The organism is Devosia sp. 67-54, assembly GCF_001899075.1.
Classification (GTDB): Bacteria; Pseudomonadota; Alphaproteobacteria; order Rhizobiales; family Devosiaceae; genus Devosia_A.
Genome location: NZ_MKVA01000002.1, coordinates 20765 through 131306, shown reverse-complemented (window position 1 = coordinate 131306; position 110542 = coordinate 20765). Strand labels below are relative to the sequence as shown.

The window sequence follows — 110542 nt, the reverse complement described above, 5'->3', positions numbered from 1 at the left end:
GTGGCGCGTTCGGCATTGGCGCGCACCGTGCTCGCCAATTGCTCCATGGCCGCCGAGGTTTCCTCGATGGTGGCCGCCTGCCGGGTGGTGCGTTCGGAAAGATCGTTGGCGCCCGACAGGATTTCGCCGGTGGCGGTGCGCAGATCGCGCGACGTGCCCTTGAGCTTGCCGACGATGCCGGTGAGCTTTTCGGCGACGCCGTTGGTATCCTGCTGCAGCCGCGCGAAGGCGCCGCGATACTGCCCGGTCATGCGCCGCGACAGGTCGGCATTGGCGAGCGCCGCCAGCACCTCGGCGGTTTCGCCGAGGCCGCGATCGACCGTGTCGCACAGGGCGTTCACGCTCTGCGCCAGGCTGTTGAGCTCGACATCGGGGAACGACGTGGCGACGCGCTTGGAGAAGTCGCCGGCGACGGCGGCATCGACCACGTCGCCGAACGCCGCCTGCAGGCCGGCCATCATGTCGGCCCGCGCCTTCTGGTCGGCGATGATGCGCACCGCCTCGGCCTCGGTCATCTGCGCGACCTTCTCGGCATTCTGCCGGAACACTTCGACCGCCCGCGCCATCGCCCCGAGCTCGTCGCGGCGGCCGGCGCCGTCGATGGCGACCGCGAGGTCGCCTTCGGCGAGCTTGCCCATGGTCCGGGTCAGCCGCGTGATCGGCCGGCTGATCGAGGCGCCGACGACATAGAACGCGCCGAGGCCGAGCAGCAGGATCGCCAGCCCGCCGGCGATCAGGATGTTGCGCTGCGCCACGGAGGCCGCGAGCAGCGTCGATTCCGGCACCGCCACCATCACCGTCCAGTCGATGCCGTATTGCGTGAGCGCCACCTGGCGCGAGATCACGCGCCAGTTCTCGCCGGCAACCGGCGTCGTGGCGTGGTAGGCGCCCGCCTGCGCGCCGGCGATGGCGTCCCGGCTGCTGGCATCGTCCGCCGGCTTGCCGAGCAGGCTCGCATCGGAATGCACCACCCAATTGCCGTCGGCATTGATGACGCCGATCCAGCCGGTGCCGAGCGGCTTGGTGGCGCCGATCAGGTCGTTGAACACGCCGCCGTTGAAATCGACGCCGGCAAGGCCGACGCCCTTGCCGCTCGCATCGTGGATGACGGCGGTGGCGGAGGTGTAGAGCGAGCCCTGGTAGAGATAGGGCCCGACCAGCGCCGGCCTGCCCTTGGCCAGCGGATCGAGGAACCAGGTCTTGAAGCCGTTCTCCAGCGACAGATCGAGCGGTCCCCACGAGAACGCCCCGGTCTTGAGGTCGCGCGTGATCGAGGGGCCGAAATAGCCGTCGGGCAGGCCGAAATCCGAGCTCATCAGCGCCGCATTGGCGGCGGTCGGCGCATCCTTGTCGAGCAGCGCCCAGATGCCGATGGCGTTGGGCACCAGCGGCAGCTGCTTTTCGAACAGCGTTCTGTAGGTGTCGTGGCCGATCGCCGGATCGTTGATCATGGTGGCGAGCGTTTCGGCCATGGCGTTGGCCTCGGTCTCGTGCTCCTTGATCACGAGCTCGATGGTGCGCGCCTCGGTTTCGGCGACGCTGTCGAGCAGCTGGTCGGCCGTCTGCAGATCGTGCTGCTGGGTGGAATAGACGACATAGGCAAGCCCGCTGGCCATGGCCAGGACGAAGACGAGCGCCGCGGCGCCGACGATCCTGCCGCGAAGGTTGAGATGAAGCATCGACAATTCTTTCCGCACTGCGCTGGCGGAACGCCCCTGCCGCGGCGGCCGGGGGAAATGCCCCGACCCCGCCGCCCCGTTGCCGGAGGCGGCCGTTTCCGTCGCAAGAGCATTCCCGGTCCGAGCAGATAGCCGGACCGGGTTAAGGCCCGGTCAACGCCGGAGGCGGGGCGGCAGAAAAACCCGGGGGCGCCGCAGCGCCCCCGAAAAGAACAGCGTTCTGCCGGCGGCTCAGAACTCTTCCCAGTCGAGCGCCGCATTGCCGTCGCTGAGATAGGCCTTGGCCGCCTGCTTGACCTTCGCCTGCGGCCGCGCCGGCGAGGGCGAGGGCGCGCGCGCCGCCGGCTTCCTGCTCCCGCTGTCGTCCAGATGGAAGATGGCCACCACCTGGTCGAGCTCGACGGCCTGCGCCTCGGTCTGCTCGATGGCCGCATTGGTCTGTTCGACCAGGGCGGCGTTGTGCTGGGTCATCTCGTCCATCTGCCGCACCGCGGTATTGACCTCGGCGATGGCGGTCGCCTGCTCGCGGCTTTCGAAGGCGATGGATTCGAGCAGGCTGTGGTTGCGCTTGATGGCGTCGAGCATGCCGTTGAGCTTGGCCGCCGCCTCGGAGACGAGGCGCGTGCCGGCCGATACCTCGCTCGCCGACTGCTCGATGAGGCCCTTGATCTCGGACGAGGCCTCCGCCGCCGACTGCGCCAGGCGCCTGACCTCGATGGCGACCACGGCGAAACCCTTGCCGGCCTCGCCGGCCCGCGCCGCCTCGACCGAGGCGTTGAGCGCCAGCAGGTTGGTCTGGAAGGCGATGTCGTCGATGAGCCCGATGATGTTGGAGATCTTGCCCGACGAGGCGGTGATCCGCTCCATCGCCTGGTTGGCCTCGAGCATCACCGCGCCACCCGCGGTGGCCGCGTCGGTGACCGCCGCGGCGTTCTCGGAGGCCGAGCCGGCGCGCTCGGAATTCTTCAGCACGGTGTCGGCGAGCTGTTCCATCGCCGCCGAGGTCTCCTCGATGGTCGCGGCCTGCTTGGTGGTGCGCTCGGAAAGATCGTTGGCGCCGGCGAGGATTTCGCCCGTCGCCGTCTTCAGGTCGAACGAGGTCTTCTGCAGCCGGCCGACGATGCCGGTGAGCTTGTCGGCCACCGCATTGGTGTCCTGCTGCAATTGCGCGAAGGCGCCCTTGTAGCTGCCCTGCATGCGCAGCGACAGATCGGCGGCGGCGAGCGCCGCCAGCACCACGCCGGTTTCCTTGAGGCCGCGATCGGCGGTGTCGACCAGCGCATTGACGCTGCCCGCCAGCGCGTTGAGCTCGCTGTCGGGGAAATTGGCCGCGACGCGCCGCGAGAAATCGCCGGCGATCGCCGCATCGACCACCTGGCCGAACGCCTCCTGCAGCTCGCTCATCATGCGCTGCCGCGCCGCCTGGTCTTCGACGATGCGCCGCGCCTCGTCGTCGGTCATCTGCCGGACCTTGAGCGTGTTGTCGCGGAACACCGCCAGCGCCGCCGCCAGATCGCCCAGCTCGTCGCGCCGGCTGGCGCCGCTGATCTGGGTGTCCACCTGCCCCTCGGCCAGCGCCGTGGAGGCGGCGGTCAGCGCCCTGATCGGCCGCGTCACCCGCCACATCAGGAACAGCGCCAGGCAGGCGAGGCCGACCACGGCGATGCCCATGGCGAGCAGGCCGTTCTGCGTCTGCGCCGCAATGATCGCGGCGCGGCGCAGCGAGATGTCCCACACCATGACCACGGCGCCGACCAGCGCATTGTCCTTGCCGTAGTAGGCCGGATAGGCGGCGTAGTGGTAGTTGCCGGACACCACCGATGCCAGCGCGTTGGTCTTGAGCGCATCGGCGGCGACCCTGGCGGTCGTTTCGGCGAGATCGGCGCGGCCGCCGAAATCGAGCAGCGACTTGCCCTGCGCATCGACGGCGCCGGCGGCGGCGAGGCCGAACTCCGGCTCTTTCTGGTAGTTCTCGAGCGCCGTGGTGACCACGTCCATCTTGGCGAAGCGGACGCTGCCGGCGAATTGCTGCGCCAGCACCTGGATCATCTGATCCTGCTGGTCGCGCAGCGTGTCCTCGACCTGCGACATGTTGCTCAGCGACGAGAGCACCATGGCGAAGGCCACCACCAGAAGGATGGTCGCGGTCACCGGCAGCAGAATGGCCGGGGCGAGGGTCATACGGAGTTTCATGCGCGGCATCCTTCTGGAGTCGTCCCTGGCCTAGAGCTTGCCGACGTCGATACCGGCGGTGATCGAGCCGATCGGCGCGCCCGTTGCCGGATCGGTGACGGTGATCGACACCTGGCTCTGGTAGGTCTGCGTCGACTCGTCCTGCTCGATGTCGCCGATGAAGATCGCGTCGGCGCCAACGCCGAAGCTCTTGCTGAACTTGTCCTCGTCGCCCTGCCAGTAGTCGGAGGTCATGGTCGCCTGCGCGGCGTTGAGGCCCCTGGCGTCGGTGGCGAAGATCTCGGTGATCAGCCCGGCCGATTTCTCGAGCTCGCCGTCGAGGAATTTCGAGGCATCGGTATTGAGCGTGGCGTTGATCAGCGGCTTGTCGGCGGCATCCACCTCGGCCCGCCACTGCGTGTCGAGCGCGTCGATCCTGGCCTGGTCGTAGCCCGAGGTCACCGCGTTCTGGGCGCGGATGGCATCGATCAGCACCGGGTTCTCGGCGATCTGGCGAAGCTGGCCCTTGGCGAGATCGGTGAGCTGCGGCGTGAACTCGTTGTCGGCCGCGAGGGCGGCGCCGGGCAACAGGAGGCCAAGGGCCGCAATAGCGGCGAAAGCGTGCAGGCGGAAAGACATGTCGATGAAGACTCCACGATCCGAGCGGCGCGCGCCCGGCAATTGATTGACGCCCGTGGAGCACTCCGCCGCTGCCGAAAAACCGGCGAGCGAGCGCAGCAGAATGCCCTCCTGGGCAGCTAAAGCGATGCTTTCGGCATCGCCGGATCAAAACATGCATTCCCGGCAGCCACCCTGCCGAGAACGTCGTTAAGTTTGGGTGAAGACCGGGGACGATCAAACAGAAAGGGCGTCCCGGAGGACGCCCTTGTCTGTCGATGCCGAAGAGTCCCGGCGGTCTAGTGGACGGCGGGCGCTCCGGCGGCCTGCGCCTCGACCAGGAGATTGCGCCAGTCGTTGAGCTGGTTGGTCAGCCGGTCCTGCTCGGCGGCGGTGGTCGCCGCTTCGAGCTCGGTCTGGCCCGAGGCGATCAGCGCCTCGATCTCGGTGCGATTGAAATCGGCCACCGGACGCGCGTCCTCGGCGAGAATGGTGAGGCCATTCGGCGCCACGTCGGCGAAGCCGCCGCTGACGTAATAGACATGCGCCACATTGCCGAGGTCGGTGACGGTGATGAAGCCGGGCTTCAGCACCGACATCAGCGGCGCATGCTCGCCGAGCACGGTGAAATAGCCCTCGCTTCCCGGCACGGTGACGGACGCCACCTGCTGGCTGATCACCAGCCGCTCGGGAGAGACGATCTCGATCTTGACGCCGTCGGCCATGTATTTGCCGGTGGATGGTGAATGGTGAATGGTGAATGGTCACCCTCCACACCTGCACCTATCGATCCACCGCTCCTCTATTCACCACTTGCCATTCACCATTCACGGCGCGGCTTACGCCGCCGCCGCGAGCTTCTGCGCCTTCTTGACGGCATCGTCGATGGTGCCGACCATGTAGAACGCCGCTTCGGGGAGGTGGTCGTAGTCGCCGTTCACCAGGCCCTTGAAGCCCTTGATGGTGTCCTCGATGGCGACGAACACGCCCGGCGTGCCGGTGAACGCCTCGGCGACGTGGAACGGCTGGCTCATGAAGCGCTCGACCTTGCGGGCGCGCGCCACGGTGAGCTTGTCCTCTTCGCTCAGCTCGTCCATGCCGAGGATGGCGATGATGTCCTGCAGCGCCTTGTAGCGCTGCAGGATCGCCTGCACGGCACGGGCCACGTCGTAATGCTCCTGGCCGACGATGTTGGCGTCGAGCATGCGCGAGGTCGAATCGAGCGGGTCCACCGCCGGATAGATGCCCTTTTCCGAGATGGCGCGGTTGAGCGTCGTCGTCGAATCGAGGTGGGCGAACGAGGTCGCCGGCGCCGGGTCGGTCAGATCGTCGGCCGGCACGTAGATGGCCTGCACCGAGGTGATCGAGCCCTTGTTGGTGGTGGTGATGCGCTCCTGCAGGGCGCCCATGTCGGTGGCCAGCGTCGGCTGGTAGCCCACCGCCGAAGGGATGCGGCCGAGCAGCGCCGACATCTCGGCGCCCGCCTGGGTGAAGCGGAAGATGTTGTCGACGAAGAACAGCACGTCCTGGCCCTGGTCGCGGAAATGCTCGGCGACGGTGAGGCCCGACAGCGCCACGCGGGCGCGGGCGCCCGGCGGCTCGTTCATCTGGCCGAACACCAGGGCGCACTTCGAGCCGGCGGTCGAGCCGTTGTTCTCGTGCGGGTCCTTGTTCACGCCGGACTCGATCATTTCGTGGTAGAGGTCGTTGCCCTCGCGGGTACGCTCGCCCACGCCGGCGAACACCGAATAGCCGCCATGCGCCTTGGCGACGTTGTTGATCAGCTCCTGGATCAGCACGGTCTTGCCCACGCCGGCGCCGCCGAACAGGCCGATCTTGCCGCCGCGCGCATAGGGGGCGATGAGGTCCACCACCTTGATGCCGGTGACCAGGATCTGCGCTTCCGAGGACTGCTCGGTGAAGGACGGCGCTTCCTGGTGGATGGCGCGGCGCGACGCGGTCTTGACCGGGCCGGCCTCGTCCACCGGCTCGCCGATGACGTTCATGATGCGCCCGAGCGTCTCGTCGCCCACCGGCACCGAGATCGGCGCGCCGGTGTCGACCACTTCGGCGCCGCGCACGAGGCCTTCGGTGGTGTCCATGGCGATGGTGCGCACCGAATTCTCGCCCAGATGCTGCGCCACTTCCAGCACCAGCCGGGCGCCGTTGTTGGTGGTTTCGAGCGCATTGAGAATGGCGGGGAGGTGGCCGTCGAAGGTCACGTCCACCACGGCGCCGATCACCTGGCTCACACGCCCGACGGGCTTGCCTGCTTCTGCCATTTTCTACCTTCCTGTCCGACGCCCTCAGGCGTCAATCAAATCCAAGCGCTTCTCGACGCGTGACAGCCGCTCGTCGAAGCGGTCCATCCGCGCGTTCAGCGCGCCGAGGGAGGTGATGACCTGCCCCGTATTCGTTTCCACCATCGACAGGCGAACCTTGAGGTCCGCCACATCGAACTCGATCTTCTGCAGCGACGCCCGGATGAGCCGAAGCTGTTCCAGCACCAGATTTTCGACTTCGTCAGTCATGGTGACCTCCGTTGCCGTAACATAACATCTAGAGCGCTTCCGCACCCGAGATGATTTCGATCAGTTCCTTGGTGATCTGCGCCTGGCGCTGGCGGTTGTAGACCAGGGTCAGCTTCTTGATCATGTCGCCGGCATTGCGCGTGGCGTTGTCCATGGCGCTCATCTGCGCGCCGAAGAACGACGCGTTGTTCTCGAGCAGCGCCCGGAACACCTGCACCGAAATGTTGCGCGGCAGGAGGTCGTTGAGGATCGCCTCCTCGTCCGGCTCGTAGTCGTAGCTGATCTCGGCCGCGCCGCTCTTGTCGGCCGGCGCGTCGAATTTGGCCGGGATGAGCTGCAGCGCCGTCGGCACCTGGCTGATCACCGATTTGAACTCGGCGAAGAACAGCGTCGCGACGTCGAACTCGCCCGCCGCATACATGTCGAGGATCTTCTGGCCGACCTGCTGCGCGTTGACGTAGCCGAGCTGGCGCACCTCGCGGAAGCTCACCTGCTCGACGATCCTGTCGGCGAAATTGCGCTTGAGGATGTCGAAGCCCTTGCGGCCGACGGTCAGGATCTTGACCGTCTTGCCCTCCTTGATCAGGCGGTTGGCCTCGTCGCGCGCCAGCCGCGCGATCGACGAGTTGAAGCCGCCTGCGAGGCCGCGTTCGCCGGTGGCGACGACCAGCAGATGCACCTGGTCGCGGCCGGTGCCGCCCAGCAGCCGCGGCGCATCGGTCCGGCCGGCATAGGCGGCGCCGAGCGAGGCCAGCACCTGCGTCATGCGCTCGGCATAGGGCCGCGCCGCAACCGCCACCTCCTGCGCCCGGCGCAGCTTGGCGGCGGCCACCATCTGCATGGCCTTGGTGATCTTCTGGGTCGACTTGACCGAGGCGATCCGGTTCTTGAGGTCCTTTAGCGAGGGCATCTCGTTACGGGTCTCTTTGGGTTCGAGTCAGCTCAGACGGTGAAGGTCTTCTTGAAGCCTTCGATGGCCGCCTTGAGCTGCGCCCGGAGGTCGTCGCTGAGCGACTTCTCGGTCGCGATCTTGGTGAGGATGTCCTGGTGCTTGGAGCGCAGCGCCCCGAGCAGGCCCTTCTCGAAGGCGCTGACCTGGTTGACCGGCAGGTCGTCGAGATAGCCCTGCCCGCCGGCGAAGATCACCGCCACTTCCTCTTCCGGCTTCAGCGGCGAGAACTGCGGCTGCTTCAAAAGCTCGGTGAGGCGGGCGCCACGGTTGAGCAGGCGCTGCGTCGCGGCGTCGAGGTCGGAGCCGAACTGGGCGAAGGCCGCCATTTCGCGGTACTGGCTGAGCTCGCCCTTGAGCGAGCCGGCCACCTGCTTCATCGCCTTGATCTGGGCGTTGCCGCCCACGCGGCTGACCGAGATGCCGACGTTCACCGCCGGGCGGATGCCCTGGAAGAACAGATTGGTCTCGAGGAAGATCTGGCCGTCGGTGATCGAAATCACGTTGGTCGGAATATAGGCCGACACGTCGTTGGCCTGCGTCTCGATCACCGGCAGCGCGGTGAGCGAGCCCAGCCCATGCTCCTCGTTGAGCTTGGCGGCGCGCTCGAGCAGGCGCGAATGCAGGTAGAACACGTCGCCCGGATACGCCTCGCGGCCCGGCGGACGACGCAAGAGCAGCGACATCTGGCGGTAGGCGACGGCCTGCTTGGTGAGGTCGTCATAGGCGATCACGGCGTGCATGCCGTTGTCGCGGAAGAACTCGCCGATGGCGGCGCCGGTCATCGGCGCGAGGAACTGCATCGGCGCCGGATCGGAGGCGGTGGCGGCGACGACGATCGAATAGTCGAGCGCGCCATTGTCCTCGAGGATTTTCACGAACTGCGCCACGGTCGAGCGCTTCTGGCCGACGGCGACGTAGATGCAGTAGAGCTTTTCCTGCTCCGACGCATTGGCGACATGCGCCGGCTTCTGGTTGAGGAAGGTGTCGAGGATCACCGCGGTCTTGCCGGTCTGGCGGTCGCCGATGATCAGCTCGCGCTGGCCGCGGCCGATCGGGATCAGCGCGTCGATGGCCTTGAGGCCGGTCGACATCGGCTCGTGCACCGATTTGCGCGGCAGGATGCCCGGCGCCTTGACGTCGACGCGGCGGCGCTCGGTGAACTGGATCGGGCCCTTGCCGTCGATCGGGTTGCCCAGTGCGTCGACGACGCGGCCGAGCAGGCCCTTGCCCACCGGCGTGTCGACGATCGAGCCGGTGCGCTTGACGGTGTCGCCTTCCTTGATGCCGCGGTCGGCGCCGAAGATCACGACGCCGACATTGTCGGTCTCGAGGTTGAGCGCCATGCCCTTGATGCCGCCCGGGAACTCGACGAGCTCGCCGGCCTGCACATTGTCGAGGCCGTAGACGCGGGCGATGCCGTCGCCGACGCTGAGCACCTGGCCGACTTCGGAGACTTCGGCTTCCTGGCCGAAATTCTTGATCTGGTCCTTGAGGATCGCAGAGATTTCCGCGGCTTTGATGTCCATTATCCGACCTCTTTCATGGCGATCTTCATCGCCGTCAGTTTGGTTTTGAGGGAGCTGTCGATCATCTGCGAGCCGACCTTGACCACGAGGCCGCCAATCAGCGAGGGATCGACATGTTCGGTGAGGGTGACGGTCTTGCCGATCTTCTGCTTGAGCGTATCGGCGAGCGATTTGAGCTGGGCGGCGTTGAGCCTGGCCGCCGAGGTGACGTCGGCGGTGACTTCGCCGCGATGTCCGGCGGCCAGGTCCTTGAAGGCGGCGACGATCGCCGGCAGGGCGAACAGCCGCCCGCTGCGGGCGACGACCTGGATGAAATTGCCCACCGTGGTGTGCGGCTTGGCCTTGGCCAGCACGACGCGCATGGCCTGTATCTTTTCCTCGGTGTTGATCACCGGGGAGCGCAGGAAGCGCGCGAAATCGGGGCTTTCATTGGCGAGGGCGAGGAGCCTGTCGAGCCCCTGCTCGATGTCGGCCACCGAATTGTCGGCCTTGGCGAGATCGAACAGCGCCGCCGCATAAGGCCGCGCGATCTGGGTCAGCACCGAATTCTGCTCTGCCAATGCCGCTCCACCCTTTTGCTGGTGGCGTCCAAACCCGCGCGAAACGGGCAATTCTGACGCTCGTGAAGGCCCGGAGGCGGCCCACCAGCCCCCGAAACCGCGCCCCCTCTACCATGTGGCATCGGGCCGGCGCAAGCGCCGGGAACAGGCGATTTTCGGCCGCGATTGTCGCAGGTAAACTCGCTATGCCGCGCCGCATTTTTGCGCGTTGCGATATTTGTTGTATTTTGCGATATTTTGCGATATCAAGGCGATGAAGACAATCATCTTCTCCAGGGCGGCGTACCGGGACTTCGAGGCGTTGTCCGCCGACATACAGGCGCAGATCGACGCCACGCTTGATGCCTATGCGATGTTCGGACGAGGCGACGTGAAACATCTTGGCGGGCGAAACGCCCATCGCCTGCGAAGCGGTCGGTATCGCATCCTGTTTGCCGAGGATGAGGTCACCATCCTTGCCATCTATATCGGCAAGCGTGAGACGACGACTTACCTGAGACATTGAGGTTCGACCATGAAACCACAATTCGTGACAACTCCCAGCGGGGAGGAAATGGTGCTGCTGTCCCGCGCCGACTATGACACCCTCATCGACATTGCTGCCGAAGCTGAGGAAGATGCCGCGGACGTCGCGATGTTCGATGCCCGCATGGCAGATCCGGAGGGTAGGGAGCCCCTGCCGCAGCCCGTCTCCGAAGCCATCCTGAAGCAGCGGGTGAGCCTGCTCAAGGCGATTCGGCTGTGGCGCGAGCTGGGACAGCAGGAGGTGGCGGCGGCGGCGGAGATTTCGCAGGGCTTCTTGTCCGATCTCGAAAACCGCAAGCGCAAGCTGACGCCCGACATCGCCCGCAAGCTGGCCAGGGTCCTCGACGTTCCGGACCGCTGGCTGGTTTAGGGTTTTTCTTCGCGCTCTGTCCGATCGGTCGCCGGAGCGCCCGCCCGGCCAACCGCTGCGGGTCAGTAAAAGCTCATCGGGTCGATATCGACCTGGATGCGCAGGCTGCCGCGGGCGCGGGGGCCCGCGGTGAGCCAGAAGCGGACATAGCCGGACAGATCGAAATCGCGCGGGCTCTGCACCAGCAGGCGCACGCGGTGGCGGCCGCGTACCATGGCGACCGGCGCGTCGGCCGGGCCGAACAGCCTGAGCCCCTCGGCCATCGGCGCCGCCGACAGCAGCGCCCGGGCAAAGCCCATCGCCTCCTCGTGCTCGTTGCCCGAAACGATCAGCGCCGCGAGCCGCCCGAACGGCGGCAGCCCGCCCTGGGCACGCGCCTCGAGCTCGTGCGCATAGAAGGCTTCGCGGTCCTGGCTGACCATCGCCTGCATCACCGGATGCGTCGGATGCCAGGTCTGCAGGAACGCCTTGCCGATACGGCTGGCGCGCCCGGCCCGGCCGGTGACCTGCGTCAGGATCTGGAAGGTCTTTTCCGCCGCCCGCGGATCGCCATGCGCGAGGCCGAGGTCGGCGTCGAGCACCCCGACCAGCGTCAGCTTCTCGAAATGATGGCCCTTGGCGACCAGCTGCGTGCCGATGACGAGGTCGTATTCGCCGCGCTCGATCTCGGCGAAGCGGTCGCGCAATTGCGCGTTCGAGCCCATGTCGGAGGAAAGGATGACGGTGCGGGCGTCGGGAAAGCGCGCCGCCGCCTCCTCGGCGATGCGCTCGATCCCCGGCCCGATCGGGATCAGCGAATCTTCGACGCCGCAGGCCGAACACACTCGCGGCCGCTTCTGCTCATGGCCGCAATGGTGGCACATCAGGACGCCGCGGAAGCGGTGCTCGACCAGCCAGGCGTCGCAATCGGGGCATTGATATTGATGCCCGCAGGCGCGGCAGAGCGTGAGCGGCGCATAGCCGCGGCGGTTGAGGAACAGCAGCGCCTGCTCGCCGCGGTCGAGCGTGGCGAACACCTCGCGCGCCAGCCGCGGCGCGATCCACTGCCCCTTCTCCGGCGGCTCCTCGCGCATGTCGAGCGCGGTGATGTCGGGCAGCCCCGCCTCGGCGAAGCGCGAGGTGAGCAGCACGTGCCGGTAGCGGCCGAGATTGGCGTTGTTGCGCGATTCGACCGAGGGCGTCGCCGAGCTCAGGATCACCCGCGCCTCGGCGAAGCGGGCCCGCACCACCGCCATGTCGCGGGCGTGGTAGTTGACCCCGTCGGACTGCTTGTAGGCGCCGTCATGCTCCTCATCGAGCACGATCAGCCCGAGCTCGTGGAACGGCAGGAACAGCGCCGAGCGCGCCCCGACCACGGCGCGCACCGTGCCGGCATTGATACCGCGCCAGGTCCGCGCGCGCTGCGCCGGCGTCATGTCCGAATGCCACTCGGCCGGGCGCGTGCCGAAGCGGCGGGTGAAGCGCTCGAGGAAGGTGTGGGTGAGCGCGATCTCGGGCAGCAGCACCAGCGCCTGCCGCCCGGCGCGCAGCGTGTCCGCCACCGCCTCGAAGAACACTTCGGTCTTGCCGCCGCCGGTGACGCCGTCGAGCAGCGCCACGCCGAATTTCTGCACGTCGAGACCGCGGATCTGCGTCAGCGCCACCTGCTGCTCGCGGCTCAGCGCCGGCGGCGCCGCGTCGGGATCGGGCGGCAGCGCGATGGGCGGCGCCGGCACCTCCAGCCGCTGCAGCGCCCCGGCCTTCTCCAGCCCCTCGACCACCGCCGGCGACACGCCGCTGGCGCCGACGATCGCCGTCTTGGCCCAGGCCAGCCCGTCGGCCACCGTCTCCAGCACCCGTGCGCGCGCCGGCGTCAGCCGGTCCGGCACCAGCCCGGTGCGGCGGAAAGCGACCACCTGCCGCTCGGGCAGCAACGCCTCGCTCGAGCGCAGCACCGAGCGCAGCACCAGCCCCGGCGGCGCCAGCGTGTAGCGCGACACCCAGTCGACGGTGCGCAGCAATTCCTCGCTGAGCGGCGGCACGTCGTAGATGTGCTCGATGTCCTTGAGGCGGTTGTGGGCGTAATTGTCTTTCGGCTCGCCCCAGACCACGCCGAGCGTCGCCCGCCCCACCAGCGGCACCGCCACGATCGAGCCGCGCGTCACCGCCATCCCGTAGGGCACCCGGTAGGAATAGGGGCCGTCCACGGAAACGCTCACCATCACCGCCACGATGTCGGAAAGCCGCGCGTCCATTTGTGCCCGCTTTGTTCACGCCGAAGCGGCCCCTTGCAAGTCATTTATTCGCGGCTACGGTCGGATATGGCTGACGCGTTGACCACGACCTGCTGCATTGCCGGGGGCGGACCGGCGGGAATGATGGCAGGGTTCCTGCTCGCCCGCGCCGGCATCGATGTGATCGTGCTCGAAAAGCACGCCGATTTCTTTCGCGATTTCCGCGGCGACACCATCCATCCCTCGACGCTGGAGGTGATGTACGAGCTCGGCCTGCTCGAGGCCTTCCTCAAGCTGCCGCATGACGAGGTGCACCAGCTCTCCGCCGAGATCGGCCCCGACCGCCTGCCGCTCGCCGATTTCCGGCACCTGCCGACGCACTGCAAATACATCGCGCTGATGCCGCAATGGGATTTTCTCGACTTCATCGCCGACCAGGCGCGGGCGCTGCCCAATTTCCGGCTGCTGCTCGACACCGAGGCCACCGGGCTGATCGAGGCGCAGGGCCGCATCGCCGGCATCACCAGCACCGGCGGCGACATCCGCGCCGCGCTGACCATCGCCGCCGACGGGCGCCACTCGGTGCTGCGCGCGGCGGCGGGGCTCGAGGTGCAGGATTTCGCCGCGCCGATGGACGTGCTGTGGTTCCGCGTCTCGCGCCGGGCCAGCGACCCCGGCGATACGTTCGGGCACGCCGAAGCCGGCCGGCTGCTGGTGCTCATCAATCGCGGCAGCTATTGGCAGATCGCCTACCTGATCCACAAGGGCGGCGACGCGGCGCTGCGCGGCGGCCCGATCGAGCGCTTCCGCGCCGATGTCGGCCGCGTCACCCCGTTCCTCGGCGACCGGCTCGGCGAGATCGCCGGCTGGGACCAGGTGAAGCTGTTGACCGTCAAGGTCGACCGCCTGACCCGCTGGCACCGCCCCGGCTTCCTCGCGCTCGGCGATGCGGCGCATGCGATGTCGCCCATCGGCGGCGTCGGCGTGAACCTGGCGGTGCAGGACGCGGTGGCGGCCGCCAACCGGCTCGCCGCGCCGCTCAAGCAGGGCAGCGTCGACGAGACGGTGCTCGCCGCCATCCAGAAGCGCCGCGAGTTTCCCACACGGGTGACGCAGGCCGCCCAGATCGCCATCCAGAAGCGGCTGATCGACCCGCTGCTCAGCGCCGACAAGCCGATCCGCGCGCCATGGCCGCTGAAGCTGCTGTCGTCGATCCCGCCGCTGCGCGCCATCCCCGCTTACCTGGTCGGCATCGGCGTGCGGCCCGAACATCTGGGGCGCTGAGGCGGGGCGCGCGGCGGCGCCCCGCCCCGTGCTCACGCCACCAGGATCGGCGAGCCGGCTGGAACGCGGTTGTAGAGGTCGATCACGTCCTGGTCGAGCAGCCGCACGCAGCCGCTCGACACCGCCTGCCCGATCGAGCGTTCGTCGGGATTGCCGTGCAGGCGGTAGAGCGTGTCGCGACTGCCCTCGAAGATATAGAGCGCCCGCGGTCCGAGCGGGTTGTCGAGGCCCGGCGGCATGCCGTGGCGATAGGGCTCGAGCTCGGGCTGCCGCGCGATCATTTCGGCCGGCGGCGTCCAGATCGGCCATTCGCGCTTGTAGGCGATGCGCGCCCGGCCCGACCAGGCGAAGCCGTCGCGGCCGATGCCGACGCCGTAGCGCATGGCGCGGCCGTTCTCCCCCACCAGATAGAGCAGCCGCTCGGCGGTGCTGACGACCACCGTGCCGGGCGCTTCGCCGGTCGGATCGTCGACCGCCTGCCGCCAATATCTGGGATCGACCAGGCCGATGCGGGCCGCGGGGATCGGGAACTTCTCGTCGGGCAATGGCCCGTACATGGCGAGGATGTCGGCGGGCACGGCCGCCTTGCCGGGCGCCCGGGCGGCGGCGAGCGCGACGCCCGGCGATTGGGTGGTGGCGCAGCCGGCCAGCGCGAGCGCGGCAAGGCTGGCGGAGCCGGCCAGCAGCCGGCGGCGATCGAAAATACGGTTTGGCATCGGAAATATCTCATCGGCGGTCGGACGTGACCGCAATTGCACGGATGACGGAAAGGTCAGGCGCTCAGACGAGACGGGGCGGGGGCAGCTCGACGGCCAGGCGCCGGCCGTGCCGGACGGGATCGTCGGCCAGCCCCAATTGCCACTGCGCCAGCGTGGCGCGCGGGATTTCGAAGCGCACCGCGAGGCCGCCCAGCGGCGACTGCGGCATGGTGCGCTTGCCGCCGAGCTGTTCGCACGGCGAGGGCTGCGCCGGCGTATCGGAGGGCGCGCTGATCAGCACGCGGCCGTCGGCGCTGTCGAGGCCCGAGCAGATGCCCATGGCGAGGCTCGCTCCGGCAAAGCCGCAGACGGCGAGAAACACCAGGACGACAGCGAACAGGCGGCGCATGCACTGTCGATAGCCGAAGCCGCCGCCCGGGGAAACCGGGTCACCCCGGTATGCGCGAAGATGCCGCGCCGTCAGAAATTGCCCTTGAGGCCGACCTTGAGGCTCGCGACGTCGAGCTCGCCGCCGCCGATATTGTAGATGGGCAGGATCAGCGAGTTGTCGGAGATCTGACGATATTCCTTCTGCACATGTCCGGCGAAGGTCTTTTCGTACGATCCCTCGACGAACACGCCCAGATGGTTGCTGAAATCATAGCCAAGCTTGGCATCTGCCGAGAGCATCTGCCCCCAGGTCATCTGATCGATCGTGTAGCGCGGCGGGACGCGCAGGTAGTGATCATCGCGCGCCTGTCCCAAAAGGATGAGTCCAGCGCGCCCGCCTGCCTCGAGGCTCCACGGCCCGTCTTTCACATTGGCGTCGACACCGGCGAACAGGACCGGCAGTTTCTGCCGGTAGCGCACCGCCGGCACGTCCGGAATGGTGCCGATATCGTTGCGATAGCCGCCATCGCTGTAGATGTAGGTGCCACCGACCGCCGTCCACTGCGTGTCTGTGTATTTGAAGCCGGCATTTACGTTGACGGTCAGCGCCTCGTTGATCGGCAAGTCGCGCCCGAGCGCGACGTCGCCGCTGAAATACCAGTCGAGATGCGTGGGGCTGATCGACCGATGGCTCCAATCGTCCATGCCGTAGCCGGGGTTGTAGGGCGGAACCCAGTCGTAGTCGGTCATCTTTGCCTGGCCCGGAATCGCCGCTTCGAGATGTCCGCGCAACGTCCAGCCGTCGAGGAAACGCACCTTGGCATCGAGCGAACCGACAGGCGAAACGCCCTCCCACACCAGGAGGCTGAGGTTGTCGGTGCCTGCGGTGCCTGCATACACATGCTCGACACCGGTGATCGAAGCGACGCCCATGCTGCCGCGTAGAACGAAATTCGCGTCGGGGTCGGCTTTACTGAAGTCGGTATCGCTGTTGAAGTAGTCGCCGCCGCTGGGGGCGCCGTAGTCGACCTGGTAGTCGCCGCCGCACGGCGAGCAGCCGGAGTAATCGGCGGCGGCCGCCGGCGTCGGCGCATTGGCGAGAACAAGCAGCGGCACGATGGCGGCGAGACTGGAAAAACGGCTAAACATCAAAACAACCCCGGCTCGAATACTGCCGAGGATGGCGCGTTATGGTTAACAAAGGCTAAGGGGAACTACGGATAGGCTTGCGGCATGACTTCAACCGGCTTTCTTGCGGACGACATCGTCAACGGCCACCTCGCCGGCTGGCTGCGCGATCTGGGGGCGGTGCGGCGGCTGTCGGCCAATACGCTCGAGGCCTACCAGCGCGACCTCGGCCAGTTCGTGACCTTCCTCGCCGGCCATACCGGCGGCGCGGTGTCGCTGGCGACGCTGCGCGAGCTGCGTGCCGCCGACGTGCGCGCCTTCATGGCGGTGCGCCGGCAGGACGGCGTCGAGGCCCGCTCGCTCGCCCGCGCACTGTCGGCGATCAAGAGCTTCTTCCGCTACCTCGAACGCGCCGGCGTGCTGTCGACCGAGGCGCTCAACACCGTGCGCACGCCCAAGGCGAAGAAGGCGCTGCCCAAGGCGCTGACCGTGCTCGAGGCCAAGGCCGCCATCGTCACCACCGACGAGATGGAGGAGCGCCCCTGGGTGGCGGCGCGCGACGTGGCGGTGCTGTCGCTTTGCTACGGCGCGGGCCTGCGCATCGCGGAGGCGCTTGCCCTGAGCCGCGCCGACCTCGAGGGACCGGCGCTGCGCGTCACCGGCAAGGGCGGCAAGACCCGGCTGGTGCCGCTGATCGAGCCGGTGCGGCAGGCGGTGGAGGCGTATCTGAAGCTCTGCCCGTTCCCGCTGACCCCCAGCCAGCCGCTGTTCCGCGGGGTCAAGGGCGGGGTGCTGTCGCCGCGGCTGATCCAGTTGCGCATGCAGGCTTTGCGCAGCGCCCTGGGCCTGCCGCCGGGCGCCACGCCGCACGCGCTGCGCCATTCCTTCGCGACGCATCTGCTCGGCCGCGGCGGCGACCTGCGCGCCATCCAGGAGCTGCTCGGCCACGCCTCGCTCTCCACCACCCAGATCTACACCGCCGTCGACACCGAGCGCCTGCTCGACGCCTACCGCGCCGCGCATCCGCGTTCTTGACCGCCCCCGGCGCGAGGCGTATCCACGCCACATGACCGCGCGCATCCGCATGATCGGCAAACTCATTATCGGTTCCCTGGGGACCGGTGCGCGCGTCGTTTGACCTTCACGCAGCCGGCCCCGCCTTCAGGCGCGGGCAACCGGTGAACTGAGGCGGGGCCAAACCAGAGACCCCGATGACCTCCGACACCAGCACTGCCAAGCCCGCCCCCGCCGTCAGCGCGCAAGCGCTGGGGATTTTCCTCGCGCTGCTCGGCGCGGCGCTGTTTGCCACCAAGGGCATCATCATCAAGCTGGCGCTGGCCGACGGCATCGACACGCTGACCACGCTCGCCTGGCGGCAGGTCGTCGCCGTGCCGGTGTTCGTGACCGTCGGCGTGCTCGGCTACCGGCGGCGGCTGCGCGAGGCGCCCAGCGGAGCGGCGCCCGTGCTCGACACCAAAACGCTGTTCCAGGCGCTCGGCGTCGGTATCCTCGGCTACTATGTCGCGAGCCTGCTGGACTTTTCCGGCCTCACCTACATCACGGCGCAGCTCGACCGGCTGATCCTTCTGACCTATCCGTTCTTTGTCGTCGCCTTCGGCGTGCTGCTCTTCGGCCGCCGCATCACCCCGCTGATGCTGGCCTCGCTGCTGGTGAGCTATGCCGGCATCGTCATCATCTTCGCCCGCGACTTTTCGGTCGAGGGCGACAATGTGGTGCTCGGCTCGCTGCTGGTCTTCGGCTCGGCGCTGGCCTATGCCGGCTACCAGGTGCTGGCCAAGCCGCTGATCGACAAGCTCGGCGCCCAGCTCTTCACCTCGATCGCCATGAGCGGCGCCGGACCGGCGGTGCTGGTGCACTTCCTCGCCACCCATCCGCTCGGCGCCATGGCCATCAACGGCCAGGGCCTGTGGCTGATGCTGGCCATCGGCCTCGTCGCCACGGTGGCGCCCGCCTATTGCATCTCCGCCGGCATCGGCCTCATCGGCCCCGAGCGCACCGCCATCATCGGCAACGTCTCGCCGCTGGTGACGGTCGGCCTGTCGATCGGCGTGCTCGGCGAAGCCTTCACCGTGTGGCACGCCGCCGGCACCGCCATGGTGCTGCTCGGCGTCTGGCTGTTCGGCCGCAAGGGAAAGCCGAAGGCCGTCAAGATCGACCCTTGAAAATGTACACGAATAGTGTACATTTATGCCGATGCTTGAGGGGGACAGGCATTGGAGTTCGAATGGGACGAAACAAAACGACGGACTGTTTTCCGCGAGCGGGGCGTCGACCTTCTTTACGCCGCGAGGATTTTCAACGGCGACGTCCTGACCCGGCCCGATCGACGAACCGACTATGGAGAAGAGCGACTGATTTCGACTGGGCTGGTCGATGGCGTCTGCTATGTGGTCGTCCACACCGCCAGACAGGGAAAAGTCCGATTGATCTCGGCTTGGCTGGGAGGGCGAAAGCGCCATGAGCAATATCAAGCGAGCCTCGCTCGACGACATCAACCGGATGCATGAGGCCGGCGAACTCTGGCCGACCCGACCCGATGCGCCGGAAGACCCCGAGGAGTTGCCCGACGGCTTCTGGGAAAATGCCGTGGTGATGTATCCCGAGGATTGGGAGAAGCGCTCGGTGCATCTCAAGCTCGAGCCCGAGGTGTTCGCCTATTTCAAGGCCGGCGGCAAAGGTCATCTGACGCGCATGCAGAACGTGCTCAAGGCCTATGTGAAGGCGCAGCAGAAGCGGGCGTCCTGAGCGGTTTTGTCCGTAGGTAGACGCGCGTCTGGTGACTCCCACCCCCGGCCCCTCCCCGCAAGGGGGAGGGGGGCGATAGAGCCGCATTCTAGAATGGTTCAGTCGGGCCCAGCGGTTGGCCGAACGGACGTGCTTACGGCCGGTCGGACAGAGCGCAAGGAAAGACCCCGCGCTCTCGCGCTCGTTCGGACAGAGCCAGACTCAAATATGAATCGCGCCGTCGCCGCACATCAGGGCGGCTTCGCGGATGGCTTCGCTGAGGGTGGGGTGCGGGGCGGTGGTGCGGGCGAGGTCCTCGGCCGAGCCGCCGAACTCCAGCAGCACGGTCAGCGCCTCGATCATCTCGGAAGCGTTCTTGCCGATGATGTGGGCGCCCAGCACCCGGTCGGTGGCGACGTCGGCGATGATCTTCACGAACCCCTGCGTCGCCAGCATCGCCTTGGCGCGGCCATTGGCGGTGAACGGGAACTTGCCGACCTTGTAGTCGACGCCGGCGGCCTTGAGCTCGTCCTCGGTCTTGCCCACCGAGGCGATCTCGGGGTTGGTGTAGACCACCGCCGGCATCGCCGCGTAGTTCACGTGGCCGGCCTGGCCGGCGATGATCTCGGCCACCGCGATGCCTTCGTCCTCGGCCTTGTGCGCCAGCATCGGGCCGGCGATGACGTCGCCGATGGCATAGACGTTCTCGACGCTGGTGCCGTAATGCGGGCTGACCTCGATGCGGCCGCGATTGTCCAGCGCGACCCCCGCCTCCTTGAGGCCGAGCCCGTCGGTGTAGGGCTTGCGGCCGATGGCGACCAGCGCCACGTCGGCATCGACCAGCGCCATGTCGCCGCCCGCCGCCGGCTCCAGCCGTACCGTCAGCGAGCCGTCGTCCTGCTTGTCGATGGCGCGCACCTTGGTCGCGAGGCGGAACTCGACGCCCTGCTTGGTGAGGATGCGCTGGAACTGCCGCGCCACCTCGCTGTCCATGCCGGGCAGGATGCGGTCGAGGAATTCCACCACCGTGACCTTGGCCCCGAGCCGCGCCCACACCGAGCCGAGCTCGAGCCCGATGACGCCGGCGCCGATCACCAGCAGCCGCTCGGGCACCGCGCCCAGCGACAGGGCGCCGGTGGAGGTGACGATGCGTTCCTCGTCGATCTCGATGCCCGGCAGCGTCGCCGGCACCGAGCCGGTGGCGATCACCACGGTCCTGGTCTCGATGGTCTGCGGCGCGCCGCCCTTGTCGGGCGTCACCAGCACGCGGCCCGGGCCGGCCAATGACCCGGTGCCCTGGAAGGCGGTGATCTTGTTCTTCTTGAACAGGAAGGAGACGCCGTTGACGTTGGCGGCCACCGTCTCGTCCTTGTGCGCCATCATCTGCGCCAGGTTGACCTCGGGCGCCGGGATGTCGATGCCCAGATGGCTGAAATTGTGCCCCGCCTCCTCGAACAGCTCGGTGGCATAGAGCAGCGCCTTGGACGGGATGCAGCCGATGTTGAGGCAGGTGCCGCCGAAGGTCGGCCATTTCTCCACCACGGCGACCTTCATGCCGAGCTGCGCGGCGCGGATGGCGCACACATAGCCGCCCGGCCCCGAGCCGATCACCGTAAGGTCGAATTGGTCCGCCATGACATGCCTCTGCTTGTTGCCCTTATGTAGTCGCTGCGCCGCCGGCTGGCTAGAACAGGATGCCCAGGAACATGGCGCCGAGTCCCAGCAGCCCGACGAACCAGACCACGCTGCGCAGCCCGAACACCCCCAGGAGATAGAGCGGCAGATAGACGACCCGCATCGCGAGGTAGACCACCGCGCCCCAGAACACCACCGCATCGCCCGGATCGGCCAGATGCGCCACCAGCGCCATGACGACGAAGGCGAGCCAGGTCTCCTGGAAATTGCGCAGCGCCCGTTCGGCACGGCCCAGCAGCTCGCCCTCCGGCTTCGGCGGTGCGTCGCGCGCCGTCGCCGCGAACATCACGCCGTAGCGCCAGCGATAGATCAGCGACTGTGCCCCGAGATAAAGCCCGTAGACCACGAGGCTCCACATCATGAGCTGCAGTTCGGCGCTCATGGCAGGATGGCGCGCCCGCCGCTCACCGTCACCGTGGTGCCGGTGGAATACGAGCTTTCGTCCGACAGCAGCCAGAGGATGGCCCTGGCCACCTCGTCGGCAGTGCCGGCGCGCGGCATCGGCAAATGTGGCGCCATCCGCGCCACCCGGTCCGGATCGCCGGTCGAGGCGTGGATCTCGGTGTCGATCACCCCCGGCCGCACGGCGTTGACGCGGATGCTCTCGGCCGCGACTTCGAGCGCCAGCCCGACGGTGAAGCTGTCGATGGCGCCCTTGCTCGCGGCATAATCGACATAGATGCCGGCGCCGCCCAGCTTCGAGGCGGCGGAGGACAGGTTGACGATGCCGCCGCCCTGGCCGCCATGGCGCGTCGACATCCGCCGGATCGCCTCGCGCGCGCACAGGAACGAGCCGGTGACGTTGACCGCCAGCGTGCGCGCGAGGCGCGCCGCGTCCATCTCGTCGACCCGCGCCGCCGGCAGGATCAGCCCGGCATTGTTGACGAGGCCGCCGAGCCGGCCCAGCCGGTCGGCAGCGCGGAAGATGTGCTCGACATCCTCGGGCAGGCTGACGTCGCCGCGCACCGCCACCGCCTCGCCACCCTTGCCGTGGATGGCCGCGACCACCGCCTCGGCGGCATCGACATTGCTGGCGTAATTGACCACCACGGCATAGCCGCGCTCCGCCGCCAGCACGGACGTTGCCGCACCGATGCCGCGGCTGCCGCCGGTGACGACGAGAACGCCGTTCTTGGCCACGGCGTCCCTCCCGCTTTACAGATCGAGCACCAGGCGCTCGGGCGCCTCGAGGCTTTCCTTGACGCGCACCAGGAAGGTCACCGCCTCCTTGCCGTCAACGATGCGGTGATCGTAGCTCAGCGCCAGGTACATCATCGGCCGGATGACGACCTGACCGCCGACCACCACCGGCCGGTCCTGGATCTTGTGCATGCCCAGGATGCCCGATTGCGGCGCGTTGAGGATGGGCGTCGACATCAGCGAGCCGTAGACGCCGCCATTGGAGATGGTGAAGGTGCCGCCCTGCATGTCGGCCATGCTGAGCGCGCCGTCGCGGGCGAGCTTGCCCAGCCGGGCGATCTCCTTTTCCACCTGCGCGATGCTCATCTTGTCGGCATCGCGCACCACCGGCACCACGAGGCCCCGGTCGGTGCCCACGGCGACGCCGATATGGGCGTAGTTCTTGTAGACCACCTCATCGCCGTCGATCTCGGCGTTGACGTTGGGGATCTCCTTGAGCGCGTGCACCACGGCCAGCGTGAAAAAGCCCATGAAGCCGAGCTTCACGCCGTGCTTCTTTTCGAACAGATCCTTGTACTGGGCCCGCAGATCCATCACCGGCTTCATGTCCACCTCGTTGAAGGTGGTGAGCATGGCGGCGGTGTTCTGCGCGTCCTTGAGCCGGCGCGCGATGGTGAGGCGCAGGCGGGTCATCTTCACCCGCTCCTCGCGCGCCTCGTCGACCGCGGCGACCGGGCCACGCGCCACGGCGGCGGGAGCCGGCGGCGATACCGGGGCAGCGGCCGGAGCGGCAGCGGGCGCCGGCTGCGCCAGCTTCGGCGCTTCGGCGACCGGGGCGGGACGCGGCGCGATCGCCGCCGAACCGCTGACGGCGCTGGGCTGCGGCGCCGCCGCCGGCTTGTTGCCGAGCGCGGCGAGCACGTCTTCCTTCAGCACCTGGCCGCGCCGGCCGGAGCCGTTGACGTCGCCGGCCGCAAGGCCGTTCTCGCTCAGCAGCTTGGCCGCAGCCGGGGCCGGCGGCGCGACGCTGGCGGGCGCCGCCGCCGGGGCAGCGGCCGGAGCGGCAGCGGGGGCCGGAGCCGCCGGCGCCGCCTTCGGGGCCTCCGCCGGCTTGGGAGCGGCGGCCGCGCCGTCGCCGATGGCGCCGATCAGCGAGCCGACATTGACGGTGTCGCCCGGCTGCGCCGAGATCGCCTCGAGCACGCCGGCGGCGGGCGCCGGCACCTCGATCGTCACCTTGTCGGTCTCGAGCTCGACCACCGGCTCATCGGCGGCGACGGCCTCGCCCACCTTCTTGAACCACTGCCCGATCGTGGCCTCGGTGACGCTTTCGCCCAGCGCCGGAACCCGGATGTCGGTTGCCATCTCGTCTCTTTCTTTACTTCGCGAAGGCTTCTTCGAGGAATTGCTGCAGTTGCGCAAGGTGCGTGCGCATCAATCCCGTGGCGGTGGAGGCCGAGGCCGGCCGCCCGACATAGCGCGGCCGGTCGTTGGTGCGGCCCATCTGCTCCAGCACCCAGTCGATATAGGGCTGCACGAACGTCCAGCTTCCCATGTTCTTGGGCTCTTCCTGGCACCACACCACTTCGGCGTTCTTGAACCGCCCGAGTTCGTCGAGCAGCGCCTTGGCGGGGAACGGATAGAGCTGCTCGAGCCGGAGCAGGTACACGTCGGTGATGCCCCGCTTCTCGCGATCCTCGAGCAGGTCGTAGTAGACCTTGCCCGAGCACAGCACGACGCGGCGGATCTGCTCGTCCGGCGCGAGCTGGATGGTGGTCTTCTTCGGGCCGGGGGTCTCGGCGTCGTCCCACAGCAGCCGGTGGAAGCAGCTCTCCGGTCCCATTTCGCTCAGCGTCGAGGTGGCGCGCTTGTGGCGCAGCAGCGACTTGGGCGTCATCAGGATCAAAGGCTTGCGGAAGTCGCGCTTCACCTGCCGGCGCAGCGCGTGGAAGTAGTTGGCCGGTGTGGTGCAGTTGCACACCTGCATGTTGTCCTCGGCGCAAAGCTGCAGGTAGCGCTCGAGCCGCGCCGAGCTGTGCTCTGGCCCCTGCCCCTCGTAGCCGTGCGGCAGCAGCATCACCAGGCCCGACATGCGGAACCATTTGCGTTCGCCCGAGCTGATGAACTGGTCGACCACCACCTGGGCGCCGTTGGCGAAATCGCCGAACTGCGCTTCCCACAGCGTCAGCGTCGCCGGCTCGGCCAGCGAATAGCCGTACTCGAAGCCGAGCACCGCCTCTTCCGACAGCATCGAGTTGATGACCTCGTAGCGCTGCTGGTCGGGCGCGATGTTGTTGAGCGGCGTATAGGTCTCGCCCGTCTCCTGGTCGTTCAGCACCGAATGGCGCTGCGTGAAGGTGCCGCGCTCGGAATCCTGGCCGCTGAGGCGCACCGGGTGCCCTTCGGTGAGCAGGCTGCCGAACGCCAGCGCCTCGCCGGTGGCCCAGTCGATGCCCTCGCCGCTCTCGATCGAGGCGAGGCGGTTGTCGAGGAAGCGCTTCACCGTCTTGTGGACGTTGAAGCCCTCCGGCGCGCGGGTGATGGCGGTGCCGATGCGCACCAGCTCGTCGATGGCGACGCCCGTGTCGCCGCGCCGCGGCCCGTCGGCGTCGGCACGCTTCATGTCCTTCCACTGGCCGTCGAGCCAGTCGGTCTTGTTGGGACGGAAATCCTGGCCCGACTCGAACTCGCTTTCGAGATGCGCGCGCCAGCCCGACTTCATCGTCTCCACCTCGTCGGTGGTGACCAGCCCCTCGCCGACCAGCCGCTTGGAATAGAGTTCCAGGATGGTCTCGTGGCTGCGGATGCGCGAATACATCAGCGGCTGCGTGAAGCTCGGCTCGTCGCCTTCATTGTGCCCGAAGCGGCGATAGCAGAACATGTCGATGACCACCGGCCGGCCGAAGCGCTGCCGGAACTCGGTCGCGACCTTGCTGACATAGACCACCGCCTCCGGATCGTCGCCGTTGACGTGGAACACCGGCGCCTCGATCATCTTGGCGACGTCGGTGGGATATGGCGACGAGCGCGAATTGATCGGCGAGGTGGTGAAGCCGATCTGGTTGTTGATGACGAAATGCACCGAGCCGCCGGTGCGGTGGCCCTTGAGGCCGGAAAGCCCCAGGCACTCGTAGATGATGCCCTGGCCGGCGAACGCCGCGTCGCCATGGATCAACAGCGGCATCACCACCGAGCGGTCGGTCTGGCGCGTATCGAACACGAAATGCCCGTCGACCGCCGAACGCTGGTCCTGCTTGGCGCGGGCCTTGCCCAGCACCACCGGATCGACGATCTCGAGATGCGACGGGTTGGCGGTCAGCGACAGATGCACCTGCTTGCCGTCGAACTCGCGGTCCGACGAGGCGCCCAGATGGTACTTCACGTCGCCCGAGCCTTCGACGTCCTCGGAATAATAGGCGCCGCCCTTGAATTCATGGAACAACGCGCGGTGCGGCTTGTGCATCACCTGCGTCAGCACGTTGAGCCGGCCGCGATGCGCCATGCCCAGAACGATGTCCTTCACGCCCAGCGCACCGCCGCGCTTGATGATCTGCTCGAGCGCCGGGATCAGCGATTCCGAGCCGTCGAGGCCGAAGCGCTTGGTGCCGGTGTACTTGACGTCGAGGAACTTCTCGAACCCCTCGGCCTCGACCAGCTTGTTGAGGATGGCCTTCTTGCCCTCGGGGGTGAAGCGGATCTCCTTGTCGGGCCCCTCCATCCGCTCCTGGATCCACTGCTTGGCCTCGGGATCGTTGATGTGCATGTACTCGATGCCGATGGTCGAGCAATAGGTGCGCTGCAACACCTCGAGCATCTCGGGGATGGTAGCGAATTCGAGCCCGAGCACGTTGTCGATGTAGATCTTGCGCGTGTAGTCGGCCTCGGTGAAGCCGTAGCTGCGCGGATCGAGCTCGGGCGCCGGCTCTTCCGGCTTGAGCTTCAGCGGGTCGAGGTCGGCATGCAGGTGTCCGCGCGAGCGATAGGCGCGGATCATCATGATGGCGCGGATGGAATCGCGCGTCGATTGCAGCACGTCGACGGGGGTCGGCGCCGGCGTGCCCTCGGCGGCGGCCTTCCTGCCCAGCACCGCGCCGGTCTTGACCAGGATGTCTTCCCAATTGCCGTCGAGCGCCGAGACCAGCTCGCCATTGGCGGTCTGGGGCCAGTCGGCGCGGGCCCAGGACGGCCCCTCGGCATTCTTCCTGACGTCGTCGCCGGTGTCCTCGAGCCGGCCGAAATAGCCGGCCCAGGTGGGGTCGATGCTCTTCGGGTCGGTCTTGTAGCGGCGGTAGAGGTCTTCGATATAGGCGGCGTTGCCGCCGTAGAGGAAGGAGGAGAGGAGGAACTGTTCGTTCTGGTCCTGTCGGCTCATGTCTTTAGGCGCGGGGCTTTTCCCCGTGTTCCCTGTTGCCGGCGGCCCCGGAGAGGGGCGCCGTTCCGCGTGGTGGCGGACTATGACGGTTTCAGATTAGCATCTTGCTAAGAATTGGGCATTCCGACGATGGTCGGAAACCCCGGTTATTCTTCACTTTGTTGCGCGGTCAGCCCTTGAGCACCTCGGCGAGGGTCACGCCGATCCTGGCGGGCGAACGCGACACCTTTATGCCCGCCGCCTCCATGGCGGCGATCTTGTCCTCGGCGCCGCCTTTTCCCCCCGAAATTACGGCGCCAGCATGGCCCATGGTGCGCCCCTTGGGCGCCGTCAGCCCGGCGATGAACCCGGCCATCGGCTTTTCCCGGCCGCGTTTGGCCTCGTCGATCAGGAACTGCGCCGCGTCCTCTTCCGCCGAGCCGCCGATCTCGCCGATCATGATGATCGATTTCGTCGCCGGATCGGCGAGGAAAAGCTCAAGAATATCAATGAACTCCGTGCCCTTCACCGGATCGCCGCCGATCCCCACGGCAGTGGTCTGGCCGAGCCCGGCATTGGTGGTCTGGAACACCGCCTCATAGGTCAGCGTGCCCGAGCGCGACACGATGCCGACCGAGCCCCTGGAAAAGATCGAGCCCGGCATGATGCCGATCTTGCACTCTTCGGGTGTCAGCACGCCCGGGCAGTTCGGCCCGATCAGCCGCGATTTCGACTTTTCGAGCCGCGCCTTGACGCGGACCATGTCGAGCACCGGCACGCCCTCGGTGATGCACACGATCAGCGGGATTTCGGCCTCGATCGCCTCCAGCATCGCCTCGGCGGCGCCCGCCGGCGGCACATAGATGACGCTGGCATTGGCGCCGGTCGCCGCCTTGCCTTCGGCCACCGTGGCGAAGATCGGCAATTCCGTGCCGTCGACGCCCGACTGCCAGGTCTGCCCCGCCTTCTTGGGGTTGGTGCCGCCCACCATCTTGGTGCCGTAATAGGCGAGCGCCTGCTCGGTGTGGAACGTCCCGGTCTTGCCGGTCAGCCCCTGCACCAAAACCCGCGTGTCCGTGTTGACGAGGATCGACATGAAAAGCCCTGGATCAGTTTTCGAGGAATGGATTCAGCACCCGGACCGCGCCGTAGAGCTGGTTGTGATTGAGATCTTCGGTGTAAAGGATGCTGGCGCCGGAGCGCTCGGCGGCCGCGATCACCGCGCCGTCCCAGTACGAAATGCGATTGGTCTCGGCAATCACCGCGCCGCGCCGGACCAGTGACGGGTCTATGCCGACGCAAGGCAGCTCGTTGAGCAGATCGAGCCAGTCCAGCGCCTCTTCATGCGACAGGCGCACCCGCATCTTGCGGGTGACGGTGACGTAGAATTCCTGGAGGATCTGGCCCGAGATAGCGAAATCCAGCTTCTTGATCAGGTCACGAGCGTGCGCCGCCTTGCGCGCGTCCTCTGCGGCACGGGACGCGGCGTAGGCGATGATGTTGGTGTCGATCATCACCTCAGAGCTCATGCAGCTCGTCCTTGGTCCAGGTGACGGGCCCCATCTCTGCCTGCGACCTGTCGATCAGCTCGAGCAGCCGCTGCCGCGCGCGCTCGGCACGATTATCGGCCGTGGCAAGGCCCGCGAGGTAATTCCGTACCAGCGCGTTGACGGTCGTCTTTTTCTCAGCCGCCACCACCCGGACCTTGTCGAGCACGTCTTCATCGACAGCGAGCGTGATGTTCTTGGTCATGATTGATCTCCAGTCACACGGGTTCACATAATATGTGTGACGGTGAGCATCCTCGCAAGTCTAGTTGCCCGCCGGCTTGTCGCCGAGCAGCAGGTTGAATTCGAGCTCGACCACGCCCTCGGTGCGGTCGCCGATGACCAGGAGCTTCTTGTCCGGGCTTTCCCAGGCGCCGTAGACATCGCTGTTGTCGCCCGGCTTGGCCGACCCGACGAGGCCGTTGATGCCGGCCACGTCGTTGAAGTCGAGGATGTTGTCGGGGTCGCTGAAATCGACGCGGCAATAGCCCAGCCGCTGCGTCGGATAGGTGTAGACCGCCCCCCAGATGTCGACTTCGCCCAGCCCTTCGAGGTCGCGATAGCCGGAATAGACCTTGTTGAACGGCCCGGTGTCCTGCCCTTCATTCGCCGTCCAGCCGGCGCTGGCGGCGCGCTGCTCGGCGCCGGCGCCGCCGCTCGACAGATCGGTGCAGGCATCGACGAAGATCTTGAAGGCTTCGGGCGAGGTGACGGCCGGACCGCCGGTGTCGGCCTGGGCTGCCGGCGCGGCGCTCGACGCGTTGCCCTGCGCCAGGGCCGGCGCGCATGACGCCGCGAGCGCGAGCGCGACAAGCCGGGGCGACAGCCGCCGCATGCCCGTCCTCGCGCTCTGCGGCCGCCCGGCCATGGCTCAGCGTCGACCCTTGATGGCGGCGACGATCTTTTGCGCCGCATCGTCGAGGTCGTCGGCCGGGATCACGTCGAGCCCGGAGGCGCGCAGGATGGCCTTGCCTTCCTTGACGTTGGTGCCCTCGAGCCGCACCACCAGCGGCACCTTGAGCCCGACCTCCCTGACCGCGGCGACCACGCCCTCGGCGATCACGTCGCAGCGCATGATGCCGCCGAAGATGTTGACCAGGATGCCTTTGACGTTGGGATCGGCGGTGATGATCTTGAACGCCGCTGTGACCTTCTCCTTGCTGGCGCCGCCGCCGACATCGAGGAAGTTCGCCGGCTCCTCGCCGTAGAGCTTGATGATGTCCATGGTGGCCATGGCGAGGCCCGCGCCATTGACCATGCAGCCGATATTGCCGTCGAGCGCCACGTAAGCGAGGTCGTATTTCGACGCCTCGATCTCCTTGGCGTCCTCCTCGCTCAGATCGCGCAGCTCCATCAGGTCGGCGTGCCGGAACAGCGCGTTGTTGTCGAAGCTGACCTTGGCGTCGAGCAGGCGCAGATGGCCGTTCTGCATGACGATCAGCGGGTTGACCTCGAGCAGGCTCATGTCCTTGTCGACGAACGCCTTGTAGAGCGCCGGGAACACCGCTTTGGCGTCCTCGCGCGCAGCGCCCTCGAGCTTGAGCGCGGCGACGATCCTGTCGACGTCGGCCGCCGTCACCCCGGCCGTCGGGTCGATGTCGACGGTCACGATCTTGTCGGGCGTGTCATGCGCCACCGTCTCGATGTCCATGCCGCCTTCGGTCGACACCACGAACGCCACTTCGCCGCGCGTCCGGTCGACCAGCAGCGAGCAATAGAGTTCGCGGGCGATGTCGGCGCCGTCCTCGATGTAGAGCCGGTTCACCTGCTTGCCGGCCGGGCCGGTCTGCTTGGTCACCAGCGTGTGGCCCAGCATCTCGCGGGCGTTCGCCGCGACCTCGGCCGCCGATCTGGCCAGCCGCACCCCGCCCTTGGCGTCCGGCGGCAGTTCCTTGAACTTGCCCTTGCCGCGCCCGCCGGCATGGATCTGCGACTTGACCACATAGAGCGGCCCCGGCAGCGCCTTCGCCGCCTCTTCCGCCTGCTCCGGCTTGAAGATGGCGACCCCGTCGGCCACCGGCAGGCCATAGGTCTTGAGCAGCGCCTTGGCCTGGTGCTCGTGGATGTTCATCTCGGTCTCTCAGGCCAGCTTCGGGGCGATCTTCTTGCAGGCTTCGATGAGGCCGTTGACGGCCGCCACCGATTTCTCGAAGGCCTTCTGCTCGGACGAATTGAGCTGGATTTCGACCACCCGCTCGGCGCCGCCGGCGCCGATGATCGCCGGCACGCCGACATAGGTGCCCTTCACCCCGTACTCGCCCTTGAGATAGGCCGCGACCGGAAGAACGCGCTTCTTGTCCTTGAGGTAGCTCTCGGCCATCTCGATGGCCGAGGTCGCGGGCGCATAGAAGGCCGATCCGGTCTTCAGCAGCCCGACGATCTCGGCGCCGCCATCGCGCGTGCGCTGGATGATCTGCTCGAGCTTGTCCTTGTTGAGCCAGCCCATCTTGACGAGGTCGGTGAGCGGAATGCCGCCAACCGTCGAATAGCGCGCCAGCGGCACCATCGAATCGCCGTGCCCGCCGAGCACGAACGCCGTGACGTCCTCGACCGACACCTTGAGCTCGTCGGCGATAAAATAGCGGAAGCGCGACGAATCCAGCACCCCGGCCATGCCGATGACCTTGCTCGAGGGAAGGCCCGAAAAGCGCTGCAGCGCCCACACCATGGCGTCGAGCGGATTGGTGATGCAGATGACGAAGGCATCGGGGGCGTACTTGGCGATGCCGGCACCCACCTGCTCCATCACCTTGAGGTTGATTTCGAGCAGATCGTCGCGGCTCATGCCGGGCTTGCGCGGCACGCCGGCGGTGACGATCACCACGTCGGCGCCGGCGATGTCCTTGTACTCCGAGGTGCCCTTGATCGCGGCATTGAAGCCTTCGACCGGACCCGACTGGCTGAGGTCGAGCGCCTTGCCCTGCGGCACGCCATCGACGATGTCGAACAGCACGACGTCGCCGAGTTCCTTGATCGCCGCCAGATGTGCCAGCGTACCACCAATCTGCCCCGCACCGATCAGAGCGATCTTCTTGCGCGCCATGAGCCCCAAATCCTGCCTGCTTGTTGGAATTGGCGCCCCTATACGCCTCGCGGTCGGGGTTGCCAAGGCCGCCTTTAGGCGATCGGCCGGGGCGCTACGCCGGCGGGTGCGCGGCCTCGAGATAGTCGCTCGACTGCATCTCGATCAGCCGCGACAGCGTGCGCTGGAACTCGCCGGCGTTGCGCGACTGCGCCGCCAATTGCTCGAGCGGCACGGCAAAGCTCGCCGCCAGCTTGACGCCGCGGTCGTAGAGCGTGTCGATCAAGAGGATGAAGCGCTTGGCGGCGCTGGGATTTGTCGGCCCGAAGGCCGGCACGTCGTCGATCATCAGCGTCTCGTAGGCATGCGCCAGCCGCAAATAGTCCCGCGCCCCGAGCGGCGCCTCGCAAAGCGCCTTGAACGGGAACCGCGCCGCCCCCATCGCCGCCGCCGGCACCGCGATGTCGCGGCCGAGCGAGCGCAGCGTTTCGGGCCTGCCCGGCACCCCGCCGCTGAGCTTCAGCCACAGCCGGTCCATCGCCGCCGCGACCTCCGGCCCGGTGCCGAAGCGATAGACCTGCTCGCCCTCGAATTTGAGCCGGCGATAGTCCGTCGGCCCGTCGAGCGGCACGATCTCGACCTCGGCCTTGAGCAAATCGATGAAGGGCAAGAAGAGCTGGCGGTTGAGCCCGTCCTTGTACAGCTCGTCGGGCAGCGTGTTGGAGGTCGCGACCAGCACCACGCCGCCGGCGAACAGCTTTTCGAACAGCCGCCCCAGCAGCATGGCGTTGGCGATATCGCCGACCTGGAACTCGTCGAGGCAGAGCAGCCGCGTCTCGGCGATGATCGGCTTGACCACATGCGCGATCGGATCGCCCTCATTGGCCTTGCGGTATTCGGTGATCGCGGCGTGCAGCTCGTCCATGAACTCGTCGAAATGCACCCGGCGCTTCGCCTCGGTGGCGGCCGCCGCAAAGAACAGATCCATCAGCATGGTCTTGCCGCGCCCCACGGCGCCGACCAGATAGGCCCCGCGCACCGGCTTCCGCCGCCCGAACAGCCCGCGCTGCCCGACCGCCTCGGCGATGCGGTCGAGCGCGCCCGCCGCCGACGATTGCAGCGGATCGGCCTTGAGGGCCCCGGCCTCGACCATGCGGTCGAGCGCCAGTGTCACCGGAGAGGAAGGGGACGTCGGCAAGAGCAGGTGCTTGGTTGGAGCAGTTCACATTCGAGCAAACGCACGTCCGGTGACTTAGCCCCCACCCCCAGCCCCTCCCCGCAAGGGGGGAGGGGAGCCCGACTGCAACACCGGCGAACGCGGCTCTATCGCCCCCCTCCCCCTTGCGGGGAGGGGACGGGGGTGGGGGCCACGATCACTGTCGATATCGTTCCCTCGTCACTGCTGTAGCGACAATTTTCTGCGCTGTCATGCATCAGCGCCGGGACAATCCGGGCCGTCAGCCCACCATCGAGATGCCCTGCCCGCCCGACAGCGTGCCGATGAAGCGGTTGCCGGAAAGGATCAGCGCCGCGATGATGTTGCCGCCCTCGTCGAACAATTGCACCTGCGAGCCGGCGACGGTCCAGCTCGATACGGCACTCAGCCCCTTGAGCGCGCAGGCCGGCGCCGAGGCGCGGTAGCGGCTGGTGCCGGTCTTTTGCGTCTGCGTCAGGTTGACGGCGCACTGGTCGGCGCCCGAGACCACGGTCCAGCGGCCGAGCAGCTTTTCCACCGTCAGCCCGCCGCTGAGGTCGCGGCCGCTGCTGTTGGGCAGCCCGCCGGCCGGCGGCAGCCCGGTGTTGGCGGTGGCCACCTGGGTGGAATCGACCGGCGGCAATTGGTTGGCGCCCTGCACCTCGCCATTGGGCCCGATCGGCGGCAGCGCCGACGTCGACACGTTGCCCGTCTGCACCGGCGCCAATTGCTCGGTGCCGGCATTGGCGACCTGCACGCCGGTCGAGGCGCAGGCCGACAGCAGCAGCCCGAGGCCGAGGCCCACCCCGACGGCGCCCATGCGCTTGAAAGCCAGTCCGCCCATGCCCGACGCGATCCGATGATTGAAAATACGGTTGCGCATATAGACCAATCGTTTCGGCCCCTCAACCTTCGATGCTGGCAAATACCGCGCCAAACATGGCCAAGTTGCGGCCCGCAGCGACGGTCCGCGGCACTCAGCGCGCCAGCATCTGCTTCAGCAGGTCGTCGGCGAGGAGCTTGGCGTCGCGCGCCTCCTCCTCCGGCACCTGGATCGGGATGCCCTTGGGCCCCAGCACCCCGGGCATGCCCGGAAGCCCGTTCTGGCCGCCCTCGTCGGGGTGGAAGCCGTGCGCCTTGAGCGCCACGATCAGCACACGCGCCAGCGACGGGTCCGAGACGTGCGCGATCGTTTCCAAGCTCAGGCCGCCTTCCGCTCCACCATCATCTTCTTGATCTCGGCGATCGCCTTGGCAGGATTAAGGCCCTTGGGGCAGGTCTTCGAACAATTCATGATCGTGTGGCAGCGATAGAGCTTGAACGGGTCCTCGAGATTGTCGAGCCGCTCCTGGGTCGCCTGGTCGCGGCTGTCGATCAGCCAGCGATAGGCCTGCAGCAGGATCGCCGGCCCCAGATATTTCTCGCCGTTCCACCAATAGGACGGACACGAGGTGGAGCAGCAGGCGCACAGGATGCATTCGTAGAGCCCGTCGAGCTTCTCGCGCTCCGGCTTGCTCTGCAGCCATTCGGTCTCGGGCGGCGGCGTCGTGGTCTTGAGCCACGGCTCGATCGAGCGGTGCTGCGCGTAGAAGGTCGACAGGTCCGGCACCAGATCCTTGACCACCGGCATATGCGGCAAGGGATAGATGCGGATCGGCCCCTTGATGTCGTCCATCGCCTTGGTGCAGGCGAGCGTGTTGAAGCCGTCGATGTTCATCGCGCACGAGCCGCAGATGCCTTCGCGGCAGGAGCGGCGCAGCGTCAGCGTCGGGTCGATCTTGTTCTTGATGTAGAGCAGCCCGTCCAGCACCATCGGGCCGCAATCGTCGAGATCGATGAAATAGCTGTCGATGCGCGGATTGTCCTCGCTGTCGGGATCGTAGCGATAGACGCGATATTCGCGCAGATGCGTGCCCGCCGGCTTCGGCCAGGTCTTGCCCTTGGTCGGTTGCGAATTCTTGGGTAGCAATAGCTCGACCATCTGGGGTCTCCGTCGTCTTACCTGGCCCGGGCTTGGCGCTGCTCGAGCCCGTAGATTTCGTCGTTGATGGTGTCGACCATCCGGGCCATCGCCGCCTGCGCATCGGCGAGCCCCTGATTGTAGTAGAAGGCGCCGATCTCTTCGCTGAAGAAATTGAGCAGCAGCTCGGCCGGAATGACGCCGATCTCGCTGTCGAGCTCGTCGACGAAATAGCGCTGGATGCGACTCACGATCGCCGCGCGCTCCTCCTTCTCGAACCTGATCGGCTTCATCGCCGCGGCGCCTTACATATAGTCCGGTTTGCAGATCTGGTTCGAGCGCGCGATGTAGTTGTTGTAGGCGTCGTAATACTTGGCCTCGAGCGGCTTGCCCTTGATCGAGGCGATGACCACGTCCATGAACGCGGCATCGATCAGCCTCGGCGCCGCCTCTTCCTTGCATTTGCACAGCACCGTCGCCTGCGGCGCGACGTGGATGCAGGCGGCGTAGAACGCCTTGAGCTGCGCCTCGCTCGGCGGGTTGGCGATGGTCTTGGCCATCGCTCCGCCGGCCAGCAGCGACAGGGCGGCAGCCATCAGCAGCAGTTTCGTCATCTCAGCTCCTTGCGGATCACCAGTTTGAGGCCGGACCAGACATCGCTGACCGCGGCCACCTTCACATCGACCAGCCCGATCGGCAGCACGATCTCGCGGATCACGTCCTCGGTGATGTCGGTCGGAACCTTGCTCGCCTTTTTCGGCCACGAAATCCAGATGCTGCCATCGCGCGCGATGCTGTCCATCAGCGGCCGCGCCGCATCCTCGAGCACGGCCCGCGAGGCGGTGAAGCCGTGGATGAGGTCGTAGCCGGCCCTGGCCTTGCCGAGCCGGCCCCAATCGGCGCTGTCCGCCCCGGCGAAATCCCGCGCACTCCGCAGCTCGTCGAGCTCGCTGGGCAGCCCCAGAAACAGCACCCGCTGCCCATCCTTGAGCCCGAGTTTCTGCGGCAACGGCGTGCCGGAATAGCCGGGGGTGGGGGCGGTCATTCTGTCGGCAGCTCCCCGATCAGGGATTCGAAGCCGCCGCGACGGACCCGCTTCAGCAACTCGACATCATGGCTGACGAAGCGACCGCCCAAAGCCTCTGCAAGGCCGACATACAGGCAGTCGTAGACCGGATGCTCGAGTGCCGCCGCGATCTCGACGGCTCGGATCATCGACTCCGCCGTCGGTGGCCGCAGCGTGACGCGACTGAACACGAGCTGGAGCCCACCCACAACTTGCTCGTGCTTCAGCTCGCCGTTCCTCTCTTTTCGGCGGAGCGCGTTTCCGACTTCGACCGCCAGCAAGTCCGGCGCCACCAGGTCTCCGCGCTCAAGCAGCGTCAACGCTGATCCGGCATTGGCCTCTTCGGCGATCCAGCGCACAGCCACCGATGCATCAACGACGATCAATCGAATGCCCGTGATCCCGGTCCTCGCGAACAAGCCGGACGCTATCGGTCTGCTTGACGCCTTTCGGCGTCATGGCGCGAATACGACGGGCCCAGGCGACGTAGTCGATCCCCTCCGGCCCTTGCGGAACGATCGACCGCCGGACGATCTCGCCCGCCTCTTCATCCACGCTCCGCCCATGCAACTGGGCTTGACGGCTCAAAGCTTCATAGGTCTCCCGGTCGAGATCGATGGTAATCCTGTCGTCCATCTCAAGCTCCTTCGCCGCCAATGTAGCCCTTACCTGGCGCCCTTGCACTGGTGCGGCGCAGTCTTCATGAAATTGTCGACCGCGGCGAGCTCCTTGCCGGTCATCTGCTTGCTCATCGCCGCCGAGTTGCGCACGTCGAGCGGGTCGAGGCTGAGATAGGCGATGGCGAGGGCATCGAGCTTTTTGTCGGCGATGCCGGCCATGCACGAGCACTGCGCGCCGGACATGTACATGCTGGTCTGGCAGCGGGCGACGAACCTGTCGTGCGCCCCCTTGTCCATCGCGGCGAAGGCCGAGGACGACGAAACGACGAGCAGCGCGGCCACAATGATACGACGCATATGAACTCCCGTTCTCTTCTTTGCGCTCTGTCCGAGTGAGCGCAAGAGCGCTCGTTTCGGACAACCGCTAATACACCCGCGCCTTGGGCGCGATGCGCTTGAGGCTGATGCCGCCTTCGCTTTCGGGCGTCAGCGGGTCGACATGCACCGGCCGGTAGCTCAGCGTCACCTGGCCGTTGTCGTCGATGCGGCTGATGGTGTGCTTGCGCCAGTTGACGTCGTCGCGATTGGGGAAATCCTCGCGCGCATGCGCGCCGCGGCTTTCGGTGCGGGCCTCTGCCGACACCACCGTGGTCAGCGCGTTGGCGAGCAGGTTCTCGAGCTCCAGCGTTTCGACCAGATCGGAGTTCCAGATCATCGAGCGGTCGGTGACGCGGATATCCGCCTTGGCGGCGTAGACCTCGTGCATGCGGCGCACGCCGGTGCGGAGCGTCTCGCCGGTGCGGAACACCGCGGCGTCCTCCTGCATGGTGCGCTGCATGCGGTCGCGCAGCACCGCCGTGGGCGTGCCGCCCCTGGCCTGGCGCAGCCGGTCGAAGCGCGCCAGGATCTTGTCCTCGGACGCCTGGTTGACCTTGGGCACGGCCTTGCTCCGGTCCATCGTGGCGCCGGCGCGCAGCGCCGCGGCGCGGCCGAACACCACGAGGTCGGTGAGCGAATTGGAGCCGAGCCGGTTGGCGCCGTGCACCGAGGCGCACGCGGTCTCCCCCACGGCCATCAGCCCCGGCACCACGCGGTCGGGCTCGGCCTCGGTCGGGTTCAGCGCCTCGCCGTGATAATTGGTCGGGATGCCGCCCATGTTGTAGTGCACCGTCGGCAGCACCGGGATCGGGTCGCGCGTCAGGTCGACGCCGGCGAAGATCCGCGCGCTTTCGGTGATCCCCGGCAGCCGCTCGTGCAGCACCTTCGGATCGAGATGGTCGAGATGGAGGAAGATATGGTCCTTCTTCGGCCCGACGCCGCGCCCCTCGCGGATTTCGAGCGTCATGCAGCGGGATACCACGTCGCGCGAGGCGAGGTCCTTGGCGTTGGGCGCATAGCGCTCCATGAAGCGCTCGCCCTCCGAATTGGTGAGATAGCCGCCCTCGCCGCGCGCCCCTTCGGTGATCAGCACGCCCGCGCCGTAGACGCCGGTGGGGTGGAACTGCACGAACTCCATGTCCTCGAGCGGCAGGCCGGCGCGCGCCACCATGCCGTTGCCGTCGCCGGTGCAGGTGTGCGCCGAAGTCGCCGAGAAATAGGCGCGGCCATAGCCGCCCGTCGCCAGCACCGTGAGCTTCGACCGGAACCGGTGCAGCGTGCCGTCGTCGAGCTTCCAGGCGATGATGCCCTGGCACGAGCCGTCGTCGCCCATCAACAGGTCGATGGCGAAATATTCGACGAAGAACTGCGCGTTGTGCCGGAGCGACTGGCCGTAGAGCGTGTGCAGGATGGCGTGCCCGGTGCGGTCGGCGGCGGCACAGGTGCGCTGCACCGGCGGGCCTTCGCCGAACTCGGTCATGTGCCCGCCGAACGGGCGCTGGTAGATCTTGCCCTGCTCGGTGCGGCTGAACGGCACGCCGTAATGTTCGAGCTCGTAGACGGCCGCCGGCGCATTGCGCGCCAGATATTCCATCGCGTCGTTGTCGCCCAGCCAGTCCGACCCCTTGACGGTGTCGTACATGTGCCATTGCCAGCTGTCCGGGCCCATGTTCTTGAGCGAGGCGGCGATGCCGCCCTGCGCCGCCACCGTGTGCGAGCGCGTCGGGAACACTTTCGTCACGCAGGCGGTGTTGAAGCCCTGTTCGGCCATGCCCAGCGTGGCGCGCAGCCCGGCGCCGCCAGCGCCCACGACCACCACGTCGAATTCGTGGTCGATGATCTCGTAAGCGGCCATGCCTCTCAGCCCCAGAACAGTATTTTAGCGACGCTGATCACGGTGATGGCCGCAACCAGAATGGCGAAGGCGGCGTTGGCCCGCTGCGCCAGGCGATTGGTCTTGTCCTCGTCGAGGTAATCCTCGATCACCTCGTTCATGCCGATGCGCATGTGCACGCACACATTGACGATCAGCAGGCAGAGGACGATGGCGACGACGGGATTGCGGATCACCTCCACCATCTGCGCCCGGTCGGCGCCGGCCAGCCGCACCACGAACCACACGAAGAACAGCGTGAACACGATGTTGAGCGCGCCGGTGAGCCGCTGCAGCTTGAACTCGCGCGTGGCGCGCTTGCCCGAGCCGTAATGCGTCGTCGGATTGGAAAGCTCGGCCTTGTCGATCATTTGAACCACACGAAGATCGCCCACACCGCGAGCGTGCACACGATCGAGGCCACCCAGTTGAGCCGCACCACCCATTCGCGCCCCACCGGGTCGAGCAGGTGGATGGAATCCCAGATGAAATGCTTGATGCCGCCGAACAGATGCTGGAACAGCGCCCAGGTGGCGAGGAAGAACACCACCTGCACCAGCCAGAAGCCGTAGATGGCGTTGACCACCCCGAGCGGCCCGTCGCCCAGCGCCGCGGCGCCGAGCCACAACACGATCAGCAGCGTGCCGAAATACATCGCGAGCCCGGTGCCGCGATGGATGATCGACGACGCCATGGTGAGCGTGAACCGATAGATTTGCAGATGTGGAGAAAGGGGCCGGGACCGGGCTGCCATGGACGTCTCGAAAGCACCGGGAAACCGGCGCTGCAGATTGGAATGGTTCGAGACTTCTAGACCTCGCCTCGGCCCAGGTCAAAGCGGAATGCCGCTCCGGCGGTCAGACTTTCTGCGCATCGAGGCTGACCGGCGCCTGCCGCAGCGACTCGAGAATCATCAGCAGGCTCAGGACCTTGGCGTTGCGCGTCACGGCCGGCTGGGCGATCTCGGCAGCAAGCCGCGGCGGCGCCGCCGCCTCGGCCGCCAGCGCCTCGCGCAGCATCGAGCCGTGGGCCACCAGCACGGTGGCGACGATCAGCATGGCGGCGGCGATTCGGTGCATCGGGCGGCTCCTTGCGGCGACTGGCCCGGACTCTGGGCCTTCGCCGCTTTAGCCGCACTGAATCCGCCGTTCAGATTCCGTTCAGCCCGCCGCTATGGCACACAGGGCCGGCAAGGAGAGCCACCTGTGTCCGATATCGTCCGCGCCGTTTCCAGCACCACCCTCGCCAAGGCCTGGGGCACGCTGGCCCAGCACAGTTTCGAGCTCCGCCGCCGCGACGGGCGCTGGCAGCATCTGGTGCGCGAGACCTACGACCGCGGCGACGGCGCGGCGGTGCTGCTGTGCGACATCGCCGGCAAATCGGTGGTCCTCACCCGCCAGTTCCGCTATCCGGCCTATGCCGTCGGCGACACGCCGCTGCTGCTCGAAGCCTGCGCCGGCAAGCTCGACGGCGACGACCCCGAGACCTGCGCCCGCCGCGAGGCGATGGAGGAGACCGGCTACCGTATCGGCCGGCTGGAGCGGGTCTGCCGCTGCTTCATGAGCCCGGGCGCCGTGACCGAGCGGCTGACCCTGTTCATCGGCACCATCGAGGGTGCGGCCGACGCCGCCGGCGGCGGGCTCGAGCACGAGGGCGAGGACATCGAAGTGGTCCGCCTGCCCGTCGCCACGGCGCTCGGCATGATCGGGAGCGGCGACATCGCCGACGCCAAGACCATCATCCTGCTGCAGCACGCCGCCCTGACCGGGATGTTCGGCTAAAGCGCCACGCCCCGGTGCGGATCGGCGTCGCTCGGCCCGGTGACGGGCACGTGGCGCAACTGGTCGATGAGGAACGGATCCTGCAGCAGCAGGCCGAGGCGCGCGGCCTCGGGCGCTGCGGCAGACCGCGCTGCGGGAGCCGAAAACGTCCCCGCCAGCTGCTGGCTGGCCGGAACCGGCAAGGCGACGATCGCGGTCAGCAAAGCGAGGGTCAGGACCTTGGCGTGCATTTTCGGGCTCCACTCGATGCGGCTTCGTCTCGCCGCGTTCTTGCGTGGAGGTTTAGGGCGCCCGGTCCGAACCCGGCGTGAAGCCGGCATTCATCTGCGGTTTAGCCGGCAAGCCGGCCGTCTAGCGGTAGTCCGACAGCTTCTTGTCCGGATCGTAGGGCTGGTCGGCGACGGTGCGGGTCACGGCCTGGCCGCACTTCATCGTCTTTTCGGCCGCGTCATAGGCGTAGGTCGGCGAGCCGTGCAGCACCCACCCCTCGCTCAGCGCCCTGGTGACCTTGTGGCAGAACGATGCGTCGTCCACGCCGGTGAGAAAACGATAGATCTGCATACCCCGATTGCCCCGTCGTCAACGGTTCCATGGTTGAACCGGCGGCTACTTACCGCTAATCCGAAGCCATGCACAGCTTTCCGCAAGCCCTGATCGACGGCTACGCCGCCTTTATCCGCGGCCCCTATGCCGAGGCCGAAGGCAAATACAAGCGCCTGGCGCGCGAAGGCCAGTCGCCGGTGGCGCTGGTGATCGCCTGCTGCGACAGCCGCGCCGCCCCCGAAACCATCTTCGACGCCGGCCCGGGCGAGCTGTTCGTGCTCCGCAACGTCGCCAACCTCGTGCCGACCTTCCAGCCCGACGCCGCCCAGCACGGCACCTCGGCCGCCATCGAATTCGCCGTGGCCGCGCTCGAGGTCGAAAACGTCGTCGTGCTCGGCCATGGCCGCTGCGGCGGCATCCGCGCCGCGCTCAACCCCGGCCACGTCCTCGCCCAGGGCGATTTCATCGGCAAATGGATGAGCATGCTGGCCCCGGTCAGCGCGGAGGTGGCGAAATACACCTTCCTCACCGCCAGCGAGCGCGAGACGGTGCTGGAGCGGCTGTCGGTGCGCAACTCCATCAACAACCTGCGCACCTTCCCCTATATCCGCGAGCGCGAGGCCGACGGCCGGCTGAAGGTGCACGGCGCCTGGTTCGACATCTCGACCGGCGAATTGTGGGTGATGGACCCCGAGACCGGCGATTTCAGCCGCCCCGAGCTGCCCGATCTCCCCAGCCTTGCCGGCAAGGTTCAGCGCGTCACGTCGGCGTAGTCGCGGCGCGGCGCGCGAACAGCCGCGGGCCGAAGACGTTGATCAACAGTCCCAGGAACACCAGCGCGCTGCCGGCCCAGTCGAGCCCGCTCATCGCCTCGCCCAGGATCAGCTGCCCGCTGCTCAGCCCGACCACCGGCACCAGCAGCGTGAACGGCGCCACGATCGAGGCCGGATAGCGGCCGAGCAGCGCGCTCCAGGCGCCATAGCCGAAATCGGTCGACACCCAGCCCACGAACAGCAGCGAGCCGAGGCCGAGCCAGGTGAGGTGTGTGACGGCGTAGGGCACCGCTCCCGGCCCTTCGATCAGCAGCGACAGCAGCAGCAGCGGCACGATCGGCACCAGGCTCGACCACACCACGAAGCTCAGCATGTCGATCTTGCCGGCGCGCTTGACGATGATGTTGGAGACGGCCCAGCCGGCCGCGCCGCACACCGTCATCACCAGCGGCCAGAAGCCGGCGCCGGCGAACTTTTCGATGCCGATCAGCACGATGCCGCCGAGCGCCACCGCCGCCCCGGCGAGCTGCGTGCGCCGCGGCCGCTCGCCGAGGACCGCCACGGCGAGCCCGATGGTGAAGAAGGTCTGCAATTGCAGCACCAGCGAGGCGAGCCCCGCCGGCATGCCGAGGTGGATGGCCGTGAACAGGAAGCCGAACTGCCCGACGCCGATGAACAGCCCGTAGGCGACGAGGATGGAGAGCGCCACCTGCGGCCGCTTGACGAAGAACACCGCCGGCAGCAGCGCCACGACGTAGCGCAGCGCCGTGAGCAGCAGCGGCGGCACCTCCGCCACGCCCCATTTGATGGCCATGAAGTTGACGCCCCACACCAGAACGATGGCGAGCGCCAGGGCGATGTCGCGCGGGGCCATGCGGGCGCCCTCCACGCCGAAGCCTACGCGGCTTTCCGCTCCACCAGGTTGCGCTCGAGCAGCGTTTCGAGGATCTGCACGGTGTTGAGCGCCGCGCCCTTGCGGAGGTTGTCCGACACCACCCAGATGGAAAGGCCGTTCTCGACCGTCACGTCCTCGCGGATGCGGCTCACATAGGTGTCGTATTCGCCCGCCGCCTCGACCGGCGTGGCGTAGCCGCCCGGCTCGCGCTTGTCGATCACCGCCAGGCCCGGCGCATTGCGCAGCAGCTCGCGCGCCTCGTCGGCGCTGATCGGCTTTTCGAACTCGATGTTGACCGCTTCCGAATGGCCCACGAACACCGGCACGCGCACGCAGGTGGCAATCAGCTTGATCTTGGGGTCGAGGATCTTCTTGGTCTCGGCCACCATCTTCCATTCTTCCTTGGTGGACCCGTCTTCCATGAACACGTCGATATGCGGGATGACGTTGAAGGCGATCTGCTTGGAGAACTTCCGGGGCGTCGGCTTGTCGTTGACGAAGATGCCCTTGGTCTGCGCCCAGAGCTCGTCCATGCCGTCCTTGCCCGCGCCGGACACCGACTGGTAGGTGTCGACCACCACGCGCTTGATGGTGGCGAAATCGTGCAGCGGCTTCAGCGCCACCACCATCTGCGCCGTCGAGCAGTTCGGGTTGGCGATGATGTTCTTGCGGTCGTTGCGCGCCATGTAGGCGTCGAGCACCGCGGCGTTGACCTCGGGCACCACCAGCGGCACGTCGGCGTGGTAGCGCCAGAAGCTCGAATTATCGACGACGATGCAGCCGGTGCGGCCGATCTTTTCGCCATATTCCTTGGCCACCGCCGAGCCGGCGCTCATCAGCGCGAAATCGACGCCGGCGAAATCGAAATTCTCCAGGTTCTGCACCTTGAGGCGCTTGTCCCCGAAGCTGATCTCCTGCCCCTGCGAGCGCGCCGAGGCGAGCGGGATCACCTCGCTCACCGGAAACTTGCGTTCGGCCAGGATGTTGAGCATTTCGCGGCCGACATTTCCCGTGGCCCCGACGACTGCGACGCGATAACCCATTTCGGTTTGTTCCTCTGAACCCGACCCCCGCACCGGTGCTGCCGGCGGCTCGACTGGTCTCGGCCTCTCCCCGGCGGGAGATGGCCCGGGGAAAAGCGTCAGCGGGTTTTGGTGGTTTTGGTCTTCAGCCTGAACGACGGCAGGATGCGGCGGGGCAGGAAACTGTCCAGCTCCGGCATCTCGATGTCGAACTCGTCTTCGCGCAGCATCGGCGAAAAACCTCACAGGCTGTGCCGGGCTTTTACGCCGAAATCGCCAAGAGTCAATGAACCGGGGCGGTTGGCCGAACGAGCCTGGCCGGGCGCGCTCGGCCAGAGCGCAGGAAAGAGCTGGGATCGCGGGGAGCGCGGCAAGGCCCCCTTCTCCGCGCGCACCCGCTGGTGTACGCCCCACCGCATGCGCACTTTCGACGTCCTGATCCTCGGCGCCGGGGCGGCCGGCATGATGGCGGCCATCGAGGCCGGCAGGCGCGGCCGCTCGGTGCTGCTGGTCGACCACGCCAAGGCGCCGGGCGAAAAGATCCGCATCTCCGGCGGCGGCCGCTGCAACTTCACCAACACCAACACCCGGCCCGACCGCTTCCTGTCGCAGAACCCCAAATTCGCGGTGTCGGCGCTTCGGCGCTACACGCCGGAACGCTTCATCGCGCTGGTGCGGGCCTACGGCATCGCCTTTCACGAAAAGACCCTCGGGCAGCTCTTCTGCGACGGCGCGTCGGTGCAGATCGTCAACCTCTTGACCGCCGAGATGGGCAAGGCCGGCGTGATGCTGGAGCTGGCGACCGCGATCGAGGCCGTCGAGAAGGCCGATACCGGCTTTCGCGCCCGCCTCTCGACCGGCGAGGTGTCCGCGACCTCGCTGGTGATCGCCACCGGCGGCAAGTCGATCCCCAAGATGGGCGCCACCGGCCTCGGCTATCGCCTCGCCGAACAGTTCGGCCTCGCAATCACCGAAACGCGCCCGGCGCTGGTGCCGCTGACCTTCGAGCCGCGCATGCTGGAGCGGCTGGCGCCGCTCGCCGGCATCTCGACCGAGGCGGTGGTCACCGCCAATGGCCGGAGCTTTCGCGAGGCCCTGCTGTTCACCCATCGCGGCCTCAGCGGCCCCGCCATCCTGCAGGTGTCGTCTTACTGGCGCGAGGGCGACGCCATCGCCGTCGACCTGCTGCCCGACGTCGATATCGCCGCCGCGCTGAAGACGGCGCGCACGCAAACCCCGAAACTGGCGCTGCAGACCGTGCTCGCGGCGCACCTGCCCAGACGCCTTGCCCAGATGCTGGCCGAGGACCTCGCGCTGCCCGGCATGCTCGGCGATTTCTCCGACAGGAAGATCGCGCTGGTTGCCGACACGCTGCACCGCTGGACGCAGAAGCCGACCGGCTCGGAAGGCTACCGCACCGCCGAAGTCACCCTCGGCGGCGTCGACACCGCCAGCCTGAACTCGACCACCATGGCGGCGCGCGACGTGCCCGGACTCTACGTGATCGGCGAGGTGGTCGACGTCACCGGCTGGCTGGGCGGCTACAATTTCCAGTGGGCCTGGGCCAGCGGCTGGGCTGCGGGCCAAGTGGCGTAGGGCGTGGCATGAGGCTGGCGGCGGTTGTGCTTCATCGGCAGATGCCGATATAAGGGCGCATGACCCTGCCGCTCTCCATTCTCGATCTCGCCCCGGTGCCCGAGGGCACCGACTCGTCGCAGGCGCTGCAGCACATCGTCGATCTGGCGCGCCTCGGCGACGAGCTGGGCTATGCCCGCATCTGGTACGCCGAGCACCACGGCATGCCGTCGATCGCCTCGTCGTCGCCGGAAGTGCTGATCGCCACCGCCGCGGCGGCGACGACGCGCATCCATGTCGGCTCGGGCGGAGTGATGCTGCCCAACCACGTGCCGCTGCGCGTGGTCGAGACCTATCGCACGCTCAATGGCCTCCATCCCGGACGCATCGACCTCGGCATCGGCCGCGCCGGCGGCAGCGACGGGCGCACGCTGAGCGCGCTGCGCTCGGTCGACGGCGCTTATTTTCCGCAGGAGCTGGCCGAGCTGCTGGCCTTCGAGCAGGCCGGCTTTCCGATGGACCATCCCTACGCGCCGATCCGCGTGGTGCCCGAAGGCGTGCCGCTGCCGCCGATCTACCTGCTCGGCTCGTCCGGGGCGAGCGCCACGGCGGCCGGCGAGCTCGGCGCCGGCTATTCGTTCGCGGCGCATTTCAGCGCCACGCCGCCGGCGCCGGCCTTTGCCGCCTATCGCGCCGCGTTCCGGCCCTCGCCGCAATTCCCGAGGCCGCACGCCATCCTCGCGGTGTCGGCGCTGGTGGCGCCGAGCGCCGAGGAGGCGCAGTTCCTGTCGCAGAGCCAGGCCGTGAGCTGGGCGCTGTTCCACTCGGGCGAGGAGCGCAAGCTGCTCGCGCCCGAGGTCGCGGCGGCGCGCGAGCTGACGCCGGCGCAGCAGGCGATCATCGACAAGCAGGGACGGCTGTGGATCGTCGGCGACCCCGCCGGGGTCGTGGCCGCCATCCGGGCGCAGGCCGAGGCGGCCGGCGCCGACGAGGTGATGGTGACCACCACCATGTGGAGCCACCAATTGCGGCTCCGCTCGTATCGGCTGCTGGCCGAGGCCTGGGGGCTGTAGAGTCGGCGGAATCGCAAGTGGCTGGGGCCCCCGCCCTCGATCCCTCCCCGCAAGGGGGAGGGAGGCGCAGGAACCGCAAGCTCTGATGGTTCAGTCAGGCACCCCTCCCCCTTGCGGGGAGGGGACGGGGGCGGGGGTCACGTTCACCGGACGCAGATCGGCCCCCGATATAGCCCGCCCTAATCCGTCGTCGTCTCCGGCACGAACTCGAAATCGTTGTCGAGCACGCCGTCGATGCGGTCGCCGACCTTGAGCGCCAGCTTCTGGTGCTTGAGCTCCTTGAGCCAGTCGTCCCAGCCCACCAGGTCGAGGCCGCCGGGGCGGTCCTGCTCCTGGTTCTCGCCGGAGTTGAGCAGATATTGGTCGAACACGATGCGCAGCACGATCTGGCTGCGGGTGCCGCTGGGCAGCTCGGCCCAGGCCGGCTCGCCGCCGCGGGCTTCGGCCCACTGCCGGATTTCATCGTGGTGCTTGAGGATGCGGGACATCTGACGCTCCAACAAAAAGGCCCGGCGCCTGGCCGGGCCGTGAATAGTGTGCAGGCCGCCTAGTTCAGCGACCGGCGCTCCACCAGCTCATACTCGGTTTCGCCGTTTTCGGAAACGCGCAGCGCCAATTGCTGCCGGTCGAGCTCGGCCAGCCACGCCGTCCAGCTGACGGGCATGGCGCCCTGGTCGACGGCGGGCATGCCGTCGGGCCGCTTGTTCATGCTGCGGAAGCGCAGCGCGAGGCGCGACCTCAGTTCGCCGAAGCTGTTGTGGCCACGAATCATGGCCGGCATTCCCTGCCGGTCGGACACCCAGGCCTGGATGTCGCGGTGACGGGTGAGTGTATGTGCGTGAGTCATTGGACTTCCCCTCCCGACGCTCGATAGTGAACGTAAGTACGCGGAAACAGTTCCACGTGTGATCCTACGCCCTTATCTGGTGAGTCGCGTCGCCAATTTGAGGCGCGTCAAATCGTCCGGCGAGAAATAGGTGAGCCGGTCCGGCGGGGTTTCGAGGGCGCGCAGCCAGACCTCCTCGTCCACCCCCATCTTCGCGAGATAGCGCGAGATGCGGGCGGTGAGCGCCTGCGCGTCGGACATGGCGTTGCCGGCCGCCTGCAGTTGCGTCGCGGCGCTGCCCGCCGGCGCCGCCGCGTAGATCTGGTGCACGCCGATGGCCGAGGCGGCGGTGGCGAGCCGTTCTCGGCCGCCGGCGAACACCAGCGGACAGGACGAGGCGCAGAGCGCGCCTGCGGCGACCGAGGTCGTATAGCCCTTGTCGCGGATCAGCTGGCCGATGGCGAGCGCTTCGGCGACGGCGCCACCGGGCGAATCGAGCGCCACGCTGCGCACATATTCGCCATGCGCCGCGAGCTCGGCAGCGACGCGGTCGGCGGCTCCGACATCGAACGTGCCGGTGAGCTGCAACACGCCGCCCGACACCAGCGCCACCGACAGCGGCCGACGCAGCACCTCCATCGGCGTCGTCACCTCCGGGCCGGGCTTGCCGGCCGGTGCATCGGGATCGAAGGCCGGCAGGATCGGCGACAGATCGGGCGCGATGCCGAGCGGCTCGCGCGCGGTGAGCTCGCTGTAGTCGAGATAGAGGATGACCGCGGTGGCGGTGAGCAGGCCGAAAAAAGCGGCGCGGATGATGGCGCCGTCCTCGAAGGCCGCGGCCCAGTCGACGATGCGGCGGCCGACGGTCGCCATGCTCAGGGCCGCGACGGCTTGCGGGCAGTATCGAGCGGCGTCACCGTGGCGTCGGCAGTGCCGGGCACTGGCGGCGCCGATACGGGCGGCGGTTCGGCCGCAGGCGCTTCGGCCACGGCGGCGGCCGGCACGGCTTCCTCGGCGTCGGCGAGCGGCTTGCCGGTCAATTGCCGGTAGAGCTCGAGCGAGCGCAGCATCTCGGCGGCGGTGATGGTCTCGGCGTCCTCGAGCCCCGCCGTCTCGCGCCGCATGGCGTCGTGGACGATCATCAGCACGAGCACCAGCACCACCGGCAGCAGATCGATGGAGATGGCGCCGGCCCAGCTCGGGATGAAATCGCTCCAATAGCGCAGCACCGCCTCGGCCGAGCTCAGCGGCACATAGCGATGCGTCTCGACCCGCGGCTGCTTCAGGATTTCGTCGGCCGCGGCGGCAAGCTGCGCCGATTGCGCGGCGACCGAGTCGCGCACCGTGCCCATCACCGTGTCCTGCCGGGCGACAAGGTCGGAGGTGCCGCCATTGGCGACGGGAGCGATGAAGCCGGCCGCGAGATCGGCGGCGGCGCGCTTCACCGAGGGCGCCACGTCGGTCGATTGCAGCGAGGTGATGACGGCGTTGAGCTGCACCGACTCCGCCGCGAATTCGTCGGAGCGCGGCCCGATCTCGCCGGTGCCCGACACCAGCTCGCGCATCTTGCCCAGATGCGCGCTGCCCTGGTCGAACAGCGCCTGCACCTGGTCGCGCGAATTGGTGATGGTGGCGCCGAGCTCGCTCATCTGCCCCGACATCTGGGTGAGCAATTGCACCACCGAGCCCGAGCCGGTGGTGCCGGTCAGCGCCCCGGAATTGCGCTCGTCGTCGGCCAGCTTGGCGAAGCGGTCGGCGGCGCGCTGCACGTCGGGCAAGAGCGATTGCGCCGCCAGCGCATTGCCATGCGCCTGATCGAGCGAGGAGACGTACTCTTCGAGATTGACCGCGAGATGCTGCTCGAGCGCAGCGGACCCCGCCAGCGCCGCCGCGTTCAGCCATGACGACATCGCCATGATCATGAAGCAGCCGACCGCCATGGTGAGGAACAGCCCGACGCGCCCCGCCGCCGACGTCACCAGCGGCACGAAGCGCAGCATGAAGGTCCAGAACGCATAGATGGCGACCGACACGGCGGCCGAATAGATGATGGCGGCAAAGAACACGAAGGTCGCGGTGCCGTCGAGCAGGCCGCGCACGCCGAGATAAGTGTAGACGCCCGAGGCCAGCGCCAGCACCGCCAGTGCAAAGCGCGTCATCGTCTCGACGCTCCGCACCGTCTCCTGCAGCCGGGCGGCATTGTTCTTGCGCAGCATGATGGTCGTCCCCGTGGCTCAGGGGACGATATCAGAGCTTTTGCGGCGGGAAAGCGGCAGTCCCCCGCGGTTGGCCGAGAGAGCCCTCCTCGGGCTCGCTCGGACAGAGCACAAAAAAGAACCGGTGCCGCAGCTAGGCCGTCGCCACGTCCAGCGCCAGCGCGATCATATCCTTGAGCGAGCTCTGCCGCTCGTCGGCGGACATGAACTCGTTGCGGATGAGGTCGTCGCTGACGGCGCAGATGGTGAGCGCCTTGACCCCGAAGCGGGCCGCCAGCGTGTAGAGCGCCGCCGATTCCATCTCCACCCCGAGGATACCGTGGCTCAACAGCCGCCCATAGCCTTCGAGCCCGGGTTCGACATGGTAGAAGATGTCCGAGCTCAGCATGTTGCCGACCACGGCGCTGAGGCCCTTTTTCTCGGCCTTTTCCGCGGCGAGCCGCAGCAGGCCAAAATCGGCGATCGGGGCGAAATTATAGGGCCCGAAGCCGTTTTTGACGATGCCGCTGTCGGTGGTCGCCGCCTGCGCCAGGATCAGATCGCGCACCCGGACCTGCTCGCTGAGCCCGCCGGCGGTGCCGACGCGGAACAGCTTCTTGATCCCATATTCGTTGATCAGCTCATGCACATAGATCGACAGCGAGGGCTGGCCCATGCCGGTCGCCTGCACCGACACCGGCTTGCCGTTCCATGTGCCGGTGAAGCCCAGGCAATTGCGCACGGCGTTGACCTGCCGCGCATCCTTGAGGAAGGTTTCGGCGATCCATTTGCTGCGCAGCGGGTCGCCCGGCAGCAGCACGGCCTCGGCGTAGTCGCCTTTTTGCGCGGAATTATGCGGTGTCGGCATGAAGCCCCTCCCCTCTTGTCATGACGGTCTTGCAAAGCATCACTACACATCGCCCCTGTGAACTTCTATATAGCGCGCGCATTCACCCCTTGATTGGGAGGACGACATGGTCAGCAAGGTCTTCATCGATGGCGAGGCGGGCACCACGGGCCTGCAGATCCGCGACCGGCTGGCCGACCGCCGCGACCTCGAACTGCTGTCGATCGCCCCCGACAAGCGCAAGGACCAGGCCGAGCGCCAGCGCCTGCTGAACGCCGCCGACATCGCCATCCTCTGCCTGCCCGACGACGCGGCCAAAGAGAGCGTGCGCCTGATCGAGAACGACACCACGCGGGTGATCGACGCCTCGACCGCGCATCGCGTCGCCGAGGGCTGGACCTACGGCTTTGCCGAAATGGACAAGGGCCAAGCCGGCAGGATCGCCGCGGCTAGGCGCGTCGGCAATCCCGGCTGCTGGCCGCAGGGCGCCATCGCCACCTTGCGGCCGCTGGTCGAGGCGGGGCTGCTGCCGGCCGACCATCCCGTCACCGTGCACGGCATTTCCGGCTATTCCGGCGGCGGCAAATCGATGATCGCCGATTACGAGGCGGCGGGCGAGGACGCCAACGAGTTCATGCCCTACGGGCTGACCTTCAAGCACAAGCACCTGCCCGAGCTGAAGACCTACGCCAGGCTCAGCGGCCTGCCGCTGTTCACCCCGGCGGTCGGCAATTTCGCGCAGGGCATGATCACCGTCGTGCCGCTGCAATTGTGGACGCTCAGCAAGGTGCCGACCGGCGCCGACCTGCACGCCGCGATCGCCGACCATTTCGCCGCCATCCAAGGCGGCTTCGTCGAGGTGGCGCCGCTGGTCGACGCCGAACGCACCCCCGAGCTCAACCCCGAGCGCTACAACGGCACCAACCGCATGGTGCTGCACGTCTTCGCCAGTGACGAGCGGGCGCAGGCGGCGCTGGTCGCGGTGTACGACAACCTCGGCAAGGGCGCCTCCGGCGCCGCCGTGCAGAACCTCAATCTGATGCTGGGCGTCGAGCAGCGCACGAGCCTCGCGGCGTAATCTGGCGCCAGCGGCAAGGCCCCCTCACCCGGCCCTGCGGCGCACTTGGCGAACGCAGTGAGCCTAGTAAGCCGGGTGAGGGGGCCTTGCTCACACCGTGAGATCGGCCACCCTGCCCTCCGCCGCCCGCACCGCATCCGCCGGGGCGATGGCGAGCAGCAGGCCGCGCTGGCCGGCGTTGATGTAGATGATGTCGTAGAGCTCGATGGTTTCGTCGAAGGCGGTGGGCACCTTGCGCTTCTGGCCGAACGGGCCGATGCCGCCGACCTTGTAGCCGGTCGAGCGCTCAGCGTCGGGCACCTTCATCATCTCGGCCGCCTTGCCGCCGAAGACATGCGCCACCTTCTTGAGGCTCGCCTCCCGGTCGGAGGGGATCACCGCGCAGACCGGCCTGCCGTCGAGCTCGAGCATCAGCGTCTTGAAGGTCTGCGCCGGATCGAGCCCGAGCGCCTCGGCCGCCTGCAGCCCAACCCGCGGCGCCTCGGGATCGTAGGTATAGGCGCGCAGCTCATAGGCGATGCCGAGCCGGTCGAGGGCGAGCGTGCCTTGCGTGGTATGGGACATGAAAGGAGGCAGTCGGCAGTGAATGGTGAATGGTGAATGGTAGCGCGTCTCCATTCACCATTCACCATTCACCATTCACTATTCACTATTTCGCCTCCCGCGCCGCCTGCTCCTCCAGCGCCTCCATGTCGGCGTCGGAGAAGCCGAAATGATGGCCCATTTCGTGGATCAGCACGTGCGTGACGACGGCGCCGAGGGTGTCCTCGTGCTCGGCCCAGTAGTCGAGGATGGGGCGGCGATAGAGATGCACGACGTTGGGCATGCGGCCGGTGGGCACGATGCCCTCCTGCGCGAGGCCGACCCCTGTGAACAGCCCCATCAGGTCGAATTCGGAGTCGATGCCGAGCTCGTCCAGAACGTCGTTCTCGGGGAATTCGGCGACGTAGCAGCGCACATCCTTGCACAGGTCGCGGAACGGCTGCGGCAGCGCCTCGAGCGCCGCCACGGCAAGCGCCTCGAACTCGTCGAGCGACGGCGCGGCGGTGGTGGCCCAGTCGGTCATGGCAGGCCCTCACCCGCCTCGCTGGGCGAGGAACCCTCTCCCCGACGGGGAGAGGGGAGGTGCCGACTATACCCTCTGCGCCATCCTCCCCTCTCCCCATTGGGGAGAGGGTGGCGCGAAGCGCCGGGTGAGGGCCGTGTCGGCTCTGTTACTTCCACTCGCGGATATCGACGAAATGCCCCGCGATCGCGGCCGCCGCCGCCATTTGCGGCGACACCAGATGGGTGCGGCCCTTGAAGCCCTGGCGGCCCTCGAAATTGCGGTTGGATGTCGAGGCGCAGCGCTCCTGCGGCTTGAGCTTGTCGGGGTTCATGGCGAGGCACATCGAGCAGCCCGGCTCGCGCCATTCGAAGCCGGCGGCCTTGAAGATCGCGTCGAGCCCTTCCGCCTCGGCCTGCGCCTTCACCAGGCCCGAGCCCGGCACCACCATGGCGCTGACGCCCGGCGCCACCTTGCGGCCGGCGACCATTTTGGCGGCGGCGCGCAGATCCTCGATGCGGCCATTGGTGCACGAGCCCAGGAACACGCGCTCGATGGCGATGTCGGTGATCCTGGTGCCGGGTTTGAGGCCCATGTAGTCGAGCGCCCGCCACTTGCTGGCGCGCTTGTTCTCGTCGGCGATGTCGTCCGGGTTGGGCACCACGCCCTTGACCGAGATCACGTCCTCGGGCGACGAGCCCCAACTGACGATCGGCGGCAGCTTGGCGGCGTCGAGCACCACCACCTTGTCGTAGTGCGCGTCGTCGTCGGACTTCAGCGTCTTCCAGTAGTCGAGCGCCATGTCGAAGGCTTCGCCTTTTGGCGCGCGCGGGCGGCCCTTCACATAGGCGAACGTCGTTTCGTCGGGCGCGATCAGCCCGGCGCGGGCGCCGCCCTCGATGGTCATGTTGCAGATGGTCATGCGGCCTTCCATCGACAGCGCGCGGATCGCTTCGCCGGCAAATTCGATGACGTGGCCGGTGCCGCCGGCGGTGCCGATCTCGCCGATGATGGCGAGGATGATGTCCTTGGCGGTGACGCCGGGCGGCAATTGCCCGTCGACCCGCACCAGCATGTTCTTGGCCTTCTGCTGGATCAGCGTCTGCGTCGCCAGCACATGCTCGACCTCGGAGGTGCCGATGCCGTGCGCCAGGGCGCCGAAGGCGCCATGCGTCGACGTATGCGAGTCGCCGCACACGATGGTCATGCCGGGCAGCGTGAAGCCCTGCTCCGGCCCGACGATGTGGACGATCCCCTGCCGGACGTCGAAGGGGTCGTAATATTCGATGCCGAAATCGCGCGTGTTCTCGGCCAGCGTCGCGATCTGGATGGCGCTTTCGGGGTCCGGATTGGGCAGCGAGCGGTCAGTGGTGGGGACGTTGTGGTCGACCACCGCCAGCGTGCGTTCGGGCGCGCGCACCTTGCGCTTGTTCAGCCGCAGGCCCTCGAAGGCCTGCGGGCTGGTCACCTCGTGGACGAGGTGGCGGTCGATGTAAATGAGCGACGTGCCGTCCGGGTTGTTCGCGACCAGGTGGTCATCCCAGATTTTGTCGTACAGCGTGCGGCCCATTTGGCAAGAAGTCCTGCGATTTGAACGGAAAACGGGCCTTTGCGGCCCGGATAGGCGTCATAAGCCCGGCCGGCGGGGTGGGTCAAGCCGCCCGGTCGGCCAGGCGGTTCACCAGGAACGCCCCCAACAGCGTGGTGTCGAGCCCGATGCGGCGGTGGCTGTACCAGGCGATGGCGAGCTGCGCGGCGATGCGGGCGAGGGTGTTGACGATGGCGGCGCCGATGGCGCCATAGGCCAGGATCACCGGCACCTGCACGATCATGCCGGCGACGATCACCGCGCCGAAGATGCGCACATAGGCCCGCTCGTGCCCGGTCATCATCATGACGATGCGCGACGGCCCGGTGGCGGCATCCACCAGCAGGCCGACCGAGAGGATGACGAGCAGCAGCGCGCCGTGCCGCTGGTCGCCGCCGAACAGGCTCATCACCTGCTCGCCGAACAGCAGGAAGCCCACGAACACCACCAGCGAGAACAGGAAGCCGGCCCACGCGCACAATGCCGTGATCGCCTGCGCCTTGCGCATTTCGCCGGCGTGGTAGTGGTGCGCCACCATCGGCGCCACCACCAGCGTGATGGCGAACATGAACAGGGTCAGCAGGCCCGCGGTGCGGAAGGCGTTGAAGTAGACGCCGGCGGCGGCCGGCGCCACCAGCAGGCCCACGAAGATGATGTCGACATTGAGCGCGGCGCTGTCGAGCACGGTGCCGAAAAAGAACGAGCGGCTGGCGGTGCCGTGCTCGCGCCAATAGGCGCCGAGGCCCGCGCCGCCGGCGGCGATCTCGTAGCGGCGGACGCGGGCGAACAGATATTGCAGCCCGAGCGCCAGGACCAGCATGGCCGCCGTCAGCAGCAGCGCCGCCCAGCCGGTGAGCGTCACGCCCCCATACCACAGCAGCACCACCGCCAGCGGCAGCGCCGTGCGCCAGATCAGGTCGCGCGGCGCCAGGCCGGTCCATACCGAGCCCTGGGCGCGCAGCGCCGAGCTCCAATATTCGGCGAAGGCCAGCGGCAGGATCAGCGCCGCGGCGGCGTAGAGATGCAGCACCGGGCCATGGCCGCTGGCGCCGGTCGCAAGGCTTGCGAGCACCAGGCCGAACGTCACCACCACGCCGGCGATGAGCGTGATGGCGCCGCCGGCGCGCAGCGCGTTGAGCGCCCGCTCGGGGCGGCCTGCGACCATTTCCGCCGGCCAGTAGCGCAGGATCGCCGTCTGCTGGCCGAAATTGGCGCCGATGGCGAGGATGGTCGCAAGGCTCAGCCCGAAGGCGAAATAGCCGTAGTCGGTGGCGCCCATCAGGCGCGACAGCACGACGTAGCTGAGATAGGTCAGCCCCGCCGTCGCCACCTTGATGCCGAGCGACACCAGCGATTTGCTGAGTCCCGAGCGCAGCAGGCCCTTGAGATCGGAGCGCGGATTGTGGTCCATGGGCCTACGACTATGGGCCGGATGTTCTTAGAAGGTCTTACCGGCTAGTGGACAATCGGGCGGGTTGGCCACACTCTCGCAGCGGCGGCTGATTTGCCGGCATTGGGGGGCGAGTGCAGTCATGAACGGGGTCGTCGACGCACGGGGCGCGTTGCTGCAGCGGATCGCCCAGCTTCGCGACTCCGAGCCCAATTTCGCGCGCTTCCTCGCTGCCGCGGTGGCGGCCACCGAAACCGACGACCTCGCCCGCCATACCCCCGAAGCGCTCGAGACGATGCTGCGCCGGACCTATACGCGGCTGGGCAAGCGCGAAGGCCGCAGCCACGTGATCTTCGAGTTCGAGCCCGAGGCGCCCGGCCAGCCCGAGAGCCTCGAAATGTTCTCGGCCGACATGCCGTTCATCGTCGACAGCGTGCTGGCGGCGATCCGCGCCAAGGGCGGCGTCATCAGCTTCATGTCGCATCCTGTGCTGCATCTCGACCCGGAATCGCACCGCGTGCTCGACGAGGCGGCGTCGGTGTCGATCAGCGAAAGCCTGCTGCTGGTCGAGATCGAGCCGCTGCAATCGGCCGAGCAGCGCGCCGAGATGATCGCCGAGATCGACGGCACGCTGACCGAAGTGTACCGCGCCACCCGCGCCTGGCGCACCATGCTGGAGCGGCTGCGCCGCGTGGTCGAGGACTGGAAGCTCAACCCGCCGCGCGCCCCGGTGCCGACCACGGCGGAGGCCAAGGAGTTCATCGCCTGGCTGGCCGAGCACAATTTCACCTTCCTGGGGATGCGCGAATACCGGCTGGACGGCGAGGGGCCGGAGGCCAAATTCGTGCCGCTGGTCAGCTCCGGCCTCGGCATCCTCGAGGACAAGGACTACCACTTCCTGCGCGCCGGCACCGACTATGTCGAGATGACCGAGCAGCACCTGGCGTTCCTCGGCGATCCCGACCCGATCATGGTCACCAAGGCCAACCGGCGCACGCGCGTGCACCGGCGCGGCGCCTATATGGACTATGTGGGGGTCAAGCTCTACCGCGAGAACGGCACGGTGTCGGGCGAGCTCCGGATCGTCGGGCTGTTCACCTCGATGGCGCTGGCGACGCCCAACCTCGAAGTGCCCATCGTGCGCCGCAAGGTGACCGAGGTGATGCGGCGCTGGGCCTATCCGCCGCAGAGCCACGCCGCCAAGTCGCTGATGGCCGCACTCGATTCCTACCCGCGCGACGAATTGTTCCAGATCACCGAGGACCAGCTCTTCGGCTTCGCCAAGGAGATCGCGGCGCTGGCCGACCGGCCGCGGGTGCGGGTGCTGCCGCGCATCGACCGCTTCGACAATTTCGTCTCGGTGCTCGTCTTCGTGCCGCGCGAACGCTACACCTCCGAGGCGCGCGAGCGCATCGGGCTCTACCTGGCGCGCATCTATGACGGGCGCGTATCGGCCTATTATCCGAGCTTCCCCGAAGGCGAGCTCGTGCGCGTGCATTTCATCATCGGGCGCAATGGCGGGCGCACCCCGCGCCTGACGCGCGACGAGCTCGAAGACGCCGTCGGCGACATCATCCTGACCTTCGGCGACCGGCTCGAGGCGGCCGGCGGCGAGCGCGACCTCGGGACCTGGCGCGCAGCCTTCCCGGCGGCCTACCAGGCGCGCAATTCGGCGGTCGACGCCCTCGCCGACATCGGCGTGATCGAAAAGCTCGAAGGCGACACCAGCCTGGCGCTGAAGCTCAGCGTGCGCACCGACGGCGACGGCGCCTACGGGCTCAAGGTCTATCACCGCGACCGGCCGATCCCGCTGAGCGACCGCGTGCCGATGCTGGAGAATTTCGGCTTCCGCGTCATCGACGAGCGCACCTATACGGTGGAGCCGGCGGGCGGCGCGCCCTGCTACATCCACGACATGGTGCTCGACGTGCTCGGCCCGCGGCCCGACAGCTTCGCCGAGCGGGCGCCGCTGATCGAGGCGGCGATCCTCGCCGTGTGGCAGGCCGACGCCGAAAGCGACGGCATCAACCAGCTCGTGCTGCGCGCCGGGCTCGACTGGACCGATGTGAGCATCATCCGGGCGCTGCTGCGCTACCTCAAGCAGGTGGGCGTCAGCTATTCGCGCGCCTACCTGGCGCAGGTGCTGAATACGCATCCCGAAATCGCCGTAGCGCTGGTGCGGCTGTTCCACGCGCAGCTCGACATGGGTTTTTCCGGCAATCGCGAACGCGCCGTCGCCGAGGCGCATGCCCAGATCGCCGCCGCGCTCGACGCCACGCAATCGCTCGACGAGGACCGCATCATCCGGCGCGTGCTGAACCTGATCGAGGCGGCGGTGCGCACCAACGCCTTCCAGCGCGACGGCGCCGGCAACCGCCGCCCGGCGCTGGCCGTCAAGTTCGACTGCAGCAGGCTGGAGGGCCTGCCGGCGCCGCGCCCCTACCGCGAGATCTTCGTCTATTCGCCGCGCGTCGAGGGCCTGCATCTGCGCTTCGGCGCCATCGCCCGCGGCGGCCTGCGCTGGAGCGACCGGCCGGAGGATTTCCGCACCGAAGTGCTCGGGCTGGTCAAGGCGCAGCAGGTCAAGAACGCCATCATCGTGCCGGTGGGCGCCAAGGGCGCCTTCGTGCCGCGCATGATGCCGATCGGCGCCGACCGCGAGACGACGCTGCGCGAAGGCACCGCCTGCTACACCATCTTCATCCAGACGCTGCTCGACGTGACCGATAATCTCGAGGGCGACATCGTGCTGCCGCCGCCCGACGTGCGGCGCCGCGACGGCGACGACCCGTATCTGGTGGTGGCCGCCGACAAGGGCACCGCGAGCTTTTCCGACACCGCCAACGCCATCGCGCTCGGCCGCAATTACTGGCTGGGCGACGCCTTCGCCTCGGGCGGCTCGCACGGCTACGACCACAAGAAGATGGGAATCACCGCGCGCGGCGCCTGGGAGGCGGTGAAGCGGCATTTCCGCGAGCTGGACCGCGACATCCAGACCTCGCCGTTCACCGTGGTCGGCGTCGGCGACATGAGCGGCGACGTGTTCGGCAACGGCATGCTGCTCAGCCCCGAGCTGCGGCTGGTCGCCGCCTTCGACCATCGCGACATCTTCATCGATCCCGACCCCGACCCGAAACGGTCGCTGGCCGAGCGGCAGCGGCTGTTCGCGCTGCCGCGCTCGAGCTGGCAGGATTACGACAAGCAAGTGCTGAGCCCGGGCGGCGGCGTCTATGCGCGCAGCCTCAAGACCGTGCCGCTCTCCGACGCGGCGCGCCGCGCGCTGGGGCTGGGTCCCGATCCGGTGACGCCGCAGGAGGTGATGACCGCCATCCTCAGGGCCGAGGTGGACCTGCTCTGGTTCGGCGGCATCGGCACGTATGTGCGCGGGTCCGACGAGACCGATGCCGAGGTGGGCGACCGCGCCAACGACGCCATCCGCATCGCCGGCCGCGACATTCGCGCCAGAGTGGTGGGCGAAGGCGCCAATCTGGGCGTGACGCAGCGCGGCCGCGTCGACTACGCGCTCAAGGGCGGCCGCATCGACACCGACGCCATCGACAATTCCGCCGGCGTCAACGCCTCCGACATCGAGGTCAACGTCAAGATCGCGCTCAATTCCGTGCTGCGCGCCGGCCAGCTCGACATGGACGGGCGCAATGCGTTCCTCGTCGCGATGACCGACGAGGTGGCGGCGCTCTGCCTGCGCAACAATTATCTGCAGCCGCTGGCGCTGTCGCTGGCGCAGCGCGCCGGATTGGGGGCGTTGCCAGACCACCGGGCGCTGATCGAAAGCCTCGAGGCGCGCGGCCAGCTCGACCGGGCGGTGGAATTCCTGCCCGACGACGCCACGCTCGACGCCCGCGCGCTGGCCGGCAAGGGACTGACGCGGCCGGAGCTCGCGACCATCCTCGCCTACGCCAAGAACTCGCTCTACGCCGATCTGCTGGCCACCGACGCGCCCGACGATGCCTATCTCGGGCACGAGCTGTTCAAATACTTTCCGCCGAAGCTCTGCGACCGCTACCCCGACGCGGTGGCGACGCATCGGCTGCGGCGCGAGGTGATCGCCACGGTGATCGCCAACGCCATGATCAACCGCGGCGGCCCCGCCTTCGTGGTCAAGCTGATGGCGGCGACCTCGACCGATCCCGGCCAGGTGGCGGCGGCGTTCATGCTGGCGCGCGACGCCTACGGGCTGGAGCGGCTCTATGGCGAGATCGATGCACTCGACGGGCAGGTCTCCGGCGCAACGCAACTGGCGCTTTATGCCGAGCTCGGCGCCCTGCTCGAGCGCGAGACGCTGTGGCTGCTGCGCAATGCCGACTGGCGGGTGCCGCTGGCCGACCTGGTGCTGACCTATGCGCAGGGCGTGACCGACGTGACCGGCCTGCTCGGCGCCCTGCTGCCGCCCTCGGTGGAAGAGGCCATCGCGGCGCGGGCCGCGCAATTCGTCGCCGGCGGCGCGCCGCCCGGCATCGCCCGCCGCATCGCCGAGCTCAGCGCCCTGAGCTTTGCCACCGACATCGCGCTCGTCGCCGAGCGCAGCAAGGCGCCGGTGGCGGCGGCGGCCGAGGCCTTCTTCGGCGTGCTCGAATTGTTCGGGTTGGCCGAAGTGGTGGAGACCGGCAGCCGCATCGCGCTGGCCGACCGCTTCGACCGCATGGCGCTCGACCGGGCGCTGGCCAATCTGATGCGGGCGCAGCGCGACCTCACTGCCGATGTGCTGGCCGCCGGCCGCGGCGAGATCGAAACCCGCCTCGCCGCCTGGCGCCAGGCCCACCCCGACGCCGTGGAGCGCGTCGCCGCCGCCGTGCACGGCCTCACGCAAGGCGAGATGACCGTGTCGCGCCTGAGCGTCGCCGCGGGCCTACTGTCGGATCTGGCCCGTTCGGCTTGAAGCCGAACGCCCCGATGTGTATGTTTTTCTGAAACCATACACATCGAGGATGTGATGCGCACCAACATCGACATCGACGACGAATTGATGGCCGCGACGATGAAGGCCACCGGCCAGACCACCAAGAAGGGCGCCGTGGAGGAGGCCATGCGGCGGACGCTGAAGATTGCCGCTTTCAAGGATCTGGTGGACGGTATGCGCGGCATCGACTGGGACGACGGGCTTGCCGCTCCGGCCGAGGCGCCGGCGTTCGCCGAGGACGAGGCGCGGTTCGGGCCCGAGCGGTGATCGTCGCGGACAGTTCGGTCTGGATCGACAATATCCGCCAGCGCGACACGCGGCAGGTGCGGCAACTGCGGGCATCCGATCAGGGCGAAATCATCGCCGGCGATGTCGTCGTGCTCGAAGTGCTGCGCGGCGTGCGCTCGGAGCGCGAGGCGCTGATCCAGGAAGCGAGGTTCCGGGCCTACGGCATCACGCCGATGGTCGATGCCGAAATCGCCGCTTTGGCCGCGCGGCACTTCCGCACGCTGCGCGCGATCGGCATCACCATCCGCTCAAGCGTCGACCTGATCGTCGCCACCTATTGCCTCATGCATGGGCACAGCCTGCTCCACAACGACCGCGACTTCGATCACTTCGAGCGGCATCTGGGGCTGCGCGTCGTTCGGTAACTAGTGTCTAAAATGGCGCATGCCGGTGAGCACCATGGCGACGCCCTTCTCGTTGGCGGCGTCGATGACGGCCTGGTCGTTGACCGAACCGCCCGGCTGGATGACGGCGGTGGCGCCGGCCTCGACCGCCGCCAGCATGCCGTCGGGGAACGGAAAGAACGCGTCGGAGGCGACCACCGAGCCCTTGGTCAGCGCCTCGTCGAGGCCGGCGGCCTGCGCCGCATCCACCGATTTGCGGTGCGCGATGCGCGAGCTGTCGACCCGGCTCATCTGCCCGGCGCCGATGCCCACGGTGGCCCCGTCCTTCACATAGACGATGGCGTTGGACTTGACGTGCTTGGCCACCGTCATGGCGAGCTTGAGGTCGGCCAGTTCGGCCGCGCTCGGCTGCTTGTGCGTCACCACCTTGAGCTCGACCTCGTTGATGCGGCCGCTGTCGCGGCTCTGCACCAGCATGCCGCCCGCGAGTGACTTGAAGGTCAGGCCCGCCGCCTTCGGATCGGCCAGCGACCCGGTGAGCAGGAGGCGCAGATTCTTCTTGGTGGCGATGATCTTCTGCGCTTCGGCGCTGGCCGCGGGGGCGACGATCACCTCGGTGAAGATCTTGGTGATCTCGCCGGCAGTGGTCGCGTCGATCTCCTGGTTCAGCGCCACGATGCCACCAAACGCCGACACCGGATCGCAGCGGAACGCCTTCTGGTAAGCATCGGCCAGTGACGTACCGGTCGCAACGCCACACGGATTGGCATGCTTGATGATGGCGACCGCAGGCACCGCCGGATCGAATTCCGAGATCAGCTCGAAGGCGGCGTCGGTGTCGTTGAGGTTGTTGTAGCTCAGCGACTTGCCCTGCACCTGCGTGGCGGTGGCGACGCCCGGCCGCGTGTCGCCATTGCTGTAGAAGGCGGCCCATTGGTGCGGGTTCTCGCCATAGCGCATCACCTCGGCGAGGCGACCGCCGAAGGTGCGGTATGGAATGTCGCTATAGCCGAGCGTCTGCGCGAACCAGTTGGAGATGACGGAATCGTACGCTGCGGTGCGGGCATAGGCCTTGGCGGCGAGCTTCTGCCGCAGCTCGTAGGGCACCCCGCCCTGCTGCCGCATCGCCTCGAGCACCGGCGCGTAATCGTTGGGATCGACCAGCACCGTGACATAGGCGTGGTTCTTGGCCGCCGAGCGGATCATCGCCGGCCCGCCGATGTCGATGTTCTCGATGGTCTCGTCGTAGGAGGCGCCCTTGGCGATGGTCGCCTCGAACGGATAGAGATTGACCACCACGAGGTCGATCGGGCCGATCTGGTGCGCCTCCAGCGCCGCCTTGTGGGTGGGGTTGTCGCGCACCGCCAGCAGACCGCCATGCACCTTGGGGTGCAGCGTCTTCACCCGCCCATCCATCATTTCGGGAAAGCCGGTGAGGTCGGCGATGTCGCGCACCGCGGCGCCGGTGCCGGCGATCAGCCTGGCCGTGCCGCCGGTCGACACCAGCTCCACCCCGAGCCGGGCCAGCTCCTTGGCGAACTCCTCGATACCGGTCTTGTCGAAGACGCTGAGCAGCGCGCGCTGGATGGGAACGACGGTGTTAGGCATGGCGGCACCCTTGCTGTTTCGCGCGGGTGGCTAGCATGGCCGCCCGCGGAAGAAAACCGGGGCGGCCATGCTCTTTTGCGTCAGGCGTTGGCGAGGCCGCGGGTCAGCTCCAGCGCCTGCCGCTCGAACAGCCGCCGGTAGATGCCGCCTTCGCGCCGCACCAGCTGGTCGTGCGTGCCCTCCTCGACCACGGCGCCCTTGTCGAACACCAGCAGCCGGTCGAGCGCCCGCACCGTCGACAGCCGATGGGCGATGACGATGGTGGTGCGCCCCACCATCAGCCGCTCCATCGCCCTCTGGATCAGCACCTCGGATTCGGAATCGAGCGAGCTCGTCGCCTCGTCGAGGATGAGGATCGGGCTGTCGGCGAGGAACGCCCGGGCGATGGCGACGCGCTGCCGCTCGCCGCCCGACAGCTTCACGCCGCGTTCGCCCACCAGCGTTTCGTAGCCCTTGGGCAGCGCGGTGATGAAATCGTGCGCGCTGGCGAGCTTTGCCGCCTCGATGATCTCCTGCCGCGTCGCCCCCGGCCGCGCATAGGCGATGTTCTCGGCCAGCGAGCGGTGGAACAGGATCGGCTCCTGCTGCACGATGGCGATCTGTGCCCTCAGCGAGGCCTGCGTCGCCTCGCGGATGTCGCGGCCGTCGATCAGGATGGCGCCCTCGGTCACGTCGTGCAGCCGCTGGATCAGCTTGACGAAGGTGGTCTTGCCCGAGCCCGAATGGCCGACCAGCCCCACCCGCTGCCCGGCCGGAATAGTGACCGAGAAATCGCGGTAGAGCGGCGTCGTGTGCTTGCCGTATTCGAACGTGACGTGCTCGAACCGCACCTCGCCCGCGTCGATGACGGCCGGCCTGGCGCCGGGCCGGTCCTCGATGCCGAGCGGGTGGAACTGCACCTCGACCAGTTCTTCCATGTCGTTGACCGAACGCTGCAGATTGCGCACGTGCTGGCCGATGTCGCGCAGATAGCCCTGCAGCACGAAGAACGAGGTCAGCACCAGCGCGATGTCGCCGGCGCTGGCCAGCCCCTGCTGCCAGAACAGGATGGCGACGCCGACGATGGCGGTGCGCAGAACGATCAGCGTCGCGCCCTGGAAGCCGCCATTGAGCGTGCCGCGCTTCCAGGTGCGTTCGGTGCGGTGCCGCCATTTGCCGACGACGTGGCTCAGCCGCTCTTCCTCGCGGTCCTCGGCGCCGAACCCCTTGACCACGGCGTTGCACGAGATGGCGTCGGCCAGCGCCCCGCCCATGCGCGTGTCCCAGGCATTGGCGAGGGTTGCGGCGGGCGACACATAGCCGACCGAGAGCACCACCGTGAGCCCGATATAGACCGCCGAGCCGACGGCGATGACCAGCCCCATCAGCGGCCAGATCAGGCCGAGCAGGATCGAGGTGCCCGCCAGCATCACCACCGAGGGGAACAGCATGATGATCAGCGTGTCGTTGAGCATGTCGACGCCCCACATGCCGCGCGTCACCTTGCGCACGGTCGAGCCGGCGAAGGTGTTGGCGTGCCAGTCGGTGGAAAAGCGCTGCACCCGGTGGAAGGCGCTCTGCGCGATGTCGGCCATGATCTGGAGCGTGAACTTGATCAGCACCATGAAGCCGAACTGCCGCACCACGACGGCGCCGAGGCCGAGCGCGATCAGCATCGCGAACGCCATCAGCGCCGCCTCCAGCGCCTCGGGACCGGTGCCGCCGCTGACCGCGGTCACGAGGTTGCCGGCATAGAGCGGCGTCAGCACGTCGGCGACCGTCGCCAGCATGAACAGCGCGAACATGCCGAAGACGCGCAGCGGCTGGTGCTTCCAGTGCGCCATGAGGAAGCCCAGCACCTTGCGATAGGCGTCGCCGCGAAGATCGATTTTCAAACGGGCCATGATGTATGCCGGCAGCAGGTGCGCCGGGTCCCAGGTGGATTTGCGTTGCAGAAGGCCGCAGGCTGGCGGAAGCAAAGACGCTGCGGTTGGAAGCTGGCCGAGACGGCCGACGACGACTCAGGCGGTCGGGGAAAACGCCGCGCGAGGCGGTACGGACATGGACATGCAGCGCCTCCCTGGGTTGGTGTCGCGTCGAGTTGCCCTATATCCGAGAGCCAGGGAGGCGGCAAGGGCCGCATCGCAACAGCCTTGAAGGACAATCCGGCAATGCCGCTGACCCATCTTCGCACCATCCCGATCCTGCGCAGCTTCGACGAGGCCAAGGCGCGCGAATTCTATGTCGACTGGCTCGGCTTCGCCGTCGACTGGGAGCACCGCTTCGAGCCCACCGCGCCGCTCTACATGCAGGTGAGCCGCGCCGGCATCGTGCTGCACGTCTCCGAGCACCACGGCGACGGCTCGCCTGGCGCGCATGTGCGCGTCGAAATCACCGGCGTGCGCGCCTACCATGCCGAACTCATCGGCAAGGCCTACAAGAACAACCGCCCCGGCCTCGAACGCCCCGAATGGGGCGGCACCGAATTCACCGTCATCGACCCCGTCAACAACCGCATCACCTTCGCCGAGGCGGATGCCGGCAAGGAGTGAGGCCTCGCTGTCCAGCTCCCACCACCAGGTGTCATCCCCGCGCAAGCGGGGATCCAATTCAATGCTGGCGCAAGGGGAAGCATGGGTCCCCGCTTGCGCGGGGATGACACCGGGAGGATATGCAACTCGGCGTCCCATACGCCCCGATCGCCGCCCCTCGTGCCAATCCATTGCCCGCGTAAATCCCGGCAGCGATCTTGCCGCTCTTGACCTCGCCCCGGCGACGCGCCATTACCCGCGGCGAAAGGATCCTGCCATGGAAAAGTTCACCCAGCTCACGGGCGTCGCCGCGCCGCTGCCGATCATCAACATCGACACGGACATGATCATTCCCAAGCAGTACCTCAAGACCATCAAGCGCACCGGGCTCGGCTCGGCGCTGTTCTCCGAGATGCGCTACAACGAGGACGGCTCGGAGAACCCCGATTTCGTGCTCAACAAGCCGGCCTACCGCCACGCCTCGATCATTGTCGCCGGCGACAATTTCGGCTGCGGCAGCTCGCGCGAGCACGCCCCTTGGGCGCTGCTCGATTTCGGCATCCGCTGCGTCATCTCCACCAGTTTTGCCGACATCTTCTACAACAACTGCTTCAAGAACGGCATTCTGCCCATCGTCGTCACGCCCGAGCAGCTGAAGCTGCTGATGGACGACGCCGAGCGCGGCGCCAACGCCACCATCTCGGTCGATCTCGAGGCGCAGACCATCCGCGGCCCCGATGGCGGCTCCATCCATTTCGACATCGACCCGGCACGCCGGCACGTGCTGCTTGAGGGCCTCGACGACATCGCCGCGACGATGAAGGAAGGCGCCGAGATCGCCGCCTTCGAGCACAAGCTCAGCGCCAGCCGCCCCTGGATCTAAGCGGAGTCGGCCCCACCGGGGTTTTTCACGTCGGCAACGCGCATCTGGTGGTCTTTGCCCCCACCCCCTGCCCCTCCCCGCAAGGGGGAGGGGAGCCCGACTGAAACATCCGAGAACGCGGTTCCATCGCCCCCTCCCCCCTGCGGGGAGGGGATGGGGGTGGGGGGCCTCAGCCACCGGACATGCCTCCGCTCAGGCTAGAACCCGTAATCCAGCACCGTCAGCGTGCGCACCCGGCCGCCGTCGATCCATTCGATGGTGCTGTCGACATGCATGCCGATCAGCGCCGCGCCCACCGGGCCGAGGATGGTGACGTTGCCGCGCTCGCCCCACGGCCGGTTCGGATAGGCCAGCCGCCCGATCCGCACCTGCGGCTCGTCGTCCAGCCGGAACAGCACGTTGTGGCCCATCGACACGCCGCCCCGCTCCCAGGGCTGCACGATCTCGGCGCGGTTGAGCTCGCGCTGGAGATAGGCCGAGACATAGGGCAGCCGCTCGCGCGCCCCGGCGGCGAGATGCAGCACGCGCGCATGGTCGTCGGCCCTGATGACGATGTCGGGCAAAGGCAGCGACGGAAACACCGGCAGAGGCTCCTCGGATCGGAGCCCATAGTTGAGCGGGCGACTCTTGCCTCGTCAATAGACTGACTGCCTGCACAATGATCACATTATGACAGCTTTGTTGACCTGAATGGATGGCCATGCCACACAGTCTGCCGCTTGTCTGGGCAAGCGGCACAATTTCTGTTCAGGGGACACAAATATGACGGAAGAGACATTGCTCGACCGCGCGCTGGTCCGGCTCGAAGATGCAGCCAGCCATCTGCAGATCGACCCGGACGTCATCGAAAAGCTGAAATATCCGCGCGAGACCACCAAGGCCCGGCTGCTGATCCGCATGGACGACGGCTCGCGCAAATCCTTCGTCGCCTGGCGCTGCCGCTACGACGACACCCGCGGCCCCACCAAGGGCGGCATCCGCTTCCATCCCGACGCCTCGGTCGAGGAGGTGGAGACGCTGGCCTTCTGGATGACCTTCAAATGCGCGGTGATGAACCTGCCCTATGGCGGCGGCAAGGGCGCCGTGCGCGTCGATCCGCGCCAGCTCTCCAAATCCGAGCTCGAGCGCCTGTCGCGCGCCTACATCCAGGCCTTCGCCCGCACCGTCGGCCCTGACCGCGACATCCCGGCGCCCGACGTCTACACCAACGCCATGATCATGGGCTGGATGGCCGATGAATACGGTCAGATCGTCGGCAGCGTCTCGCCGGCGGTGATCACCGGCAAGCCGATCGCGCTGGGCGGCTCGCTCGGCCGCAACGACGCCACCGCCCGCGGCGGCTATTACCTGGTGCGCCATCTCGCGAAGGAGCTCGGCCTCGAAGGCCGGCACACCGTCGCCATCCAGGGCTTCGGCAATGCCGGCCAGTATTACGCCGAACTGGCGGCCGCCGACGGCCATCTGGTGGTCGCCGTGTCCGACTCGACCGGCGCCATCGCGAAGCCCGACGGGCTCGACGTGCCGAAACTGCTGGCCGGTAAGCAGGCCGGCAGGCGCGTGACCGACCTTGCCGCCGAGCTCGGCGCCAAGGTGATCGACCCCGCGGCGCTGATCGCCGTCGAGGCCGATCTGCTGGTGCCGGCCGCGCTCGAGGACATGATCACTGCCGACAACGCCGGCACCATCAAGGCCCGGGTGCTGCTCGAGCTCGCCAACGGTCCGGTGACCCCCGATGCCGACCGCATCCTCGCCGAACGCGGCATCGTGGTGCTGCCCGACATCCTCGCCAATGCCGGCGGCGTCACCGTCTCCTATTTCGAGTGGGTGCAGAACCGGCAGGGCTATTACTGGGACCTCGAGGAGATCCACGCCCGGCTGCTCAAGATCGTCGAGCGCGAGGGCCGCGCCATCTGGATCATCGCTGCCGACCGCAAGGTGCCGATGCGCACCGCCGCCTATATCCACGCGCTCGGCCGGCTGGCGAGCGCCATCGAGGCGCACGGCACGCAGCCCTTCTTCGTCGGCTGAGCCGGCAGGGCCCGATCGCACACCCGACGGGGCCGGCAGCGCTGCCGGCCCCGTCGCACATCCGCCGTCTTGCGCGCCCGGGGCAAATGCCCCTATGTGCGGCCAGCGCGAGCACACCCAAATCTTTCGAGGATCGACATGGCCACCCACACGCTCTTCCTGCTTCCCGGCGACGGCATCGGCGTCGAGGTGATGGCGGAGGTCGAAAAGCTCGTCGCCTGGCTCAATGCCGAGCAGAAGACCGATTTCGCCACCGACCGCGGCCTCGTCGGCGGCTCCGCCTACGACAGGCACGGCGCTGCCATTTCGGATGCCGACATGCACAAGGCGCTGGCTGCCGACGCGGTGATCTTCGGCGCCGTGGGCGGGCCGAAATGGGACAAGGTGCCCTACGAGGTGCGCCCCGAGGCCGGCCTGCTGCGCCTGCGCAAGGACCTCGGCCTGTTCGCCAACCTCCGCCCGGCGATCTGTTATCCCGCCCTCGCCGACGCCTCCTCGCTCAAGAAGGAGCTGATCGAAGGCCTCGACATCCTGATCGTGCGCGAGCTCACCGGCGGCGTCTATTTCGGCGAGCCCAAGACCATCACCGACCTCGGCAACGGCCAGAAGCGCGCCGTCGACACCCAGGTGTACGAAACCTACGAGATCGACCGCATCGTGCGCGTCGCCTGCGATCTCGCCCGCACCCGCCGCAAGCTGGTGCATTCGGCCGACAAGAAGAACGTCATGAAGTCCGGCGTGCTGTGGGACGAGGTGGCGCAGGCCGTGGCCAGGGATTACCCCGACCTCCGCTTCGAGCACATCCTCGCCGACAATGCCGCGATGCAGCTCGTGCGCAATCCCAAGCAGTTCGACGTGATGGTGACCGACAACCTCTTCGGCGACGTGCTCTCCGACGCCGCGGCGATGCTCACCGGCTCGCTCGGCATGCTGCCCTCGGCCTCGCTCGGCGCGCCCGACAAGGCCAGCGGCAAGCGCAAGGCGCTGTACGAGCCGGTGCACGGCTCGGCCCCCGACATCGCCGGCAAGGGCATCGCCAACCCCATCGCCATGCTGGCGAGCTTCGCCATGGCGCTGCGCTATTCCTTCGGCATGATCGAGCTCGCCGACCGGCTCGAGGCGGCCATCGCCGCCGTGCTCGACGACGGCCTGAGGACCGGCGATATCGCCCAGGGCGGCAAGTCGATCGGCACCGAGGCGATGGGCGCCGCCATCCGCGGGAAGCTCGCGGCTTAGCCCTCGTCGAGGGTGAAGATCCAGCTCAGCTCGCTGATCTCGCCGACGAGCACGTCGAGCACGATCTGCTTGGTGCGGTGGAAGCCGAAATAGGCCGACTGCCGCACCGAATCCTCGATCCGCATCTCGCCGCCTTCCCACAGGAAGTTCCACACCGCGCCCGAGGCGAGACGGAGCTTGACCATGTCGCGCGCCGCCTCGACCTGCGTCTGGTGCGCGAGGTGGAAGCGGATGGCGCAGGCGCCCGACATGCGGCCGCGCGCCTTCAGCATGCGGTCCTGCCCCATCAGCGAATTGCCCTCGGCGAGCAGCGTCAGCCGCCGCTCGAGCACCACGCCAAAGCGCTCGGCATAACCATGCGTGCGCATGACCAGCGAGTGGTCGGCCTCCTCGGTGCCCATGTCGGGGTCGCGCCCGACCCGGACCACGCGGTGCTTGAGCGGCCCGCGCAGCGGGATGGCCGCCGCGCTCAGCGCATTGATGGTCGGCGCCGAATGCGCGATGCCCTGCCGGAACAGCAGCTCGCTGTCGGGCATGTCGGCCGGGGCGGGGCCGCAATTGCACACCACCAGGTCGCGGCCGTGGCTGAACTCGAAGGCCAGCGCGCTCGCATGCATGTGGCGCGAATAATCGGGCGGCGGCACGAGGCCGGAATCGGCGACCACGATCGAGCCGCCCCAGATCAGCCGCCCATAGCCGCCGGCGGTGCCGGTGGAGCGCGCCCGCGCCGGATTCTGCGCCTGCACCGAAACGATGACGTCATGCGCCATCTGCCCGGTGCCGTTGAAATACGCCGCCTCGCCGGTGCCGAGCGAGATGGCGTCGAGCGCCACATGCATCGAATCCAGCACTTCGTTGAGCTCGTTGCGATAGGTGTCGGACTGCCGCAGCAGCGCCTGGCGCAGCGTCGTGAGCTCGACCATCAGCATCAGCTGCACCTTGGCCGAGCGCGAGCGGTGCAGCCCGTCCTCGTCGATCTGCCGGTCGAGCAGCGCGTTGACGCGCTCGAGCCGCGCCGCGATCTCGGTCTCGCGGTCCTGGTCGCACAGCGCGACGCCGAGCAGCGCGATCGCCGCCATCAGCCCGTCCACCGGATCGTCGGCGAACGGCGCCCGAAGCTTCAGCGACTGGATCTGCGTGCCCAGCGAGCGCGCGATCAGCGCCGCATCATCGGCATTGGCGCCCTCGACCAGGATGTTGAAATGCCTCAGCCAGTTGAGCACCCGCCGCGCCGTCAGCGACAGCCCCCAGACCATGCGGTCGAAGCGCCCGTCGCGGTCGATCCAGTCGAGCGCCAGGCTGCGCGCGAAGCCGCGTTCCTCGTCGGTGCGCGCATCGCGGAAATGCCGCAGCCAGTCGAAGGCCTGCAGGTCGTCGAGCCAGTCGTCATGCACCATCTCGACCGCGAACGGCGACACGCCATGCGTATCCACCAGCTTGTTGGCGAGCAGGTAGCGGCCCTGCATCATCTCGAGCACGGATTCGCGATCGGTCGGGCGGAATTCGCTCAGCGCGCTGCCGTAGTCTTCGTTGCCGGGCCCGGTCCAGACCCAGCGGATCAGCGGGTTGCTGACGGCGAAGTCGGCGGCCCGCTTGGCGCTGCGGCGCGCAAGAAACGCTATCGGGTTTGCCAACCGGCCCTCTTAGACAATGCGTGCTGCCCGTCCGCTTCGCACCGGACAAAAGACGATATTCAGCGGCGCCGGAAGCGCGCAATGAAGAACCCGTCCAGCGTGCCGCCCTTATCCCCAGGAACGGTCAGCCCCGGATGGGTTCTGACGACGCCGCTTTTGCACACGGGTGCAACCCATCCGTCAAGCTCTTCCGCCACAATCGGTAAAGGCAGGAGGCCGAGCGACGCCGCCCACTCCGCCTGCTGCTCGCCCTCGTCCGGCTCCAGCGAGCAGACGCAATAGACCAGCGTCCCGCCCGGATTGAGGCAGGCCGCCGCGCGTTCGAGCATCCGGCGCTGCAGCGCCACGCGGCCGGCGATGTCGGCGGCGTGGCGATGCCAGGCGACCTCCGGATGCCGCCGGAAGGTGCCGGTCGCCGAGCAGGGCGCATCGAGCAGCACGCCGTCGAAGCCGCGGTCCGGCTGCCAGGCGAGCGCGTCGGCGGTCACCAGCTCGGCCGTATAGCCGAGCCGGTCGAGATTGTGCCCGAGCCGCTCGACCCGCGCCGGGTCGCGGTCGAGCGCCGTGACGGCATAGCCGGCCTTGAGCAATTGCGCCGTCTTGCCGCCGGGCGCCGCGCACAGGTCGAGCACCCGCGCCCCCGGGTCGAGCCGCAGCAGCCGCGCGGGGATCGCCGCCGCCGCGTCCTGCACCCAGAACCGGCCGTCGGCATAGCCCGGCAACTGCTCCACCGCGCGGTCGCGCTCGACCATCCGCACCGTGTCGCCCAGCACCGGGGCGGCATCGAGCCCCTCGATCGGCGCCTTGAGCGTGAGATCGAGCGGCGCGCCCTCGAGCAGCGCCCGGCCGAAGGCCTCGACCGCCGCCTCGCCATAGGCGGCGCGCCAGGTCGCCAGCAGCGGCGCCGGGAACAGCGTCGCGGCGCTGACCACGACATCGCCGCGCCGCCGCTGCGCCTCGCGCAGCACCCCGTTCATCAGCTTGATCAGGTGCTGCGTCCTCGGGTCGGCGCGCATCGCCTCGCCGGCGAGGAACAGCGCCGAATGTTCGCCCAGATCGGACAGGAACAGCAATTGTCCGAGGCTGAGCCGCAGCACCGCCTCGAACCGCCCGGACTTCTTCGGCAGCCCGCGCTGGAGCAGCGTGTCGAGCAGGTGCGTGATGGGCCCGTGATAGCGCAGCGCCGTCGTCACCAGCCGGTTGGCGAGCGCCCGGTCGCGCGCCTCGGCGATCTCGCCGGCGCCGAACGGCATGAAGCTCTGGCCCTTGAGGACGGTCTGCAGCCGGTCGGCGGCGACGAGGCGCAGCGCGAGGCCGGTCGCCTGTTTCTTGTGTGACGGCAAATCTCAGCCCCAGGGGCCCTTGCGCCCGGGGTCAGCACTATCCTCGAACTGCGGCACGCGCCAGACGCCGTGTCGCGCGCCGGGCGCGAACGCCGGATGCACCGGCGTATCGCCGCCGCCCGCGGACGAGCCCATTTCGCTCGCGATCTGCTGCAGCGCCGCGATGCGGTTTTCGACCGAGGGATGGGTGGCGAACAGATTGTCGCTGCCGATGCCGTGCAGCGGGTTGACGATGTATATATGCGCCATTGCCGGGTTGCGCTCGGCCGCGACGTTCACCGTGTGGCCGGCGCCGTTCGAGATCTTCACCAGCGCCGAGGCGAGCGCCATCGGCTCGCCCGAAATTTCGGCGCCGCCGCGGTCGGCGGCGTATTCGCGCGTCCGGCTGATCGCCATCTGCACGAGGCCGGCGGCCAGCGGCGCGAGGAACACCATCAGCAGCGCCCCCACCCCGCCCAGCGGATTGTCGCGGCGGTTGCCGCCGCCGAAGAACAGCCCGAACTGCGCCAGCATCGAGATGGCGCCGGCCAGCGTCGCGGTGACCGTCATGGTCAGCGTGTCGCGGTTGCGGATGTGGGTGAGCTCGTGGCTGATGACGCCCGCCAGCTCGTCCGGCGTCAGCATGCGGACGAGCGCGCTCGACACCGCCACCGCCGCGTGCTGCGGATCGCGGCCGGTGGCGAAGGCATTGGGCTGCTCGGTCTCGATGACATAGACCCGCGGCGTCGGCAGGCCGGCGCGGCCCGCCAGCGTCTCGACCATGCGGTAGAGATCGGGCGCCGAGCGTGGATCGACCTCGCGCGCATTCTGCATGCGCAGCACCATGCTGTCGGAGTTCCAATAGGCGAACAGGTTGGTGCCCATCGCCACCAGCAGGGCGATGAACATGCCGCTGCTGCCGCCGATGAAGTAGCCGACGGCCATGAACAGCGCCGTCAGCGCCGCGATCAACACTCCGGTCCGGAACAGGTTGGCCATGCTTGCCTCGACACACGAACTCTTGCGATCGTAAGATGGGGACCATGACCGATCCCGACAAGATTGCCGCCGATGACACGTCCGCAAGGCCGCTGAGCGCCGCCGCCCGGCGCGCCCTCGCCGAAGCCGAGGCCCGCCGGCAGCAGATCGACGCCGCAATGGCCCGCCGCCCGGCCGAAAAAGGCGGCCGCGGCGGCCTCGACCCCGCCCGCTACGGCGACTGGGAAATCAAGGGCCTGACCAGCGATTTCTAGGACTGCGTCTCGGTGGACGCAGCCATGTCCGGTGGTTGTGGCCCCCACCCTCGGTCCCTCCCCGCCAGGGGGAGGGAGGCGATGGAACCGCCATCGCTGATGCTTCAGTCAGGCGCCCCTCCCCCTTGCGGGGAGGGGCTGGGGGTGGGGGCCGCATCCGCCGGAGCCTGGTTCATTGCGATGCCGTCTCGCGGCAACTCACGGCACGCGCTTCAGCCCGCCCAGTCTGCACACGATGGCCCATTCGGCGGGCGTCACCGGCTGCACCGACAGGCGGGAAAGCTTGATCAGCGCCATGCTCTCGAGGCCGGGCGTGTGCTTGACCTGCTCCAGCGTCACCGCCTTGGGCAGCGGCTCGACGCCGACCACGTCGACGCATTCCCACACCACCTTGCCCTTGTCGTTGGGCGCGGCGGTCGAATCCGGATGCGCGAGCTTCACCACCTTCATGATACCCACGATCTCCTTGCCGATATTGGAGTGGTAGAAGAAGCTGAGGTCGCCGATCTGCATCGCCTTCATGTTGTTGCGCGCCGCGAAATTGCGCACGCCGTGCCACTCCTCGATCGGCTTGTTCATCAGATCGGTGAAGCTGAACACGTCCGGTTCCGACTTCATCAGCCAATAGGCCATCGCCATCCTCCTGCGATAAGAACGTTGGTCTAGGTTTCCCGTTTCAGCGGGCGCGACATCAGGCCGGCGACGATCCGGTCGATCTTGGTGCCGCCGCCGAGCAGCAGGTTGACCGCTTCGACCAGCGGCGCCTCGACCCCGGCCCGCTGCGCCAGCGCCAGCGCCACCGGCGCCGTGAACACGCCTTCCGCCAGCGCCCGCGGCGGCAGCTCGCCCTGTCCCAGCGCCACGCCGTGCCGATAATTGCGCGACTGCGTCGAGGTGCAGCTCAGCGCCAGATCGCCGAGCCCCGCGAGCCCGCCCATGGTCTCGGCGCTGCCGCCGAGCGCCACGATCAGCCGCGTCAGCTCGGCATAGGCGCGGGCGATCATGCCGGCCCGCGCCGACGCTCCGAGATTGGCGCCATCGACCGCGCCGGCGGCCAGCGCATAGACGTTCTTCAGCGCCCCGGCGAGCTCGACGCCCACCATGTCGCGCGCCGCATAGAGCCTGAAGCTCGGGCCAGCGAGCGCCGCCGCCACCGCCTCGGTGCCCATGTCGGACTCGCCGGCGAGCGTCACCGCCGTCGGCCGCCCGGCGGCGACGTCGACGGCGAAGCTTGGGCCCGAGAGCACGAATGGAACGGCGTTCGGCGCCATCTCGGCCAGGATCTGGCTTTGCCGCTGCAGCGTCTCGTGCTCGAGCCCCTTGGCGGTGAGCACCACCGGCTCGCCCAGATTGCCGAGCGCCGCGAGCGCCGCGCGGGTCGCCTGCGCCGGCACCGCGAGGATCACCAGGTCCGCCCCCGAATAGCGCGGCGAGGCGCTGATCCGCGGCGACAGCCGCTGCAGGCCCAGATGCTTGCGGTTGGTGTGGGCGACGTTGATCTCGGCCAGCACGTCCGGATCGCGGCCGATCAGCGTCACCTGCCGTCCCGCCGCCGCCGCAGCCTGCGCCAGCGCCGTGCCCCACTCGCCGGCACCGATCACCGCGACCCGCTCAATCGGCATGCCCGAGCCCCATGTCGGCGCTGTCGAGCGGCCAGCGCGCTTTGGCGGCGACGGTGAGATCGTCTGCCTGTCCCAGCGCCAGCCGCTCGGCGCCGGCCCACGCCACCATCACCCCGTTGTCGGTGCACAGCGGGATCGGCGGCACCACCAGCCGTGCGTCCAGCGCGTCGGTCACGGCGCGCAGGCCCGCCCCGATGGCGCGGTTGGCGGCAACGCCGCCGGCCACCACCAGCGTCGGCGGCACCCCGGCGAGCGCGACGCGGAAGCGCGCGAGTGCGGCGCGCGCCCGCGTGGTGACGATGTCGGTCACCGCGAGCTGGAACGAGGCGCAGATGTCGGCGACGTCCTGCTCGCTCAGCGGCGCGATGTCTTCCGCCGCCAGCCGCACCGCCGTCTTCAGCCCCGAAAACGAGAAATCCAGCCGGTCCTCCTTGAGCAGCGGCCGCGGCAGGCGGAAGCGCCGGGGATCGCCGGCCGTCGCGCGCCGCTCCACCTCCGGCCCGCCCGGCACGCCGAGGCCGAGGAGCTTGGCCACCTTGTCGAAGGCCTCGCCCAGCGCGTCGTCGATGGTGGTGCCCCAGCGCTCATAGGCGCCCACGTCCTTGACCAGCACGAACTGGCTGTGCCCGCCCGACACCAGCAGCAGCAGATAGGGGAACTCCAGCCCGTCGGTCAGCCGCGCCGTCAGCGCATGCGCCTCGAGATGGTTGATGGCGAGCAGCGGCTTGCCCAGCGCCGCCGCCAGCGCCTTGGCCGTGGTCAGCCCCACCAGGACGCCGCCGATCAGCCCCGGCCCGGCCGTCGCCGCGATGCCGTCGAGTTCCGCCAGCCGCACGCCCGCCTCCTCGGCGGCCCGCCCGATGATGTGGTCGAGATGGCTGACATGGGCGCGCGCCGCGAGTTCGGGCACCACGCCGCCATAGGGCGCATGCTCCTCGAGCTGGCTGCGCACGACATTGCTCAGGATCGCGCCATGACCAGACAGATCGTCACGGTCGACGATCGCCGCCGCCGTCTCGTCGCAGCTCGTCTCGATGCCCAGAAGCCGCATTGCGCCGGCTTTCGCTCCAGTTTAAGGCGTGCCCTTCGCTAGAGCGTTTCCGGGAAAAGTGGCAACGGCTTTCCGGTTCGGAAACGCGACAAAAACAGATTTAGGGCAGCTCGCCGAGTTCCTGACTCCGTGAACTGCCCTATAGAGGACCGCCCGGCTTTGCAATCTTCGCCCTTCCTTCGCATCGGCAGTCGCGGCTCGGCGCTGGCGCTGGTCCAGGCCCGGCTGGTGCGCCGGCGGCTCGCCGCGGCGCATGGCGTGGCGGAAGACGCGATCGAAATACGCACCATCACCACCTCCGGCGACCGGCTGACCGAGGCGCCGCTCGGCGAGATGGGCGGCAAGGGGCTGTTTTCCAAGGAGATCGAGGGCGCGCTCGAGGCCGGCGAGATCGACCTGGGGGTGCATTCCTCCAAGGACATGGCGACGAAACTGCCGGCCGGGCTGGTGCTGGCCGCCTTCCTCGAGCGCGAGGACATCCGCGACGCCTTCGTGTCGCTGACCGCCAAATCCCTCGACGAGCTGCCGCCCGGCGCCCGGCTCGGCTCGTCGTCGCTGCGCCGCGCCGCGCAGATGCTGCGGGCCCGGCCCGACCTTGCGATCGTGCCGTTCCGCGGCAATGTCGACACCCGGCTGCGCAAGCTCGCCGAGGGCGTTGCCGATGCCACTTTGCTCGCCGTCGCCGGCCTCAACCGGCTCGGCCGGCAGCACGAGATAACGTCCTATCTCGACCCGGAACGGTTTCCGCCGGCGCCGGCGCAGGGCGCCATCGGCGTCGAAATCCGCGCCGACGATGCCCGCACCGCCGCGCTGATCGCGCCGCTCGACCACGCCCCGACGCAGGCCGCGGTACGCGCCGAACGGGCGCTGCTCGGCGCCCTCGACGGCTCCTGCCGCACCGCCATCGGCGCCCTGAGCCGCATCGACGGCGACACGTTGCAGCTCCGCGGCGAGATCCTGTCGCCCGACGGCCGCATCGCCATCGGCGGCAGCCATGCCGGCCCGCTTGCGGCGCCCGAGGCCGTCGGCCACGAACTCGGCCAAATGCTCCGCGACAAGGCCGGTTCAGACTTCTTCAAGCTCTTCCCCGCATAAGGGGTCGCGGGATGGTCACAATGCTCGTCACCCGGCCCGAACCCGATGCGAGCGAGACGGCTCGGCGGCTCAATGCCCTGGACATCGAGACCGTGATCGAACCGCTGCTCAGCGCCGAAACCCTGTCCACCAGCCTGCCGCCGGCGACTGGCTTCGCCGCCCTTGCGATCACCAGCGCCAACGCGCTCCGCGCGCTCGACCAGCGCGGCGACCTGCCGAAATATCGCGGCCTGCCGCTCTACGCCGTCGGCGACCGCACGGCGGATATGGCGCGCCGCCTCGGCTTTACCCGCGTCGCCAGCGCGGCGGGCAATTTCGGCGATCTGGTCGCGCTGCTGGCGCGGGCCGGCCTCGGCGGCCCGGTGCTCTATCCCGCGGCCCGGCATCAGGCCGGCGACCTCGGCAAGGCGCTCGCCCCGCACGGCATCATGGTCATCACCGCCGCCATCTACGACATGCGCCCCGCCGCCAGCCTCGGCGAGAGCACCCGCGCCGCCCTCGCCGCCGGCAGCATCGACGCCGCCCTGTTCTATTCCCGCCGCACCGCCGAAACCTTCGCCGCCCTCGCCGCCCCGCTCCGCGACCGATCGAAGCTCGGCCTGCTTTGTCTCAGCGAGGCCGTTGCGGCGCCGCTGGTGGCTGCCCATTTCGTGCGCGTGGCCCTCGCCGAGCACCCGAGCGAAGCCGCCATGATGGGCCTTGCCCTCTCTTTTGCCCGCGATCGAAACCCGGCATGATCGGCCAACCAGAGGATATCGTGTGATGGCTGACCGTTCCGGACCTGTGAAACCGCCGGTGATCGACCTCACCGCCCGCGCCGGCGGCCGCGCCGAAGGCGAAGCCAGGCCGTCGGGCGACGCCATGGGCACGCGCAGCGAAGCGGCGCGGGGTGCCTCGATGTTCGAGGGCGCCAACTGGCCGCTGCTGGGCGGCGTCGCCGTCGCCGGCGCGGTGCTCGGCACCGTCCTCACCTATTTGCTCGGCCTCGTGGTGCCGCTGCCTGCCCGCCTGCCGCAGCTGCCGCCCGACCTCACGGCCTTCGTCAACACCCAGGGCGAGCAGATCACCGCCTTGACCGACCAGATGGGCGGGCTGCAGACGTCCATCGCCGCCCTGCAGGATTTGACCAAGAAGACGCAGATCAGCCTCGATGCGACCATCGCCCAGCTCGACGGCGATATCGGCGCCGTCAACAAATCCATCGCCGAGCTGAAGGCGGCGATCCCCGCCCAGCCGGCTGTCGATCTCACCTCGCTGCAGACCGAGCTCAGGACGCTGAAGGCGCAGGTCGACGCCATCGCCGCCGGCGCGTCGGGCGCCGATGCCGGCGCCATGGCGCAAAGCCTCAGCGAGCTCGAGACCGGCGTCACCAGCCTCACCACCCGCCTCAACGGCGTCGACCAGACCGTGGCGGCGCTGCGCACCGACCTCGACGCCACGCGCAAGACCCTCAGCGACCACATCAGCGCCGCGCTGCCCAACGAGACCGGCCCCGCCATGAAGCTGCCGCTGATCCTGAGCGGCATCGAAAGCGCGCTCGACAGCGGCCGCCCCTTCGCCGAGGAGCTGGCGGCGCTCGCGGCGGTGCTCCCCGACCTCGCCATTCCCGACACGCTCAAGGCCGCCGCCGCCCACGGCCTCGACCGCCCCGACGCGCTGTTGCAGAAATTCGAGGCGACGCTGCCCGACATCCTCGCCGCCCGCAGCACCGCCAGCGGCGACTGGGTGCAGAACTCGCTCGACTGGGCCAAGGCGCTGCTGGCCCTGCGGCCCGCCGAGGAGCAGCAGGGCGACAGTCCCGAAGCCGTGGTGTCGCGCCTCGAAGGCGCCATGACGCGGCACGACTACACCGCCGCATCCGCGCTGCTCGCAACGCTGCCCGCCCCCATGCAGCAGGCCGCGGCGCCCGTCGCCGCCGACATCGCCGCGCACGCCGCCGCCGACAGGCTGGTCGCCGATCTGCGCAGCCGCGCCCTCAGCGCCACGGAGCCGAAATCGTGATCCGGCTCGCTACCTGGATCATCGTTTCACTGCTGGTCACCGCGCTCATCGCCTGGCTGGTGAGCCTGCCCGGCACCGTCATGATCGAAATTGCCGGCTACCGGATGCAGCCGCGCCTCGGCATGGCCGCCTTCCTCGTCGTCGCCGCGCTCGCCGCCGTGATCCTGGCCTGGAGCATCCTGCGCCGCATTCTTGATGCGCCGCGCTATTTCGCCAAGCTCAACCGCGACCGCCGCCGCGACCTCGGCGTCGCCGCCCTTTCCGACGGCTTCATCGCGCTGCAGGCGGGCGATCCCAACCGCGCCCGCGTGCTGGCGCGCGAGGCCCGCTCCAATTTGCCGCGCAACCACGCGGCGCAGCTGCTGGAAGCCCGTTCCGATCTGGCGCTCGGCGACATGCAGTCGGCGCGCGAGCATTATCGGGCCCTGATCAGCAACAAGAAGACCGCCGTCGCCGCCCTTGCCGGCCTCTACGAGCAGGCGCGCACCCAGGGGCGCACCGACGCCGCGCTCAGCTTCGCGCAGAAGGCGGTGGCGCTGGCGCCGCAGACCCGCTGGGCCTCCGACGCGGTGCTCGACGACCTGACCCGGCACGGCCGCTGGGAGGATGCGCTCGCCCGCGTCGCCGGCGAGACCGCAATCACCCGCGACGAGAAGATGACCAAGCGGCGCAAGCAGGCCGTGCTCGAGACCGCGCTGGCCCGCGAGATCGCCGAGACCAACCCGCTGGTGGCGCTCGACCACGCGCTGGTGGCGCTGAAGCTGGTCCCCGATTTCGTGCCGGCGGCGCTGATCGCGGCGCGCATCCAGTCCAACCGCGGCGAGACGCGGCGCGCGATGAGCCTGCTGCGCCGCGTCTGGCGCGCCACTTCGCATCCGCATGTGGCGACGCTCTATGCCAACGCCCAGCCCGGCGCCTCGGCCGCCGAGCGGCTGAAGCGCGCGCGCGAGCTGATCGATTCCCCGCCCGCCAACCTGCCGGCGGCGATCGTTCTCGCCCGCGCCGCCGTCGACGCCTATGACTGGTCGGCGGCCCGCGCCGCCCTCGCCGCCTATGTCGACAGCGAGCCCACCCAGGCCGTCTGCCTGCTGATGGCCGAGATCGAGGAGGGCCAGAACGCCGACCAGGGCAAGGCCCGCGAATGGCTGGCCCGCGCCGTGCGCGCTCCGCGCGATCCGGTCTGGGTCGCCGACGGCATCACCGCCGACGAATGGGAGCCGGTCTCGCCCGTCACCGGCGCCCTCGACGCCTTCGCCTGGCGCGTGCCGCTCAGCGCCGTCAACGGCAGGCCCGAGCCGCTGCCCCCCGGCAGCACCGCCCTGCCGGTGCCGGCGCCCGAAACTGGGCTTGCACCCACCTCAACCGCTCAGTAAAAGACCCGCGCTTCGTGAGGCCATCGGCCGCCGCGGCGCGCCGCATTAGCTCAGTTGGTAGAGCACGTCATTCGTAATGATGGGGTCGCTGGTTCAAATCCGGCATGCGGCACCATTTTCTCACATATCGCGGTTGGACGATCGGGCGCCCTTTGCGACCGATCGGCCAGAGCAAAAGCAAGGAAACCGCCCGCGGTTGGACGATCGGGCGCCCTTTGCGGCCGATCGTCCAGAGCAAAAGCAAGGAAACCGCCCGCGGTTGGACGATCGGGCGCCCTCGCGACCGATCGGCCAGAGCGCAAACCGGGAAACTGCCCGCGGTTGGACGATCGGGCGCCCTCGCGACCGATCGGCCAGAGCGCAAACCGGGAAACTGCCCGCGGTTGGACGATCGGGCGCCCTTTCGGCCGATCGGCCAGAGCAAGAGCAAGAGCAAGGAAGTTGCGCCGCCCGGCGAAGGACCGGGGCAGAGGCGCCACCCCGGCCCTTCTCGAGCGTCCACCTCGACCGGCCCGGGATGGAAGCTCTTGGGGGGACGGCTGCCGGGTCGGTTGCTCCTCTTGGTCCGGCGGCTTTGCCCTGGGCTGTCACCAACCTTAATTCGCTGTAAGGGCGCCGGCGCCCTGGCCCCGGGCGCTGCGGCCGGCGCAACCCGCCGGTCGTTTGCCGCGTTGTTTCGGCCGACAACCACCGGATTGCACGAGCGCTCCCCGCGCCTCGGCCGGGCCCTTTGGGCCGGCATGGGCTGTTGCGCGCCGTCGGCCGGACGAAACCGGAAGGACCGCTCCAATGCGCAAATCAGAGATCGATCATTTGCTGGAAGTCGCCGTCGCGCGGGCGCTCGGCGTCAAGCTGCCGCATCTGCGGACCGCGATGCGGCCGGCCCGCAAGGCCCGCCAGCATCGCGCCGTCAAGCAGGCGGCCTGATCAGGCCTCTGCCGCCGGCCCGTCCAGCACCAGCCGCGCCGTCGGATGGATCCACAGCGGCGCCTGGTGCGGCGGCGCGAAGATGCGCTGCCGCTCCTCCTCGGTGGAATCGAAGAACGGATAGCGCCGGATCAGCTTGGGATAGACCACCGGGCAGTCGCAGGTCCACATTTCCATCGGAAAGGCGAGGCCGTGGTAATAGCGCGCCTCGCCGAGCTGCGTCGAATTGAAGATGCGGCGATAGAACGCCACGTGCTCGGGCCGCACCGTCGACAGGCAAGAGTTCACCCGGAAGTGCCAGGTCGCCATCACCGCGATCCGCAGCGTCAGGAACGGCAGCGCCGGATAGGCGAGGCTCGCCTCGAGATCGGCGGTGAAGCGGCCCGGATCGATCAGCGTGTGCCCCGCCTCGATCAGCGGATCGAGGATGTCGGGAAACACCGAATAGGACGGCGACATCCGATGCTCGCGCGTCAGATGGTGCAGCCGGAGCGAGCTCACCAACTGGCCGTCGATATAGACGCCGTAGCAATAGCTGTTGGGCAGGTCGTCGAACTCGTCGCGCACCATGCCGCCGGGGCTGAACGGCACGAATTCCTCGCGCCGGTAGGCCTCGTATCGAAGTTTGTAAACCGGGTCGAACTGCTCGTTCTGCGGCACGCGCCGGTATTCGACGCGGTCCAGAATATCGATCAAAGTACCAATAAAATTCGACGCAGAAGCGACTTGGTTCTGAGCTGCCGCACTCATCACTCATATCCCCAAAACCTAAGGACATGTGTAACGCTTTCTTAAGCATGATAGAACCACCCAAAATGATGGATGTCCCTGCGCCGGCTGCAAAGCGGCCATCGCAGATGTCATTTTTCAATTGGGGCGGAAGAGGTTAACCGATCTTAACCATGCTGGCGGATTCGTAAATCCTGGGCCGGGGCGGCGGCCCCGTCCATGCGCTCGATCAGCTCGGCGATCTCGCGCCTGGGCAGCGGCACCCCGAACAGATAGCCCTGGATCTGGTCGACCTTGGTGTGCGCCTGGATCAGCGCCAATTGCTCCTCGGTCTCGACGCCCTCGGCGGTGACCGTGAGGTTGATGTCCTTGCCCAGCTGCGCCACGTTGGAAAGCAGTTTCAGCGAGCGCGGATTGGACGTGATGTCCATGACGAAGCTGCGGTCGACCTTGAGCTTGGTGAAGGGCAGCGCCTGCAGATAGCTCAGCGACGAATAGCCGGTGCCGAAATCGTCGAGGGCGATGCCGATGCCGCGCTTGCCCAGCGCCGACAGGATCTTGGTCGCCGCCTCCCGCTCCTCGATCAGCGCCGTCTCGGTGACCTCGACCTCGAGCCGGTGCGCCGGCAGGCCGCTCGCCGCCAGCGCCTGGTTGACCATGTCCTCGACGTCGTCGTTGCGGAAATCGCGGGCCGAGACGTTGACCGACACCGAAATGTCGTTGGGCCAGTTGCGGCATTCGGCGGCCGCCGCCTTCAGCGCCCAGCGGGTGATGGCCGAGATCAGCCCGGTCTCCTCGGCCACCGGGATGAACAGGCTGGGCGGAATGGTGCCCAGCGTCGGATGCGTCCAGCGCGCCAGCGCCTCGCAGGCCACCACCTTGCGCGATTTGAGGTCGATCAGCGGCTGGAAGGCCAGCGTCAGCCCGTTGGCCTCGACGCAGGCCTTGAGCTCGGTCTTGAGCCGCTGCCGATAGCGGTAGGCGGTGTCCATCTCGTCGTGGAACACCTGGTACTGCGCCTTGCCGTTGCCCTTGGCCTTGTAGAGCGCCAGGTCGGCCTTGGTCATCATGCCGTCGAGCTCCTCCTCCGGATCGGAGGAGGCGACCACGCCGACCGACACCGCGGTCGACAGGCTTTCGCCCATGATCGAGAACGGCGGCTTGAACGCCGCAAGGATCGACTCGGCGTCGGCATGCATGTCGGCCGGCTCGACCTCGCCATGGCGATAGACGATGAACTCGTCGCCGCCCAGCCGCGCCAGCAGGCTGTTGACCCCCAGCGCCGCCTTCAGCCGGTCGGCGGCCTCGACCAGCAGCCGGTCGCCGACCAGATGTCCGGCGGTGTCGTTGACGTGCTTGAAATCGTCGATGTCGACGATCATCAGCGTCACCGTCTCGCGGCTCTTGTGCACGCGGCGGCGCTCCAGATGCGCCCCCACCTGCTGGGCGAAATAGCCGCGGTTGGGCAGCCCGGTCAGCGCGTCGAAATGCGCCATGAAATTGATGCGCTCTTCGGCGCGCACGCGCTCGGTGATGTCCTCGAACAGCAGCACCACCTTGTCCTGCCGCGAGCTCACCGTGACTTCGGTGTAGCGCTCGTTGGCGAGCCTGAGGATCACCTTGCCGCTGCGCTGGCCGTTGACCACCTGCAGCAGCTCCTCTGCCGAACGCTGCGGGATGGTGCCGCGGCTCGCCGCCTGCGCGATCAGCGCCGCGAACGGCCGGCCGACCCAATTGCCCGGGGCGAAATGATCGAAGATCTCCTCGGCCTCGCCGTTGACCACCGCCACGAGCCCCGCGGCGTCGAGCATCACCAGGCCGTGGTTCATGGTGTCGAGCGCCGTATCGAGCTCGACCGCCAGCCGGCTGGCTTCGACGCGCGCATGCACCGAGGCGAGCAGCACGTGCCGCGTGTCGCTGGCGAGGAAGCGGAACGACACCAGCATCGGCAGCAGCAGGAAGGCCAGGATCGGATGATAGATGTCGAGCTTCCACAACAGCCCGAACGACACCATCACCACCGCGATCCAGAGCTGGATCGACAGCATGCGGTCGAGGCCGAAATTGCGCGCCACGACGCCGACCATGCAGGCGATGGTGACCGTCATCGAGATCAGCTCGGCCGCCGGATCGGACACGAACACGAAGCTGCAAATGCACCACGCACCGCAGGCGAAGGCGAAGGCCGAGGCGTAATAGGTGGCCTCGAGCTCCCAGCGCTGCGCCGCCGCGACGTCGGTGGGCCCGATATTGGTCTTGAGGAAGCGCGTCATCGAGACGAAACGCAGCACGCCGATGATCACGAAGGCGGCGGCGATGACGCTGAGGCCGAGCGAGCCGGTCTTGAATGCACACGCGCCGGCGCCGATGGCGCACGCCAGTGCGCCAAGGATCATCGCCCGGCGATCCTTGTACACCGAGGTGACGATCGACACGTAGTCGATCGCCGGCATCGTTTTGCTTGCTGCTTCGAACATGCAATCCCGTCTGTTGGGGGAAAAGCATGCCGAAAAGCTGTTAATGCCGCATTTCGAGGCCGTCCCCGAGCGCCGAAAACCGGGCGGGAGGCGCCACGGGGGCCGGCAATCGGCGCAAATGGTTTATGGAGCGTTCGGCAAATTGCTGCCAATTGTCCCGATCGGCCGGGCCGGCGAGGGCCGGACGCCGCCGGCTCCGGCCTCTGGCACGCGCCACTAGCCCAGCCGGCGCAGCGTCTTGCGCAGCGCCTTGGCGCCTTTCTTGCCCAGCGCCGCCCGCGCCTCCGCCTCGATCTCGGCCAGCACCGCCCGCCGCTCGGCGAGGTTCCTGAGACCAAGCTCCGTTAACACGATATATCGCACCCGCTTGTCGCCGGGATCGACCTCGCGCCGCAGCACGCCGTGCCGCTCGAGCTGGTCGAGCGCCTGCTGCACCGCCTGCTTGCTGAGCCCGGTGCGGGCGGCGAGCACGGCTTGCGGCGCCCCCTCCGGCGGCAGATGGTCAAGCAGGTCGCCGATCGCCGTCAGGTGCCAGGCAAAGCCGCGCCGCGCCATTTCCTGCCGGTAGTGCAGGCGCCAGGCCTCGGCGAGGCGACAGACCGCGCTGAACAGGCTTTTGCCGGATTGGGGCGGGTCGTCTAGCATCTTGACGAGAGTGACGGCAGGTGCGCCGCGGGTCAAGCGGAACGCCCGCCGTGCCGCGGCATTGCATGGAGAGGAGACGCACGATGACCGAGAGGCTCGACACCGCCGCCCGCGACGCGGCGCTCGCAACGCTCGCCGGATGGAGCTTCGATGCCGCCGCCGACGCGCTGGTCCGCGACCTGAAGTTCAAGGATTTTTCGGAGGCGTTCGCCTTCATGACCCGCGTGGCGCTGCTGGCGGAGGCGGCGAACCACCACCCCGAATGGTCGAACGTCTACAACCGGGTGAACATCCGCCTGCGCACCCACGACGCCGGCGGCGTGACGCAAAAGGATGTCGACCTCGCCGCCGCCATCGCGAGGCTCATTTGAAATTCCGCCCCCGCGGCAACGCCGCCCGCGCCTGCCGCGCAGCGGCATCCTCCTGCTTGAGCTGCGGCAACCGGTAGGCCGGCGTCGTATCGAGCGTGCCTTCGTCGCCATGGGCAAGCGATGCATCGCCCAGCCCATAGCCGTTTGCGAGGCTGGTCAGTTCGCCCGTCAGGTCGGTGAAGCTCTCGGCCACGACGTGGACGACATCGCCCTCGATCTGCAGCTTGCCGCGCACCGCCATCACCCGGGAGGCAAGGATGGTGCGCCGGTGCACGCCGAAGACCTTCGACCAGATGACGATATTGGCGATGCCCGTCTCGTCTTCCAGCGTGGCGAACACCACGCCGCTGGCGGTTCCCGGCCGCTGCCGGACCAGCACCAGGCCGGCGACCTCGATGCGCTGCCCGTTGCGGCAGGCCTTGAGATCGGCGCAGCGCACCACCCGGCGCGCCTCGAGCTTGCGGCGCAAAAAGCTCATCGGATGGCTCTTGAGCGAGAACGACATGGTCCGATAATCGTGCACCACGTCCTCGCCATGCGACATCGGCGGCAGATCCGGATCGGCCTCGCTGTGCACGGCCAGACGTCCCTGCGGGCGGAACAGGTCGAGCCCGGCGGCGCCCTCCGCCCCCTCCGCGCCCTTGAGGCCGCGGACCGCCCATAGCGCCTTGCGCCGGTTGAGGCCGAGCGAGCGGAAAGCGTCGGCGTCGGCCAGCTTTTCGAGCGCGGCGATCGGCAGCCCGGTCCGGCTCCACAGGTCGCGCACCGAGCCATAGCCCGATCCGCGCCGCGCCATCAGCCGCATCGCATGCTCCTGCTTGAGGCCGCCGACCTCGCGGAAACCGAGGCGAACGGCCTTGTCCGACCAGATATGCGCGCGCATCTGCTGGTGCCGCGTCCACGCCCGCGGGCCGGCATGGGGGCCGGCTTCCAGCACGCTCCAATAGTCGGAGTGGTTGATGTCGACCGGCCGCACCTCGACGCCATGTTCGATGGCATCGCGGATGAGCTGCGCCGGCGCATAAAATCCCATCGGCTGGCTGTCGAGCAGTGCCGCGAGGAACACGTCCGGATAGTGGCATTTCAGCCAGCACGAGACATAGACCAGCAAGGCGAAGGACGCCGCATGGCTTTCGGGAAAGCCGTAGGACCCGAAGCCTTCGATCTGCTTGAAGCAGGCCTCGGCAAAATCCGCCGGATAGCCGTTGGCCTTCATTCCCGACAGGAATTTCTCGCGGAATGCGCCCACGCCACCGGTGCGCTTGAACGTGGCCATCGACCGCCGCAGCCGGTCCGCCTCGCCCGGGCTGAACCCGGCGCCCTTGACCGCGATCTGCATCGCCTGTTCCTGGAACAGCGGTACACCCATGGTCTTGCCGAGCACCGCCTCCAGTTCGGGCGACGGATAGGTGACGGTTTCCTTGCCCAGCCGCCGCTTGAGATAGGGATGCACCATGCCACCCTGGATCGGGCCCGGCCGCACGATCGCCACCTCGATGACGAGATCGTAGAATTCCGTCGGCCTGAGCCGCGGCAGCATCGACATCTGCGCCCGGCTCTCGATCTGGAACACGCCGATGGTGTCGGCCCGGTGCGTCATGTCGAACACCGGCTTGGCCACCTCCGGGTGATCATGCGCTTCAGCGAGCAATTCGGTCATCTGCACGTCGCGTTTGTAGCACATGTGCATGAGGTCGAAGGCGCGGCGCAGGCAGGTGAGCATGCCCAGCGCCAGCACGTCGACCTTGAGGATGCCGAGCGCGTCGATATCGTCCTTGTTCCACTCGATGATGGTGCGGCTGTCCATCGCCGATTTGCTGATCGGCACCAGCCGGTCGAGCTCGTCGCGGGTGATGACGAAGCCGCCCACATGCTGGCTCAGATGCCGCGGAAAGCCATGCAGTTCCTGCGCACATTCCAGCACCATGCCGAGCAGCGGATCGGCGGGATCGAGCCCGAGCGCCCGCACGTCCTCGTGCTCCGGACTGCTGTCCCAGCCCCAGTGCAGGCGGTTGATGGCATCGATCGTGTCGTCCGACAGGCCGAACACCTTGGCGGTCTCGCGCAGGGCGCCGCGCGAACGGTAGGTGACCACATTGGCGGTCAGGCCGGTGTGGTTGCCGCCATATTTGGCATAGACGTACTGCATTACCTCTTCGCGCCGCTCGTGCTCGAAATCGACATCGATGTCGGGTGGCTCGTCACGCTCGGTGGAAAGGAAGCGGCCGAAGACGAGGTCGACCTTTTCCGGGTTCACCTCGGTGATGCCCAGGCAGAAGCACACCACCGAATTGGCCGCCGAGCCCCGGCCCTGGCAGAGGATCTTAAGCTCCTCCCGGGCATGCCGGACGATGTCGTGCACGGTGAGGAAATACGGAGCGTAGCCCTTCTCCGCGATCAGGGTGAGTTCCGCCACGAGCTGGGTCTTGACCTCTTCCGGAACAGCGTTCTCGAACCGCGCTTGCGCCCCTTCCCAGGTCAGGCGTTCCAGCGTCTGCTGCGTGGTTTCGGCGCCGATCTGCTCGGTCGGATAATTGTATTTGAGCTGATCGAGGCTGAAGTCGATGCGGGCGGCGAACCGCTCGGTCTCGGCGACCGCCTGCGGGTGCTCGCGGAACAGCCGCAGCATTTCCGCCGGCGTCTTGAGGTGCCGCTCGGCATTGGCCTCGAGCCGCCGGCCGGCCGCCTCGATGCTCATGTGCTCGCGGATGCAGGTGACGACGTCCTGCAGCACGCGGCGCCCCGGCTCGTGATAGAGCACATCGTTGCTGGCGAGCATCGGCACGCCGGTGCGATGGGCGAGGTCGGCGAGGCGATTGAGCCGTTCCCGGTCGCTGCCGGCAAAGCGGCAGGCCGCCCCGAGCCACACCCGCCCCGGGCAATGCGCCGCCAGCCGCCGCAGCACGGCTTCGGTTCCGGCCCAGTCGGTTTCGTCGGGCATCAGGATGAAGAGCTGCCCCTGGGTGAAATCCTCGGCGCAGATATCGACCACTTTCGCCCGCGACAGGGCCGGCGCCAGATCGTCGAAGACCAGCCGGCAATTGCCCTTCTCGCCCTCCTTGTGCAGATTGCCCAGGCTGATCAGCTTGCACAGCCGCCCATAGGCGTCGCGGTCGGAAGGGTAGGCGACGAGGTCGGGCGTGCCGTCGGCAAAGCCGAGCCGCGTGCCCACCAGATAGCGGAACCCTTGCGGCGGTCTGGGCTCCATGTCGCGCAGGCCGACATAGGCCCGCACCACCCCGGCGAAGCTGTTGCGGTCGGCAAGGCCGAACCCCTTGAGCCCGAGCACGCCCGCGGCGATCGCCAGTTCCTCGGGATGCGAGCCGCCGCGCAGGAACGAAAAGTTCGAGGTCGAGACCAGCTCGATATAGCCGGGGGATGCGGCGCTCATGAAAAGAACCCCTGCAGGAACCAGCGCGGCGTCTCGGCGACTCCGTAGAGGCCGAGGCGGAACAGCCAGAAGCGCCGCCCGCCATCGTCCTCGACGACATAATAGTCGCGCGTGCTGCGCCCCTCCTCGAAATAGAGCGTGCGGCTCCTGTCGGCGCTGGCCGCTTCGATGCTGCCCGGCGTCAACTGCAGCTTCCGGCCGGTGCGGTGCCATTCGTCGCTGATCCGCTCCGGCCCGGAGGCCTTGACGAAGCGGTAATTGACCCGCCGCCAGGTCATGCCGGCCGGCGGCGCATCGGGCACTTCGGCGATGACGGTGATCTGCTCGGGCTGCGGCAGCAGCCGCATCGGACGCGGCACCGTGAGCGGCGGCGCCTCCGGGCCGGCGGGAGAGGCTGCGATCGCCGGCTCGAGCACCACGGCACGCTCGGGGATGTAGCTGTTGACCGGCCTGGCGCGGACCACCGCCAGCGCCCCCAGCCGGCTGCTCATCACATCGTAAAGGCGGTCGAGGCTCTGCGAGCCGGTGTCGACGCCGAAGGCGCCGGTCTGGGTGGGCGCCAGCGGCAAGATCGAGCTGGCCCCGAGCCGGATCATGTCGATGCCGAAACCGGCATCGTATTCCGCCCCCAGCCGCTCGGCGCGATGCGCGAACAGGCGGGCGATATGATGCGCATCGCGCGTCGCCCGCGCCGCATTGACCGACAGCGTCATCACCTTGTGGTCGACGCGATAGAGGAAGAGGTGGAAGCTCTGCGCGCCGATGCCTTCCCCCTGGAGGCGGGACGCAAGCTGCACCGCCAGGTCGTGCGTGCACATCAGCACGTCGTCGATGAGTCCGATCGGTTCGGCGAAGCGATGCTCGGCGAACCGATCGGCGACCGGCAGGCGCGGATCGAGCTTTTCTTCGATCCACCCCAGCGCCTGGTCGAACCGCAACAGGAACGACACTCCAAACCGCGCCTGCATGCTCTTGCGGTCGCGCTCGAAGAGCTGGCTGATGCGCTTGAGGCCGAGCTGCACGAGCCTGTCGGCCTGCGCCGGCTCGAGCCGCAGCGCCGCGACCGGCAGCGGCCGCAGCGCCTCGGCCTCGTGGCCCGCCGGCACGATCCGCCCCGGGGCGAAATGGGCGATGGCCCAGGCGGCGCCGATGGTCGAGGCGATGGCGCCCTGGGTGGAAAAGCCCAGTCGTCGCAGGCGGCCGACCAGCCTTTCGAGCATCGCCGCTTCGCCGCCGAACAGATGGCTGACCCCGGTGATATCGAGGCAGAGATCGCCATAGGCCTCCGCATGGGTCAGCACCGACACGATCGGCGAGGCGTTGGAATGCCAGTCGGCGAAATCGGCGAAAAGCTGCGTCAGGTGCAGCCGGTCGATCTCGCGCGCCTCGAGCCCGGGCACCATGGCGCGCGCATCCGACAGCGACTGCCCGGCAGCGAGCCCGAGCCCCGTCGCGGCCGCATCGACCGCCACCAGCCGCATCGCGCCCTTGTGCTTTTCCCACAGCGCCAGCGGCCGGCCGGAAGCGGCGAGCGCCGGCTCAGCCCGCTTGAGACAATCGGTCGCCCAGCGCGGCAGCGTCAGCATCAGGTAGCGCCGCGACGGCGGGAACAGCGGGGCGGTCGGTGCCGGACCGGCCGCTGCCGGAAGTGTCGTCTGCCAACGCGAAACCATGGTCCGTCCAGTCCACCAGATACTCCTCGCCCTCGGTGCCGCGCCGCCGCGGATCGAGGCTGCCCTTCTCCAGCACCACCCGCCAGCGCGGCGGGCCGGGCGCCCGCTCGTCGAACGGCGGCGGGGCGCTGGGAGCGGGCAGCACCCGCCAGCGATAGCGGGCGGCGCTGGCCTCGCGGGCGCGGCCATAGCGCACCAGCAGCACCGCCCCGGCAGACGCCGCGCTGCGCAGCGCCAGCCGCCGCGAGGCGGTGAAATCGAGCGCCTTGTGCGCATAGGCGATGTCGGCCACCACCGCGCCCACCGCCCGGCAGGCCACCGCCTCCTCGATGGCCCACAACAGCTCGACGATGCTGCCGGTGCGGATCAGGACGATCGCCTCGCTGTCGAGCCCGAAATTCTGGAGCCCGAGCCCGTAGGGCAGGCCCAGCTCCTGCGCGTCGGCCTTGAGCTGCAGGATGAGCAGCCCCGGCCGTGCCGGCTGCAGCAGGCCGCGCGCCTGCGCCAAGGCGAAGCCCAGCGCCGCCCCGCTATCGGCGAGGCCGTCGGCGAACACCTCGTGCAGCGCGCCGCGCGGCGTCGCCAAAAGGCCCTGCGGCCGCGGCCCGGCCTCGAAATCCTTGAGCACCGGCTGGGCTTCGAGGGCGGCGACCTGCTGCTTCAGGGTCGCGAGAGTTTGCGCTTTGCCCAGCATGGGGAGGGCTCCCTTGTTCGCATGATGAGAACAAAGAGAGAACATCAGACTCGGTTGCAGAGTCAAGCCGACTCTTTCGCCGGCCCCGCATGTGGCCGAAACGCCGCGCTTCGGCTTCAACAGCGCGTGAGGCGGCCTCGCCCGGCTTCCGCAACCGGGGGCTCGCGCAGTATTTCAGCGACCCTCGCATCGGAAAGCCTCATGTTCGACGCCATCACCCGCCTGTTCGCCCAGCCCGAAACGCCGCACTTCCACAACGAGCCCCGGCTCGCGGTCGCCGCCCTGCTGGTGCACCTGTCGGCAGTGGACGGGCAGGTGACCGACGACGAGCGCGCCGCCGTGCGCAGCGCGCTGATGGACCATTACGGCCTCGCCGAAGACGAGGTCGACCGGCTGGTCGCGCAGGCCACCCGCAGCGACAGCGAGGCGGTCGATTTCTACCGCTTCACCTCCGCCATCGCCTCGCTCGAGGAAGCCGAGCGGCTCGAGATCGTGCGCATGATGTGGCAGGTGGTGTTCGCCGACGGCAAGAACCACGAGCTCGAGGACAACATGGTCTGGCGCATCGCCGAGCTGATCGGCGTGTCGGCGCGCGACCGCACGACGCTGCGCAAGCAGATGAGCCGCTCCGCCTGAGCGCCGCCCGCGACGCAACGAGCGCTTGCCAGATGCCGGGCGCTGCGCCAAAACCCCCGCCTCTTTCCGCAACAGCCTCGAGCCGCCCATGAACATCGACGCCATCGCCATCGGCAAGGCCCCGCCCGACGACATCAACGTCATCATCGAGGTGCCGCTGGGCGGCGAGCCGATCAAATACGAGATCGACAAGGCCTCGGGCGCCCTGTTCGTCGACCGCTTCCTCTATACCCCGATGCGCTATCCGGGAAATTACGGCTTCATCCCGCACACGCTGTGCGGCGACGGCGACCCGCTCGACGTGCTGGTGATGAACTCAAGGCCGCTGGTGCCCGGCGCCGTGGTGCGCAGCCGCCCCATCGGCGTGCTGTTCATGGAAGACGACGGCGGCAAGGACGAAAAGATCCTGGCGGTGCCGGCGCACAAGCTCACCGCCATGTACGACAAGGTGCACGATATCCACGATATCCAGGACATCCAGGTCGAGCGCGTGAAGCACTTCTTCACCCACTACAAGGATCTCGAGCCCAACAAATGGGCCAAGATCTCCCATGTCGGCGACGCCGCCGATGCCCGCCGCGTCATCCTCGACTCGATCGAGTTGGCCAAGACCGCCAAGTAGCCGATGTTTGGCCGCGTCATCCTGCTCAACGGCGTGCCGCGCGCCGGCAAGAGTTCGATCGCGCGGGCGCTGCAGGCCAGGGGGGACTGGCTGGGCTTCGGCGTCGACGCCATGATGGCGATGACGCCGCAGCATCTGCGTCCCGGCATCGGCCTCAGGCCGGGCGGCGAACGGCCCGACCTCGAGGAATTCGTCCGGCGCGGCTACGCATCGCTCTTCGACAGCCTCGCAGCATTCGCGCGCAACGGCCTCGATGTCGTGAGCGACGTCGGATTGCACGACGACTACAGCCGCCCGCTCGGCATTGCGCAAATGGCCCGCGAAACGCTGGCCGGCTTGTCTGTCCTCTGGGTCGGCGTGCATTGCCCGATCGAGGCGATCATGGCGCGGCGCAATGCCGATACCACCGGACATTATGCCGGCGGCGCCGCTGTTCCGCTGCCCGTGCAGCGCTGGCAGGACACGGTACATGCCGGAAAGCGCTACGACCTCGAGGTCGATACTTCCGCGCTGAGTCCGCAGCAGTGTGCCGACCGTATCGCGATTGCGCTGGCGCACCAATGAACAGGGCGCGGGATCGCTCCCGCGCCTTGTAACATCGTTCCAGCAGTCCTAGTGGCCGCCGCCCCAGCCGCCTTGCGGCGCCGGATCGGGCTTCCTGATGAAGAACGTCGTGACCACCGCCAGGAGCGAGATGCTGGCGCCGACCAGGAACGCCGTGCGGATGCCGGCGGCCAGCGCCTCGACATCGTCGATGCCGCCCAGCGCCTGCGCCCGCGACGCCATGATGGCGATGAGCAGCGCCACGCCCGCCGCGCCCGCCACCTGCTGGATCGAGCCGAGCAGCGCCGAGCCATGCGAGTAGAATTCGGGCTTGACCGACCCCAGGCTCAGCGTGAACAGCGGCCCGAACAGGAACGAGAAGCCGGTGCACAGGATCAGATAGCCGGCGACGATCAGCGGCCACCAGGTGGTGGTGCCGAGCAGCGTCATCGCCCACAGCACGCCCGAGATGATGAACATCGCCGGGATGATCAGCGGCCGGGGGCCGACCTTGTCGTAGAGCCGGCCGACGAACGGCCCGAGGATCGCCATCCACAGCCCGCCGGGCAGGAGGATGAGGCCGATATAGACCGGCTCGAGCTTCAGCACGTTCTGCAGGTAATACGGCAGCAGGTTGAGGCTGCCGAACATCGAGGCCATGCCGATCACGAACATGATGTTGGCGACGCTGAAGTTCCACGACTGGAAAGTCCGGAGGTCGAGCAGCGGCGAGCCGCTGGCCTGCAGCGCAATCTGCCGCCAGACGAAGAGCACCATGGTGACGACGCCCACGCCGAGCGCGATCCACGCCACCGACTGGCTGCCGCCCGCTGCGCTGTCGAGCGAGCCGAGGCCCGAAAGCCCGTAGACCAGCCCGCCGAAGGCGAAGGCCGACAGGATCACCGACAGCACGTCGAGGCTGGCCTTGTGCGGCGTGGTGACGTTGACCATGCGGCGCAGGCCCAGGGTCAGCGCGATCAGCGCGATCGGCAGCACCAGGATGAAGATGTAGTGCCAGGGCAGATAGCTGATGATCAGCCCGCCCACCACCGGCCCGGCCGCCGGCGCCAGCGACATCACCACCGAGATGTTGCCCATCATGCGGCCGCGGTTCTGCGGCGGCACCAGCGTCATCACCGTGGTCATCAGCAGCGGCATCATCACCGCCGTGCCCGAGGCCTGCACCACGCGGCAGAACACCAGCACTTCGAGGTTGGGCGCGAAGATGGCCAGCGCCGTGCCGGCCGAGAACAGCGTCATGGCGAGCACGAAGATGGTGCGCGTGCTGAGCCGCTGCAGCAGGAAGCCGCTGATCGGGATCACCACCGCCATGGTGAGCAGGAACGCCGTCGCCAGCCATTGCGCGGCGCTGGGGGTCGTGGCGAAGGCATCGCGAATCGTCGGGATGGCGACGTTCATGATGGTCTCGTTGAGCATCACCACGAAGGCCGAGACCAGCAGCAGATTGATGACGAGGCTGTTGCGCGCCGCGTTGTCGGGATGCTGGGCGGCCGCCACGGAGGCGTCGGAATAGGTTTCGGAGGTCACGTGCGGTCTCCTCGAAAGGCGCGGGGCGAAAGCTGAGGGGCGCACGGCATAGCAGAATTGCCGTGGCAGGAAAGCGAAACTTCTGACGATTTTTCGTCACAAACGGTTTGAGCGGGGTCGCAACCCCACCCATATGCAAAGCGGGCAATCATCCTGTCGGTCCTCTCTCGGGCTGCGGAAAGACCATGCCCGAGCGCACTGACAGATCTTGTCAGCAGGCAGATGGGGCGTCTCGCCGGGTTCGACAACTCGACGCGCGAGCCGGCGTGGAATCGACGAAACATCCGTGATTTTTTGGCAACGGCCTGTCGCTACGGCCTGGCCTTGTGGATCGGATCGATCCAGTACACCTCTTCCGGCGGCTCCACCGGGGCGATGTCGGGGATGTTGACCACCACCGCCTCGTTGTCGGAGCGCACCAGCACGCATTGCAGCGGCTGCGCCGGATCGGCGTTGATCTCCTGGTGCGGCACATAGGGCGGCACGTAGATGAAATCGCCCGGATAGGCCTCGGCGACATATTCGAGATGCTCGCCCCAGCGCATGCGGGCATGGCCCGACACCACATAGATCACGCTTTCGAGCGCGCCGTGATGATGCACGCCGGTCTTGGCGTTGGGCGCGATGGCCACGGTGCCGGCCCAGATCTTCTGCGCCCCGACCCGCGCCTGGTTGATCGCCGCCTGCCGGAACATGCCCGGCGTCTGCGCCGTGTTGGGGTCGAGCTGGTCGCCCTTGATGACGCGCACCCCGTCACGCTTCCAGCGCGCCTGTTCGTCAGCATGCTGATGATCAGCATGCGCGTGATCTGGCGGATGCGGATGGTCGCCGCTCATTTGCCCAGCGCCTTGAACGCGTCGGCGATCGGCGTCTTGCCCGCCGTGAGCTGCAGCGCCTTGCCGATGCTGGCGGGACTCTTGAGCGCCGCCGCCACCACCGCCGCCACATCGGCGCGCGACACCGGCTTTTCCGGGATCGCCGCGACGCTCAGCGTCACCTTGCCGGTCGGCTTGCCCTCGGTCAGCTCGCCCGGCTCGACGAGGGTCCAGTCGAGGCCGGAGGCCATGATGGCTTTGCCGGCCAGGCGCTTGTGCTTGTAGTAGTCCTTCATCTCGTCGGTCGCCCAGTCGCCGGTGAGCTTCATGCCGGTCGAAGCGCCGATCGATGAGATGGCGACATAGCGCCTGACTCCGGCCTTGGCCGCGGCGCGCAGCGTCTTGCGCACCCCCGCGCTGTCGATGGCGCTCGATTCGCCCGCCGCCGAGCCGGCGGCGAAGACGATGGCGTCGGCGCCCTTGAACTGCGCCGCGAACTCCGGCCCGGTCGACGCCTCGAGGTCGAGCAGCACCGTCTCGGCGCCGCGCTTGACCAGATCGGCCATGTGCCGGGGATTGCGGATCACGGCGACGACGCCGTCACCCGCTTTCACCAATTGCTCGACGAGCAGCAGGCCGGTGCGGCCATGCGCGCCGATGACGACGATGCGGGACATGCCCAATCCTCCGTGCCGCCGCAGTTCAGCAGCGCGCCGGAGGAAAAAGCAAGCCTCGGCGATATGGTCGCGCCGGAGCTAGCGCGGCGTGTGCGTGAACATGGCCCACGGCGTGCAGCTGGACTTCGACAGGAACGTGCCCTTGTAGCAGGCCTGCAGGCCGTAGCTCTCGAGCTGTCCCACCGGACCGTTCCGGAACGAAAACTGCCGCTGGTTGCGGCCGAGCTCGACCTGGCCCTGCGGCGTGCTGGCATTGATATGCGTGTAGTTGCTGATCGACACGGTGAAGTTGACGACATGGATGCCGTTTTGATCATAGCCGCTGACGCAGAAGCCCTGGCGGCAGGCGGCGTTTGCCGCCGTCGGCATGAGCGATGCCGCGGCAAGTGCGGCAAGCCCGAGCATGAGGGCGCGCGGCGTGAATGCCCTCCGGCGGGCAGACCCTGAGTTTCCAGTCACGGCAGAACCGATCATCTTGCACTCCTCTTTCCGGCCGGCATCTGCGGCCCGGCGGAGAGTGTCTCAGAAGGCAAGGTCTGCAACATCCACCAGAAGGTGGAGCATGTGCAATTTTCGTGCGGCGGATGCGGGCGGCCCGCTAGAACCCCATATTCGCCGGCACCGGCGGCGCGGCATAGAGCACGGTGATCTCCACCCGCTCATTGCCGGCGAGATACGGGTCGTTGGGGAACAGCGGCGTCTGCGCGGCGCGCCCGATCACCGAGCGGATGCGGTCGTCGCTGAGCCCGAACTCGCCCAGGATCTGCCGCACCACGTCGGCGCGGTCCATCGACAGCTCCCAGGCGCCGTAGCGCGGATTGTCGTAGTGCGAGCCGCTGGCGGTATGGCCGGAAATCTCGATCTGGTTGGGCAGCCGCTGCAGGATCGGCGCCATCGCCGCGATCGCCTGGCGCACCGCCTCGATCGGATATTTCGAGCCTTCCGGGAACATGCGGCGGCCGTCCTGGTCCATGATCTTGATGCTGAGCCCGTCCTCGGTCTGCTCGAGCCGCAGATTCTGCGTGATCTCGGTGACCTGCGGCATCGCCTGCCAGGCCTGCTGGATACTGGCGGCGGCGGCCTTGAACTGCTGGTCGAACTTGGACTGGATGTCCTTCTTGGCGGCGTCGGTGCTCTTCTGCTCGTCGCCCTTTACGGCGAGGCTGCCGCCCTTGACCGACAGCAGCGGCCCCTGCTGGTCGTTGGCCGGCGCGGTGAACGATTCCGCCTCGTTGGGCGAGCCCGCCATCTTGGCGTTGGGGTCGTTCTCGTAGGCGGTGCCGCCCAGCACGCCGCCGGCGCCGCTGGTGGTCTGGCTGACATTGGGCGGGGCGAAATAATCGGCGATGCCCTTTTTCTGCTCGGGCGTCGTCATGCTCATCAGCCACAGCAGCAGGAAGAACGCCATCATTGCCGTGACGAAGTCGGCATAGGCGATCTTCCAGGCGCCGCCGTGATGGGCGTGCTGGTGCTTCTTGACCTTCTTGATGATGAAGGGCGGGGTGTCTGCCATGGCGGCCGCCTCAGGCGGCTTCCTTCCAGTCGGCGGTGGCCTCGTCGACCTCGAGGAAGGTCGGGCGGACTTCCGACATCAGCGCCTTGCGCGCGAATTCGATGGCGATGGCCGGGGCATAGCCGGAAATGTGCGCCAGCAGGCCGACCTTGATCGCCAGGAGGTATTTGTGCTCGGCGTCGTAGATGTTGCGCAGCGACTGCGCCATCGGGCCGAAAAAGCCATAGGCGCAGAACACGCCCAGGAACGTGCCCACCAGCGCCCCGCCGATCATGTGGCCGAGCACTTCGGGCGGCTCGCTGATCGAGCCCATGGTGTGGATGACGCCGAGCACGGCGGCGACGATGCCGAGCGCCGGCGTGCCGTCGGCCAGCGCCTGCACGGCGTTGACCAGGCGCGAGTTCTCCTGCTCGTGCGTTTCGAGCTCCTCGTCCATCAGCGCTTCCATCTCGTGCGGCACGCGCGTGCCCAGCGTCACCATGCGCAGATAGTCGCACAGGAACTCCACCGCATGATGGTGCTTCATGAAGCTGGGAAAGCTCTGGAACAGCCGCGATTCCTCGGGATTTTCGATGTGCTCCTCGAGTGCCAGCACGCCGCGCTGCTGCACCAGCTTGAACAGCGTGAACTGCAGCCCGAGCAGGTCGACATAGGCCGCCTTGTTGTAGCGCGGGCCGCGGAACACCGTGCCGAACATCTTGAGGCTCTGCTTCAGCACCGGCCCGGTATTGCCGATGATGAAGGCGCCGAACGCCGCGCCGAGAATGATGAGGGCTTCGAAGGGCTGCACCAGCACCTCGAAATGTCCGCCCTGGGCGAGGTAGCCGCCGATCACCGACAGGAGGATGACGAGGATGCCGATCGAAACACGCATGACGCAACTACCCCCGGGGGGCGGCCCGTCCAGGCGGCCCCGATATGCGCTCCGCGGCCGGAACGCTGGCGCGGAGATGGGACGATGGATCGGACCAAAGCGGGGCGAACGGCTCGTCTCGCCGACGAACTTCTCCGATCGGCGTAAATATAGGGTTACGGCAGCCGCGGCGCCGGCCCTGACACCTTGATTTGCCGACACTTTCCGCCGCCGCTGGAGCCGTGTGCGGCAGGTGGCTAGCTACCTTACAGCGGTTGGCCGATCGGGCGCTCTTGCGACCGATCGGCCAGAGCGCAGACAAAACCCCCACCGGTTGGCCGATCGGGCGCTCTCGCGACCGACCGGCCAGAGCGCAGACAAAACCCCTACCGGTTGGCTGATCGGGCGCTCTCGCGACCGATCGGACAGAGCGCAAATAAACGCCTGCTTCGCCGATTCTCTGAATCGGTGAAACGTTCTAGAACCGGCGCCATGCTCCGCCACACGCCCTATGACGGCTCCTCGAAACTGTTCCGCATCGGCCTCGGGCCGCTCGATCCGGCCGAATGGATCGACGTCGACGACCGGCTGCACGCCTATCTCGACGAAAAGCAGCTTCTGTGGCGGGAGCGGCCGGACGAGGTGTTCGCCGCCGAGGCCGGAACGGAGGCGGCGCAGGCCGAAGTGCTGGCACTGCTGCTGGCGCACCTGCCGGCGCGCTTTCCCGGCCGCTACCGCCGCGACGGCGACGCCATGCACATCGCCCCCGGCCGCGTGGTGCCGCTCGCCGACGGCGCACCGCCGCTCTGGACCGCGGCCCGGCTGGTGCAGGAGGATCTGGTGCTGATGCGCCGCGCTCCGGCCGGCTGGCGGCTGGCCGCGGCGTCGCTGAGCTTTCCCTCGTCCTGGGCGCTCGCCGACAAGATCGGCCGGCCGATCGATGAGGTGCACGCGCCGGTCCCCGGCTTCGGCGGCGGCACGCGCAACGCCGAGCTCATCGCCCGCATGTTCGACAACCTCCGGCCGGAAACGCCGATGCTGCGCTGGAACTGGTCGCTCTATGGCGACGAGCGGCTGTTCCACCCCGAGACGGCTGATGCCGGCGCCCGCCGCTTCGGCGTCGGCGAGCGCGCCGACCCGGTGGTCCTCCGCTCCGAGCGGCAGACGCTGCGCCGCCTCCCTGAGAGCGGCGACATCGTCTTCACCATCCGCATCGCCGTCGAACCGCTCGCCACGCTGGAACGGCATTCGCGCCGGCACGAGATCGCCGCGGCACTGATCGCCCAGATCGAGGCGCTGCGCCCGGACGAGCTCGCCTACAAGGGCCTGAGCGCCGAGCGCGGCCGCGTGCTGGCGCGGCTCGGCGAGTTGCTCTTGCCCTGAGCGGCGATCCGGTGTTGCATCCCGCCCCGATTGGAGATTTCGATGCAATACCGCTACCTCGGCCGCTCCGGCCTGCTCGTCTCGCGCCTCTGCCTCGGCACCATGACCTTCGGCAATCCCGACTGGGGCTGCGACCTCGACACCTCGCGCGCCATCGTCAGGGCCTTCGTTTCCGGCGGCGGCAATTTCATCGACACCGCCGACATGTATTCGGCCGGCAAGTCCGAGAGCATGCTGGGCGACATCCTCAAGGACTATCCGCGCTCCGACATCGTGCTCGCGAGCAAGGGCTGGTTCCCCACCGGCGAGGCGGTGACGGCGCGCGGCCTCAGCCGCAAGCACATCGTCGAGGCCTGCGAGGCGAGCCTCAGGCGGCTCGGCACCGATTTCATCGACCTCTACCAGTTCCACGGCCCCGACCCCTACACGCCGATCGAGGAATCGCTGCGCGCCGCCGACGACCTGATCCGCGCCGGCAAGGTGCGCTATCTCGGCTGCTCCAATTTCTACGGCTGGCAGATCGCCCGCGCCAACGGCGTCGCCGCGCTCAAGGGCTACGAGCCGCTGGTTTCGGCGCAGCACCTCTACAACCTCGTCCGTCGCGACATCGAACGCGAGGTGCTGCCCGCCTGCGACAATGAGGGGCTGGGCATGATCTGCTGGAGCCCGCTCGCCGCCGGCATGCTGTCCGGCAAATATCGCGGGCAGGACAAGCCCCAAGAGGGCACCCGCCACGGCCACCAGCAGGCCATCCTCGTCGGCCGCTACTGGTCCGACGATGCGGCCAAAATGGTCGACGCCGTGGTCGCCGCCGCCCAAGAGCTGGGCAAGACCCCGAGCCAGGTGGCGCTGAGCTGGCTGTTCGGCGACCGGCGCATCACCGCCGCCATCGTCGGCGCCCGCCGCGTCGACCAGATCGCCGAAAACCTCGCCGCCGGCGATTTCGACCTGCCGCCGGAGCTGCGCCGGCAGCTCACCGACACCATGCCCCTCGCCATGGGCTATCCCTACGAATGGACCATGACCAGCGGCCCGGCGTTGCAGCGGGCAGAGATGGACCCGAAACATATGAGCAGGCAGCCGTAGTCGCGGCAGCGGCTGCCCTTCCGCGAAGATCATCATATTGTTTCTTGCACCGGCATTTAGCCCTCTACCTGCCTCAGCTAGTGTAGTGGGATACTAGGCCGCCAATGAAATTCGAATCTCCTACTCGCGATACTCGTCATTCTTAGAGGCGCCGTTGCCCAGTCATCTCTCCAACCCTTGGAACAATGCCGTCTCATATGTCGAGATGATGTTTAATCACACGATGCTCGCCTCGGGCACGTGCTTCTTTTGGAGGAATGGGGCCCAGATATACTTGATTAGCAACTGGCACAACTTCGCGGGGCTGGATCCATCCTCGGGTAAGCCGTTGTCCGCGCACGGAGGCATTCCGAACAAACTGAAGTTCACTGCTCTTAAGCAGATCTCGGACGCGGACGCGGCAGGCTATTTCGCCATGAAGTTGACGACCGTCACCGTCGATCTCTACGAAGGAGAGTTTGCTGAAAGCCGTTGGAAGGTACACCCCACACACGGACAATTGGTTGATGTCGGCGCCATAGACGTAACTTCGCTTGTGAGGGACTCAGGACTGAGTATACGAGCAGCAAACGACGTTGAAGATGATGCCGTTCTTCCGCCGTTCGCGTCTCAGGACGTCTTTATTCTGGGTTTTCCACTTGGGCTCATTGTTGGTTCACCGGCTCCGGTGTGGAAACGAGGTACAATAGCATCCGATCCGTCTTTCGACATCGACGACCTCCCGAAGCTGGTAGTGGACACTGCGACTCGAAAGGGCATGTCCGGGTCAGTCGTTCTGGCGCGCCACACAGTGTTCGGTCAAAGCATTCCAAAAAAGGACGGCACAATGTCTGAGCCATACGTTTGGGCAAAGCGCGACATCGTCCTTGGCATCTACTCTGGAAGAATTGGATCAGGCGAGATGGACGCGCAGTTGGGGATAGTTTGGCGCCGATCTGTCATTGATCAAACCGTAGCCGGCAACACGTTTTACATAGTCAAATAATAGAGCCCGGAGCATTGCTCCGGGCCTCGTTCATTCACATCACTGGAACGGCGCTTTACGCCACGCCGGCCATGTGTGCCAGCACCGCCAGCAGCAGCAGCGCCACGATGTTGGTGATCTTGATCATCGGGTTCACGGCGGGGCCCGCCGTGTCCTTGTAGGGATCGCCGACGGTGTCGCCGGTGACCGAGGCCTTGTGCGCCTCCGAGCCCTTGAGGTGCTTGACGCCGTGGCTGTCGGTGAAGCCGTCCTCGAAGCTCTTCTTGGCGTTGTCCCAGGCACCGCCGCCGGCCGTCATCGAGATGGCGACGAACAGGCCCGTGACGATCACGCCCATCAGCATGGCGCCGACCGCCGCGAAGGCCGAGGCCTGCCCGGCGATCCACAGGATCACGAAGTACACCACGATCGGCGACAGCACCGGCAGCAGCGACGGCACGATCATCTCGCGGATGGCGGCGCGCGTCAGCATGTCGACGGCCCGGGCGTAGTCGGGCTTGTCGGTGCCGGCCATGATGCCCGGCTTTTCCTTGAACTGCCGGCGCACTTCGATCACCACCGACTGCGCGGCGCGGCCGACGGCGGTCATCGCCATGCCGCCGAACAGGAACGGCAGGAGGCCGCCGAACAGCAGGCCCACCACGACATAGGGGTTCGACAGGTCGAACGTGACCTTGAGGTCGCCGAAGAAGTGGTTGAGGTCCTGCGTGTAGGCGGCGAACAGCACCAGCGCGCCGAGGCCGGCCGAACCGATGGCATAGCCCTTGGTGATGGCCTTGGTGGTGTTGCCCACCGCGTCGAGCGCGTCGGTGTTGTGCCGCACCGCCTTGTCGAGGCCCGCCATTTCGGCGATGCCGCCGGCATTGTCGGTGACTGGGCCGAAGGCGTCGAGCGCCACCACGATGCCGGCCAGCGCCAGCATGGTCGCCACCGCGAAGGCGATGCCGAACAGGCCCGCGAGGTTGTAGGTGACGATGATGCCGGCAACGATCACCAGCGCCGGCAGCGCCGTCGATTCCAGCGACACCGCGAGGCCCTGGATGACGTTGGTGCCGTGGCCGGTCACCGAGGCTTCGGCGATCGAGTTGACCGGACGCTTGCCGGTGCCGGTGTAGTACTCGGTGATGACGATGATCAGCGCGGTGATCACGAGGCCGGTGACGCCGCACCAGAACAGCGACCAGGGCGTGAACGCCTTGCTGGCATCGCCGAGCGCCGCGTTGAGGTCGCCGAACACCCACCACAGCACCGGCAGCAGCACGATCAGCGACAGCACGCCGGTGGCGATGATGCCCTTGTACAGCGCGCCCATGATGTTGCTGCCCGAGCCGAGCCGCACGAAATAGGTGCCGATGATCGAGGTGATGACGCAGGCGCCGCCGATGGCGAGCGGCAGCACCATGCCGGCGAGCTTGAACGCGTCGGGCAAAACGATCGAGGCGAGCACCATGGTGGCGACGATGGTCACCACATAGGTCTCGAACAGATCGGCGGCCATGCCGGCGCAGTCGCCGACATTGTCGCCCACATTGTCGGCAATGGTCGCCGGGTTGCGCGGATCGTCTTCCGGGATGCCGGCTTCCACCTTGCCCACCATGTCGCCGCCCACGTCGGCGCCCTTGGTGAAGATGCCGCCGCCGAGACGGGCGAAGATCGAGATCAGCGAGGCGCCGAACGACGTCGCGACCAGCGCGTCGATCACCGAGCGGCTGGTCGGCTCGAGCCCCACGCCCTGGGTGAGGATGATGAAGTAGACGGTAACCCCCAGCAGCCCGAGGCCGGCGACCAGGAGGCCGGTGATGGCGCCCGCCTTGAAGCTCAGATCGAGCCCCTTGGCCAGCGACCCGGTGGCCGCCTGCGCCACGCGCACATTGGCGCGCACCGACACGTTCATGCCGATGAAGCCGGCGGCGCCCGACAGCACCGCGCCGATGAGGAAGCCGATCGCCGCATAGGCGCCCAGCAGCCAGAAGGCGAGGATGAAGATGACCACACCGACGATGGCGATGGTGGTGTATTGCCGGCGCAGATAGGCCGACGCGCCTTCGCGCACCGCCGCCGAGATTTCCTGCATGCGGGCGGAGCCGGCATCGGCGGCGAGCAGGCCGCGCGTCGTGACGATGCCATAAACGATCGACAGCAGACCAGCGACGACGATCGCCCAGAGTAGAGTGGTCATGAAAAACGTCCCTCGTGTGTAAAACCCGCGGGGGACGACCCATTTGCGGCGGCCATGCGCAAGCGCCCGGTCACCTCCCCGCCCCCGGGGAACCGGCGCACACGCTGCCAAATCGGCTGCCATGATTCAACCAGATTTCGCGCCGGATGACCGGATTTCCGCGGGTTTCAGCCGATTTCACCCGGCTTTGGGGCTGTGAAGAGCGGGGAGGCCGCCGCCGCCGCGATTGCCCCGGCCGCCGACTGGGCTTAACGCTGGGCGCAGCACCGTGGCCGTCCGGCCGCGGAACGCGACAGATCGGACGAACGGGAGGCCGCATCGGCGGCGCGACGGCGGGGCACGCCGCGGCCCGTATGGAGGCCCGCGGCGAGCGGGAATTTGTCATCGCCATCCTCGACACCGCCCGCAAGACCAGCCTCCATCGCCGCGAGCCGCTGCTGAGCCGGCTGCGCGACGCCTTTCTGGACGTGGGCTACGAGCAGATGACCATGCTGGCCCTGGCGCCGCGCGCCGGGGTGTCGCGGCGCACCCTCTACAACCACTTCGCCAACAAGGAGGACGCCTTCCGCTTCCTGTTGCGCTGCGATGGCGACGTCGCCATCGAGCAGGCCATGGCGGCGGCCCGCGCCCAACTGGCGGCCGGCGCCGGCCCGGTCGACATCTTCGTGGTGCTGATGGACGTGCGCTATGCCGACAACCGCCGCCGGCTGGCGCAATCGAAACACGCGCTCGAGATCAACGAGAAGGCCTTCCGGCTGGCCCGCGACATCATGGTCGAGCACGCCGCCACCTTCCAGCGCGAGGTGGCGGGGCTGATCGCCGACATGCAGGCGGCGGGCCTGCTGGCGCTGAAACCCGGCACCAGCCCCGCCGACCTGGCGCAGATGCTGTGCGACGGCGCCCGCGGCAGCAACCAGGCGCTGCCGCCGATCCCGATCGAGCAATTGCCCGCCCGCTACCGCAGGCTGATCGGCGCCATCCTCCACGGCGCGCTGGCCTGATCTAGCCGAGCAGCGCCGCGAGCCGCGCCGCCAGCGCCGGCCCGTCGCCGTCGACGGCGACACGCTTCAGCCGCGCCGTGTCGCCGGCCAGCAGCCGCACCGACGCCTTCGGCACGCCAAGGGATCTGGCGAGCAGCGCGATCACCGCCGCATTGGCGCGGCCCTTGTCGGCCACCGCCGCGACGCGGACGCGCAGCACCACGCTGCCGTCGTCGCGCAACTCCGTGCCCTCGAGGCGGTCGGCCCCGGCATTGGGCGTGACGCGGAGGCTGAGCGTCAGTCCGCCGGGCGTCAGCCGGTAGGCAGGCGCGCTCAATACAGCCTGAGCAGGCGCGGCAGATCGTTGGCGATGAAGCTCTGCAGAAAGAAGATGATCACGAACACCACGATCGGGCTGAGGTCGAGCCCACCCATCGGCGGAATGACCCGGCGGATCGGCCTCAGGATCGGCTCGGTGATCTGGTTCAGCACCCGCCACAGCCCGGCCACGAACTGGTTGCGCGTGTTGATGACGTTGAAGCTGATCAGCCAGCTCATGATGATCATCACCAGGAACACCCACCAGACGAGCGTCAGCAGCATCGAGATGGTTTGCAGCAATGCGATCATGCGCGGGGCCCCTGTTGCATGCCGACTATCTAGGGGCTCGGGCCCGCCCTCGCAAGGCGGAAGGGCGCCGAGGGTGAACGGACCGCCCTTCAGTGCAGCGTCGCCTCATGGCCCCCGGCAGCGCGTTGCTGCGGGCATGGCCGACGAGCCGCGTCGTGCCGGCGACGGCGCGCGACAGCCCGGCCAGCAGCGCCGGCACTATCCGGCGCGAACGATCGCCTTCGATTTGACCGGCTTGCCGCCCCGCACCGGAATCTCGGCGCGCGCGCCATCGGGGAAATCGGCAACGATGGTCACGGTGCCCCCGAGGCCCCGCATGTAGCGCTCGAGCGTCTTGAGCTGGATGTTGGGCAGCTCGTTTTCGATGCGTGAAACCTCTCCCTGTTTCAGCCCCGTCCTGTCGGCGAGATCGGCCTGGGTGACCTCGAGGGCGCGGCGTACTTCCGCGAGGCGAATGGCTTCGATGAGCGTCGCCGCATTCTTTTTTGCGCGCGCCAGCCTCTTGGGTGGCAGCTTGTCGATCCAGTCGCGCGCCGGCTTGAAATCCGATGCCTTCAGCTTGCTCATTGGTGTCCCTCGGCGCCGAGCCATTGGTCGAACCGTGCGTCGGCGGTACGGATCAAATCCTTGTAGAACTTCGTCTGGTTCGCACCCTGCTTGTTGCCGCCAACCAGCAGGATCGCGTTGCGTTCCAGATCGAAGGCGAACACTACCCGCCACGCTCCGCTCGCCCCGATCCGCAGCTCCTTCATGTTGGCGTGCCGCGATCCCTTGAGAGTATCCACCAATGGCCGACCCAAATGTGGACCCACGATCTCCAGCGCCAGCACGACTTCCGTCAGCTTGGCGGTGACCGATGGCGGCATCGCGCCACGCTCTGCCGAGAATGCTGGGTGCTCAAGGACGATCCACGGCATCGGCGATCCTCGACGACCGCCGGAATATAGGCCAGAACCGATATCGGTTCAAGCCGATATCAGGCGCTCGCCCGCGCTCGGAACTGCTTCTTGCGTTCGTTGGGATCGAGCCAGATCTTCCTGAGCCGGATGCTCTTGGGCGTCACCTCGACATATTCGTCGTCGGCGATGTAGCCCAGCGACTGCTCCAGCGTCAGCTTCTTGGGCGGGGTCAGGCGCACCGCCTCGTCCTTGGAATGCGTGCGGATGTTGGTGAGCTGCTTGCCCTTGATCGGGTTCACTTCCAGATCGTTGTCGCGCGTGTGCTCGCCCACGATCATGCCCTCATACACCTCGACGCCCGGGTCGATCATCATCGGGCCGCGGTCCTCGAGGTTCCACAGCGCGAAGGCGACGGCGGTGCCGTTGGAGTTGGAGATCAAAACGCCCGTGCGGCGGCCGGGCAGCGCCCCCTTGTACGGCTGGTACTCGTGGAACAGCCGGTTGAAGATCGCCGTTCCACGCGTGTCGCTCAACAGCTCCGGCTGGTAGCCGATCAGCGAGCGGGTCGGCACGTAAAAGCGCAGCCGCGTACGGCCGGTGCCCGATGGGCGCATGTCGACGAGGTCGCCCTTGCGCTCGGTGAGCTTCTGCACCACCACGCCCGAATGCTCGTCGTCGACGTCGATGATCACTTCCTCGACCGGCTCGAGCTTCTGCCCGTTCTCCTCGCGCAGCACCACGCGCGGCCGGCCGATGGTGAGCTCGAAGCCCTCGCGGCGCATGTTCTCGATCAGCACCGCGAGCTGCAATTCGCCGCGCCCGGCGACCTCGAACGAATCGGAATCCGAGCCCTCGGTGACGCGGATCGCCACATTGCCCTCGGCCTCGCGCAGCAGCCGGTCGCGGATGACGCGGCTTTGCACCTTGTCGCCCTCGCGCCCGGCGAGCGGCCCGTCATTGATGCGGAAGGTGACGCTCAGCGTCGGCGGATCGATCGGCTTGGCCGGCAGCGGCTCGCTGTTCTGCGGCACCGTGATGGTGTTGGCGACGGTCGACTCCTCGAGGCCGGCGATGGCGACGATGTCGCCCGCCTCGGCGACGTCGATCGGCGTGCGCTCGAGGCCGCGGAAGGCCAGCACCTTGCTGACGCGGCCCTTCTCGATCTCCTTGCCGTCGCGGCTCAGCGAATGGATGGCGTCGCCCGCCTTGACGCTGCCCGAAAAGATGCGGCCGGTGAGCAGCCGCCCGAGGAACGGGTTGCGCTCGATGGTGGTGACCAGCATGCGGAACGGGCCGTCTTCCACCTTCGGCTCGGGCACGTATTCGACCACCTTGTCGAGCAGCGGCGCCAGCGATTCCTTGGGCCCCTGCGGCTCGGCCGCCATCCAGCCCTGCTTGCCCGACCCGTACAGCACCGGGAAATCCAGCTGCTCGGGCTTGGCGTCGAGCGCGATGAACAGATCGAAGATCTCTTCCAGCACCTCGAGGTGCCGCGCGTCGGGGCGGTCGATCTTGTTGATGGCGACGATCGGGCGGAGCCCCTGCGCCAGCGCCTTGGAGAGCACGAATTTGGTCTGCGGCATCGGCCCTTCGGCCGCGTCCACCAGGATCACCACGCCGTCGACCATGCTGAGGATGCGCTCCACCTCGCCGCCGAAATCGGCGTGGCCGGGGGTGTCGACGATGTTGATGCGGGTGTCCTTCCACACCAGCGAGGTCACCTTGGCGAGGATGGTGATGCCGCGCTCGCGCTCGAGGTCGTTGGAATCCATGGCGCGCTCTTCGACGCGCTGGTTTTCGCGGAACGAGCCCGACTGCCTCAGCAGCACGTCGATGAGGGTGGTCTTGCCATGGTCGACATGGGCGATGATCGCGATGTTGCGCAACGCCATTTGCGGGCCGCCTAACGATAAAGGGAGAGAAGTGCGGGCTCACATAGTGGCAGAAGCCCCAATTCTCAAGCGATTTCGCTGCATGAGGGGGCTGCGCCGCGATATGGCGTTAATTTGGGCAGGTTTTGGCCGCCCCGCCGGCCCGCCCTGCGCCGGGCGTTCCCCGGCGTCAGCTGGCGCGCTTGAACAGCAGCGGCTCGGCTTCCCGCGTCAGCAACGCCAGCACCTCGCCCGGCTCCAGCGGCGGCGAGAACAGGAAACCCTGCACCTCGTTGCAGCCCTGCTCGCGCACCGCCTGCAGCTGTTCCTCGGTCTCGACGCCCTCCGCGGTGGTCGACATGCCCAGCGAATGGCCGAGCCCGATCACCGCCTTGATGATGGCGAGGCTGTCGCCGCGGCTTTCGAGGTCGCGCATGAACGAGCGGTCGATCTTGATCTTGTCGAACGGGAAGGCGCGCAGATAGCTCAGCGACGAATAGCCGGTGCCGAAATCGTCCATCGAGATGCGCACCCCGATGGCGCGCAGCCGGTGCAGCGTGTGCAGCGTCTGCTCGTTGTCGTTGAGCAGCAGCGATTCGGTGATTTCGAGCTCGAGCCGGGTCGGCGGCAGGCCGGTCTCGGCCAGGATGCCGTGGATGGTCTCGAACAGCCGCTTGTTCTTGAACTGCACCGGCGACAGGTTGACCGCGACGCGCGCCTTGCTCGGCCAGTGCACCGCCGCCGCGCAGGCCTCGCGCAGCACCCATTCGCCGATCGGCACGATCAGGCCGGTCTCCTCGGCGATGGGGATGAATTCGGCCGGCGAGATCGCCTCGCCCGCATGCGTCCAGCGCAGCAGCGCCTCGCAGCAGGTGACGCGGTTTTCCTTGAGCCCGACCAGCGGCTGGAACACCAGGCGCAGTTCGCGCGCCGCCAGCGCCGCGCGCAGATTGGCCTCGATCATGCGCCGCTTCTGGATGGCGGCGTCCATGTCCTTTTCGAAGAAATGATAGGTCGAGCGCCCTTCCGACTTGGCGCGGTAGAGCGCCATGTCGGCGTTCTTCATCAGCACGTCGGTGGTCTCGCCGTCGGCCGGCGCCACGGCGATGCCGACGCTGGCGCCGATGGCGATCTGGTGGCCGTCGATGTTGAACGGCGACGCCATCGCCTTGACGATGCGCTCGGCCACCATCGCCGCGTCGGACGGCTTGTCGATCGGCCTGAGCAGCAGCGAGAACTCGTCGCCGCCCAGCCGCGCGATGATGTCGGTCTCGCGCGTCGTCCCCCACAGCCGCGCCGAGGCCTGCTTCAGCAGCTTGTCGCCGATGGCATGGCCGAGCGTGTCGTTGACCGATTTGAAATGGTCGAGGTCGATGCACAGCACGGCGACCTTTTCGCCGCGGTCGATGCTGGCTTCCGAGGCCGCCATCTCGTCGAGGAACTGCGCCCGGTTGGGCAGCTCGGTCAGCGCGTCGTGCCGCGCCAGGTGCTGGATGCGCGCCTCCTGCTGGCGCTGCTCGGTGATGTCCTCGTGCGTCGACACGAAGCCGCCATCGGCCATCGGATGGTGCTGCATCATGATGATGCGGGTGCCGAACTCGACCACGGTCTTGTCGTGCTGGCCGCGGGCGATCACCTCGTGCCGCCAGCGCACATATTCCTCACGGCTGGTGGCCTGGCTCGAATGCATGCCGTTGTCGAACAGGTGCCCGAGGATGGCGTCGAGCGGCGTGCCCGGCTTCACCAGATCGTCGGGCAGGGCATAGATGCGCGCATAGGGGGCGTTGCAGATCACCAGCCGCCCCTGCGGGTCGAACATGCAAAGGCCCTGGCTGATGTTGTTGACCGCCGCGTCGAGCCGGATGTTCTGCCGCTCGAGCTCGCGCTTGCGCCGCGCGATGGTCTCGCTCGAGGCGATCTCCTCGGTCACGTCCTCATGCGTCACCACCCAGCCCAGGCCCGGCGAATACACATGCGCCGTCTCGATGGTGCGCCCGCCCTCCAGCCGCTCGCGCGATTTGTAGCGCTGCCCGCCGCGATTGTTGCGCAGCTCCTTCTTGTAGGCGGCAAGGAATTGCTGCGGCGTCGTCCCGCCGTGATGGCCGAGCTCGCTGGCCAGCCGCGCCGCCTCGTCGAGGCTCATGCCCTTGCGGATGCGCTCGGCCGGAAAGCCGTAGATGTCGAGATAGTGCCGGTTCCACATGACGAGCTTGAATTCGCTCGACCAGACGCAGAAGCCGTAGGGTATGTTTTCCAGCGCCGCATCGAGCAGCAAAGCGCTGTCTGAATGGCCCGCTGGTGCCATTTTCGAGCTCACCCGCTATCGTTCCCCAACACCGACGCTGGCCGAACGCTAGTCGCGCAGGCTTAATAAGCGCTT

The 110542-nt window shown here is 67.8% G+C and carries 112 protein-coding genes and 1 tRNA gene (1 of these 113 only partly in view); 34 read left to right on the top strand and 79 right to left on the bottom strand.

Going from position 1 to position 110542, the window contains the following annotated elements:
- The 9 genes from BGO82_RS01385 to BGO82_RS01345 form a co-directional block, all read right to left on the bottom strand.
- Nucleotides 1–1679: the 5' portion of a methyl-accepting chemotaxis protein gene (locus BGO82_RS01385; RefSeq protein WP_291303753.1), read on the bottom strand. Its footprint begins 721 nt before the window's first position; only the first 1679 of its 2400 coding nucleotides appear in the window; it begins with the start codon at nt 1677–1679; the stop codon falls past the left edge of the window.
- Nucleotides 1680–1910: 231 nt separating this feature from the next.
- Entirely contained in the window at nt 1911–3872 is a 1962-nt protein-coding gene (locus BGO82_RS01380; protein WP_291303752.1) for a methyl-accepting chemotaxis protein, read from the bottom strand.
- Between the two features lie 30 nt (nt 3873–3902).
- Nucleotides 3903–4490 (bottom strand): hypothetical protein, encoded by a 588-nt coding sequence (locus BGO82_RS01375; RefSeq protein ID WP_291303751.1) that lies wholly within the window; start codon nt 4488–4490, stop codon nt 3903–3905.
- Nucleotides 4491–4768: 278 nt separating this feature from the next.
- Nucleotides 4769–5194, bottom strand: coding sequence for a F0F1 ATP synthase subunit epsilon (locus BGO82_RS01370; protein ID WP_291303750.1), 426 nt, complete (start codon nt 5192–5194; stop codon nt 4769–4771).
- Nucleotides 5195–5308: 114 nt separating this feature from the next.
- Nucleotides 5309–6751: a F0F1 ATP synthase subunit beta gene (atpD, locus tag BGO82_RS01365; protein WP_291303749.1), complete on the bottom strand. Its 1443-nt coding sequence runs from the start codon at nt 6749–6751 to the stop codon at nt 5309–5311.
- Between the two features lie 24 nt (nt 6752–6775).
- Nucleotides 6776–7000, bottom strand: a complete 225-nt coding sequence (locus tag BGO82_RS01360) for a hypothetical protein (RefSeq protein ID WP_291303748.1) — start codon at nt 6998–7000, stop codon at nt 6776–6778.
- 28 nt (nt 7001–7028) lie between these two features.
- Nucleotides 7029–7910 (bottom strand): F0F1 ATP synthase subunit gamma, encoded by an 882-nt coding sequence (locus tag BGO82_RS01355; RefSeq protein WP_291303747.1) that lies wholly within the window; start codon nt 7908–7910, stop codon nt 7029–7031.
- 32 nt (nt 7911–7942) lie between these two features.
- Nucleotides 7943–9478: a F0F1 ATP synthase subunit alpha gene (atpA, locus tag BGO82_RS01350; RefSeq protein ID WP_291303746.1), complete on the bottom strand. Its 1536-nt coding sequence runs from the start codon at nt 9476–9478 to the stop codon at nt 7943–7945.
- Nucleotides 9478–10038, bottom strand: coding sequence for a F0F1 ATP synthase subunit delta (locus BGO82_RS01345; RefSeq protein ID WP_291303745.1), 561 nt, complete (start codon nt 10036–10038; stop codon nt 9478–9480). The genes atpA and BGO82_RS01345 overlap by 1 nt, the downstream gene beginning before the upstream one ends.
- Nucleotides 10039–10291: 253 nt before the next feature.
- Here BGO82_RS01345 and BGO82_RS01340 point away from each other — a divergent pair, with 253 nt between their 5' ends.
- Together BGO82_RS01340 and BGO82_RS01335 are read left to right on the top strand one after the other, a co-directional pair.
- Nucleotides 10292–10543, top strand: a complete 252-nt coding sequence (locus BGO82_RS01340) for a plasmid stabilization protein (protein ID WP_291303744.1) — start codon at nt 10292–10294, stop codon at nt 10541–10543.
- Nucleotides 10544–10591: 48 nt separating this feature from the next.
- A complete protein-coding gene (locus tag BGO82_RS01335) occupies nt 10592–10933 on the top strand; it encodes a helix-turn-helix transcriptional regulator (protein ID WP_291303743.1) in 342 nt (113 codons plus the stop codon).
- Between the two features lie 62 nt (nt 10934–10995).
- Here the strand turns inward: BGO82_RS01335 and BGO82_RS01330 are convergent, their stop codons facing one another.
- Complete coding sequence (locus BGO82_RS01330; RefSeq protein ID WP_291303742.1) at nt 10996–13167, bottom strand: primosomal protein N'; 2172 nt, start codon at nt 13165–13167, stop codon at nt 10996–10998.
- Nucleotides 13168–13233: 66 nt separating this feature from the next.
- On the opposite strand from BGO82_RS01330, the gene BGO82_RS01325 reads away from it, so the two are divergent.
- Nucleotides 13234–14430 (top strand): FAD-dependent oxidoreductase, encoded by a 1197-nt coding sequence (locus BGO82_RS01325; RefSeq protein ID WP_291303741.1) that lies wholly within the window; start codon nt 13234–13236, stop codon nt 14428–14430.
- Nucleotides 14431–14462: 32 nt separating this feature from the next.
- Here BGO82_RS01325 and BGO82_RS01320 read toward each other — a convergent pair whose 3' ends face one another.
- The 3 genes from BGO82_RS01320 to BGO82_RS01310 form a co-directional block, all read right to left on the bottom strand.
- Complete coding sequence (locus BGO82_RS01320) at nt 14463–15146, bottom strand: L,D-transpeptidase (protein ID WP_291303740.1); 684 nt, start codon at nt 15144–15146, stop codon at nt 14463–14465.
- 64 nt (nt 15147–15210) lie between these two features.
- Nucleotides 15211–15537, bottom strand: coding sequence for a hypothetical protein (locus BGO82_RS01315; protein WP_291303739.1), 327 nt, complete (start codon nt 15535–15537; stop codon nt 15211–15213).
- A 71-nt stretch (nt 15538–15608) separates the two neighbouring features.
- Nucleotides 15609–16667 carry an omptin family outer membrane protease gene (locus tag BGO82_RS01310; protein WP_291303738.1) on the bottom strand — a complete coding sequence of 353 codons (1059 nt, stop codon included), beginning with the start codon at nt 16665–16667 and terminating at the stop codon, nt 15609–15611.
- Nucleotides 16668–16751: 84 nt separating this feature from the next.
- On the opposite strand from BGO82_RS01310, the gene BGO82_RS01305 reads away from it, so the two are divergent.
- The 4 genes from BGO82_RS01305 to BGO82_RS01290 all read left to right on the top strand — a co-directional run bounded on the left by BGO82_RS01305 (nt 16752) and on the right by BGO82_RS01290 (nt 19412).
- Nucleotides 16752–17681 carry a tyrosine recombinase XerC gene (locus BGO82_RS01305; RefSeq protein ID WP_291303737.1) on the top strand — a complete coding sequence of 310 codons (930 nt, stop codon included), beginning with the start codon at nt 16752–16754 and terminating at the stop codon, nt 17679–17681.
- 176 nt (nt 17682–17857) lie between these two features.
- A complete protein-coding gene (locus BGO82_RS01300; RefSeq protein WP_291303736.1) occupies nt 17858–18829 on the top strand; it encodes a DMT family transporter in 972 nt (323 codons plus the stop codon).
- A gap of 51 nt (nt 18830–18880) precedes the next feature.
- Nucleotides 18881–19174 (top strand): BrnT family toxin, encoded by a 294-nt coding sequence (locus tag BGO82_RS01295; RefSeq protein ID WP_291303735.1) that lies wholly within the window; start codon nt 18881–18883, stop codon nt 19172–19174.
- Nucleotides 19125–19412, top strand: coding sequence for a BrnA antitoxin family protein (locus BGO82_RS01290; protein WP_291303734.1), 288 nt, complete (start codon nt 19125–19127; stop codon nt 19410–19412). Before BGO82_RS01295 ends, BGO82_RS01290 begins: the two co-directional genes overlap by 50 nt.
- 201 nt (nt 19413–19613) lie before the next feature.
- Here the strand turns inward: BGO82_RS01290 and lpdA are convergent, their stop codons facing one another.
- The 25 genes from lpdA to BGO82_RS01165 all read right to left on the bottom strand — a co-directional run bounded on the left by lpdA (nt 19614) and on the right by BGO82_RS01165 (nt 39317).
- Entirely contained in the window at nt 19614–21026 is a 1413-nt protein-coding gene (gene lpdA, locus BGO82_RS01285) for a dihydrolipoyl dehydrogenase (RefSeq protein WP_291303733.1), read from the bottom strand.
- 49 nt (nt 21027–21075) lie between these two features.
- The gene (locus BGO82_RS01280) at nt 21076–21468 is read right to left on the bottom strand and encodes an MAPEG family protein (RefSeq protein WP_291303732.1); all 393 of its coding nucleotides are present in this window, start codon (nt 21466–21468) and stop codon (nt 21076–21078) included.
- Nucleotides 21465–22226 (bottom strand): SDR family oxidoreductase, encoded by a 762-nt coding sequence (locus BGO82_RS01275; protein WP_291303731.1) that lies wholly within the window; start codon nt 22224–22226, stop codon nt 21465–21467. The genes BGO82_RS01280 and BGO82_RS01275 overlap by 4 nt, the downstream gene beginning before the upstream one ends.
- Before the next feature lie 15 nt (nt 22227–22241).
- Nucleotides 22242–23591, bottom strand: coding sequence for a 2-oxoglutarate dehydrogenase complex dihydrolipoyllysine-residue succinyltransferase (odhB, locus tag BGO82_RS01270; protein ID WP_291303730.1), 1350 nt, complete (start codon nt 23589–23591; stop codon nt 22242–22244).
- A 13-nt stretch (nt 23592–23604) separates the two neighbouring features.
- The gene (locus BGO82_RS01265) at nt 23605–26598 is read right to left on the bottom strand and encodes a 2-oxoglutarate dehydrogenase E1 component (protein ID WP_291303729.1); all 2994 of its coding nucleotides are present in this window, start codon (nt 26596–26598) and stop codon (nt 23605–23607) included.
- A gap of 169 nt (nt 26599–26767) precedes the next feature.
- Entirely contained in the window at nt 26768–27673 is a 906-nt protein-coding gene (sucD, locus tag BGO82_RS01260; protein ID WP_291303728.1) for a succinate--CoA ligase subunit alpha, read from the bottom strand.
- 13 nt (nt 27674–27686) lie between these two features.
- Nucleotides 27687–28091, bottom strand: a complete 405-nt coding sequence (locus tag BGO82_RS01255) for a PIN domain-containing protein (protein ID WP_291303727.1) — start codon at nt 28089–28091, stop codon at nt 27687–27689.
- Between the two features lie 4 nt (nt 28092–28095).
- A complete protein-coding gene (locus tag BGO82_RS01250; protein WP_291303726.1) occupies nt 28096–28329 on the bottom strand; it encodes a DUF6364 family protein in 234 nt (77 codons plus the stop codon).
- 60 nt (nt 28330–28389) lie between these two features.
- Complete coding sequence (locus tag BGO82_RS01245; RefSeq protein WP_291303725.1) at nt 28390–28959, bottom strand: hypothetical protein; 570 nt, start codon at nt 28957–28959, stop codon at nt 28390–28392.
- Nucleotides 28960–28995: 36 nt separating this feature from the next.
- Nucleotides 28996–30195: an ADP-forming succinate--CoA ligase subunit beta gene (gene sucC, locus BGO82_RS01240; protein WP_291303724.1), complete on the bottom strand. Its 1200-nt coding sequence runs from the start codon at nt 30193–30195 to the stop codon at nt 28996–28998.
- A 9-nt stretch (nt 30196–30204) separates the two neighbouring features.
- Nucleotides 30205–31167, bottom strand: coding sequence for a malate dehydrogenase (gene mdh / locus BGO82_RS01235; RefSeq protein WP_291303723.1), 963 nt, complete (start codon nt 31165–31167; stop codon nt 30205–30207).
- A 94-nt stretch (nt 31168–31261) separates the two neighbouring features.
- Nucleotides 31262–32344: a cell division protein ZapE gene (gene zapE, locus BGO82_RS01230; protein ID WP_366246920.1), complete on the bottom strand. Its 1083-nt coding sequence runs from the start codon at nt 32342–32344 to the stop codon at nt 31262–31264.
- A 259-nt stretch (nt 32345–32603) separates the two neighbouring features.
- Entirely contained in the window at nt 32604–33185 is a 582-nt protein-coding gene (locus BGO82_RS01225; protein ID WP_291303722.1) for an AprI/Inh family metalloprotease inhibitor, read from the bottom strand.
- A gap of 133 nt (nt 33186–33318) precedes the next feature.
- Nucleotides 33319–33540, bottom strand: a complete 222-nt coding sequence (locus BGO82_RS01220) for a hypothetical protein (protein WP_291303721.1) — start codon at nt 33538–33540, stop codon at nt 33319–33321.
- Between the two features lie 2 nt (nt 33541–33542).
- Nucleotides 33543–34322: a succinate dehydrogenase iron-sulfur subunit gene (locus BGO82_RS01215; RefSeq protein WP_291303720.1), complete on the bottom strand. Its 780-nt coding sequence runs from the start codon at nt 34320–34322 to the stop codon at nt 33543–33545.
- Nucleotides 34323–34339: 17 nt separating this feature from the next.
- Entirely contained in the window at nt 34340–34594 is a 255-nt protein-coding gene (locus tag BGO82_RS01210; RefSeq protein ID WP_291303719.1) for a DUF2164 domain-containing protein, read from the bottom strand.
- Nucleotides 34595–34606: 12 nt separating this feature from the next.
- Nucleotides 34607–34915, bottom strand: a complete 309-nt coding sequence (locus BGO82_RS01205; protein ID WP_291303718.1) for a hypothetical protein — start codon at nt 34913–34915, stop codon at nt 34607–34609.
- Nucleotides 34912–35346, bottom strand: a complete 435-nt coding sequence (locus tag BGO82_RS01200; RefSeq protein WP_291303717.1) for a DUF3052 domain-containing protein — start codon at nt 35344–35346, stop codon at nt 34912–34914. The genes BGO82_RS01205 and BGO82_RS01200 overlap by 4 nt, the downstream gene beginning before the upstream one ends.
- Nucleotides 35343–35753, bottom strand: coding sequence for a type II toxin-antitoxin system VapC family toxin (locus BGO82_RS01195; RefSeq protein WP_291303716.1), 411 nt, complete (start codon nt 35751–35753; stop codon nt 35343–35345). Before BGO82_RS01195 ends, BGO82_RS01200 begins: the two co-directional genes overlap by 4 nt.
- Entirely contained in the window at nt 35740–36003 is a 264-nt protein-coding gene (locus BGO82_RS01190; protein WP_291303715.1) for a hypothetical protein, read from the bottom strand. The genes BGO82_RS01195 and BGO82_RS01190 overlap by 14 nt, the downstream gene beginning before the upstream one ends.
- 29 nt (nt 36004–36032) lie before the next feature.
- Nucleotides 36033–36344 (bottom strand): hypothetical protein, encoded by a 312-nt coding sequence (locus tag BGO82_RS01185; protein WP_291303714.1) that lies wholly within the window; start codon nt 36342–36344, stop codon nt 36033–36035.
- A 67-nt stretch (nt 36345–36411) separates the two neighbouring features.
- On the bottom strand, nt 36412–38220 hold the full coding sequence (gene sdhA, locus BGO82_RS01180) for a succinate dehydrogenase flavoprotein subunit (protein ID WP_291303713.1): 1809 nt from the start codon (nt 38218–38220) through the stop codon (nt 36412–36414).
- Nucleotides 38221–38225: 5 nt separating this feature from the next.
- Nucleotides 38226–38609 carry a succinate dehydrogenase, hydrophobic membrane anchor protein gene (gene sdhD / locus BGO82_RS01175; protein WP_291303712.1) on the bottom strand — a complete coding sequence of 128 codons (384 nt, stop codon included), beginning with the start codon at nt 38607–38609 and terminating at the stop codon, nt 38226–38228.
- Entirely contained in the window at nt 38606–38992 is a 387-nt protein-coding gene (sdhC, locus tag BGO82_RS01170) for a succinate dehydrogenase, cytochrome b556 subunit (RefSeq protein ID WP_291303711.1), read from the bottom strand. Before sdhC ends, sdhD begins: the two co-directional genes overlap by 4 nt.
- Nucleotides 38993–39095: 103 nt before the next feature.
- Complete coding sequence (locus BGO82_RS01165; protein WP_291303710.1) at nt 39096–39317, bottom strand: hypothetical protein; 222 nt, start codon at nt 39315–39317, stop codon at nt 39096–39098.
- A 126-nt stretch (nt 39318–39443) separates the two neighbouring features.
- Between BGO82_RS01165 and BGO82_RS01160 the strand changes: the two genes are divergently transcribed.
- The gene (locus BGO82_RS01160) at nt 39444–40019 is read left to right on the top strand and encodes an NUDIX domain-containing protein (RefSeq protein ID WP_291303709.1); all 576 of its coding nucleotides are present in this window, start codon (nt 39444–39446) and stop codon (nt 40017–40019) included.
- Here the strand turns inward: BGO82_RS01160 and BGO82_RS01155 are convergent.
- The gene (locus BGO82_RS01155; protein ID WP_291303708.1) at nt 40016–40249 is read right to left on the bottom strand and encodes a hypothetical protein; all 234 of its coding nucleotides are present in this window, start codon (nt 40247–40249) and stop codon (nt 40016–40018) included. The two genes, BGO82_RS01160 and BGO82_RS01155, sit on opposite strands and share 4 nt — an antisense overlap.
- A gap of 121 nt (nt 40250–40370) precedes the next feature.
- Nucleotides 40371–40580, bottom strand: coding sequence for a DUF1737 domain-containing protein (locus BGO82_RS01150; RefSeq protein ID WP_291303707.1), 210 nt, complete (start codon nt 40578–40580; stop codon nt 40371–40373).
- Between the two features lie 68 nt (nt 40581–40648).
- On the opposite strand from BGO82_RS01150, the gene BGO82_RS01145 reads away from it, so the two are divergent.
- The gene (locus tag BGO82_RS01145; protein ID WP_291303706.1) at nt 40649–41335 is read left to right on the top strand and encodes a carbonic anhydrase; all 687 of its coding nucleotides are present in this window, start codon (nt 40649–40651) and stop codon (nt 41333–41335) included.
- On the opposite strand, the gene BGO82_RS01140 is transcribed toward BGO82_RS01145, so the two are convergent.
- Both BGO82_RS01140 and BGO82_RS01135 read right to left on the bottom strand, forming a co-directional pair.
- Complete coding sequence (locus BGO82_RS01140; protein WP_291303705.1) at nt 41322–42209, bottom strand: EamA family transporter; 888 nt, start codon at nt 42207–42209, stop codon at nt 41322–41324. The two genes, BGO82_RS01145 and BGO82_RS01140, sit on opposite strands and share 14 nt — an antisense overlap.
- Nucleotides 42210–42232: 23 nt before the next feature.
- Complete coding sequence (locus BGO82_RS01135; protein ID WP_291303704.1) at nt 42233–43273, bottom strand: aspartate-semialdehyde dehydrogenase; 1041 nt, start codon at nt 43271–43273, stop codon at nt 42233–42235.
- A 396-nt stretch (nt 43274–43669) separates the two neighbouring features.
- Here BGO82_RS01135 and BGO82_RS01130 point away from each other — a divergent pair, with 396 nt between their 5' ends.
- Both BGO82_RS01130 and BGO82_RS01125 read left to right on the top strand, forming a co-directional pair.
- Complete coding sequence (locus BGO82_RS01130) at nt 43670–44848, top strand: NAD(P)/FAD-dependent oxidoreductase (protein WP_291303703.1); 1179 nt, start codon at nt 43670–43672, stop codon at nt 44846–44848.
- A gap of 59 nt (nt 44849–44907) precedes the next feature.
- Nucleotides 44908–45900 carry an LLM class flavin-dependent oxidoreductase gene (locus BGO82_RS01125; protein WP_291303702.1) on the top strand — a complete coding sequence of 331 codons (993 nt, stop codon included), beginning with the start codon at nt 44908–44910 and terminating at the stop codon, nt 45898–45900.
- Nucleotides 45901–46079: 179 nt separating this feature from the next.
- Here the strand turns inward: BGO82_RS01125 and BGO82_RS01120 are convergent, their stop codons facing one another.
- The 5 genes from BGO82_RS01120 to deoD all read right to left on the bottom strand — a co-directional run bounded on the left by BGO82_RS01120 (nt 46080) and on the right by deoD (nt 49789).
- On the bottom strand, nt 46080–46388 hold the full coding sequence (locus BGO82_RS01120; RefSeq protein ID WP_291303701.1) for a hypothetical protein: 309 nt from the start codon (nt 46386–46388) through the stop codon (nt 46080–46082).
- 59 nt (nt 46389–46447) lie between these two features.
- Nucleotides 46448–46747, bottom strand: a complete 300-nt coding sequence (locus BGO82_RS01115) for a hypothetical protein (RefSeq protein ID WP_291303700.1) — start codon at nt 46745–46747, stop codon at nt 46448–46450.
- Nucleotides 46748–46819: 72 nt separating this feature from the next.
- On the bottom strand, nt 46820–47599 hold the full coding sequence (locus tag BGO82_RS01110) for an ATP-dependent Clp protease proteolytic subunit (protein WP_291303699.1): 780 nt from the start codon (nt 47597–47599) through the stop codon (nt 46820–46822).
- Between the two features lie 2 nt (nt 47600–47601).
- Nucleotides 47602–48942, bottom strand: a complete 1341-nt coding sequence (locus tag BGO82_RS01105) for a hypothetical protein (protein WP_291303698.1) — start codon at nt 48940–48942, stop codon at nt 47602–47604.
- A 133-nt stretch (nt 48943–49075) separates the two neighbouring features.
- Entirely contained in the window at nt 49076–49789 is a 714-nt protein-coding gene (gene deoD / locus BGO82_RS01100) for a purine-nucleoside phosphorylase (RefSeq protein ID WP_291303697.1), read from the bottom strand.
- A gap of 106 nt (nt 49790–49895) precedes the next feature.
- Between deoD and argC the strand changes: the two genes are divergently transcribed.
- Nucleotides 49896–50846 carry an N-acetyl-gamma-glutamyl-phosphate reductase gene (gene argC, locus BGO82_RS01095; RefSeq protein ID WP_291303696.1) on the top strand — a complete coding sequence of 317 codons (951 nt, stop codon included), beginning with the start codon at nt 49896–49898 and terminating at the stop codon, nt 50844–50846.
- Between the two features lie 90 nt (nt 50847–50936).
- On the opposite strand, the gene ybaK is transcribed toward argC, so the two are convergent.
- The 4 genes from ybaK to BGO82_RS01075 all read right to left on the bottom strand — a co-directional run bounded on the left by ybaK (nt 50937) and on the right by BGO82_RS01075 (nt 54890).
- On the bottom strand, nt 50937–51410 hold the full coding sequence (ybaK, locus tag BGO82_RS01090) for a Cys-tRNA(Pro) deacylase (protein WP_291303695.1): 474 nt from the start codon (nt 51408–51410) through the stop codon (nt 50937–50939).
- An 85-nt stretch (nt 51411–51495) separates the two neighbouring features.
- Nucleotides 51496–51912: a metallopeptidase family protein gene (locus BGO82_RS01085; protein ID WP_291303694.1), complete on the bottom strand. Its 417-nt coding sequence runs from the start codon at nt 51910–51912 to the stop codon at nt 51496–51498.
- 148 nt (nt 51913–52060) lie between these two features.
- Entirely contained in the window at nt 52061–53461 is a 1401-nt protein-coding gene (gene leuC / locus BGO82_RS01080; RefSeq protein WP_291303693.1) for a 3-isopropylmalate dehydratase large subunit, read from the bottom strand.
- Between the two features lie 82 nt (nt 53462–53543).
- Nucleotides 53544–54890 carry an oligosaccharide flippase family protein gene (locus tag BGO82_RS01075; protein ID WP_291303692.1) on the bottom strand — a complete coding sequence of 449 codons (1347 nt, stop codon included), beginning with the start codon at nt 54888–54890 and terminating at the stop codon, nt 53544–53546.
- 121 nt (nt 54891–55011) lie between these two features.
- Between BGO82_RS01075 and BGO82_RS01070 the strand changes: the two genes are divergently transcribed.
- Genes BGO82_RS01070 through BGO82_RS01060 form a run of 3 tightly spaced genes read left to right on the top strand, consistent with a single transcriptional unit; the run spans nt 55012 to nt 60440 of the window.
- Nucleotides 55012–59766: an NAD-glutamate dehydrogenase gene (locus tag BGO82_RS01070; RefSeq protein ID WP_291303691.1), complete on the top strand. Its 4755-nt coding sequence runs from the start codon at nt 55012–55014 to the stop codon at nt 59764–59766.
- Nucleotides 59767–59820: 54 nt separating this feature from the next.
- Nucleotides 59821–60054 (top strand): type II toxin-antitoxin system VapB family antitoxin, encoded by a 234-nt coding sequence (locus BGO82_RS01065; RefSeq protein WP_291303690.1) that lies wholly within the window; start codon nt 59821–59823, stop codon nt 60052–60054.
- Nucleotides 60051–60440, top strand: a complete 390-nt coding sequence (locus tag BGO82_RS01060; RefSeq protein WP_291303689.1) for a PIN domain-containing protein — start codon at nt 60051–60053, stop codon at nt 60438–60440. The genes BGO82_RS01065 and BGO82_RS01060 overlap by 4 nt, the downstream gene beginning before the upstream one ends.
- Here BGO82_RS01060 and purH read toward each other — a convergent pair whose 3' ends face one another.
- Complete coding sequence (purH, locus tag BGO82_RS01055; RefSeq protein ID WP_291303688.1) at nt 60441–62027, bottom strand: bifunctional phosphoribosylaminoimidazolecarboxamide formyltransferase/IMP cyclohydrolase; 1587 nt, start codon at nt 62025–62027, stop codon at nt 60441–60443.
- A gap of 80 nt (nt 62028–62107) precedes the next feature.
- Complete coding sequence (locus tag BGO82_RS01050) at nt 62108–63910, bottom strand: ABC transporter ATP-binding protein (RefSeq protein ID WP_291303687.1); 1803 nt, start codon at nt 63908–63910, stop codon at nt 62108–62110.
- A 267-nt stretch (nt 63911–64177) separates the two neighbouring features.
- Here BGO82_RS01050 and BGO82_RS01045 point away from each other — a divergent pair, with 267 nt between their 5' ends.
- Nucleotides 64178–64558, top strand: a complete 381-nt coding sequence (locus BGO82_RS01045; RefSeq protein ID WP_291303686.1) for a glyoxalase superfamily protein — start codon at nt 64178–64180, stop codon at nt 64556–64558.
- 256 nt (nt 64559–64814) lie between these two features.
- A complete protein-coding gene (gene leuD / locus BGO82_RS01040; RefSeq protein ID WP_291303685.1) occupies nt 64815–65420 on the top strand; it encodes a 3-isopropylmalate dehydratase small subunit in 606 nt (201 codons plus the stop codon).
- A 197-nt stretch (nt 65421–65617) separates the two neighbouring features.
- Here leuD and BGO82_RS01035 read toward each other — a convergent pair whose 3' ends face one another.
- A complete protein-coding gene (locus tag BGO82_RS01035; protein ID WP_291303684.1) occupies nt 65618–66001 on the bottom strand; it encodes a nucleoside diphosphate kinase regulator in 384 nt (127 codons plus the stop codon).
- A gap of 181 nt (nt 66002–66182) precedes the next feature.
- Here BGO82_RS01035 and BGO82_RS01030 point away from each other — a divergent pair, with 181 nt between their 5' ends.
- The gene (locus BGO82_RS01030) at nt 66183–67448 is read left to right on the top strand and encodes a Glu/Leu/Phe/Val dehydrogenase (protein WP_291303683.1); all 1266 of its coding nucleotides are present in this window, start codon (nt 66183–66185) and stop codon (nt 67446–67448) included.
- A gap of 138 nt (nt 67449–67586) precedes the next feature.
- Nucleotides 67587–68684, top strand: coding sequence for a 3-isopropylmalate dehydrogenase (gene leuB, locus BGO82_RS01025; protein WP_291303682.1), 1098 nt, complete (start codon nt 67587–67589; stop codon nt 68682–68684).
- Here the strand turns inward: leuB and BGO82_RS01020 are convergent.
- From BGO82_RS01020 to htpX, 3 genes are read right to left on the bottom strand one after another with little or no spacing between them, the layout of a single operon-like run.
- Nucleotides 68681–70318, bottom strand: coding sequence for a heparinase II/III family protein (locus BGO82_RS01020; RefSeq protein WP_291303681.1), 1638 nt, complete (start codon nt 70316–70318; stop codon nt 68681–68683). The genes leuB and BGO82_RS01020 overlap by 4 nt on opposite strands.
- Nucleotides 70319–70377: 59 nt before the next feature.
- On the bottom strand, nt 70378–71661 hold the full coding sequence (locus BGO82_RS01015) for a transcription antitermination factor NusB (RefSeq protein WP_291303680.1): 1284 nt from the start codon (nt 71659–71661) through the stop codon (nt 70378–70380).
- 3 nt (nt 71662–71664) lie between these two features.
- The gene (gene htpX, locus BGO82_RS01010; RefSeq protein ID WP_291303679.1) at nt 71665–72639 is read right to left on the bottom strand and encodes a zinc metalloprotease HtpX; all 975 of its coding nucleotides are present in this window, start codon (nt 72637–72639) and stop codon (nt 71665–71667) included.
- 44 nt (nt 72640–72683) lie between these two features.
- On the opposite strand from htpX, the gene BGO82_RS01005 reads away from it, so the two are divergent.
- On the top strand, nt 72684–72893 hold the full coding sequence (locus tag BGO82_RS01005; RefSeq protein ID WP_291303678.1) for a DUF1674 domain-containing protein: 210 nt from the start codon (nt 72684–72686) through the stop codon (nt 72891–72893).
- Nucleotides 72894–73091: 198 nt separating this feature from the next.
- On the opposite strand, the gene BGO82_RS01000 is transcribed toward BGO82_RS01005, so the two are convergent.
- Genes BGO82_RS01000 through tsaD form a run of 3 tightly spaced genes read right to left on the bottom strand, consistent with a single transcriptional unit; the run spans nt 73092 to nt 75566 of the window.
- Nucleotides 73092–73526 (bottom strand): EVE domain-containing protein, encoded by a 435-nt coding sequence (locus BGO82_RS01000; protein WP_291303677.1) that lies wholly within the window; start codon nt 73524–73526, stop codon nt 73092–73094.
- 29 nt (nt 73527–73555) lie between these two features.
- Nucleotides 73556–74515: an NAD(P)H-dependent glycerol-3-phosphate dehydrogenase gene (locus tag BGO82_RS00995; RefSeq protein ID WP_291303676.1), complete on the bottom strand. Its 960-nt coding sequence runs from the start codon at nt 74513–74515 to the stop codon at nt 73556–73558.
- Nucleotides 74505–75566: a tRNA (adenosine(37)-N6)-threonylcarbamoyltransferase complex transferase subunit TsaD gene (tsaD, locus tag BGO82_RS00990; protein WP_291303675.1), complete on the bottom strand. Its 1062-nt coding sequence runs from the start codon at nt 75564–75566 to the stop codon at nt 74505–74507. The genes BGO82_RS00995 and tsaD overlap by 11 nt, the downstream gene beginning before the upstream one ends.
- 159 nt (nt 75567–75725) lie before the next feature.
- Between tsaD and hemC the strand changes: the two genes are divergently transcribed.
- The 6 genes from hemC to BGO82_RS00960 all read left to right on the top strand — a co-directional run bounded on the left by hemC (nt 75726) and on the right by BGO82_RS00960 (nt 80962).
- On the top strand, nt 75726–76661 hold the full coding sequence (gene hemC / locus BGO82_RS00985; RefSeq protein ID WP_291303674.1) for a hydroxymethylbilane synthase: 936 nt from the start codon (nt 75726–75728) through the stop codon (nt 76659–76661).
- A gap of 11 nt (nt 76662–76672) precedes the next feature.
- Nucleotides 76673–77398 (top strand): uroporphyrinogen-III synthase, encoded by a 726-nt coding sequence (locus BGO82_RS00980; protein WP_291303673.1) that lies wholly within the window; start codon nt 76673–76675, stop codon nt 77396–77398.
- 25 nt (nt 77399–77423) lie between these two features.
- Nucleotides 77424–78662, top strand: a complete 1239-nt coding sequence (locus tag BGO82_RS00975; RefSeq protein WP_291303672.1) for a hypothetical protein — start codon at nt 77424–77426, stop codon at nt 78660–78662.
- Nucleotides 78659–80035, top strand: a complete 1377-nt coding sequence (locus BGO82_RS00970; protein WP_291303671.1) for a heme biosynthesis HemY N-terminal domain-containing protein — start codon at nt 78659–78661, stop codon at nt 80033–80035. Before BGO82_RS00975 ends, BGO82_RS00970 begins: the two co-directional genes overlap by 4 nt.
- 39 nt (nt 80036–80074) lie before the next feature.
- Nucleotides 80075–80150: transfer RNA gene (locus BGO82_RS00965), tRNA-Thr, on the top strand.
- A 674-nt stretch (nt 80151–80824) separates the two neighbouring features.
- Nucleotides 80825–80962 (top strand): hypothetical protein, encoded by a 138-nt coding sequence (locus BGO82_RS00960; RefSeq protein WP_291303670.1) that lies wholly within the window; start codon nt 80825–80827, stop codon nt 80960–80962.
- Here the strand turns inward: BGO82_RS00960 and BGO82_RS00955 are convergent, their stop codons facing one another.
- The 3 genes from BGO82_RS00955 to BGO82_RS00945 form a co-directional block, all read right to left on the bottom strand.
- Nucleotides 80963–81658 carry an acyl-homoserine-lactone synthase gene (locus tag BGO82_RS00955; RefSeq protein ID WP_291303669.1) on the bottom strand — a complete coding sequence of 232 codons (696 nt, stop codon included), beginning with the start codon at nt 81656–81658 and terminating at the stop codon, nt 80963–80965.
- A gap of 200 nt (nt 81659–81858) precedes the next feature.
- Complete coding sequence (locus tag BGO82_RS00950) at nt 81859–84168, bottom strand: EAL domain-containing protein (protein ID WP_291303668.1); 2310 nt, start codon at nt 84166–84168, stop codon at nt 81859–81861.
- 216 nt (nt 84169–84384) lie between these two features.
- Nucleotides 84385–84849, bottom strand: coding sequence for a MarR family transcriptional regulator (locus BGO82_RS00945; protein ID WP_291303667.1), 465 nt, complete (start codon nt 84847–84849; stop codon nt 84385–84387).
- Nucleotides 84850–84896: 47 nt separating this feature from the next.
- Here BGO82_RS00945 and BGO82_RS00940 point away from each other — a divergent pair, with 47 nt between their 5' ends.
- On the top strand, nt 84897–85184 hold the full coding sequence (locus tag BGO82_RS00940; RefSeq protein WP_291303666.1) for a 4a-hydroxytetrahydrobiopterin dehydratase: 288 nt from the start codon (nt 84897–84899) through the stop codon (nt 85182–85184).
- Here BGO82_RS00940 and BGO82_RS00935 read toward each other — a convergent pair.
- From BGO82_RS00935 to BGO82_RS00925, 3 genes are read right to left on the bottom strand one after another with little or no spacing between them, the layout of a single operon-like run.
- Entirely contained in the window at nt 85177–88575 is a 3399-nt protein-coding gene (locus BGO82_RS00935) for an error-prone DNA polymerase (protein ID WP_291303665.1), read from the bottom strand. The genes BGO82_RS00940 and BGO82_RS00935 overlap by 8 nt on opposite strands.
- Nucleotides 88572–90161: a DNA polymerase Y family protein gene (locus tag BGO82_RS00930; RefSeq protein WP_291303664.1), complete on the bottom strand. Its 1590-nt coding sequence runs from the start codon at nt 90159–90161 to the stop codon at nt 88572–88574. The genes BGO82_RS00935 and BGO82_RS00930 overlap by 4 nt, the downstream gene beginning before the upstream one ends.
- The gene (locus tag BGO82_RS00925) at nt 90115–90942 is read right to left on the bottom strand and encodes a hypothetical protein (RefSeq protein ID WP_291303663.1); all 828 of its coding nucleotides are present in this window, start codon (nt 90940–90942) and stop codon (nt 90115–90117) included. The genes BGO82_RS00930 and BGO82_RS00925 overlap by 47 nt, the downstream gene beginning before the upstream one ends.
- Before the next feature lie 201 nt (nt 90943–91143).
- Between BGO82_RS00925 and BGO82_RS00920 the strand changes: the two genes are divergently transcribed.
- The 3 genes from BGO82_RS00920 to BGO82_RS00910 all read left to right on the top strand — a co-directional run bounded on the left by BGO82_RS00920 (nt 91144) and on the right by BGO82_RS00910 (nt 92764).
- The gene (locus tag BGO82_RS00920) at nt 91144–91578 is read left to right on the top strand and encodes a TerB family tellurite resistance protein (RefSeq protein ID WP_291303662.1); all 435 of its coding nucleotides are present in this window, start codon (nt 91144–91146) and stop codon (nt 91576–91578) included.
- 88 nt (nt 91579–91666) lie between these two features.
- Nucleotides 91667–92200, top strand: coding sequence for an inorganic diphosphatase (gene ppa / locus BGO82_RS00915; protein WP_291303661.1), 534 nt, complete (start codon nt 91667–91669; stop codon nt 92198–92200).
- 3 nt (nt 92201–92203) lie between these two features.
- Complete coding sequence (locus BGO82_RS00910; protein WP_291303660.1) at nt 92204–92764, top strand: chloramphenicol phosphotransferase; 561 nt, start codon at nt 92204–92206, stop codon at nt 92762–92764.
- Nucleotides 92765–92812: 48 nt separating this feature from the next.
- Here BGO82_RS00910 and BGO82_RS00905 read toward each other — a convergent pair whose 3' ends face one another.
- The 6 genes from BGO82_RS00905 to motA form a co-directional block, all read right to left on the bottom strand.
- The gene (locus BGO82_RS00905) at nt 92813–94291 is read right to left on the bottom strand and encodes an MDR family MFS transporter (protein ID WP_291303659.1); all 1479 of its coding nucleotides are present in this window, start codon (nt 94289–94291) and stop codon (nt 92813–92815) included.
- Nucleotides 94292–94602: 311 nt separating this feature from the next.
- On the bottom strand, nt 94603–95127 hold the full coding sequence (locus BGO82_RS00900) for a cupin domain-containing protein (protein WP_291303658.1): 525 nt from the start codon (nt 95125–95127) through the stop codon (nt 94603–94605).
- Complete coding sequence (locus tag BGO82_RS00895; protein ID WP_291303657.1) at nt 95124–95783, bottom strand: NAD(P)-binding oxidoreductase; 660 nt, start codon at nt 95781–95783, stop codon at nt 95124–95126. The genes BGO82_RS00900 and BGO82_RS00895 overlap by 4 nt, the downstream gene beginning before the upstream one ends.
- Nucleotides 95784–95861: 78 nt before the next feature.
- A complete protein-coding gene (locus tag BGO82_RS00890; protein WP_291303656.1) occupies nt 95862–96152 on the bottom strand; it encodes a hypothetical protein in 291 nt (96 codons plus the stop codon).
- A 229-nt stretch (nt 96153–96381) separates the two neighbouring features.
- Complete coding sequence (locus BGO82_RS00885) at nt 96382–97296, bottom strand: flagellar motor protein MotB (protein WP_291303655.1); 915 nt, start codon at nt 97294–97296, stop codon at nt 96382–96384.
- Nucleotides 97297–97306: 10 nt separating this feature from the next.
- Complete coding sequence (gene motA / locus BGO82_RS00880; protein ID WP_291303654.1) at nt 97307–98170, bottom strand: flagellar motor stator protein MotA; 864 nt, start codon at nt 98168–98170, stop codon at nt 97307–97309.
- A 471-nt stretch (nt 98171–98641) separates the two neighbouring features.
- Here motA and BGO82_RS00875 point away from each other — a divergent pair, with 471 nt between their 5' ends.
- From BGO82_RS00875 to BGO82_RS00865, 3 genes are all read left to right on the top strand, one after another.
- Nucleotides 98642–99532, top strand: a complete 891-nt coding sequence (locus BGO82_RS00875) for a DUF3445 domain-containing protein (protein WP_291303653.1) — start codon at nt 98642–98644, stop codon at nt 99530–99532.
- A 42-nt stretch (nt 99533–99574) separates the two neighbouring features.
- On the top strand, nt 99575–100618 hold the full coding sequence (locus BGO82_RS00870; protein WP_291303652.1) for an aldo/keto reductase: 1044 nt from the start codon (nt 99575–99577) through the stop codon (nt 100616–100618).
- Nucleotides 100619–100772: 154 nt separating this feature from the next.
- Complete coding sequence (locus tag BGO82_RS00865; protein ID WP_291303651.1) at nt 100773–101603, top strand: hypothetical protein; 831 nt, start codon at nt 100773–100775, stop codon at nt 101601–101603.
- 55 nt (nt 101604–101658) lie between these two features.
- Here the strand turns inward: BGO82_RS00865 and BGO82_RS00860 are convergent, their stop codons facing one another.
- Nucleotides 101659–103782 carry a sodium-translocating pyrophosphatase gene (locus BGO82_RS00860; protein WP_291303650.1) on the bottom strand — a complete coding sequence of 708 codons (2124 nt, stop codon included), beginning with the start codon at nt 103780–103782 and terminating at the stop codon, nt 101659–101661.
- Between the two features lie 353 nt (nt 103783–104135).
- Between BGO82_RS00860 and BGO82_RS00855 the strand changes: the two genes are divergently transcribed.
- Nucleotides 104136–104783, top strand: coding sequence for a TetR/AcrR family transcriptional regulator (locus tag BGO82_RS00855; protein WP_291303649.1), 648 nt, complete (start codon nt 104136–104138; stop codon nt 104781–104783).
- 1 nt (nt 104784) lies between these two features.
- On the opposite strand, the gene BGO82_RS00850 is transcribed toward BGO82_RS00855, so the two are convergent.
- From BGO82_RS00850 to BGO82_RS00825, 6 genes are all read right to left on the bottom strand, one after another.
- Nucleotides 104785–105099 (bottom strand): DUF167 family protein, encoded by a 315-nt coding sequence (locus BGO82_RS00850; RefSeq protein ID WP_291303648.1) that lies wholly within the window; start codon nt 105097–105099, stop codon nt 104785–104787.
- A complete protein-coding gene (locus tag BGO82_RS00845; RefSeq protein ID WP_291303647.1) occupies nt 105096–105392 on the bottom strand; it encodes a YggT family protein in 297 nt (98 codons plus the stop codon). Before BGO82_RS00845 ends, BGO82_RS00850 begins: the two co-directional genes overlap by 4 nt.
- Before the next feature lie 198 nt (nt 105393–105590).
- The gene (locus tag BGO82_RS00840) at nt 105591–105959 is read right to left on the bottom strand and encodes a helix-turn-helix transcriptional regulator (protein ID WP_291303646.1); all 369 of its coding nucleotides are present in this window, start codon (nt 105957–105959) and stop codon (nt 105591–105593) included.
- On the bottom strand, nt 105956–106309 hold the full coding sequence (locus BGO82_RS00835) for a type II toxin-antitoxin system RelE/ParE family toxin (protein ID WP_291303645.1): 354 nt from the start codon (nt 106307–106309) through the stop codon (nt 105956–105958). The genes BGO82_RS00840 and BGO82_RS00835 overlap by 4 nt, the downstream gene beginning before the upstream one ends.
- Before the next feature lie 59 nt (nt 106310–106368).
- Nucleotides 106369–108183 (bottom strand): translational GTPase TypA, encoded by a 1815-nt coding sequence (gene typA / locus BGO82_RS00830; RefSeq protein ID WP_291303644.1) that lies wholly within the window; start codon nt 108181–108183, stop codon nt 106369–106371.
- A 169-nt stretch (nt 108184–108352) separates the two neighbouring features.
- Nucleotides 108353–110467, bottom strand: a complete 2115-nt coding sequence (locus BGO82_RS00825) for an EAL domain-containing protein (RefSeq protein WP_291303643.1) — start codon at nt 110465–110467, stop codon at nt 108353–108355.
- Between the last annotated feature and the right edge of the window lie 75 nt (nt 110468–110542).

What these genes read in the sequence shown, in the direction of transcription:
- BGO82_RS01360 (WP_291303748.1), bottom strand. Translation starts at nt 7,000, where the DNA reads ATGACTGACGAAGTCGAAAATCTGGTGCTGGAACAGCTTCGGCTCATC.
- atpA (WP_291303746.1), bottom strand. Translation starts at nt 9,478, where the DNA reads ATGGACATCAAAGCCGCGGAAATCTCTGCGATCCTCAAGGACCAGATC.
- sdhC (WP_291303711.1), bottom strand. Translation starts at nt 38,992, where the DNA reads ATGGCAGCCCGGTCCCGGCCCCTTTCTCCACATCTGCAAATCTATCGG.
- BGO82_RS00920 (WP_291303662.1), top strand. Translation starts at nt 91,144, where the DNA reads ATGTTCGACGCCATCACCCGCCTGTTCGCCCAGCCCGAAACGCCGCAC.
- sucC (WP_291303724.1), bottom strand. Translation starts at nt 30,195, where the DNA reads ATGAACATCCACGAGCACCAGGCCAAGGCGCTGCTCAAGACCTATGGC.
- BGO82_RS00875 (WP_291303653.1), top strand. Translation starts at nt 98,642, where the DNA reads ATGCTCCGCCACACGCCCTATGACGGCTCCTCGAAACTGTTCCGCATC.
- BGO82_RS01290 (WP_291303734.1), top strand. Translation starts at nt 19,125, where the DNA reads ATGAGCAATATCAAGCGAGCCTCGCTCGACGACATCAACCGGATGCAT.
- BGO82_RS01135 (WP_291303704.1), bottom strand. Translation starts at nt 43,273, where the DNA reads ATGGGTTATCGCGTCGCAGTCGTCGGGGCCACGGGAAATGTCGGCCGC.
- BGO82_RS00995 (WP_291303676.1), bottom strand. Translation starts at nt 74,515, where the DNA reads ATGCCGATTGAGCGGGTCGCGGTGATCGGTGCCGGCGAGTGGGGCACG.
- BGO82_RS00940 (WP_291303666.1), top strand. Translation starts at nt 84,897, where the DNA reads ATGACCGAGAGGCTCGACACCGCCGCCCGCGACGCGGCGCTCGCAACG.
- BGO82_RS01115 (WP_291303700.1), bottom strand. Translation starts at nt 46,747, where the DNA reads ATGACTCACGCACATACACTCACCCGTCACCGCGACATCCAGGCCTGG.
- BGO82_RS01330 (WP_291303742.1), bottom strand. Translation starts at nt 13,167, where the DNA reads ATGGACGCGCGGCTTTCCGACATCGTGGCGGTGATGGTGAGCGTTTCC.
- leuB (WP_291303682.1), top strand. Translation starts at nt 67,587, where the DNA reads ATGGCCACCCACACGCTCTTCCTGCTTCCCGGCGACGGCATCGGCGTC.
- BGO82_RS01340 (WP_291303744.1), top strand. Translation starts at nt 10,292, where the DNA reads ATGAAGACAATCATCTTCTCCAGGGCGGCGTACCGGGACTTCGAGGCG.
- BGO82_RS01255 (WP_291303727.1), bottom strand. Translation starts at nt 28,091, where the DNA reads ATGATCGACACCAACATCATCGCCTACGCCGCGTCCCGTGCCGCAGAG.
- BGO82_RS01355 (WP_291303747.1), bottom strand. Translation starts at nt 7,910, where the DNA reads ATGCCCTCGCTAAAGGACCTCAAGAACCGGATCGCCTCGGTCAAGTCG.
- BGO82_RS01245 (WP_291303725.1), bottom strand. Translation starts at nt 28,959, where the DNA reads ATGCGGCGGCTGTCGCCCCGGCTTGTCGCGCTCGCGCTCGCGGCGTCA.
- BGO82_RS01305 (WP_291303737.1), top strand. Translation starts at nt 16,752, where the DNA reads ATGACTTCAACCGGCTTTCTTGCGGACGACATCGTCAACGGCCACCTC.
- purH (WP_291303688.1), bottom strand. Translation starts at nt 62,027, where the DNA reads ATGCCTAACACCGTCGTTCCCATCCAGCGCGCGCTGCTCAGCGTCTTC.
- BGO82_RS01110 (WP_291303699.1), bottom strand. Translation starts at nt 47,599, where the DNA reads ATGGCGACCGTCGGCCGCCGCATCGTCGACTGGGCCGCGGCCTTCGAG.
- leuD (WP_291303685.1), top strand. Translation starts at nt 64,815, where the DNA reads ATGGAAAAGTTCACCCAGCTCACGGGCGTCGCCGCGCCGCTGCCGATC.
- BGO82_RS00950 (WP_291303668.1), bottom strand. Translation starts at nt 84,168, where the DNA reads ATGTTCGAAGCAGCAAGCAAAACGATGCCGGCGATCGACTACGTGTCG.
- sdhD (WP_291303712.1), bottom strand. Translation starts at nt 38,609, where the DNA reads ATGATCGACAAGGCCGAGCTTTCCAATCCGACGACGCATTACGGCTCG.
- BGO82_RS01140 (WP_291303705.1), bottom strand. Translation starts at nt 42,209, where the DNA reads ATGGCCCCGCGCGACATCGCCCTGGCGCTCGCCATCGTTCTGGTGTGG.
- BGO82_RS00930 (WP_291303664.1), bottom strand. Translation starts at nt 90,161, where the DNA reads ATGCTGACGCTGCCGCGCTGGGCGACCGATTGTCTCAAGCGGGCTGAG.
- BGO82_RS00860 (WP_291303650.1), bottom strand. Translation starts at nt 103,782, where the DNA reads ATGACCACTCTACTCTGGGCGATCGTCGTCGCTGGTCTGCTGTCGATC.
- argC (WP_291303696.1), top strand. Translation starts at nt 49,896, where the DNA reads ATGGTCAGCAAGGTCTTCATCGATGGCGAGGCGGGCACCACGGGCCTG.
- BGO82_RS00840 (WP_291303646.1), bottom strand. Translation starts at nt 105,959, where the DNA reads ATGAGCAAGCTGAAGGCATCGGATTTCAAGCCGGCGCGCGACTGGATC.
- mdh (WP_291303723.1), bottom strand. Translation starts at nt 31,167, where the DNA reads ATGGCGCGCAAGAAGATCGCTCTGATCGGTGCGGGGCAGATTGGTGGT.
- BGO82_RS01325 (WP_291303741.1), top strand. Translation starts at nt 13,234, where the DNA reads ATGGCTGACGCGTTGACCACGACCTGCTGCATTGCCGGGGGCGGACCG.
- BGO82_RS01105 (WP_291303698.1), bottom strand. Translation starts at nt 48,942, where the DNA reads ATGCTGCGCAAGAACAATGCCGCCCGGCTGCAGGAGACGGTGCGGAGC.
- BGO82_RS00855 (WP_291303649.1), top strand. Translation starts at nt 104,136, where the DNA reads ATGGAGGCCCGCGGCGAGCGGGAATTTGTCATCGCCATCCTCGACACC.
- BGO82_RS00870 (WP_291303652.1), top strand. Translation starts at nt 99,575, where the DNA reads ATGCAATACCGCTACCTCGGCCGCTCCGGCCTGCTCGTCTCGCGCCTC.
- BGO82_RS01065 (WP_291303690.1), top strand. Translation starts at nt 59,821, where the DNA reads ATGCGCACCAACATCGACATCGACGACGAATTGATGGCCGCGACGATG.
- BGO82_RS01370 (WP_291303750.1), bottom strand. Translation starts at nt 5,194, where the DNA reads ATGGCCGACGGCGTCAAGATCGAGATCGTCTCTCCCGAGCGGCTGGTG.
- BGO82_RS00910 (WP_291303660.1), top strand. Translation starts at nt 92,204, where the DNA reads ATGTTTGGCCGCGTCATCCTGCTCAACGGCGTGCCGCGCGCCGGCAAG.
- BGO82_RS00890 (WP_291303656.1), bottom strand. Translation starts at nt 96,152, where the DNA reads ATGCCGACGGCGGCAAACGCCGCCTGCCGCCAGGGCTTCTGCGTCAGC.
- BGO82_RS01250 (WP_291303726.1), bottom strand. Translation starts at nt 28,329, where the DNA reads ATGACCAAGAACATCACGCTCGCTGTCGATGAAGACGTGCTCGACAAG.
- BGO82_RS01315 (WP_291303739.1), bottom strand. Translation starts at nt 15,537, where the DNA reads ATGCGCCGCCTGTTCGCTGTCGTCCTGGTGTTTCTCGCCGTCTGCGGC.
- BGO82_RS01210 (WP_291303719.1), bottom strand. Translation starts at nt 34,594, where the DNA reads ATGAAGCCGATCAGGTTCGAGAAGGAGGAGCGCGCGGCGATCGTGAGT.
- BGO82_RS01120 (WP_291303701.1), bottom strand. Translation starts at nt 46,388, where the DNA reads ATGTCCCGCATCCTCAAGCACCACGATGAAATCCGGCAGTGGGCCGAA.
- BGO82_RS00825 (WP_291303643.1), bottom strand. Translation starts at nt 110,467, where the DNA reads ATGGCACCAGCGGGCCATTCAGACAGCGCTTTGCTGCTCGATGCGGCG.
- BGO82_RS01000 (WP_291303677.1), bottom strand. Translation starts at nt 73,526, where the DNA reads ATGGCCTATTGGCTGATGAAGTCGGAACCGGACGTGTTCAGCTTCACC.
- htpX (WP_291303679.1), bottom strand. Translation starts at nt 72,639, where the DNA reads ATGGCCAACCTGTTCCGGACCGGAGTGTTGATCGCGGCGCTGACGGCG.
- BGO82_RS01320 (WP_291303740.1), bottom strand. Translation starts at nt 15,146, where the DNA reads ATGCCAAACCGTATTTTCGATCGCCGCCGGCTGCTGGCCGGCTCCGCC.
- BGO82_RS01045 (WP_291303686.1), top strand. Translation starts at nt 64,178, where the DNA reads ATGCCGCTGACCCATCTTCGCACCATCCCGATCCTGCGCAGCTTCGAC.
- BGO82_RS00960 (WP_291303670.1), top strand. Translation starts at nt 80,825, where the DNA reads ATGCGCAAATCAGAGATCGATCATTTGCTGGAAGTCGCCGTCGCGCGG.
- BGO82_RS00935 (WP_291303665.1), bottom strand. Translation starts at nt 88,575, where the DNA reads ATGAGCGCCGCATCCCCCGGCTATATCGAGCTGGTCTCGACCTCGAAC.
- BGO82_RS01205 (WP_291303718.1), bottom strand. Translation starts at nt 34,915, where the DNA reads ATGACGAAACTGCTGCTGATGGCTGCCGCCCTGTCGCTGCTGGCCGGC.
- BGO82_RS00835 (WP_291303645.1), bottom strand. Translation starts at nt 106,309, where the DNA reads ATGCCGTGGATCGTCCTTGAGCACCCAGCATTCTCGGCAGAGCGTGGC.
- BGO82_RS01070 (WP_291303691.1), top strand. Translation starts at nt 55,012, where the DNA reads ATGAACGGGGTCGTCGACGCACGGGGCGCGTTGCTGCAGCGGATCGCC.
- BGO82_RS01300 (WP_291303736.1), top strand. Translation starts at nt 17,858, where the DNA reads ATGACCTCCGACACCAGCACTGCCAAGCCCGCCCCCGCCGTCAGCGCG.
- BGO82_RS00845 (WP_291303647.1), bottom strand. Translation starts at nt 105,392, where the DNA reads ATGATCGCATTGCTGCAAACCATCTCGATGCTGCTGACGCTCGTCTGG.
- BGO82_RS01050 (WP_291303687.1), bottom strand. Translation starts at nt 63,910, where the DNA reads ATGGCCCGTTTGAAAATCGATCTTCGCGGCGACGCCTATCGCAAGGTG.
- BGO82_RS01335 (WP_291303743.1), top strand. Translation starts at nt 10,592, where the DNA reads ATGGTGCTGCTGTCCCGCGCCGACTATGACACCCTCATCGACATTGCT.
- BGO82_RS01200 (WP_291303717.1), bottom strand. Translation starts at nt 35,346, where the DNA reads ATGACCGCCCCCACCCCCGGCTATTCCGGCACGCCGTTGCCGCAGAAA.
- BGO82_RS01130 (WP_291303703.1), top strand. Translation starts at nt 43,670, where the DNA reads ATGCGCACTTTCGACGTCCTGATCCTCGGCGCCGGGGCGGCCGGCATG.
- BGO82_RS01225 (WP_291303722.1), bottom strand. Translation starts at nt 33,185, where the DNA reads ATGGGCGGACTGGCTTTCAAGCGCATGGGCGCCGTCGGGGTGGGCCTC.
- sucD (WP_291303728.1), bottom strand. Translation starts at nt 27,673, where the DNA reads ATGTCGATCCTCGTCAACACGGACACGCGGGTTTTGGTGCAGGGGCTG.
- BGO82_RS01190 (WP_291303715.1), bottom strand. Translation starts at nt 36,003, where the DNA reads ATGGACGACAGGATTACCATCGATCTCGACCGGGAGACCTATGAAGCT.
- tsaD (WP_291303675.1), bottom strand. Translation starts at nt 75,566, where the DNA reads ATGCGGCTTCTGGGCATCGAGACGAGCTGCGACGAGACGGCGGCGGCG.
- BGO82_RS01185 (WP_291303714.1), bottom strand. Translation starts at nt 36,344, where the DNA reads ATGCGTCGTATCATTGTGGCCGCGCTGCTCGTCGTTTCGTCGTCCTCG.
- BGO82_RS01380 (WP_291303752.1), bottom strand. Translation starts at nt 3,872, where the DNA reads ATGAAACTCCGTATGACCCTCGCCCCGGCCATTCTGCTGCCGGTGACC.
- BGO82_RS00975 (WP_291303672.1), top strand. Translation starts at nt 77,424, where the DNA reads ATGGCTGACCGTTCCGGACCTGTGAAACCGCCGGTGATCGACCTCACC.
- BGO82_RS01310 (WP_291303738.1), bottom strand. Translation starts at nt 16,667, where the DNA reads ATGTTTAGCCGTTTTTCCAGTCTCGCCGCCATCGTGCCGCTGCTTGTT.
- BGO82_RS01150 (WP_291303707.1), bottom strand. Translation starts at nt 40,580, where the DNA reads ATGCAGATCTATCGTTTTCTCACCGGCGTGGACGACGCATCGTTCTGC.
- BGO82_RS01375 (WP_291303751.1), bottom strand. Translation starts at nt 4,490, where the DNA reads ATGTCTTTCCGCCTGCACGCTTTCGCCGCTATTGCGGCCCTTGGCCTC.
- BGO82_RS01155 (WP_291303708.1), bottom strand. Translation starts at nt 40,249, where the DNA reads ATGCACGCCAAGGTCCTGACCCTCGCTTTGCTGACCGCGATCGTCGCC.
- BGO82_RS01085 (WP_291303694.1), bottom strand. Translation starts at nt 51,912, where the DNA reads ATGACCGACTGGGCCACCACCGCCGCGCCGTCGCTCGACGAGTTCGAG.
- BGO82_RS01125 (WP_291303702.1), top strand. Translation starts at nt 44,908, where the DNA reads ATGACCCTGCCGCTCTCCATTCTCGATCTCGCCCCGGTGCCCGAGGGC.
- leuC (WP_291303693.1), bottom strand. Translation starts at nt 53,461, where the DNA reads ATGGGCCGCACGCTGTACGACAAAATCTGGGATGACCACCTGGTCGCG.
- sdhA (WP_291303713.1), bottom strand. Translation starts at nt 38,220, where the DNA reads ATGGCCGCTTACGAGATCATCGACCACGAATTCGACGTGGTGGTCGTG.
- atpD (WP_291303749.1), bottom strand. Translation starts at nt 6,751, where the DNA reads ATGGCAGAAGCAGGCAAGCCCGTCGGGCGTGTGAGCCAGGTGATCGGC.
- BGO82_RS01215 (WP_291303720.1), bottom strand. Translation starts at nt 34,322, where the DNA reads ATGGTCGAGCTATTGCTACCCAAGAATTCGCAACCGACCAAGGGCAAG.
- deoD (WP_291303697.1), bottom strand. Translation starts at nt 49,789, where the DNA reads ATGCCGACACCGCATAATTCCGCGCAAAAAGGCGACTACGCCGAGGCC.
- lpdA (WP_291303733.1), bottom strand. Translation starts at nt 21,026, where the DNA reads ATGGCGGACCAATTCGACCTTACGGTGATCGGCTCGGGGCCGGGCGGC.
- BGO82_RS00885 (WP_291303655.1), bottom strand. Translation starts at nt 97,296, where the DNA reads ATGGCAGACACCCCGCCCTTCATCATCAAGAAGGTCAAGAAGCACCAG.
- BGO82_RS01005 (WP_291303678.1), top strand. Translation starts at nt 72,684, where the DNA reads ATGACCGATCCCGACAAGATTGCCGCCGATGACACGTCCGCAAGGCCG.
- ybaK (WP_291303695.1), bottom strand. Translation starts at nt 51,410, where the DNA reads ATGTCCCATACCACGCAAGGCACGCTCGCCCTCGACCGGCTCGGCATC.
- BGO82_RS01280 (WP_291303732.1), bottom strand. Translation starts at nt 21,468, where the DNA reads ATGAGCGCCGAACTGCAGCTCATGATGTGGAGCCTCGTGGTCTACGGG.
- BGO82_RS00895 (WP_291303657.1), bottom strand. Translation starts at nt 95,783, where the DNA reads ATGTCCCGCATCGTCGTCATCGGCGCGCATGGCCGCACCGGCCTGCTG.
- BGO82_RS01145 (WP_291303706.1), top strand. Translation starts at nt 40,649, where the DNA reads ATGCACAGCTTTCCGCAAGCCCTGATCGACGGCTACGCCGCCTTTATC.
- BGO82_RS01165 (WP_291303710.1), bottom strand. Translation starts at nt 39,317, where the DNA reads ATGCACCGAATCGCCGCCGCCATGCTGATCGTCGCCACCGTGCTGGTG.
- typA (WP_291303644.1), bottom strand. Translation starts at nt 108,183, where the DNA reads ATGGCGTTGCGCAACATCGCGATCATCGCCCATGTCGACCATGGCAAG.
- motA (WP_291303654.1), bottom strand. Translation starts at nt 98,170, where the DNA reads ATGCGTGTTTCGATCGGCATCCTCGTCATCCTCCTGTCGGTGATCGGC.
- BGO82_RS00900 (WP_291303658.1), bottom strand. Translation starts at nt 95,127, where the DNA reads ATGAGCGGCGACCATCCGCATCCGCCAGATCACGCGCATGCTGATCAT.
- BGO82_RS01030 (WP_291303683.1), top strand. Translation starts at nt 66,183, where the DNA reads ATGACGGAAGAGACATTGCTCGACCGCGCGCTGGTCCGGCTCGAAGAT.
- BGO82_RS00980 (WP_291303673.1), top strand. Translation starts at nt 76,673, where the DNA reads ATGGTCACAATGCTCGTCACCCGGCCCGAACCCGATGCGAGCGAGACG.
- ppa (WP_291303661.1), top strand. Translation starts at nt 91,667, where the DNA reads ATGAACATCGACGCCATCGCCATCGGCAAGGCCCCGCCCGACGACATC.
- odhB (WP_291303730.1), bottom strand. Translation starts at nt 23,591, where the DNA reads ATGGCAACCGACATCCGGGTTCCGGCGCTGGGCGAAAGCGTCACCGAG.
- BGO82_RS00925 (WP_291303663.1), bottom strand. Translation starts at nt 90,942, where the DNA reads ATGCTGGGCAAAGCGCAAACTCTCGCGACCCTGAAGCAGCAGGTCGCC.
- BGO82_RS01075 (WP_291303692.1), bottom strand. Translation starts at nt 54,890, where the DNA reads ATGGACCACAATCCGCGCTCCGATCTCAAGGGCCTGCTGCGCTCGGGA.
- BGO82_RS01265 (WP_291303729.1), bottom strand. Translation starts at nt 26,598, where the DNA reads ATGAGCCGACAGGACCAGAACGAACAGTTCCTCCTCTCCTCCTTCCTC.